General features: G+C 67.5%; 103 protein-coding genes and 2 pseudogenes (1 of these 105 running past the window's edge). 48 read left to right on the top strand and 57 right to left on the bottom strand.

The window, feature by feature from the left end:
* From ACFWYW_RS38470 to ACFWYW_RS38445, 6 genes and pseudogenes are all read left to right on the top strand, one after another.
* Positions 1-1224 carry the 3' portion of a tyrosine-type recombinase/integrase gene (locus tag ACFWYW_RS38470; RefSeq protein WP_379621297.1) on the top strand. 57 nt of this gene lie to the left of the window's left edge, so only the last 1224 of its 1281 coding nucleotides appear in the window; the start codon falls outside the window, past its left edge; it ends in the stop codon at positions 1222-1224.
* Positions 1221-2207 carry a tyrosine-type recombinase/integrase gene (locus ACFWYW_RS38465; RefSeq protein WP_379621299.1) on the top strand — a complete coding sequence of 329 codons (987 nt, stop codon included), beginning with the start codon at positions 1221-1223 and terminating at the stop codon, positions 2205-2207. Before ACFWYW_RS38470 ends, ACFWYW_RS38465 begins: the two co-directional genes overlap by 4 nt.
* Positions 2159-3148 (top strand): tyrosine-type recombinase/integrase, encoded by a 990-nt coding sequence (locus ACFWYW_RS38460; protein WP_379621301.1) that lies wholly within the window; start codon positions 2159-2161, stop codon positions 3146-3148. Before ACFWYW_RS38465 ends, ACFWYW_RS38460 begins: the two co-directional genes overlap by 49 nt.
* 118 nt (positions 3149-3266) lie before the next feature.
* Positions 3267-3878, top strand: coding sequence for a transposase (locus ACFWYW_RS38455; protein WP_379621303.1), 612 nt, complete (start codon positions 3267-3269; stop codon positions 3876-3878).
* Positions 3879-3966: 88 nt separating this feature from the next.
* Positions 3967-4347, top strand: a pseudogene (locus ACFWYW_RS38450) (tyrosine-type recombinase/integrase); the annotation flags it as partial.
* Between the two features lie 129 nt (positions 4348-4476).
* Positions 4477-4916: pseudogene (locus tag ACFWYW_RS38445) on the top strand (transposase); the annotation flags it as partial.
* 221 nt (positions 4917-5137) lie between these two features.
* On the opposite strand, the gene ACFWYW_RS38440 reads toward ACFWYW_RS38445, so the two are convergent.
* Positions 5138-5812: a response regulator gene (locus tag ACFWYW_RS38440; RefSeq protein WP_379621304.1), complete on the bottom strand. Its 675-nt coding sequence runs from the start codon at positions 5810-5812 to the stop codon at positions 5138-5140.
* The gene (locus ACFWYW_RS38435; RefSeq protein ID WP_379621306.1) at positions 5809-7047 is read right to left on the bottom strand and encodes a sensor histidine kinase; all 1239 of its coding nucleotides are present in this window, start codon (positions 7045-7047) and stop codon (positions 5809-5811) included. Before ACFWYW_RS38435 ends, ACFWYW_RS38440 begins: the two co-directional genes overlap by 4 nt.
* Positions 7048-7234: 187 nt before the next feature.
* On the opposite strand from ACFWYW_RS38435, the gene ACFWYW_RS38430 reads away from it, so the two are divergent.
* Both ACFWYW_RS38430 and ACFWYW_RS38425 read left to right on the top strand, forming a co-directional pair.
* Positions 7235-7624, top strand: a complete 390-nt coding sequence (locus tag ACFWYW_RS38430; RefSeq protein WP_379621308.1) for a DUF6223 family protein — start codon at positions 7235-7237, stop codon at positions 7622-7624.
* 332 nt (positions 7625-7956) lie between these two features.
* Positions 7957-8358, top strand: coding sequence for a DUF6223 family protein (locus ACFWYW_RS38425; protein WP_379621310.1), 402 nt, complete (start codon positions 7957-7959; stop codon positions 8356-8358).
* Between the two features lie 22 nt (positions 8359-8380).
* On the opposite strand, the gene ACFWYW_RS38420 is transcribed toward ACFWYW_RS38425, so the two are convergent.
* The gene (locus tag ACFWYW_RS38420; protein ID WP_379641199.1) at positions 8381-9952 is read right to left on the bottom strand and encodes a 3-deoxy-7-phosphoheptulonate synthase; all 1572 of its coding nucleotides are present in this window, start codon (positions 9950-9952) and stop codon (positions 8381-8383) included.
* A gap of 693 nt (positions 9953-10645) precedes the next feature.
* On the opposite strand from ACFWYW_RS38420, the gene ACFWYW_RS38415 reads away from it, so the two are divergent.
* Positions 10646-13258: an AAA family ATPase gene (locus ACFWYW_RS38415; protein ID WP_379621314.1), complete on the top strand. Its 2613-nt coding sequence runs from the start codon at positions 10646-10648 to the stop codon at positions 13256-13258.
* A 4-nt stretch (positions 13259-13262) separates the two neighbouring features.
* Here ACFWYW_RS38415 and ACFWYW_RS38410 read toward each other — a convergent pair whose 3' ends face one another.
* A complete protein-coding gene (locus tag ACFWYW_RS38410) occupies positions 13263-13646 on the bottom strand; it encodes a VOC family protein (protein WP_379621316.1) in 384 nt (127 codons plus the stop codon).
* A 144-nt stretch (positions 13647-13790) separates the two neighbouring features.
* Here ACFWYW_RS38410 and chrA point away from each other — a divergent pair, with 144 nt between their 5' ends.
* The 3 genes from chrA (at position 13791) to ACFWYW_RS38395 (ending at position 16042) form a co-directional block, all read left to right on the top strand.
* Positions 13791-14972, top strand: a complete 1182-nt coding sequence (gene chrA / locus ACFWYW_RS38405; RefSeq protein WP_379621318.1) for a chromate efflux transporter — start codon at positions 13791-13793, stop codon at positions 14970-14972.
* Positions 14969-15424: an HIT family protein gene (locus ACFWYW_RS38400; protein ID WP_379621320.1), complete on the top strand. Its 456-nt coding sequence runs from the start codon at positions 14969-14971 to the stop codon at positions 15422-15424. Before chrA ends, ACFWYW_RS38400 begins: the two co-directional genes overlap by 4 nt.
* Before the next feature lie 225 nt (positions 15425-15649).
* On the top strand, positions 15650-16042 hold the full coding sequence (locus ACFWYW_RS38395; RefSeq protein WP_379621322.1) for a VOC family protein: 393 nt from the start codon (positions 15650-15652) through the stop codon (positions 16040-16042).
* A 23-nt stretch (positions 16043-16065) separates the two neighbouring features.
* On the opposite strand, the gene ACFWYW_RS38390 is transcribed toward ACFWYW_RS38395, so the two are convergent.
* From ACFWYW_RS38390 to ACFWYW_RS38375, 4 genes are read right to left on the bottom strand one after another with little or no spacing between them, the layout of a single operon-like run.
* Entirely contained in the window at positions 16066-17619 is a 1554-nt protein-coding gene (locus ACFWYW_RS38390; RefSeq protein ID WP_379621324.1) for a cation acetate symporter, read from the bottom strand.
* A complete protein-coding gene (locus tag ACFWYW_RS38385) occupies positions 17616-17945 on the bottom strand; it encodes a hypothetical protein (protein WP_379621326.1) in 330 nt (109 codons plus the stop codon). The genes ACFWYW_RS38390 and ACFWYW_RS38385 overlap by 4 nt, the downstream gene beginning before the upstream one ends.
* A 19-nt stretch (positions 17946-17964) precedes the next feature.
* Positions 17965-18588, bottom strand: a complete 624-nt coding sequence (locus ACFWYW_RS38380; RefSeq protein WP_379621328.1) for a phosphatidylserine decarboxylase — start codon at positions 18586-18588, stop codon at positions 17965-17967.
* Positions 18589-18606: 18 nt separating this feature from the next.
* Positions 18607-19884, bottom strand: a complete 1278-nt coding sequence (locus ACFWYW_RS38375) for a metallophosphoesterase (protein ID WP_379621330.1) — start codon at positions 19882-19884, stop codon at positions 18607-18609.
* A gap of 128 nt (positions 19885-20012) precedes the next feature.
* Here ACFWYW_RS38375 and ACFWYW_RS38370 point away from each other — a divergent pair, with 128 nt between their 5' ends.
* A complete protein-coding gene (locus ACFWYW_RS38370; protein WP_379621332.1) occupies positions 20013-20387 on the top strand; it encodes a DoxX family protein in 375 nt (124 codons plus the stop codon).
* 75 nt (positions 20388-20462) lie between these two features.
* Entirely contained in the window at positions 20463-21233 is a 771-nt protein-coding gene (locus ACFWYW_RS38365; RefSeq protein WP_379621334.1) for an ArsR family transcriptional regulator, read from the top strand.
* A gap of 63 nt (positions 21234-21296) precedes the next feature.
* On the opposite strand, the gene ACFWYW_RS38360 is transcribed toward ACFWYW_RS38365, so the two are convergent.
* From ACFWYW_RS38360 to ACFWYW_RS38340, 5 genes are read right to left on the bottom strand one after another with little or no spacing between them, the layout of a single operon-like run.
* Positions 21297-22784 carry a vanadium-dependent haloperoxidase gene (locus ACFWYW_RS38360; protein ID WP_379621336.1) on the bottom strand — a complete coding sequence of 496 codons (1488 nt, stop codon included), beginning with the start codon at positions 22782-22784 and terminating at the stop codon, positions 21297-21299.
* Between the two features lie 22 nt (positions 22785-22806).
* Positions 22807-23874, bottom strand: a complete 1068-nt coding sequence (locus ACFWYW_RS38355) for a methyltransferase (RefSeq protein ID WP_379621338.1) — start codon at positions 23872-23874, stop codon at positions 22807-22809.
* The gene (locus ACFWYW_RS38350) at positions 23871-25499 is read right to left on the bottom strand and encodes an FAD-dependent monooxygenase (RefSeq protein ID WP_379621340.1); all 1629 of its coding nucleotides are present in this window, start codon (positions 25497-25499) and stop codon (positions 23871-23873) included. The genes ACFWYW_RS38355 and ACFWYW_RS38350 overlap by 4 nt, the downstream gene beginning before the upstream one ends.
* A gap of 49 nt (positions 25500-25548) precedes the next feature.
* Entirely contained in the window at positions 25549-27150 is a 1602-nt protein-coding gene (locus ACFWYW_RS38345; protein ID WP_379621343.1) for a cation acetate symporter, read from the bottom strand.
* Positions 27147-27482, bottom strand: coding sequence for a DUF485 domain-containing protein (locus tag ACFWYW_RS38340; RefSeq protein ID WP_379621345.1), 336 nt, complete (start codon positions 27480-27482; stop codon positions 27147-27149). Before ACFWYW_RS38340 ends, ACFWYW_RS38345 begins: the two co-directional genes overlap by 4 nt.
* Positions 27483-27683: 201 nt before the next feature.
* Between ACFWYW_RS38340 and ACFWYW_RS38335 the strand changes: the two genes are divergently transcribed.
* Positions 27684-28436, top strand: coding sequence for a DUF6081 family protein (locus ACFWYW_RS38335; protein ID WP_379621347.1), 753 nt, complete (start codon positions 27684-27686; stop codon positions 28434-28436).
* 5 nt (positions 28437-28441) lie between these two features.
* On the opposite strand, the gene ACFWYW_RS38330 is transcribed toward ACFWYW_RS38335, so the two are convergent.
* Positions 28442-29143, bottom strand: coding sequence for an SDR family NAD(P)-dependent oxidoreductase (locus ACFWYW_RS38330; protein ID WP_379621349.1), 702 nt, complete (start codon positions 29141-29143; stop codon positions 28442-28444).
* 198 nt (positions 29144-29341) lie between these two features.
* Between ACFWYW_RS38330 and ACFWYW_RS38325 the strand changes: the two genes are divergently transcribed.
* Positions 29342-30763, top strand: coding sequence for an MFS transporter (locus tag ACFWYW_RS38325; RefSeq protein ID WP_379621351.1), 1422 nt, complete (start codon positions 29342-29344; stop codon positions 30761-30763).
* Entirely contained in the window at positions 30760-31920 is a 1161-nt protein-coding gene (locus tag ACFWYW_RS38320; RefSeq protein ID WP_379621353.1) for a LuxR C-terminal-related transcriptional regulator, read from the top strand. Before ACFWYW_RS38325 ends, ACFWYW_RS38320 begins: the two co-directional genes overlap by 4 nt.
* Here the strand turns inward: ACFWYW_RS38320 and ACFWYW_RS38315 are convergent.
* Genes ACFWYW_RS38315 through ACFWYW_RS38280 form a run of 8 tightly spaced genes read right to left on the bottom strand, consistent with a single transcriptional unit; the run spans position 31884 to position 39944 of the window.
* Complete coding sequence (locus ACFWYW_RS38315; RefSeq protein WP_379621355.1) at positions 31884-32555, bottom strand: isochorismatase family protein; 672 nt, start codon at positions 32553-32555, stop codon at positions 31884-31886. The genes ACFWYW_RS38320 and ACFWYW_RS38315 overlap by 37 nt on opposite strands.
* A 31-nt stretch (positions 32556-32586) precedes the next feature.
* Positions 32587-33372 (bottom strand): 2,3-dihydro-2,3-dihydroxybenzoate dehydrogenase, encoded by a 786-nt coding sequence (locus ACFWYW_RS38310; RefSeq protein ID WP_379621362.1) that lies wholly within the window; start codon positions 33370-33372, stop codon positions 32587-32589.
* A 20-nt stretch (positions 33373-33392) separates the two neighbouring features.
* Positions 33393-34589, bottom strand: coding sequence for an FAD-dependent monooxygenase (locus ACFWYW_RS38305; RefSeq protein WP_379641198.1), 1197 nt, complete (start codon positions 34587-34589; stop codon positions 33393-33395).
* Positions 34590-34618: 29 nt separating this feature from the next.
* Positions 34619-35935 carry an AMP-binding protein gene (locus ACFWYW_RS38300; RefSeq protein WP_379617139.1) on the bottom strand — a complete coding sequence of 439 codons (1317 nt, stop codon included), beginning with the start codon at positions 35933-35935 and terminating at the stop codon, positions 34619-34621.
* Positions 35932-36693, bottom strand: a complete 762-nt coding sequence (locus ACFWYW_RS38295; RefSeq protein WP_379617137.1) for an amidohydrolase family protein — start codon at positions 36691-36693, stop codon at positions 35932-35934. Before ACFWYW_RS38295 ends, ACFWYW_RS38300 begins: the two co-directional genes overlap by 4 nt.
* Before the next feature lie 3 nt (positions 36694-36696).
* Positions 36697-37800: a 3-dehydroquinate synthase II family protein gene (locus ACFWYW_RS38290; RefSeq protein ID WP_379617135.1), complete on the bottom strand. Its 1104-nt coding sequence runs from the start codon at positions 37798-37800 to the stop codon at positions 36697-36699.
* 21 nt (positions 37801-37821) lie between these two features.
* The gene (locus ACFWYW_RS38285) at positions 37822-38646 is read right to left on the bottom strand and encodes a 2-amino-3,7-dideoxy-D-threo-hept-6-ulosonate synthase (RefSeq protein ID WP_379617133.1); all 825 of its coding nucleotides are present in this window, start codon (positions 38644-38646) and stop codon (positions 37822-37824) included.
* Positions 38647-38660: 14 nt separating this feature from the next.
* Positions 38661-39944 carry an aspartate kinase gene (locus tag ACFWYW_RS38280; RefSeq protein WP_379617131.1) on the bottom strand — a complete coding sequence of 428 codons (1284 nt, stop codon included), beginning with the start codon at positions 39942-39944 and terminating at the stop codon, positions 38661-38663.
* A 551-nt stretch (positions 39945-40495) separates the two neighbouring features.
* Here ACFWYW_RS38280 and ACFWYW_RS38275 point away from each other — a divergent pair.
* On the top strand, positions 40496-42619 hold the full coding sequence (locus tag ACFWYW_RS38275) for an NAD(P)-binding domain-containing protein (protein WP_379617129.1): 2124 nt from the start codon (positions 40496-40498) through the stop codon (positions 42617-42619).
* 38 nt (positions 42620-42657) lie between these two features.
* Here the strand turns inward: ACFWYW_RS38275 and ACFWYW_RS38270 are convergent, their stop codons facing one another.
* Positions 42658-43083: a DoxX family protein gene (locus tag ACFWYW_RS38270; RefSeq protein ID WP_379617127.1), complete on the bottom strand. Its 426-nt coding sequence runs from the start codon at positions 43081-43083 to the stop codon at positions 42658-42660.
* 205 nt (positions 43084-43288) lie between these two features.
* Here ACFWYW_RS38270 and ACFWYW_RS38265 point away from each other — a divergent pair, with 205 nt between their 5' ends.
* Positions 43289-45181 (top strand): anthranilate synthase family protein, encoded by a 1893-nt coding sequence (locus tag ACFWYW_RS38265; RefSeq protein WP_379617125.1) that lies wholly within the window; start codon positions 43289-43291, stop codon positions 45179-45181.
* A 9-nt stretch (positions 45182-45190) separates the two neighbouring features.
* Here ACFWYW_RS38265 and ACFWYW_RS38260 read toward each other — a convergent pair whose 3' ends face one another.
* The 4 genes from ACFWYW_RS38260 to ACFWYW_RS38245 form a co-directional block, all read right to left on the bottom strand.
* Entirely contained in the window at positions 45191-45778 is a 588-nt protein-coding gene (locus ACFWYW_RS38260) for a class I SAM-dependent methyltransferase (protein WP_379617123.1), read from the bottom strand.
* A gap of 86 nt (positions 45779-45864) precedes the next feature.
* Positions 45865-46089 (bottom strand): ferredoxin, encoded by a 225-nt coding sequence (locus ACFWYW_RS38255; RefSeq protein ID WP_379617121.1) that lies wholly within the window; start codon positions 46087-46089, stop codon positions 45865-45867.
* 36 nt (positions 46090-46125) lie between these two features.
* Entirely contained in the window at positions 46126-47553 is a 1428-nt protein-coding gene (locus ACFWYW_RS38250; protein WP_379617119.1) for an MFS transporter, read from the bottom strand.
* A 455-nt stretch (positions 47554-48008) separates the two neighbouring features.
* The gene (locus ACFWYW_RS38245) at positions 48009-49136 is read right to left on the bottom strand and encodes an integrase core domain-containing protein (RefSeq protein ID WP_379617117.1); all 1128 of its coding nucleotides are present in this window, start codon (positions 49134-49136) and stop codon (positions 48009-48011) included.
* A 618-nt stretch (positions 49137-49754) separates the two neighbouring features.
* Here ACFWYW_RS38245 and ACFWYW_RS38240 point away from each other — a divergent pair.
* The 4 genes from ACFWYW_RS38240 to ACFWYW_RS38225 all read left to right on the top strand — a co-directional run bounded on the left by ACFWYW_RS38240 (position 49755) and on the right by ACFWYW_RS38225 (position 59706).
* Positions 49755-55283 (top strand): DNRLRE domain-containing protein, encoded by a 5529-nt coding sequence (locus ACFWYW_RS38240; RefSeq protein ID WP_379641196.1) that lies wholly within the window; start codon positions 49755-49757, stop codon positions 55281-55283.
* 79 nt (positions 55284-55362) lie between these two features.
* Positions 55363-56475, top strand: a complete 1113-nt coding sequence (locus ACFWYW_RS38235; RefSeq protein WP_379617113.1) for a DUF6461 domain-containing protein — start codon at positions 55363-55365, stop codon at positions 56473-56475.
* A 189-nt stretch (positions 56476-56664) separates the two neighbouring features.
* Positions 56665-56856, top strand: coding sequence for a hypothetical protein (locus ACFWYW_RS38230; RefSeq protein ID WP_379617111.1), 192 nt, complete (start codon positions 56665-56667; stop codon positions 56854-56856).
* Positions 56857-58260: 1404 nt separating this feature from the next.
* Complete coding sequence (locus tag ACFWYW_RS38225) at positions 58261-59706, top strand: DHA2 family efflux MFS transporter permease subunit (RefSeq protein WP_379641195.1); 1446 nt, start codon at positions 58261-58263, stop codon at positions 59704-59706.
* Here the strand turns inward: ACFWYW_RS38225 and ACFWYW_RS38220 are convergent.
* Positions 59676-60587, bottom strand: a complete 912-nt coding sequence (locus tag ACFWYW_RS38220) for a LysR family transcriptional regulator (RefSeq protein ID WP_379617107.1) — start codon at positions 60585-60587, stop codon at positions 59676-59678. The two genes, ACFWYW_RS38225 and ACFWYW_RS38220, sit on opposite strands and share 31 nt — an antisense overlap.
* A gap of 279 nt (positions 60588-60866) precedes the next feature.
* On the opposite strand from ACFWYW_RS38220, the gene ACFWYW_RS38215 reads away from it, so the two are divergent.
* The 4 genes from ACFWYW_RS38215 to ACFWYW_RS38200 all read left to right on the top strand — a co-directional run bounded on the left by ACFWYW_RS38215 (position 60867) and on the right by ACFWYW_RS38200 (position 65378).
* Positions 60867-62300, top strand: coding sequence for an MFS transporter (locus ACFWYW_RS38215; protein ID WP_379617105.1), 1434 nt, complete (start codon positions 60867-60869; stop codon positions 62298-62300).
* A gap of 156 nt (positions 62301-62456) precedes the next feature.
* A complete protein-coding gene (locus ACFWYW_RS38210; protein ID WP_379617103.1) occupies positions 62457-63290 on the top strand; it encodes a fumarylacetoacetate hydrolase family protein in 834 nt (277 codons plus the stop codon).
* An 8-nt stretch (positions 63291-63298) separates the two neighbouring features.
* Positions 63299-63793, top strand: coding sequence for a VOC family protein (locus ACFWYW_RS38205; RefSeq protein WP_379617101.1), 495 nt, complete (start codon positions 63299-63301; stop codon positions 63791-63793).
* Between the two features lie 55 nt (positions 63794-63848).
* Entirely contained in the window at positions 63849-65378 is a 1530-nt protein-coding gene (locus tag ACFWYW_RS38200) for a bifunctional 3-(3-hydroxy-phenyl)propionate/3-hydroxycinnamic acid hydroxylase (protein ID WP_379617099.1), read from the top strand.
* Here the strand turns inward: ACFWYW_RS38200 and ACFWYW_RS38195 are convergent.
* The 3 genes from ACFWYW_RS38195 to ACFWYW_RS38185 form a co-directional block, all read right to left on the bottom strand.
* Positions 65327-66109: an IclR family transcriptional regulator gene (locus ACFWYW_RS38195; RefSeq protein WP_379617097.1), complete on the bottom strand. Its 783-nt coding sequence runs from the start codon at positions 66107-66109 to the stop codon at positions 65327-65329. The two genes, ACFWYW_RS38200 and ACFWYW_RS38195, sit on opposite strands and share 52 nt — an antisense overlap.
* 10 nt (positions 66110-66119) lie before the next feature.
* Positions 66120-67055, bottom strand: coding sequence for an amidohydrolase family protein (locus ACFWYW_RS38190; RefSeq protein WP_379617095.1), 936 nt, complete (start codon positions 67053-67055; stop codon positions 66120-66122).
* Positions 67056-67132: 77 nt separating this feature from the next.
* Complete coding sequence (locus ACFWYW_RS38185) at positions 67133-68137, bottom strand: VOC family protein (RefSeq protein ID WP_379617093.1); 1005 nt, start codon at positions 68135-68137, stop codon at positions 67133-67135.
* Positions 68138-68341: 204 nt separating this feature from the next.
* Here ACFWYW_RS38185 and ACFWYW_RS38180 point away from each other — a divergent pair, with 204 nt between their 5' ends.
* Complete coding sequence (locus tag ACFWYW_RS38180; protein ID WP_379617091.1) at positions 68342-69412, top strand: NAD(P)-dependent alcohol dehydrogenase; 1071 nt, start codon at positions 68342-68344, stop codon at positions 69410-69412.
* 10 nt (positions 69413-69422) lie between these two features.
* Positions 69423-70850, top strand: a complete 1428-nt coding sequence (locus ACFWYW_RS38175) for an aldehyde dehydrogenase family protein (RefSeq protein WP_379617089.1) — start codon at positions 69423-69425, stop codon at positions 70848-70850.
* 30 nt (positions 70851-70880) lie between these two features.
* Here ACFWYW_RS38175 and ACFWYW_RS38170 read toward each other — a convergent pair whose 3' ends face one another.
* Genes ACFWYW_RS38170 through ACFWYW_RS38160 form a run of 3 tightly spaced genes read right to left on the bottom strand, consistent with a single transcriptional unit; the run spans position 70881 to position 71918 of the window.
* Entirely contained in the window at positions 70881-71315 is a 435-nt protein-coding gene (locus ACFWYW_RS38170; protein ID WP_379617087.1) for an ATP-binding protein, read from the bottom strand.
* Positions 71299-71715, bottom strand: a complete 417-nt coding sequence (locus ACFWYW_RS38165; protein ID WP_379617085.1) for a histidine kinase dimerization/phospho-acceptor domain-containing protein — start codon at positions 71713-71715, stop codon at positions 71299-71301. The genes ACFWYW_RS38170 and ACFWYW_RS38165 overlap by 17 nt, the downstream gene beginning before the upstream one ends.
* On the bottom strand, positions 71700-71918 hold the full coding sequence (locus ACFWYW_RS38160; protein WP_379617083.1) for a hypothetical protein: 219 nt from the start codon (positions 71916-71918) through the stop codon (positions 71700-71702). Before ACFWYW_RS38160 ends, ACFWYW_RS38165 begins: the two co-directional genes overlap by 16 nt.
* Positions 71919-72071: 153 nt before the next feature.
* On the opposite strand from ACFWYW_RS38160, the gene ACFWYW_RS38155 reads away from it, so the two are divergent.
* The 5 genes from ACFWYW_RS38155 to ACFWYW_RS38135 all read left to right on the top strand — a co-directional run bounded on the left by ACFWYW_RS38155 (position 72072) and on the right by ACFWYW_RS38135 (position 76113).
* Positions 72072-72233 (top strand): nuclear transport factor 2 family protein, encoded by a 162-nt coding sequence (locus ACFWYW_RS38155; RefSeq protein ID WP_379617082.1) that lies wholly within the window; start codon positions 72072-72074, stop codon positions 72231-72233.
* Between the two features lie 69 nt (positions 72234-72302).
* The gene (locus ACFWYW_RS38150; protein ID WP_379617080.1) at positions 72303-72830 is read left to right on the top strand and encodes a flavin reductase family protein; all 528 of its coding nucleotides are present in this window, start codon (positions 72303-72305) and stop codon (positions 72828-72830) included.
* 793 nt (positions 72831-73623) lie between these two features.
* Complete coding sequence (locus ACFWYW_RS38145; RefSeq protein ID WP_379617078.1) at positions 73624-74367, top strand: response regulator; 744 nt, start codon at positions 73624-73626, stop codon at positions 74365-74367.
* Between the two features lie 86 nt (positions 74368-74453).
* Positions 74454-75377 (top strand): hypothetical protein, encoded by a 924-nt coding sequence (locus ACFWYW_RS38140; protein ID WP_379617076.1) that lies wholly within the window; start codon positions 74454-74456, stop codon positions 75375-75377.
* A 31-nt stretch (positions 75378-75408) separates the two neighbouring features.
* Positions 75409-76113 (top strand): hypothetical protein, encoded by a 705-nt coding sequence (locus tag ACFWYW_RS38135; protein WP_379617074.1) that lies wholly within the window; start codon positions 75409-75411, stop codon positions 76111-76113.
* A 615-nt stretch (positions 76114-76728) separates the two neighbouring features.
* Here the strand turns inward: ACFWYW_RS38135 and ACFWYW_RS38130 are convergent.
* The 3 genes from ACFWYW_RS38130 to ACFWYW_RS38120 form a co-directional block, all read right to left on the bottom strand.
* Positions 76729-77229: a helix-turn-helix domain-containing protein gene (locus tag ACFWYW_RS38130; RefSeq protein ID WP_379617072.1), complete on the bottom strand. Its 501-nt coding sequence runs from the start codon at positions 77227-77229 to the stop codon at positions 76729-76731.
* Positions 77230-77317: 88 nt separating this feature from the next.
* On the bottom strand, positions 77318-77689 hold the full coding sequence (locus ACFWYW_RS38125) for a hypothetical protein (RefSeq protein WP_379617070.1): 372 nt from the start codon (positions 77687-77689) through the stop codon (positions 77318-77320).
* A gap of 202 nt (positions 77690-77891) precedes the next feature.
* The gene (locus ACFWYW_RS38120; RefSeq protein ID WP_379617068.1) at positions 77892-78494 is read right to left on the bottom strand and encodes a TetR/AcrR family transcriptional regulator; all 603 of its coding nucleotides are present in this window, start codon (positions 78492-78494) and stop codon (positions 77892-77894) included.
* Positions 78495-78592: 98 nt separating this feature from the next.
* On the opposite strand from ACFWYW_RS38120, the gene ACFWYW_RS38115 reads away from it, so the two are divergent.
* The gene (locus ACFWYW_RS38115; protein WP_379617066.1) at positions 78593-80014 is read left to right on the top strand and encodes an MFS transporter; all 1422 of its coding nucleotides are present in this window, start codon (positions 78593-78595) and stop codon (positions 80012-80014) included.
* Between the two features lie 25 nt (positions 80015-80039).
* Here ACFWYW_RS38115 and ACFWYW_RS38110 read toward each other — a convergent pair whose 3' ends face one another.
* Entirely contained in the window at positions 80040-80564 is a 525-nt protein-coding gene (locus tag ACFWYW_RS38110; RefSeq protein ID WP_379617065.1) for a MerR family transcriptional regulator, read from the bottom strand.
* Positions 80565-80719: 155 nt separating this feature from the next.
* On the opposite strand from ACFWYW_RS38110, the gene ACFWYW_RS38105 reads away from it, so the two are divergent.
* Positions 80720-80992, top strand: coding sequence for a hypothetical protein (locus tag ACFWYW_RS38105; protein WP_379617064.1), 273 nt, complete (start codon positions 80720-80722; stop codon positions 80990-80992).
* A 589-nt stretch (positions 80993-81581) separates the two neighbouring features.
* Positions 81582-82277 carry a PLP-dependent aminotransferase family protein gene (locus tag ACFWYW_RS38100; protein WP_379617062.1) on the top strand — a complete coding sequence of 232 codons (696 nt, stop codon included), beginning with the start codon at positions 81582-81584 and terminating at the stop codon, positions 82275-82277.
* Here the strand turns inward: ACFWYW_RS38100 and ACFWYW_RS38095 are convergent.
* The 3 genes from ACFWYW_RS38095 to lanKC all read right to left on the bottom strand — a co-directional run bounded on the left by ACFWYW_RS38095 (position 82274) and on the right by lanKC (position 85448).
* Entirely contained in the window at positions 82274-82405 is a 132-nt protein-coding gene (locus ACFWYW_RS38095; RefSeq protein WP_379617060.1) for a hypothetical protein, read from the bottom strand. The two genes, ACFWYW_RS38100 and ACFWYW_RS38095, sit on opposite strands and share 4 nt — an antisense overlap.
* Positions 82406-82770: 365 nt before the next feature.
* Positions 82771-82917, bottom strand: coding sequence for a class III lanthipeptide (locus ACFWYW_RS38090; RefSeq protein WP_379617058.1), 147 nt, complete (start codon positions 82915-82917; stop codon positions 82771-82773).
* Complete coding sequence (lanKC, locus tag ACFWYW_RS38085) at positions 82914-85448, bottom strand: class III lanthionine synthetase LanKC (RefSeq protein WP_379617056.1); 2535 nt, start codon at positions 85446-85448, stop codon at positions 82914-82916. The genes ACFWYW_RS38090 and lanKC overlap by 4 nt, the downstream gene beginning before the upstream one ends.
* Before the next feature lie 514 nt (positions 85449-85962).
* Between lanKC and ACFWYW_RS38080 the strand changes: the two genes are divergently transcribed.
* The 5 genes from ACFWYW_RS38080 (at position 85963) to ACFWYW_RS38060 (ending at position 90958) form a co-directional block, all read left to right on the top strand.
* Positions 85963-86328, top strand: coding sequence for a hypothetical protein (locus tag ACFWYW_RS38080; RefSeq protein ID WP_379617267.1), 366 nt, complete (start codon positions 85963-85965; stop codon positions 86326-86328).
* Positions 86325-86936 (top strand): helix-turn-helix domain-containing protein, encoded by a 612-nt coding sequence (locus ACFWYW_RS38075; protein WP_379617054.1) that lies wholly within the window; start codon positions 86325-86327, stop codon positions 86934-86936. The genes ACFWYW_RS38080 and ACFWYW_RS38075 overlap by 4 nt, the downstream gene beginning before the upstream one ends.
* Positions 86937-87306: 370 nt before the next feature.
* Positions 87307-87645, top strand: a complete 339-nt coding sequence (locus tag ACFWYW_RS38070; protein WP_379617052.1) for a hypothetical protein — start codon at positions 87307-87309, stop codon at positions 87643-87645.
* 26 nt (positions 87646-87671) lie between these two features.
* Entirely contained in the window at positions 87672-88454 is a 783-nt protein-coding gene (locus tag ACFWYW_RS38065) for a carbonic anhydrase family protein (protein ID WP_379617050.1), read from the top strand.
* A 539-nt stretch (positions 88455-88993) separates the two neighbouring features.
* On the top strand, positions 88994-90958 hold the full coding sequence (locus ACFWYW_RS38060) for a WD40 repeat domain-containing protein (RefSeq protein ID WP_379617048.1): 1965 nt from the start codon (positions 88994-88996) through the stop codon (positions 90956-90958).
* 171 nt (positions 90959-91129) lie between these two features.
* On the opposite strand, the gene ACFWYW_RS38055 is transcribed toward ACFWYW_RS38060, so the two are convergent.
* Positions 91130-91306 (bottom strand): hypothetical protein, encoded by a 177-nt coding sequence (locus tag ACFWYW_RS38055; RefSeq protein ID WP_379617046.1) that lies wholly within the window; start codon positions 91304-91306, stop codon positions 91130-91132.
* A 467-nt stretch (positions 91307-91773) separates the two neighbouring features.
* Between ACFWYW_RS38055 and ACFWYW_RS38050 the strand changes: the two genes are divergently transcribed.
* A complete protein-coding gene (locus tag ACFWYW_RS38050) occupies positions 91774-93552 on the top strand; it encodes an alpha/beta fold hydrolase (RefSeq protein ID WP_379617044.1) in 1779 nt (592 codons plus the stop codon).
* A gap of 67 nt (positions 93553-93619) precedes the next feature.
* Here ACFWYW_RS38050 and ACFWYW_RS38045 read toward each other — a convergent pair whose 3' ends face one another.
* The 5 genes from ACFWYW_RS38045 to ACFWYW_RS38025 all read right to left on the bottom strand — a co-directional run bounded on the left by ACFWYW_RS38045 (position 93620) and on the right by ACFWYW_RS38025 (position 98316).
* The gene (locus tag ACFWYW_RS38045) at positions 93620-93946 is read right to left on the bottom strand and encodes a helix-turn-helix transcriptional regulator (protein ID WP_379617265.1); all 327 of its coding nucleotides are present in this window, start codon (positions 93944-93946) and stop codon (positions 93620-93622) included.
* Between the two features lie 345 nt (positions 93947-94291).
* Positions 94292-94624, bottom strand: coding sequence for a hypothetical protein (locus ACFWYW_RS38040; protein ID WP_379617042.1), 333 nt, complete (start codon positions 94622-94624; stop codon positions 94292-94294).
* Positions 94625-95223: 599 nt separating this feature from the next.
* Positions 95224-95835, bottom strand: a complete 612-nt coding sequence (locus ACFWYW_RS38035; RefSeq protein WP_379617040.1) for a DNA-binding response regulator — start codon at positions 95833-95835, stop codon at positions 95224-95226.
* Entirely contained in the window at positions 95832-97001 is a 1170-nt protein-coding gene (locus tag ACFWYW_RS38030; RefSeq protein WP_379617038.1) for a sensor histidine kinase, read from the bottom strand. Before ACFWYW_RS38030 ends, ACFWYW_RS38035 begins: the two co-directional genes overlap by 4 nt.
* Before the next feature lie 106 nt (positions 97002-97107).
* Entirely contained in the window at positions 97108-98316 is a 1209-nt protein-coding gene (locus ACFWYW_RS38025) for a serine hydrolase domain-containing protein (RefSeq protein WP_379617036.1), read from the bottom strand.
* Positions 98317-98502: 186 nt separating this feature from the next.
* On the opposite strand from ACFWYW_RS38025, the gene ACFWYW_RS38020 reads away from it, so the two are divergent.
* Entirely contained in the window at positions 98503-99681 is a 1179-nt protein-coding gene (locus ACFWYW_RS38020) for an NAD(P)/FAD-dependent oxidoreductase (protein ID WP_379617034.1), read from the top strand.
* Positions 99678-100562, top strand: a complete 885-nt coding sequence (locus tag ACFWYW_RS38015; RefSeq protein WP_379617032.1) for an RNA polymerase sigma-70 factor — start codon at positions 99678-99680, stop codon at positions 100560-100562. The genes ACFWYW_RS38020 and ACFWYW_RS38015 overlap by 4 nt, the downstream gene beginning before the upstream one ends.
* Before the next feature lie 39 nt (positions 100563-100601).
* On the opposite strand, the gene ACFWYW_RS38010 is transcribed toward ACFWYW_RS38015, so the two are convergent.
* The 5 genes from ACFWYW_RS38010 to ACFWYW_RS37990 all read right to left on the bottom strand — a co-directional run bounded on the left by ACFWYW_RS38010 (position 100602) and on the right by ACFWYW_RS37990 (position 107182).
* Positions 100602-100811, bottom strand: a complete 210-nt coding sequence (locus tag ACFWYW_RS38010; RefSeq protein WP_379617030.1) for a hypothetical protein — start codon at positions 100809-100811, stop codon at positions 100602-100604.
* Between the two features lie 218 nt (positions 100812-101029).
* Positions 101030-101653: a DUF6461 domain-containing protein gene (locus ACFWYW_RS38005; RefSeq protein WP_379617028.1), complete on the bottom strand. Its 624-nt coding sequence runs from the start codon at positions 101651-101653 to the stop codon at positions 101030-101032.
* A 63-nt stretch (positions 101654-101716) separates the two neighbouring features.
* On the bottom strand, positions 101717-103072 hold the full coding sequence (locus ACFWYW_RS38000; protein ID WP_379617026.1) for a hypothetical protein: 1356 nt from the start codon (positions 103070-103072) through the stop codon (positions 101717-101719).
* A 199-nt stretch (positions 103073-103271) separates the two neighbouring features.
* Positions 103272-104069 (bottom strand): Ig-like domain-containing protein, encoded by a 798-nt coding sequence (locus ACFWYW_RS37995; protein WP_379617024.1) that lies wholly within the window; start codon positions 104067-104069, stop codon positions 103272-103274.
* A 647-nt stretch (positions 104070-104716) separates the two neighbouring features.
* Entirely contained in the window at positions 104717-107182 is a 2466-nt protein-coding gene (locus ACFWYW_RS37990; protein WP_379617022.1) for an MMPL family transporter, read from the bottom strand.
* Positions 107183-107297: 115 nt separating this feature from the next.
* Between ACFWYW_RS37990 and ACFWYW_RS37985 the strand changes: the two genes are divergently transcribed.
* A complete protein-coding gene (locus tag ACFWYW_RS37985) occupies positions 107298-107966 on the top strand; it encodes a TetR/AcrR family transcriptional regulator (RefSeq protein WP_379617020.1) in 669 nt (222 codons plus the stop codon).
* A 15-nt stretch (positions 107967-107981) separates the two neighbouring features.
* On the opposite strand, the gene ACFWYW_RS37980 is transcribed toward ACFWYW_RS37985, so the two are convergent.
* The 3 genes from ACFWYW_RS37980 to ACFWYW_RS37970 are packed head-to-tail and all read right to left on the bottom strand — an operon-like array spanning position 107982 to position 110659.
* Complete coding sequence (locus tag ACFWYW_RS37980; protein WP_379617018.1) at positions 107982-108605, bottom strand: TetR/AcrR family transcriptional regulator; 624 nt, start codon at positions 108603-108605, stop codon at positions 107982-107984.
* 9 nt (positions 108606-108614) lie between these two features.
* The gene (locus tag ACFWYW_RS37975) at positions 108615-109814 is read right to left on the bottom strand and encodes an MFS transporter (RefSeq protein WP_379617016.1); all 1200 of its coding nucleotides are present in this window, start codon (positions 109812-109814) and stop codon (positions 108615-108617) included.
* An 11-nt stretch (positions 109815-109825) separates the two neighbouring features.
* Complete coding sequence (locus ACFWYW_RS37970) at positions 109826-110659, bottom strand: SDR family NAD(P)-dependent oxidoreductase (RefSeq protein ID WP_379617014.1); 834 nt, start codon at positions 110657-110659, stop codon at positions 109826-109828.
* Between the two features lie 66 nt (positions 110660-110725).
* Here ACFWYW_RS37970 and ACFWYW_RS37965 point away from each other — a divergent pair, with 66 nt between their 5' ends.
* On the top strand, positions 110726-111604 hold the full coding sequence (locus ACFWYW_RS37965; RefSeq protein WP_379617012.1) for a TIGR03619 family F420-dependent LLM class oxidoreductase: 879 nt from the start codon (positions 110726-110728) through the stop codon (positions 111602-111604).
* Here ACFWYW_RS37965 and ACFWYW_RS37960 read toward each other — a convergent pair.
* Together ACFWYW_RS37960 and ACFWYW_RS37955 are read right to left on the bottom strand one after the other, a co-directional pair.
* Complete coding sequence (locus tag ACFWYW_RS37960) at positions 111594-113357, bottom strand: sulfatase-like hydrolase/transferase (protein WP_379617009.1); 1764 nt, start codon at positions 113355-113357, stop codon at positions 111594-111596. The two genes, ACFWYW_RS37965 and ACFWYW_RS37960, sit on opposite strands and share 11 nt — an antisense overlap.
* 756 nt (positions 113358-114113) lie before the next feature.
* Positions 114114-114545 (bottom strand): GRAM domain-containing protein, encoded by a 432-nt coding sequence (locus ACFWYW_RS37955; protein ID WP_379617007.1) that lies wholly within the window; start codon positions 114543-114545, stop codon positions 114114-114116.
* 249 nt (positions 114546-114794) lie between these two features.
* On the opposite strand from ACFWYW_RS37955, the gene ACFWYW_RS37950 reads away from it, so the two are divergent.
* On the top strand, positions 114795-115343 hold a 549-nt coding region (locus ACFWYW_RS37950), incomplete at its 3' end, for an RNA polymerase sigma factor (RefSeq protein WP_379641193.1).

Here is a 115343-nt window from a genome sequence, read left to right as displayed (position 1 = left end):
ATATTTTCGAGCGGGACACGGTCACGTATCGAGGTGGCCGGGCCGTTGGCGCCGTACGCGAGGGGATTCCGTACGGCGTTGACCGAGCAGGGGTTCACCCGGTGGATCGTGGCACAACACACGCATCTGATGGCGCATGTGAGCCGGTGGCTGGTCGAGCAGCGCTTGACAGCGGATCGGCTGGCGGAGGAGAGGGTGGTCGGCGCGTTTGTGTCCATCCGTCGTGCCGAGGGCCACGACCTGCATGTCTCGCGGCGGGGAATGGCTCCGCTGCTGAAGTACTTGAGGGACGTGGGCGTCGTGCCCGCGGCCGTGATGGCGCCGCCGGCGGGTCTGGTGGAGGAGCTGCTGGTCGACTACCGCACCTACCTGGGGGCGGAGCGGGGCCTGGCCCCGCTGTCGATCGATCGCTACCTGCGCACCGCCCGCCTGTTCACGGCCGGGCTGCCTGTTCCGGTCGACGCCGCCACGCTGGCGGAGCTGTCGGCGGGGCAGGTGACGGACTTTCTAGTCGCCGAGGTCGCCCGGCTCGGAGTCTGGGGTGCCAAGGCCAGAGTGACGGCGCTGCGGGCACTGCTGCGCTACCTGCACGTGGTCGGGCATATCCCGCGTCCGTTGATCGCGGCGGTCCCGTCGGTAGCCGGATGGGGTCTGGGGTCGTTACCCCGCGCCGTCACCGCCGAACACGTCGCTGCCCTACTGGCCAGCTGCGATCGGAGCACGGCCATGGGCCTGCGCGACTACGCGATCGTGCTGATGTTGTGGCGGCTGGGGCTGCGCATTGGCGAGGTCGCCCACCTGCGGTTGGACGACATTGACTGGGAGCGCGGCGAGCTGCTGGTGCGCGGCAAGGGTGGGCGGCAGGAGAAGCTGCCGCTGCCGGTGGACGTTGGTCAGACGCTGGTGGATTACCTGACTCGAGGACGCCCCCGGTGGGGCGCGTGCCGATGCCTGTTCGTCATCCATCGCGCCCCCTACACCGGGTTGTCGCGCAGCAGTGTGGTCAGCGTGGTGTTCGCCGCCTGCCACCGGGCCGGCGTCGACAGGATCAGCCCGCACCGGCTCCGACACACCGCCGCCAGCGATCTTCTGGCTCGCGGTGCGCCTTTGGTGGAGGTGGGTCAGGTGTTGCGGCACCAGGCCCAGAGCACGACGGCGATCTACGCCAAACTCGACTTCCACGCGCTGGGTGAGCTGGTCCGACCCTGGCCAGGTGCCTCATGAGCACACTGCGTCAGCGCGCCCAGGAGTATCTGGCATTGCGGCGAGCACTCGGCTACAAGCTGGCCGACAACGAGCGGCTCCTCGGACAGTTCCTCGACCACCTCGAACATGCCGGGCTGGACATGATCACCACCGAAGCCGCGGTGGCGTGGGCCACCCTGCCCGCCCGGGCCAAGCCACTCTACTGGCGGCGCAGGCTGTCGGTGGTGCGCGGCTTTGCCCGTCACCTGAACGCGCTGGATCCGACCTGCCCGGTGCCACCGCCCGGACTGCTGGCCTGCTTCCCCAACCGGGTTGCGCCGCATCTTTTCTCCGAGCAGGAGATTCTGGCCCTGATGAGCGCCGCCGACCGGGTGTTTCGGCAGCCGCTACGCATCGCCACCTACCGGCTGCTGATCGGGTTGCTCGCGGTGACTGGAATGCGCACCGGCGAGGCGGTGCGCCTTGACCGCGAACACCTCGACCTCGACGCCGGCATCCTGGCGATCGTCGACTCCAAGTACGGCAAATCGCGCCAGGTGCTCCTGCACTCCTCCACCGTCACCGCACTGCGCGACTATGCCCGACTGCGCGACCAGGTGGCCGGCGTGGTCGGCGCGCCGGCGTTCCTCGTCTCCACCAAGGGCCGGCTCCAGGTCAACACCGTCGACTACACCTTCGCCACCCTGATCAAAGCGGCAAACATCGCGACACCACCCGCCGGACGCGCACCACGACCGACCGACCTGCGACACACCTTCGCGGTCACCACCCTGCTGCGCTGGTATCGCGCCGGGCTGGATGTCCAGGCTCGCCTGCCTGCATTGTCGACCTGGCTAGGCCACCTGTCACCGGCTTCCACCTACTGGTATCTGCAGGCCGCACCCGAGCTCCTCGCCCTGGCCGCCGAGCGGCTCGACCATCCCGTCCCATCCACCCCGGCAGGAGCCTTGTCATGGCCGCGCTCGCGCCCATCCTGGAAGCGTTCTTCACCGACCGGCTGATGGCCCAGCGACGGGTCAGCCCGCACACCATCACCGCCTACCGCGACACCTTCCGCTTGCTGCTCACCTTCATCCACAACCGGACCGGCAACAGCCCAGCCAGGCTGGACTTCGCTGACCTGGATACACCCGTGATCATCGCGTTCCTGCAGCATCTGGAGCTCGACCGGGGCAACAGCACCGCCACCAGAAACGCCCGCCTGGCCGCGATCCACTCGCTGTTCGCCTACGCTGCACTGCGCGCCCCCGAGCACGCCGGGCTCATTCAACGGGTGCTGGCCATCCCGCCCAAGCGACACGATCGGACCGAAATCTGCTTCCTGACTGACAAGGAGATCGCCGCCCTGCTGGCCGCACCCGACCGGACCACCTGGACCGGCCGCCGCGACCACGCCCTGCTGCACGTGATGACCCAGACCGGGCTACGCGTCTCCGAACTGACCGCGCTGCGCCGCCAAGACGCCGAACTCAGCGCCGGAGCGCACCTACGCTGCACCGGCAAAGGCCGCAAGAACCGCAGCACACCACTCACCACGGCCACGGTCCGCGTCCTCCGCACCTGGATGGCCGAACGCGCCGGCCACGACACCGACCCGATCTTCTGCACCCGCCGCGGCGCTCGGCTGAGTCCCGACGCCGTCGAGCACCTGGTCGCCAAGCACGCCGCCACCGCCGCCCAGACCTGCCGGACGTTGTCCACCAAGAACGTCACCCCGCACACACTGAGACATTCCGCGGCCATGGCCTTGCTACACGCCGGTGTCGACCTCTCGGTGATCGCGCTCTGGCTCGGCCACGAGTCCACTCAAACCGTCCAGCACTATCTGCACGCCGACATGACCCTCAAAGAACGGGCCCTCGCCCGGACCACACCTCCCGGCGTCCCCGCCGGACGCTACCACCCACCCGACAAGCTGCTCGCCTTCCTCAACAGCCTCTGACCCACCGGCTTATCCCGCCCCGACGCGGCCGTGACCCTCTACGACCAGGCGGTCCACCAGGAACGCGGGATAATCAGGCGTTCGGCATAAGGTACGTCGCTACGCCAAGGCCGCCAGCGTGGAGGACTTGGCACCCGCCCAGGCTGGCCGGCATGGCTCGCATGTCGATCCGTTCCTGCCCTACCTGCATGAGCGGTGGAATCAGGGCTGCACCGACGCCGCGCGACTGTTCGAGGAGATCCGCGAGCGCGGCTATACCGGTAGCGGGCGCACGGTGCGCCGTCACCTGCAGGCCGTACGCGCCAGCGGGAAACCCGCCCCCAAGGTCACCAAGCAACTCAGCGTCCGCCGCGCCACCCAGCTGATCACCAGCCACCCCGACCACCTCGACGAGAACGCCACCCTCCGACTGAAGAGACTGCTCGCCCGCTGCCCCGAACTCGACGCGGTCGCCACCTGCGTGGAATCGTTCGCCGAGATGATGGCAGACCTGGAAGGACGGAGGTTGCCAGCCTGGCTGGAACAGGCCGAAGCCACTGCCTTCCCGCCCTTGAAGAGCCTGGTCAACGGCATCCGCCACGATCTGGCCGCGGTGACGGCCGGCCTGAGCATGGAGTGGAACTCCGGCCGCGTGGAAGGCAACGTGAATCGGATTAAGCGGATCAAGAGGGACGGCTATGGACGCGCGTCCTTCGACCTGCTCCGCCTTCAGATCCTCCATGCAGACTGAGCACCCTTACTACCCGTGATCAGTTCACACGAAGTGGATCAGAACCGAGCTCACAGGCCATTGACAGTGCACCTCGCTCGCCAAACCGACCGCCCGTCTCCTCCACGACTGGATCGCCCACCGGCAGGCCGGACCGGCCGACCCGCTCTTCCCGACCCGCACCGGCGGACGATTGAGCAGGGACTCCGTCGCCGATATCCTCACCCGGCACCTCCCCGCCGCGACCGCAGCCTGCCCGAGCCTCGCCTCCAAGAACGTCACCCCCCACACGCTGCGACACACCGCCGCGATGACCCTGCTACAAGCCGGAATCGACACTGCCACCATCGCGCTCTGGCTCGGCCACGCCAACACCAAATCCACCGACGTCTACCTCCACGCCGACCTCGCCCTCAAAGAGAAAGCCCTCGCCCGCACCGCCCCACAGGCACCCGCATCGGCCGCTACCGCCCCACCGACCGCCTCCTAGCCTTCCTCGAAGGCCTGTGATTATGACGCGGACCGCACCTCCAACAGCACCGCCGACCTGCAGACCTCGCCCTGACCCCGCATAACCGGACGGCCCACATAATTGGCCTTATGACGGGCCCGTCATAACGCCAAGAAGATCGTTGGCAGGAAACGCGGCGTCGCCACCGACGCACTCGGGCTGCTACTGGCCGTGACCGTCTGCGCCGCGTCCGTCTCGGAGAACCAGGCCGGCATCAAGGTGCTCGACCAGGCCAAGACCGACCACCCAAGCATCACGCTGACCTGGGTCGACACCGGCTTCAAGAAGCAGTTCGCCGACCACGCCGCACGCCTGGGCATCCACACCCACGTCGTCCACCGCGACCCCGATGTCCGAGGCTTCAGCGTCGTCCAGCGACGCTGGGTAGTCGAACGGACCCTCGGCTGGCTCATGCTCCACCGACGCCTCGCCCGCGACTACGAGACCTTGCCGACCAGCTCGAAGCCATGATCCACATCGCGATGATCGACAACGTCAGCAAGCGCATAACGGACGAGGCAACACCAACCTGGCGCGGGACGTACTAACCCAAACACGGGCAAACCAAACGCCCTCTTAGAACTGGTTATCGTGTTGCCGGCCAGCCGAGCAGACGACCGTGGACTTCTGAAGATCCGCCGAACCGGCAAGGCCCAGCCCCGCACCAGCGACCAACTGACCGAACTCCGCGACAGCGACACCCTCACCCTCCGTCCAAGACCGCAAGCCCGTGCTCTATCGAGCCGACAGCACAGGGCGGGACTTCGGGTCAGCGGTTGACCAGGCCTGTTTGGTAGGCGATGACGACCAGTTGGGCGCGGTCGCGGGCGCCGAGTTTCGTCATCGCGTGGCTGACGTGGGTGCGTGCGGTGGCCGGGCTGAGAAACAGCTCCTTGCCGATTTCGTCGTTGTTCAGGCCCCGGCCCACCAGGGCCAGCACTTCGCGTTCGCGTTCGGTCAGCACGGCGAGCCGGTCCTCGGCGATCTGGGTGGCCCGGCGCCGCGCGGTGAACTGGCCGATGAGGCGGCGGGTGATCCGTGGCGCGAGCAGCGCCTGTCCGTCGGCGATCACCCGGATGGCGTGCAGGAGTTCGGCCGGTCCGGCGTCTTTGAGCAGGAAGCCGCCGGCCCCGGCCTCCAGGGCGTCGAAGACGTGCTCGTCGGTGTCGTAGGTGGTGAGGATGAGGACCCGTACCTGCTCCAGGCCGCGTGTCTGGGCGATCTGGGCGGTGGCTTGGATGCCGTCCAGTTTCGGCATGCGGATGTCCATCAGGACGATGTCGGGGCGGAGGGCGCGGGCCCGCTCGACGGCTTCGGCGCCGGTGGTGGCCTCGCCCACCACCGTGATGTCGTCTTCAAGGTCGAGCAGCACCTTGAACCCCGATCGCACAAGACCTTCGTCGTCGGCGAGCAGCACTCTGATCGGAGCCTGCGCCGCGCTCATGCGGCCGACCCGTTCGGGACGAGGGGCAGCCGGGCGTTGACCTCGAACCCGCCGCCGGGAAGCGGCCCGGCATCGAGTTCTCCGCCCAGCAACTGGCAGCGCTCGCGCATGCCGATGATGCCCCGTCCGGGCTCGGCCAGGCTGACTGGGTCCCGGGTCGGCGGGTTCGCGCGGTCATTGCCCGGGGGGCTCTCGGGTCCCTCATCGCTCACCCGGACCTCCAAGATCTCGGCCCCGGCCTTCAACGCCACCGTCACCCGGGTCGGGCCGGCGTGACGGATCACGTTGGTGATCGACTCCTGCACGATGCGATAGGCGGCGCCGCTCACCGCGCTCGGCACCGGCGCCGCGGGTGAGATCTCCTCAAGCGTGAGGTCGAGTCCGGCCGCGCGCGCCTTGGCGGTCAGTTCGCCGATCTGTCCCAGTCCGGGGTACGGCATGCGCCCGTCGTGGTCCCCGTCGTCGCCGCGCAGTACCCCGAGAATGGCCCGCATCTCCCCCAGCGCCCGCGAACTGGTCCGCTCGATGACCCGCAGCGCCTCGCGCGCCACCTCCGGCCGCTTGCCGAGCACGTGCGCGCTGACCCCGGACTGCACGTTGATGATCGCTATGGCATGCGCGACCGTGTCGTGCACCTCGCGGGCGATCCGCAGCCGCTCGCCGTCGACGCGCGCCCGCGCTTCCTCCTCACGAGTGCGTTCGGCACGCTCGGCGCGCTGCTGAGCCTCGGCCGCGATGACCCGCCGCGACCGGACAGACTCGCCGAGGGCCGCGCTCATCACCGAGGCGCCGATGCGGAAGAACACCCAGCCGATGGCCGCGCGTGGCTCGATGTCGGCCGCGGCGACCAGCCAGCAGGCGGTGAGCACCGTGATGCCCACTCCGGCGATCACCAGCGACCGTCGTCCGTCACCGTAGGCCGTGAGGGTGTACAGGGCGACGAAGAGCCCGAGCCAGCCGGGCCCGTCGGGGAAGTCCAGGCCGTAGTACACCAGGCTGGCCAGCGCCGTGGTGAGGAAGACCGGCACCGGCCACCGGCGGCGTACCACGAGGACCAGGCCGCTGGCGATCAGCAGGCCGTACCCCAGATGTCCGAGGTCGGTCAGCGGCCGCTGCACCACCTCGCCGGTGTTCCGCACCACCGTGCCCTGAACCTGCATCACGGTGATGAACAGCGCGAGCGACACCTCCTGCGCCCGCGCGGGCAGGCGCAACGGCATGACGCGGTGTTCCATGCCGCGATCCTACGGTCGCCACGCGCGACCGCCCCTCCGCCGCAAAGCGCGACCGCCTACGACGACGAGCGTAGACGGGTTGCCGTCGTCCACGCCGGTCGGCGTAGAGGCTGCCATCCCCTGTCGCACGCGCGGCCGCTTCGACGCGGAGACGATCGACTCGTCTCACGTAGCGAAAGGAGCGATCATGTCCTTGCTCATCGCCCTACCGGCGGCTGTTCCGGCCGATCCGGTGGGCGCGTACGACCTGACCTCCGGCCGTCTCTGGTCGGTGATCGCCGCAGTGATAGGGCTGGCCGGCGTGGTCCTGGGCGGGCTGGCCCTGGCCCGCTCCACCGGCCGGTTCGGTACCGGCCCCTGGAGAAAGGGGGCCATCATGGCGCTGGTGGCGGGGCCGGCCAGTATGGTGATCGGCGCCCTGGTCGTGGCCGCCGCCAAGGGTGGGCCGGGCACCGGCTACGGCATCGTCGGAGGCTTCGTGGCCCTGGCGGTCGGGCTGATCGCCGTGATTCTCGGCGGCCTGGCCGCGGCCCGGACCCGCAACACCACCGCATCACCGCGCCCCCGAAACGGCTGATCACCCCGCAGACGAGCACGCGCAGGTAGCGGAGTTAGTGCTGGTGAGCGGACAGTCGTCGATGCCGAGAACGATCTTCATCGCATCGTCCACTCTCGGCCGTGAAGATACCCACCTAGGCAGGAGTCGTCTACGTGGAACTGCGTGGCCGCTGCCATCCGCTGCCGGAGGCCACAACCACCTCGACGGCGCGATCATCGATTCCATGAAACCTATCCCAGGCGCTCGCGCTCGTAACCGGCACCTCGACCAGCATCACCACGACCGGCATAGGCCGAGTCACCGCGCTGCCCATGCTGCAGACACCCATCATTCGTCCGAAAGGATCCTCCATGTCCATCCTGTTGGTGCTTGCCGCGCAGGCGGCCTCGCCAGTCTGTACAACGCCGGCAGAATGCGCTGGTCAGGGCGTCGATACCTTCCTCGGGACCCCTGAGCGGATCTGGGCCAGCGGGGCCGCACTGGTGGCGCTGGGCGGCCTGGTTATCGGCTGGCTGGCGCTGCGCTCTGTCCGTCGTATCGGCAACAGCGGGAGGAGGGGAGCCATCGTGGCTGTGGTGGTGGCGTTGACCGGCGGGCTAAACGGCGCGGTGAAACTGGCTGTCGCCGACGGCGGTCTCGGCACCGGCAACGGAGTATTCGGGGCGGCCTTGGCCCTAGCGCTCGGGCTGGTCGGCGCGGTCCTCGGCGGACTGACTCTGGCCCGCTCCCGCCGCACCGAGCCGAGCCGCTGACCGCAGTGCGCTCGGTGCCGGGCTACATGCCGCAACCGGCGTGGCTGCCGCCCTTCTCGTGATGGCCGCCGCTGCCGGGCTGGTCGCCAGCGCTGGCGACCACCTCACCCAGGTCGGCCCGACAATCATCAGGGTCTGGGTTGACAGCGCACATCGCGCCCATGGTCATGGAACCCTCGAAGACACCTTCGTTTGAGCTTTTGTCGCCAGGAGATCCATCCAACTGATGCACCGCTGGATCACCGGACGGATCCTCACTCGGCTCTCGGTTCTCCGTCAGCTGATCCGCGAGAACTAGCTTGGGCCCACCCGATCGTCGGCCATGAGCCATCCGCTGCCCCACTGCGTCTCCCTGCGATCGCCTTGCGAGGGTCCGGCATGCCACAGCCCCTCTGGCCCATGCCTCGATGAGCTCCATAGCCTGGTCAGCGTTGAGCCGCGGATCGCACAACGAGGAATAGTTGCGCAGGAGGTCGTCCTCGCCCTCGACGGATCCGCCGATGCACTCCGTCACGTCGCCCGTCGCGACCTCTATATGGAGTCCGGCAGGGTGCTGACGGCTCGCTTCCAGGATGTCGCGGAACCTGAGGGCCTCGGTGACCACGTCGTCGAGATACCGGGTCTTCAAGCCGACCCGACGGGACCTGACGGTGTTGCCGTGCATGGGGTCGCTCAACCAGATGACCGGGTAGCCTCCGTTGGCCACGGCTCGGACGATCGGCGGCAGAACCTCTTGGATGAGATCGCGGCCCATCCGCGGGATTAGCACGAGCCGTCCGGGCTCGCGTCGCGGGTTGAGTGCCTCACACACATTCAAGACCTCACCCGGGGTGGATGCCGGCCCGAGTTTGCACCCGACGGGATTCGCCACCGACGAGAGCAGGGCGATGTGCGCGCCGGCTGAATGGCGCGTCCGTTCCCCAACCCAAGGCAGGTGCGCGGACGTCAGGTAGAGCCGGTTCGAGTCCGGGTCCGGCCGGAGCATGCGGCTTTCATAGTCGATCACCAAGGCCTCGTGGCTGGACCACGGCCCCTCCATCGCAGGAAGCCCCTGCCTCTGGCGGTGTACCCGCATCGCCCGCTGCACTTTGTCGCTGGCCTCGTAAGCCCGCAGCATGCGCTGGGGGTCCGCCGTCCGCGCCGGGAGCGAGGCGATCTCTGAGTTGATCATGTGTCCTCGGAAGGAGGGGATGCTGAGACCTCCGAGGTCCTCCGTCGCCTGTGACCGCGGTTTGGCGAACTGTCCCCCCATACGCCCGACTCGGATGACGTTCTGCCCCGTGAGATCGCTCAGGTGGTCTCCCAGCCTCTCAATCACTCGGATCTTTTCTGTTATGTGCAGGTCAGTGCACTCGTAGAAGCTCTCAGCGCAATCGCCGCTCTGAAGCAGGAAGGCGCCGGTCTTCATCATTTTGATGAGCGATCGCCGCAGATGCTGAATCTCCGCAGCTTTCGCAAGAGGCGGAGTCAAAGCCAGCCTTCTGCAAACGTCCTCAAAGGAGGCATGGTCACGCCACTCGGGCTGTTGCGCCGCAGGCATGCTCTCCCACGGCCGGAGCCAGCCGAGTTCTGCGGTCGAGCGGGGTGGTTGCACGTCGACTCCCTTCAGGAAACCGGCTGGCGTCAGTGGTTGGCGGAGGCACTTTGGACAGCTTGACCTACGCGACGACGTGGAGGCATCACGTCTTCGCGTTGACAGAGATTCACGTGGTCGCACGCTTCCTCCGCCGGGCAGGAAGCTGCACTGCCAATACGAAGAGCGGCGCCTAAATGACGGCATCACTCAGAGGTACTCACATGGCACGCCCAGTCGTCTGGGATTTTCTCGACGCTCCACAGAGCGGACTCGAGTCGAACGAAGGATGTCGCCGCCGCGATGTAACCCACGGCTTACAGAACGATCTCCACCGCACTCAACCACTGATCGGATGGTCGCGAGCGGAGGGCTGGCCAGCGAACGGTCGGTACCGGAAGCCACTCATTCGCCGCGCGACTATTCTTTGCACAGAGTGGAGCATCAACCACAGCGAGCCCCACCAGCACCCAAACCCGCCGAGCTTGCTTCTAACTCTCTGCGCATATCACAGCAACTATGACTCGTCAAGCACAATGCTTTACAACTAATCTCATTATTTACGTCAAAAGGCGGCAATAATGACGATCATCTACATCAATACAGTTTGATTTAACGCGGATGCGCCATATTAAGCATAGTCGTTGACCCCCGTATTGCGGCCATGGTTGTGTCGAACACCGGGGGAATCTTCGTCTCCGCACTGGGGTGATCATGTATCCACTAATCGGGCGTGAACACATACTGTCAGTGCTGGTCGGTCATTTGAATGCCACTCTGCATGGTTCAGGTGGATGCATCATCCTCGAAGGTCCGATCGGTATAGGCAGAACCCGCATCCTGAAGGCAACAGCGTTGGAGGGAGCAGAACGTGGCCTAACCGTGGCCTACATGCGGACGGGCGTAATCGATCAACTGACGCCTGCACGCGAGTTGGTCACTTTCTTGCGGCACATAATGTCCAGCGAGTCGGAATTCGAGGATTTAGTTCGCCCGGAAGTCAATCCTTTCTGGTTGGCGGATCGGCTGCGCGAACTAATCGAGAAAGCAGCACGCCGGCGTCCTCTCCTGATCGTTCTCGATGACGCCCAGCGAGCCGATGAGGCCAGCGCTCTGGCCCTTCAGAGCCTGGTGCAGTCGCTCGCCGCATCGCCGGTGCTGTGGCTGCTCGCACGGCGGCCCGTTCCCGCACAGTCACTGGCTCAGCATGCGATCGGATGGCTGATCGACCGGGCCGCGGTCCGCCTTCACCTTGGACCTTTGGGCGATGAGGCGGTGGCGGCGCTCTGTGCCAGCGCCTTGGGCGCCAAGCCGGACGCTTCGGTGCTGACCTGGGCCGCTCGCTGCGGCGGCAATCCTTGGCTGCTGGAGAATCTACTCTGTGCCCTCATGGAAGCGGGTCAGGTGGTCATCGCTGATGGGACTGCCTCCGTGTTAGCCGACCGCCTGCCCGAACGTGTCCTCGTCGCTGTTGACCACCTGCTGGGCGAGCTGTCGCACCCGGTCCGACGCTTGCTTCGGCATGGCAGGAGGATCGGCCACGCGTTCACCGCCGAGGAGGCGGCGGCTTTGCTCCGCGAGCCCGCGCCGAACCTGTCAGCCAGCGTCGAGGAGGCTATACAGGCGGGCTTCATTCGGAGAACTGGGGAGAAGCTGGCCTTTGTTCACGAGGTGGTTGACGAAGCACTTCAGCAGGGTGCCTTCGATGGCTTGGATTCCGCCGCACCGTCCGCTTTCGATGGCGGCGGGAACAGTGCCACCTATGAGAACCTGCCGCGGACTGACCGGTCGGTCATTCAGGTGCCCCCTCAGCAGCAGACATGCAGTTGTGATGAGATTGTGGCTCTGGTCATCTCCGCCGTTGTCCAGTTCCCCAAGGAGACACGGACACTGGCCCGCGCCGTGGGTCTCCTAGCGGGGGCCGGACGGGGCGCCGAAGCGGGTCGTCTGACGGAAGTCGCCCTACATACTGGGGTCGAGGCCGCTGCCGAAGTGCAGTTGGTCCTCGAACTCGCGCAAGGACTGCAAGGCTCCGGCGACCACGGCGTTCTGACCGAGCAACTTCAGCGGACGTTGACGCGCCAAGATCTTCGGGAATTCGACCGGGTCAAACTGGAACGACTGCTCATGAATACGGCCAAGCACGTGACGAGCGCTTCCAGATCAGAGGGAGCACGTGGCAGCAGACGAGCAGTAGTCAACGGCTCCCGGCTGGGCTCTGACGACAGATGTGAACGACCTCTCTGGACGTGGATGGTACGCGCTCTGATCGCAGCCGATCAGTTCGACGAGGCCGCCGCCGTATGCGCGGCGATCAAGCAGGAGTCGGAAAGGCTCGGCGCGGCCTGGCCGGAGCCGCTGTGGCACAGCCATCACGCCGAGCTCCTGGTGACAGCCGGCCGGCTGGATGAGGCTCGCGTGGCCGCCGAGACCGGTCTGCGTCTCTCGACCCGGTCGAGCCCTGAAGACTCCATCCATCCGCGCGTGGTGCTGGCCCGGATCAGCCTCCATCATGGCGATTCTGCGACCGCCAGCGAGCACCTGCGCATGGCGGAACGGCTGGTGACCGATGACACGATGGCCGACAAGACCGGCCTCGACTGGGCCCTAACGCAGTTTCACGCTGCCTGCGGGCGCCCTAGCATGGCGGTTCAGACGCTGATCAACGTCGAGGAGAGGGTGGCTCCTGAAACGCTGCTCTTCGCGGAAGCCCCAACGGCAGCGGCGACGCTCGTACGGCTGGCCAGGAAAGCAGGGCTCAGCGCGGAAGCCGAGCAGGCGGCCGGGTTCGCCCGCCGTTTGACCGAACGCAACCCGACCATAGCCTCCCTTGCGGGCGGTGCGGAGCATGCCGAAGGGCTCTTGCGCGGCGACTTGTCCGCCTTGCGCCGTGCCGTGGAGCACTATCGGCTCAGCAGACGCCCCTTGGCGACGGGTATCGCCCTCGAGGACACCGCCCAGGAAGCCCAGAACACTCGCGATCAGGACCAAGCGGTCCGATTTCTCGAATCCGCGCTCGATCTCTACCTCAATTGTGGCGCGCGCCATGATGTCACCCGCGTGCAGAGGAAGCTCCGCCGGCTCGGTGTGACTCAGGCCGGCTCACTGGGCGCGGACCGGCCCACTTCTGGCTGGGAAAGTCTCACCAGTGCGGAGCTCCGTGTCGTGCGGGCCATCGTGGACGGCAGGACCAACAAAGAAGCGGCGAGCATCCTGTTCTTGTCACCCCACACCGTCGACAGCCATCTCCGGCGCGTGTTCGCGAAGCTGAACATCAACAGCCGGGTCGAACTCACCAAGCACTTCATCACGCATGAAGCCTCGTGAGGCGTCACCCCCGTCGGGGCTCGAACAGCTCGATGAGATTGCCAGCGGGATCGGTGAGCAGGATCTGGCGCCCACCGGGACCGGCGACGACATCGCTGCGGAAGGACAGTCCGGCGCCGCGTAGCCGTTCGATCTCGGCGTCGAGATCATCGACGATGAGGTGGATGCGGTTGCGTCCGGGAGCGGTGTCGTCCGCGGGGGTGGCTCGGGCGCCGGAGCTGGTCGGGCCGGACAGGAGGAGCCGCAGCGGGCCGCGTACCACGTCGGCGAAGGCGGGCGCGGCATTGGTGTGCACCGTGAAGCCCAGGTGGGCAGTGTAGAAATCGACGGCGGCGGCCACGTCATCAACGAGGTAGCGGACACTGGCGAGCTGCTCGGGTGCGGTCATGATGAGGCCTCCTGTGATGCCGGTAGACGTAGCACGGTTTCCGCCTCGCCCTGAAGTCGAGGCCGCTTGAGGCATGAACGCCACCATGCGATAATATATCAAGCGAGTTTGATGCACTGTCTATCGGCTGAAGGGAAAACGACAGTGACAGACGAGCACCCCGCTGCGGAGACCGGTCATAGCAAGGGGGCGACGTGGCAGGTGGCGCTCATGTTTCTCAAACTGGGCGTCATCGCCTTCGGCGGCCCGGCCGCGCACACCGCGATGATGCGCGACGAACTGGTACGGCGCCGCGGCTGGGTCAGCGATGCGCGATTCGCCGATCTCATGGGCGCGACCAACCTCATTCCCGGCCCCAACTCCACCGAACTGGCCATCCACCTGGGCTACGACCGCGCACGATGGCGCGGTTTGGTCGCGGCCGGGATCTGCTTCATCCTTCCGGCGGCTCTCATGGTCACCGCCCTGGCCTGGGGATATGTCACCTACGGCAGCACGCCCGCAGTCGAGGGCATTTTGTACGGGATCATCCCTGTGGTGATCGCCATCGTCGCGCACGCGCTGTTCGGCCTGATCCGCACCGTCGTCAAGACCATCTGGCTCGGTGCCATGGCGGTCATCGCACTGACCGCCTATCTGCTCGGGGTCAACGAACTCCTGATCCTCACCGGCGCGGCACTGCTGTCTGCCGCCATATACCTTCTGCGCAATCCGCCCGCGAACCACAACCGTATGCACGGGCTACTGACCACGCCATTGCTCACCCTCGGCGGCTCGCCCCTGTTCCCGGACCCGACCGGAGCTCAGCTTGCCCAGTTGTTCCTCACCATGCTGAAGATCGGTTCGGTGCTGTACGGAAGCGGATACGTCCTGCTGGCCTTCCTGCGCGGAGATTTCGTCGAGCGGCTCGGCTGGATCACGAATGAGCAGCTCATCGACGCAGTCTCCATCGGCCAGGTCACTCCGGGGCCGGTCTTCACCACCGCCACCTTCATCGGCTACCTCGTCGCCGGCCCCGCCGGCGCGTTCCTGGCCACCCTCGCCATCTTCCTGCCCTCGTTCGTCTTCGTCGGCCTGCTCACCAGGCTCACCGACAAGCTCCGCTCCAGCGCCTGGACGTCCGCGCTGCTCGACGGAGTGAACGCCGCGGCGCTGGCCCTCATGGCCGGAGTCTCCTATCAGCTCGCCCGAACCGCCGTGGTCGACCCCCTCACCGCGGCCATCACGGTGATCAGCCTGCTCCTGCTCTGGAAGACCAGACTCAACAACGCCTGGCTGATCGCCGGCGGAGCGGCCGTCGGACTGGCCCATACCTTTCTCACGTGACCGAAAGGATCCCCATGAGCGGCACGCACACCTGCCAGTACTGTCGCCTGAACGCCGCGGCCGAGGAGCCTCCCGGCGGCTGGATCCACCGTGACGCGTTGTGGTCGGTCTACCACGGACCCGCCGACGCCTCCATCCCCGGCACCATGAAGATCGTCTCGCGGCGGCACTTCGTCGACTTCGCCGAGATGACCGCCTCGGAAGCGGCGGCCTTCGGCCCGCTGCTCGCCCAGCTCGACACCGCGCTTCGTGCCACGACCGACGCCGAACGTGTACATCTCGTCTCGACCCGCGACCGCGTCCAGCACTTCCACGCCTGGCTCTATCCCCGCCCCGCCTCCCATCCCCTGCGCGGCACCGACTTCCTGGCCGCCCCCCAGCATGGCGATCCCGCCGAGGCCGTGGCCGCGGCCCATGCCGTCCGCCGCCATCTCATCGCGGCCTCTCGCTGAGGTTTTCAGCCGGTACGGCAGGCCGTACCCCTTCAGAGATATAGCAATGTAGATTGATTCATCTATTTGTATTGATTTATAATGATGGTGTGCAAACCAGGAGCCCGTCGGCCGAGTCGCGGCGCTTCGCCCGGCACAACCTCCGCGGACACCTATTCGGTCTTCGTCCGCGCGGCCGACGGACCATGTGAACGCATCCTGTTCCTGCTCGGAAAGGACCTAGCGATGTCCGAAGTCCACGAGAAGCAGGTCGGCGTCCGCTACATATCGGACGACGTCCCCAAAGCCATCGAGTTCTACAGCAAGCACCTCGGTTTCACCGTCGAGATCAGCGCGGTACCCGCGTTCGCCTCGCTGATCAGGGGCAACCTGAGGCTCCTGCTCAGCGGGGCGAAGAGCCCGGCGGCACGGCCGCTGCCCGACGGCAGGACGCCGGCGCCCGGAGGATGGAACAGGATCCATCTCGTCGTGGGCGACATCGCCGCCGAGGTGGAGCGGCTCCGTGCCGAGGGCCTCACCTTCCTCAATGAGATCACCACCGGCCCCGGGGGCAAGCAGATCCTCCTGGAAGATCCGAACGGCAACCTCGTCGAGCTGTTCGAGTACGAAGCCATGTAACCCTCGGCCCCGGGCCGCAGCGGTCAGGACCCGCCGCGGCCTGGAGGCCTCAGGGGGCGGCGTCTGCCCCATGGCAGCTTCCCGGTCCAGGGCACCACGTCGTCCGGGTCCCTGGGGACGGCTTTCGCCGCGCCCGCGCCGGTGAGCGCCCGGACCTCCATCTCGGCGAACCTCACGTCATCACGCTCGCCGCGAGCCTTGGCACCGGCGTACCCCAGGAGGAAGGCCAGCGGGATCGACACCACGCCCACATGCCTCCACGGGAAGAGAGCGAAGTCGGCGCCGGGAAGCAAGGCCAGGGGATCACCCGAGACGGCCGGCGAGAACACCACGAGAACAGTGGTGACCGCGGCGCCGCCGTACATGCTCCACAGTGCCCCCACCGTGTTGAAGCCCCGCCAGAACCACGCGTAGAGCAGGGTCGGCAGAATCGTCGAGGCGGCCAGAGTGATTCCGAGCGACAGCATGAACGTGACGTTCTGCCGCATGAGAAAGATCGCGCCGACCGCGGGAAGCAGGCAGAGCACCACCACGGTACGGCGCGCCACGGCGATTTCCCGCGCTTCGTCGAGCGGACCCCGCCCGATGAGATTCGTGTAGACGTCGCGGGTGAAGCTCGCCCCGGCGCTCAGCGCCAGTCCTGCCGTGAGCCCGATGATCGTCGTGAAGACGACCGAGGCGACGAACACCAGCACCGGCCCCTCGGCGAGCGCGACCACCAGCGGGGACGCCTCCCCAGCTCGCTTTTCCAGTGCGGCGGCGCCGAGGCCGATCAGGACGATGAGCAGGGAGTACGGCGTGGTGAGCCAGATGGCCCAGGACACCGAACGGCGCGCGTGCTTGGCGTCGGGCACCGTGAGGAAGCGGATGAAGAGGTAGGGCAGCACGGCGTGCCCGAGCACCGTGGTGAGCAGTCCGGAGAGAGACTCCAGCAGGTCGGGCGCCGGAAGTCGCGTGGTCGCGTCTCCGAGCAGCGTCGACGCGTCAAGGCGGTGGCTCGACAGCAGGGTGTACGCGAGCAGGGCCACCGCGGTGAACAACAGGAGGGCGTTGATGATCTGGGTCCAGGTGGTTCCCCGCATGCCAGCGTGGTACACGGTCAACAGGGTGACGCCAATGATCGTGGCGATGATCAGAGCCTGGCCGGCGGGTCCGCCGAGCCCGATGAGGAGCGCGAGCAGGCCGCTGGCCGCCACCAGTTGCCCGGTCATGTAGAGGACGAACACCACGAGTGTGACCACCGCGGCGGCCAGACGGACAGGGCGGGCCCTCATCCGCACGCTCAGCGCGTCACCGAGGGTGTATCCGCCGGTGTTGCGCAGTGGTTCGGCCACGAGAAGTAGCGCGGTCAGCCACGACACGGCGAAGCCTGCGACCGGCAGGACTCCGTCGTACCCGGAAGACGCGATCCCGTCGCCCAGGGTGAGGAACGACGTCATCATCATGAACGTGCCGAACAGGGCGAGGCCGTTCTGCGGTGCGGTGAAGGCGCGGTCGCCGGTGTAGAAGTCCGGGCGTGTGTTCCGGGCCCGGCTCAGGCGTGAGATCAGGAACAGGATGACCAGGCTGAAGATCACCGTCGACTGCCTTCGAACTCCGCGCGGATCCTGTCGGCCAGGGGGTCGAGCCGCCGGCGCGCGTATACCAGGTGGACCACGGCGACGAGCACGGGCAGGGCGATCAGCCCGAGCGCGCACATCAGGCGCGGCACTCCGGGCATCCACCGCGAGAGGACCACGGTGACAGTGAACGTCCCGAGGTACAGCGTGGCGCTCCAGGCCAGGTAGCGCCGCGACCGGGACCGCAGACGGGCGAAGGCCGGGGAACGCTGGAGCGCGACGTACCTGTTCGTGTCCTCTGCCCTGGTCAGGGGATACGGTTCAAGGCCCTTGCCCGTGCTCAACGCGCCTCCTCCGGGATCTTCACGCCAGGGGTGTCTGTCCGGCACGGGTGCGCTGCCGGACGCTGACTGCTGGTGTGAGGCCTTCGGGCAGGTACACGTCCACCCTCGATCCGAAGCGGATCAGGCCGATGCGATCGCCTTGCCTGACGACCTCTCCGGCGTTCACGTAGGGAACGACGCGCCGCGCCACGGCACCGGCGATCTGCGCGAACTCCACGTCGCCCAGGTCGGTCCTCAGGTGCCACACGACTCTCTCGTTGCGGTCGCTGTCCTTGTCGAAGGCGGGCAGGTATCCACCCGGGATGTGGGCGAGCGAGGTCACCGTTCCCGTGCAGGGAGCGCGGTTGACGTGGACGTTCAGCGGGTTCATGAAGATGGACACACGGGTCCGGCCGTCCGGCCACGGATGGATGCTCTGGACGACGCCGTCCGCCGGGGAGAGAAGCCGGCCCTGGCCCAGCTTTCGCTCCGGATCGCGGAAGAACCAGAGCATGAGGCCCGCGAGCATGACCAGCGGCGGAGCGGCCACGGCGCAGAGACGTGAGCGCCGGGACCCGGCCGCCGCGGCGGCCGCCAGGGCGAGGACCGGGAGGAGCCAGAGGGTCGTTCCGCGTGCCAGCCTTGGCCGTGGGCGGGTGGACATGTGCTGGTCCCTTCCGGCTCAGGCCTGCGGCTGGAGTTCGATGATCGCGATCTCGGGCGGGACTCCGGCGCGCACGGGCGGGCCGAAGAATCCGGCGCCGCGGGTGACGAAGATGGAGGTGGACTCCTTCCTCGCCAGGCCGGCGAGCACCGGCTGCTGCAGACCGACGAGCCGGTCGAAGGGGACGGTCTGGCCGCCGTGGGTGTGACCTGACAGCTGGAGGTCGACGCCGTGCCTGATGGCCGCATGGACCTGGACGGGCTGGTGCGCCAGGAGGATCACCGGACGCGCCGGGTCCCTTCCGCCGAGTGCGGCGGCGAAGTCCGGCCCCGCGTGGTCGTACATCGGCGCCATGACGTCGGTGACCCCGGCCAGGTCGAAGGCGGCGCCTCCGGAGGCGATCTCCACGCGTTCGTTCAGCAGGGGCCGCATTCCGAGATACCGGACCTGATCGACCCACTCGTCGGCGCCGGAGGAGTAGTCGTGGTTGCCGGTCACGAAGTATGTGCCCTGGCGGGAGGTCAGCGCGCGCAGCGGCTCGGCGGCGCGTCCGATCTCCGCGACCGTGCCGTCCGCCAGGTCTCCCAGTATCGCCACCATGTCGGGCTGCTCGCGATTGACCCGTGCCACGATGCGCTCGGCGAGCTCCCGGTGGAGGAACGGCCCGAAGTGCGTGTCGCTCACCGCGGCGATGCGGAAGCCGGAGAGCCGGGGATCCAGTCCCCTGATGGGTACGGTCACCCGGACGGTCCGCAGATCACCGAACGCGGCGCTCATGCCGTACCCGACGAAACCGGCCGCGGCACCGCAGGCGGCGAGCGCGCAGGCACGAGCGAGGAACAGCCGGCGTCCGGGTTCGTCGAGCTTCAGTGCGTCGAGGCCATCGGGGGTCCGGAGAGGTGTTTCCGCGTGCTCGTCCGGTTCCCTCCGCGGGGTCGCTACGAGGGCCGGCGAGGGCGTCCGCGCCACCTCGGTCTTCGTCGACCGTCGCCACCACATCAGGAGCGCCGCGCGTGGGACCTCCAGCACCAGCAAGCTGAGGAGCAGGTAGAACATCAGGGCGATCCATACGTACCCCGCCCAGGCCAGCCACCAGGCATCTACGCCGACCGTCCGGGTGACCATGAACCCGACCACGCCGACGATGCCGAGCCCGGCGATCGTCATCCCACCGGCCCGGCGCCATCGACCCGGCCGGGTGGTGGAACGGACGAGCCGCGCCCACAGATAGAGGTGAATGGAGACGGCCAGCAGCGTGATGATTCCGAAGAAGATGAGTGGATTATTGGTCAGCATGTCTTCAGAGTCTGGGAGCGCACGCTCTGCCGGTCACCACGTGTCCGCGCGATCTATGCCCGCGATTCAACGGGATATGGCGCGAATACGGGGCCACATTCTCGACAGGGCGGAGAAGAATCATGCAGATGACGAGGCGCGATATCGCCCTTTGGGCGGCTCAGATTCTGCTGGGAGCGTTCATCGTGTTCATGGCCCTGGCGAAGCTGGCCGGAACTCCCTCATCCGTGGAAATGTTCGACCAGATCGGGTGGGGCCATTGGTTCCGTTACGTCACCGGCGCGGTCGAACTCGCCGGCGGAGTGGGCCTGATGATCCCGCGGGTGGCGGGACCGGCCGCGCTCGGCCTGGTGGGCGTCATGATCGGCGCCACCCTCACCAATCTGACGATCGACCGGCCGGTCATGGCGGTGCTGACCGTCCTGCTCTGCGTCGCCTTCGCCGTCATCGCCAAGGTTCGGTGGAGTTCGACCAGGTTCCTGGTCGACCGCATCAGACGCTGAGCCTGGAGCTCCAACGCTCGAAAACGATGCATCGAACCACACTGGTGCATTTCCTGTTGATGTATCGTTGTTTACATGAAGCCTGGCAGAGAACTCGCGCCGCCGCCGTTCGCGCGGATGGCGGCCGATCCCCTGCGCTGGCGGCTGCTGCGAGAGCTGGCGCTGAGCGACCGGCGCGTCCGGGAACTGGTCGCGCTGGTAGGTGAGCCGCAGAACCTGGTTTCCTACCACCTGGGCCGGCTTCGGGCCGGCGGGATGGTCACCGCCCGTCGCAGTAGCTTCGACGGCCGCGACGCCTACTACCGGCTCGACCTGACGCGATGCGGCCAGCTGCTGGCCGAGGCGGGAGCGTCATTGCATCCCGGGCTGGCCTTCGATCCGGCGCCGATCATCGCGCCCAAGGCTCCGGCTCAGAAACCGTGCGCGGTGTTGTTCCTGTGCACCGGAAACAGCGCCCGGTCGCAGGCGGCCGAGGCGCTCAGCAGGGTCCGCTCCGATGGCCAGGTACAGAGCTTCAGCGCGGGCAGCCAGCCCAAGCCGCTGGTACACCCCAGCACGGAGCGGGTCATGGCCGCCCGCGGCATCGACCTCACCGGCCAGCGGCCCAAAAACCTGAGCGAGTTCGCCCGGCGACGTTTCCGTTACGTGATCACCTTGTGCGACCGGGTGCGCGAGGTGGTTCCCGCCTTCCCCGGCGACCCCACGCTCGTTCACTGGAGCATGCCCGACCCGGCCGCGCAGGAGGATGATCCTTCGGCGTTCGAGCTGATGGCAGATGACATCGAGACCCGCATCAGGTTCTGGCTGACGTCGATCGGCGTGCCCGCGAATCCCGTCCGGTCATAGCGGGCAGCCGCCGACGGCGGCACCCGCGAGGGGACACCGCCGACGGCGAGTGGTGCGGGCGGATCAGCCGCCGTTGAGCTTGCGCTGAATGAAGGTGTAGACCGAGTCGCCGACTTTCGGCGCGTACTCGGCCACGTTCTGAGTCGCGGCACGGAAGTGCACGCCGGCCCAGACCCTGCTCATGCGGCAGTCATTGGCCAGGTCGGTCCAGTTGTTCCAGCGCAGGGTGATGTCGGTAGCCGGAGTGACCCCTGGCTCGATCAGAGAGGATCCCTTCGCGCGCGGGACCGTGATGTCGATCTTGTCGGTGCCGAGGAACCGGCGGGCCGCCTGCGTGTAGGCCATGCAGTTCGCGGACGTGCCGGAGGGGTACTCGGAGTGATCGTGCGTGTTCGGGTAGCTGCGCCACTCGTTTCCGGTGATGTCGTTGACCGTGCCCCTGCCGGGGCCGCCCCAGGCCGTCACCTTCTTGTCTCCGTACAGGTAGCGGATCGCGGAGAACGGCCGGACCGCGTCATACCTCCGCTTGAAGTACCAGGTCGCGACGGTGACATCGAAGATGGACAGGTCGACGGTGGTGACGAAGTGCACGGCCTTCTCGATGTCGAAGTTGTGCTGTTTGAAGACCGCGTTGCCGGTGACGAATCCAAGGCTGTAGATCTTGTCGTTGAAGAACTCGGCGACCATCTTCCTGTGGTCGTTCAGGTTCGCCGACGCGGCCAGGATCTCGTCGGCCTGGCGCTTGTAGCCGACGCGATTGCGATGGTTGCTGTCGACCGGGGGTGAGACCGTGAACTGGGACGGGCTGCTGTAGGAGACCGGCTTGACCTGCCCGTAGTAGGGGGTCACATACTGCTGGGCTCTGAACAGGCCGTTCGATGAGATGACGTTCGGCTGCCAGCGGGACGGGTTGCGGAGCTCGTGGGGAGTGTTGACCGGCTTGTACCCGGTGTAGTCGGCGTACGACTGCCGGTTGTACGCGCGGCCTCCTTCGCTTCCGTCCCGGTTCGACCCGTCGTTCTTACGCGCCTCGATGACCTTCTTGGCCGCGAGGTTGCCGATGCCGATGGGAGTGGTGGTGTTCTCCGACCTGTCGTCGGGATCGAGCCCCACCGAGGTCAGCATGGTGCGGAAGTCCGCGGTGAAGTGCGGGAAGACCGCGGTCAGCGAGGTGTAGGCCGAGTAGATGACGGCGGTGTTCCTGTTGCGGGTGGTCGCCTCGCTTCTCGGGCGGCGTCCCAGGTTGGAGTAGATGCCCACCGCCGTCGCATGGTACGGGGCAATGGCGTCGAACCAGGCGAGCTCCACCATCAGGATATGGTCGGCGATCAGCGTGGCGTCGCCGCCGTCCGTGATCGTGCGCACCGCTTTCTGGAATCTGGGGTAGATGACCTCGGTCAGGGAGTTGCCGTTGTCGAAGTCGAAGGCCGCCGCCGTCTTGTGCTGCGAGGCGGCCGCGCCGGGGACCAGGCTCATCGTCAGTAACGCCGCGACGGCGACGGCCATCGCGTACTTCAGCCTCCGGCTCCATGACGGTCTTAGATCTGACACCTGACATTCTCCTTTTCGTTCTTTATGTGTGCGGCTTCATGGCGCAGAGGATGCCGTGGGCGACGAGGGCGTCGGCCGGCATTTCGCCGAGGTTCTCGGTGACTGCCTTCGTGATGGTGAATCCGCATTCCTCGAGCCACGCCTTATAAGTGGAAAGCTTCTGCGGCCCGCCCTGGCCCATGGTGCAGCCGAGGAAATAGGTGGGAAAGAAGTCGACCGCGTACGTGTCCTTGACGTCTTCCGAATACACCGGGCCGAGGATGTGGACCTCCCCGCCCGCTTCGAGCGCCCGGTAGGTATTGCCGAGGATCTTGAGCACTTCTTCCTTGTCGAACATGTCCAGGAAGTGCTTGATCAGCACGACGTCGAATCCTTCCGGCACGCTGCGGAAGACGTCGCCGCCGATGAACGAGCAGTGCTCGTCCACGCCCTGCGCCTTGAAGTTCGCCAGGCACTCGGCTTCCTTCTCGGGAAGGTCGAACGTCGCCACGCGGAGACCGGGCGAGGTGTTCGCCCGGTAGGCCAAGATCGCGCCCAGGCCGGTGTTCCCGGCGAGGTCGAGCACCTTGGAGCCGGGCGGTATGTCGATGTTCCCGAAGAACCAGGGGTCGATGTGGGTGGTGACGGCGTCCATCATCGTGCCCCAGGACTCCCGCAGTTCCTTCAGCTCAGCGAGGGCTTCATAGAGGTTGCCCGTGTGCCCATAGAGCTTTTTGAGCCCGACCGTCGTGCCGGTCCGCACGCTGTCGGAGAGGTAGAAGCTCTGCCGGAGCACCACCATCTTGATCATGTTCATGATGGCGAGCACCCGCTGGAGGTCCTCCTCGGCCACCGCGGCAAGTTCGGCGAGCGCGTACGTCCGCGACTCGTCGTCGTACGCGACGAGATCCTCCTTGACCAGCAGGTGCAGCAACTGCTCGACCGCGTCCGGAGCGGCGCCGACGACGGCGCCCACCTGGGCGGCGGTCATCCCGCTGTTGTGCCTCAGCGCGTCGACGATCCCGAGTTCGAAGGCGCACAGCAGGTTCATGAACCTCGTCGGCCCCAGCATGTATTCGCGAAATCTTCCGAGCACGCGTTCTGCGGTCATTGGGGTGTCCCCTTCCTGGGCGCGGCCGCCGAGGGTGACGCGCCGCGTATCCGCTGCACCACCGCGGTGGGGTTGGACGGACTTCGGTTCCCGCGCCAGGCCACATGGTGGTCGGGCCGGATCAGAACGAGGTCCCGCTCCCAGATCCCCCGGGCCAGGTCGTCTGTCACCACGGCGTGATGCACCGGCAGGCCTTGCTCGGCCGCCGCGGTGAGGAGCCCGTCCGCGCGACCGTCTCCAGCGAAGTCGACGAGGGTGAAGAACGCGCCGAACCGGTCGTAGAGGGGCGTGCCATCACCGAGCAGCACACTGGGCGGGCGGCCTCCGGGCCAGGTCGTCGGCGTGTAGCGTCGCGGGGTCCACTCGGGTTCCGGCGCGTCGTCGTGGCAGACGATGCCGGAGCCGTCGTATCGGTAGCCCAGCTCGACTCCCGTGTACTCGTTCTCGCCCCGCTCCGCCTTGAGGAACGAGGCGATCTTTGGCAGCGGGGTGCCGTTGCGGAGAAGCCCACCGGCTCTGAGGTGCACGCCGAGATGCCGATGGGAGGTGTGCATGTTGCGCAGGCCCACGGGGCGGCGCTCATCCTCGTAGCTGTCGAGAAGGCCGGGACCACCGAAGCCCTTGACCAGGGCGGTGATCTTCCAGGCGGCGTCCATCGCGTCGGCGATGCCGGAGTTCATGCCGTAGCCGCCGGTCGGGAACATCTGATGCGCGGAGTCCCCGGCGATGAGGACCCTGCTGGCGCGGTAGTGGTCGGCGATCACGAAGCTCGGGCGCCAGCGCGAGGTCAGCAGCACCTTGTCGATCTTCAGGTCTGCGTGCATGGTGCCGAGCGCGAACGCCGCCGGATCGGCGGGCGGCGGGTCGAATTCCGTGGGATCCATGCCGTTGACGTGCACGGTCCAGGTGTCGACCTCGTCCTGCGCGATGATCACATATCTGAAGGCGAAGTAGTGCCAGAACCGCCCATGGCGATGCAAGGTGTTCAGGTCACGGCTCTTGAAGTGCACCATCAGCGCGTTGGGCAGCTCGGGCGCGTCGAACCCCTTCAGCCCGATCCCGACGGACTTGCGAACCTGGCTCGACGCGCCGTCGCAGGCGATCACGTAGGGAGAGCGGACGAGGACCTCGCTGTCGTCCATGGTGCTGACCAGGCGGCTGACCACGCCGGTCTCGTCTTGGACGAGGGACTCGAAGCGCCAGCCGCACCGGAGCTCGACCCATGGGTGGCGTCGGCAGTGGGCTCGCAGGACCGGTTCCAGGTCGATCTGCGACAGGCGCTGCCCCGGCTCGACGGGTTGGGTGCCGTCATTGTGCTCCGCGATGTATTGCCGTTCCTCGGAAACCGAGGGAAGCCTCCACACGGTGATCGGCTGACCGGCGAGACCGGTCGACCAGATGACGTCGGCCTGGTGTTCGGGCCGGACGCCGACGGAGCGGACGTCGGCGGTGAGCCCGAGCCGCCGGAGCAACTCCATGCTCCGGGAGCTGATGTAGTCCAGCTTCGGGTGGTTGGTCGTTTCGAAGCTCTCCTCGACGAGGACGCAGGGAACGCCCTGGTCGGCGAGCGTGAGGGCGGCGACCATGCCGACCGGGCCCGCGCCCACGACGAGAACCGGATCCACGATTGCCTCCTGAGGATGTGGGACGGTCCGGCCGCCCCACATCACGTGCTCAGCGTGCTTCGGTGGGTGTGTGGCCGACTTGCGCGGGCGGAGTCGCATGGGCAGCGGACTCGCCGGCGCCGGTGAAGGCGCGGACCTGGAGTTCGGCGAATCCGGCCTCGTTGCGTTCGCGGCTGGTGATGGTGCCCACGTAGCCCAGCAGGAAGGTGATCGGCACCGAGGCCAGCGCGGGATCGAAGGTGATGAAGGCGATGTTGATGCCTTGGAAGATCGCGACCGGGCTCCCGGTCACCAGGCCGGAGAACACGGCCAGGACGCCGGTCACGATGAGCCCGCCGTACACCGACCAGCGCAGTCCCGCGCTGTTGAAGCGCTTCCAGAACAGCGAGTACACGACGGCCGGCAGGACCGACGCGGCGGCGAGACTGATCGTCATCGGCAGCAGGGCGTGGATGCTGGCTTGCAGCAGGACGGTGCCGACGACGACGGTGGCGAGCCCGATGACGACGGTGTTCCGCCGGGCCGCTTTCACCTCGGCGCCGGGGTCCTGCGGTTCCTGACGCATCGCGAACACGTCACGGGTCACCGACGTCACCGCGCTGATCAGCAGCGTGGCGAGCATGCCGACCACGATGATCAGGGCGAGCGCGCCGACCAGGCCCACCAGCCAAGGGCCGCCGACGGCGTTGGCGAGGATCGGCAGCGTGGTGTCGCGCGTAGGCGGCGCCACGCCGATGTTGAGCCCACCGAGCAGCGCCACGGCGCCCAGACCGACGATGGCGACGCACAGGTAGAACCCCGCGATGAGCAGGCCCGCCCAGCCGACGGATCGCCGCGCGTCCCGGCCCGAGGTGACCGCGGCGTTGCGCATGAACATGTACGGCAGAGCCGCATGCCCGACGAACGCGACGAACAACTTCGACAGATGGCCGATGGGTCCGCCGCCTTCGCTGAACTCGCGGCCGGGCCCCAGCAGGTCGAACCCGGCGGGGTGCGGCGCGGCCTTTGCCTGGGCGTCGCCGAGCAGCTGGAACAGGTTGAACCGATACTTCACCAGCACGACGGCGGTCAGCACGGCCAGCACTCCGATGATGAGAGCCGCTTTGACCACCAGCAGCCGGGTGGTTCCCCGCATCCCGCCCACGAGGACGAACACGGTGGCCAGCACGCCCATGCCGGCGACGACGAACGCTCGCCCAGCGCCGGCGTCGAGGCCGAACATGACGCGGGAGACGATCCCGCCGGCTTCCATCATCACGATGGCATAGGTGGTGTAGAGCACCAGAGTCACCACGATCGACGCGGTCCTGGCCGTCCGCTCGCCGACACGCAGCGCGAACAGGTCTCCGAGCGTCTGCCCGCGGATGTTGCGCAGCGGCGAGGCGAAGATCAGCAGCGCGATCAGCCAGGACATCACGAAGGCGGCGGAGAAGAGGAGGGCGTCGAATCCGTTGAGCGCCACGTGCCCGGTCATCGTGAACATGGTCGAGAGCAGGACAAAGCTCGCGAACAATGCGAGCGCGTTCTGCCCCGGGCCGATGCGCCGGCCCGCGACATAAAACTCAGCCGGGCTGGTCTGGCCGCGGCGGGCCGCGACCACGACTCCCGCCACCAGGATGAGCAGGGCGGCGGAGATGAGAGCGGTTGTCATCGGGCACCTCGTTCCAGATCCGCCCTGATCTCCTCGGCGAGGGGGTCCAGCTTGGTCCGGGCGAATCTCAGGTAGGCCAGGATGATCACCACCACCACGGCGAACGACCCCAGCACGAACAGCAGGCCGACGTTCACCGTTCCGATGACCGCCCGCCGGTAGAAACCGGGCGCGAAGGCTCCGAGAAGGCTGGTGAGAAACCACCACCCCGTGAAGGCCACGCTTGCCCAGAGAATGAAGGTCTGCAGGTGGCGACGCAGGTCCTTGAACCGAGCACTGTCATGCACGGCGACAAAGCGGTCGCCGTCCGGCGGCGAGCTCATCGTGCCCATGACACCTCCTCGTCGTGACGTGACGGTCAGAACCGCAGCATCCGTCATCGCCCCGGCACGGGCATGCCCCAAATACGGGATCTCCGGCGTGGTCCCAAAATGGCGCGGCGGTCCCGCCGAACCACGCGAAAGTGCGATGTACGGCGATGACCGCCAAGGCGAATGGTGGTGACGGTTCGAAACCGATCTCGAGGAGCCCGGATGAGCGTGGCACCGGAAATAGACACCTGGACGTACGACGACTTCACCGGCGGCGAACTCGATCCCGCACGATGGAGCATCATGGCCGTGCCAGGACCCGGCGGCGAACGGTACGTCTACCAGGACGAAAACGCACAGGTACAGACCGGCGACGGCCACGTCGAGATCACCGTCAACCCGTTCACCCGGTTCCACGACACGAACCCCGCCCAGAACAACGCCAAGCAGATGTACCGATCCGTCCGGCGCATCCCCGTACCGGCGGGCGGGGCGGTGACGTTCGAGGTCGACATGGCGATACGGACCTTCGGCCAGATTCCCTACAACCTGCTCGACGCCTTCGGCACCATGAACGTCTTCGACATGGAATCCGGCGTCGTGCTCAACCTCGCCGCCACCAATGACACCGTGTACGCGCTGGTGGAACGCCGCGGCATCCCCGGCGGCCCCCTGCCGCACGTGCACTACCACCACCGGGTTGTCCTGGAGACGCCGACGGAACCGGGCACCGAGCACACCTACGCCATCACATACCGGGCCGAGGACTCGGAAGCGATCTGGCACGTCGACGGTCAGGTCGCCTACCAGGCGCGCATTCCCGTGCCCGTCACGGGATTTCACATCGGCATGGCCCTGTTCTCGGCTCGGGACCTCACCCGCTACACCCGCGAGGAGCGTGAACACGGACAGGGCGCGAGCGGCCGGTGGGGGCCGTGGAGGATCACGGCCTCCGGTCGCGAGAGCGGCGGCTGAACAGGTCAGACGAGCAGCTCTCCCCCGTCGATGCTGAGATTCACGCCGTTGATCGAACGATTCTCCAGCAGGAAGGTGATGGCCTCGGTGCAGTCCCGCATCGTCACCAGCCGCCCGGTCGGCGTGCGTGCCTTGACGGCCTCCCAGACGTGGGGTTTGTCGCTCCAGTACGGCGTGTCGGCGACGAGACTCGGATGCAGGGCGTTGAACCGGATCGGCGCGAGCTCGGTCACCAGAGTCCTCACCAGCGCGGCGACGCCGCCGTTGGCGGTCGTCACCGACGTGGAGCCCGGGTAGGGCCGGTGCATGGCCAGGCCGCCGAGCAACACGGCCGAGCTGTCGCCGGACATCCGGGACACCAGGGCATGGACGACGACGGTGTAGCCGACGAGCTTCATCGTCAGCATGCGCGCCGCGTCGGCGGGACGGTACTCACGGACGGTGTTGTGGTCCCGCTCCAGCGCGGCGAGCACCAGTCGATCGACCCTGCGCACGCTGCCCAGCGCGGGCGCGATCTGTTCAGGAACGGTCAGGTCCAGCGCCAGGCCGCGGGCCTGCGAGCCGATCTGGCCGGCGATCTCCTTGGCCCGGTGCTCGGTACGGCCGGTGATGACCACCTCGCACCCCCGGGCGGCGAACGACTCGGCGGCATGCCGTCCGATCCCCGATGTCCCGCCGATGACAACGACATGAATGCGGTCGGACATTGATTTCCTCCTGCCGTCCGATGACCGGCCCGCTGACCGTACCCGCCGCTGTTACGGACGGTCGTCACGTATTCGCGGTATTCCAGGTGGCGCACGGTGCCGTCAATGCGGTTCTCGCGGTGAACCACGTGAATGGGCGATGGCCGCACGCGGCCGGAAACGGTGAGGCTCGACGTGAAATCGGCGAAAAGAGGCGCGATGACACAGGCACGCCAAGGTGAGCTGGGCCGGACCAATCGGTGGTGGGTCGTCGGCGGCATGGGGCTCGCCATCTTCATGGGCTCGCTCGACATGAGCATCGTCGGCGTGTCACTTCCGGCCATCCGGGACTCACTCGGAGCTCCGACAGCGACCGCGCAGTGGGTCGTGCTCGGATACCTGCTCCCATTGGTGGCGCTGGGCCTGCCGACCGGCCGGTGGCTGGACAACATCGACCGCCGGGTAGCGCTGGCCTGCGCCTGCGCGGGCTTCGCTCTCGCCGCCCTCGCGGCAAGCCTCGCGCCGACGATCGGCTGGCTGATCGCGGCCCGCGTGGTCCAGGGCGTGTTCAGTGCCGCGTTGCAGGCACTGATTCCCGTTCTGATCACGACGTCGGTCGAGGCGCGCGTGCGTGGCCGGGCTATGGGGATCGTCGACGCGATCGGGATGCTCGGGTTGATCACCGGGTCGGTCGCCGGGGGCCTGCTCGTGGCGTCGGTGGGGTGGCGGTGGGTCTTCTTCCTGAACGTGCCCGCCTGCCTCGTGCTGATCGCGCTGGCGTTCCTTCAGGTTCCCCGCAGTGGCGGCGTCCGTCCGCCCGCGCGCAGTGCGGCGGTGGAGGCGGTGTTCCTCATCGGCGCGGCGGGCATCGTCATGATCGCGCTGACGCTCGCGACAAGCCAGGGGCCGCAATGGCTGCTGCTGGTGCTCGCGGCGGTACCGCTCATCCTGGCCTGGCGCAGGCTTGCCGTGAGCGTGCCGGTACGAAAGCTGCTGACGCTCCCCGCGATGCGCCGCCCGCTCGGCACGCTCGGCGCGACCTCGATCTCCGTCGGTCTGCTGTTCTACATCGTTCCCTTCTACCTGGTCACCTTCCTGCACACACCCGCCTCTGTCGTGGGTCTCGTGATGCTGGCGCTGCCGCTGGCGGCGGCCGTGTGCGGTCCACTCGCGGGCCTGCTGGCCGATAGATATGGATATCCGCGGATCGAGCTCTTCGGGTTGGTCCTGGTCATCTGCAGCCTGCTGCTACTCCTACCGGCGAGTGAGTCCTGGCAGGCCGTCGATGTGGCCTGGCGGCTTGCGCTCGCCGGCGCCGGTCTGGGGTTGTTCAACGCGCCCAACATGAGCGCGGCGATGTCGGCCGCGCCCGGTGCGCTCCTCGCCACCGTGGGATCGGCCACCAGCGTCACCCGGCAGGGCGGATTCGCGCTGGGCCCGGCGATGGCGACCTTGATCTGGGGACTGTGGAGCTTCGGTGCCGACGGTATCCGCGGCACCTTCACCGCGGCCTCGCTGGTGGTGATCGCCGCCGCCGTCCCGCTCGCCCTTCACATCTGGACGAACCGCTCGCGCGAGCCGGAATCGATGAGGGAAGACGTGACGGCGCCGGATGGCCCATCCCCGTCGGAACGTCCATGACCCGCAAGCTTCGTGGCCGGGAAGCGGAAGAACGGCAGATCGCACTCCTGCTCCGCAGGGTCGCGGCCGGCGCGAGCAGCGCGCTCTACGTCGAAGGCGGTTGGGGCAGCGGTCGCACCCGGCTGCTGCGGGAGGCCGCCAGCCTAGCCGCTCATCAGGGGTTCACCGTCCTGGACGGCAGTTGGCCGTCCGCGACCGACATCAGCGCGCATGCCTCGCACCGGCCGGTCCTCGTGATCCTGGACGACCTGCATCACGCCGACGCGGCACTCATCCGCAGCCTCGACACGGCGTCGTGGCGGCTGCGTGACCGCCCGATCGCCTGGATCTTCAGCCGACGCCGCGGGGCCGGTGATCCGGCGGCCGAGCGGCTCTTCACCCGCGCGCGCGTGGCAGGCTCCCACGTGGACCTGCGCCCTCTTTCCGCCCATGCCATCGGGCAGATCGTGTCCGACCATGCGGGCGCCGCCGCTGCCGGACTCCCACACCTCGCGCGGATGACGGGCGGGAACGCGCTCCTGTCCGTCGAAATGGCCAGGGGCGTAGACAGTGGCAGGCCTGGTGATTTCATCGATGAGCCGCCCGATCGAGCCCGAGCGTGCGTACGAAGCGGCATGGTGGATCTGAGCGAGGTATGCCGCCAGCTCCTCTGCGTCGGTGCGCTACTCGGGCCTCGCTTCACGCTGGGTGACGTGGCGAAGATGCTGCGCCGAACCGTGGCTGAGCTGATCGCGCCGGTCGAGGAGGTTCTTGCCGCGGACATCCTCGCCTGCGAGGGTGAGTGGCTCGTCTTCACCCAGGAAGTCTTCCGGCGCTGCCTCCTGGCGTCGCTCCCGCGCCCTGCACTGACGGCGTTGGAGGCCGAGGCCGGCCGCGCCGGAGTCGAGGAGCGGTTTCACGCCGCGAGACTCCCCGATCCGGTACGGAAGGCGGCCGGATGGGCGGCGCTGAGCGACGCCGAGCGTACGGTCGCCCGACTGGCCGGCCAAGGACTGACGAACCAGCAGATCGCCAGCCGCGTGTCCCGGTCGCCCCACACGGTCAACTACCACCTGCGCCGCATCTTCAGAAAACTGGGCATCCGCTCGCGCATCGAACTGGTCATGCTCGCCCCCGCAGATCATTCGGCAGCGGACGTGATGGACACGGCCGGCTGAACCTCCAGTTCCTTCAGCGCGCGGGCCGTGGACAGAGGGACCGCGCACCGGGCCGCAGCGTACCGGAGCGCCATGGCGTGGTGTTCCAGCGAGAAGTCAGCCATCGCATCGGCCACCAGGAACGGCTGGATGTCCCGGGTGAAGGCGTCGCAGGCGGTCATGAGGCACCCGACGTGGGCGAAGACCCCGCAGACGATGAGCTGGTCGCGCCCCGCGCGCAGAAGCCGCTCCTCCAGATCGCTGCGGTGGAAGGCGCTGTAGCGCCATTTGGTCAGTACCGTCTCGCCAGCCCGGGGTGCGACCTCGTCGGCTATCGCCCGGTCGGACTCCCGCCTGCTCATGCCCGGCCCCCAGAAGTCGTGCAGCAGCCCCCGCTCGTGGCGGGTCATGTCCCCCGGCTGCGCGGTGTACATCACCGGCACGCCGGCCGCGCGGGCGGTGGCGATGAGCTTGGCCGTGTTGGCCAGCAGCTCCGCCAGCGGGGACTCCCCTTCCGGGAAGGGCCGCAGGAAGTACCGCTGCATGTCGTGCACCAGCACGACGGCCCGCTCCGATCGTGGAAGCCAGGGCACCGCCGGGCTCGGCAGATCGGTCTCGCCCGGAATGCGATACGACGCGAATCCATCCATGGCCATTGGCTGCCTCCTCTTGCGTTTCGGGACCTGTTCACACGTGCAGGGCGGCGCCGCCGTCGACGTACAGGTCGTGCATGGTGATGTGGCCCGCTTGATCGGAGACCAGGAACGCGACGGCGTCCGCCACATCGCGGGGCCGGGCCAGCTTTCGCAGGGGAATGCCGACGCGGAAGGCGGTCGGCGATCCCGCTATCGCGAACGCCGGATCGGCGTGGGGACCCAGCATCGAGCGCAGCATGGGGGTGTCCGTCGAACCCGGTGAGACGATGTTGCAGCGGATGCCGTACTCGGCCAGCTCCAGCCCGAGGCATCGGGTGAACTGGGCGGACGCAGCCTTGGACGCGGCGTAGGCGGCCATCTCCACGCGCGGCACTCCGGCCGCGTTCGACGCCACTGTCACGATCGCGCCCTGGCGACGGTGAACCATCCGGCGGGCCACAGACCTGCAGACGTTGAACACTCCGCCCGCGTTCACCGACAGCACGTCGTTCCAGTCCTGGTCGGGCAGCTCGACCACCTTGCCGGTGCGCAGGACGCCGGCCGCGTTGACGAGGATGCCGATGGGGCCCTGCTCGCTCTCGACCTGGCCGATGAGCTCGTCCACCGCCTCGCTGTGCCGTACGTCGACGGTGTAGGCGCGTGCCGAGAGGTTCTCTGCCTCGAGTTTGGCCACGAAGGTGGCCAGCCGCTCCGCATTGCTGTCGACTGCGGCGACGTGTGCGCCGGCACCGGCCAGGGTTCGTGCCACCTCGGCGCCGATCCCCTGCGCCGCGCCGGTGACCAGCGCGATCTTCGCCTCGATCCCGGACAGTTCCATCGCGATCTCCCGCCTGCTGGTCACCCGATGTCCCGGGCGAGCGTGGCTCGGTTCGTGGCGGCTTGGTCGGCGTCGTAGCCGAACAGCCATTGCTGATCGCCCAGACTCGACGACGCTCGAGCGCCGTCGTCGCGCTGCCGCTGCGCGTCTCCGTCGGCCAGGTGGAACGTCCGCACGCTGTCGCGTGATTCACGCTGAATCCGGTTTGTCCGTGGAAAACGTAGGTGTTCGTAGGCCAGTAAGGCCTCGCGCAGGCCGTATCTGCCCGCCTCGGCCAAGAATCGGGCGAGCGTTACGGCGTCCTCGATCGCCTGATTCGCGCCCTGGGCACGGAACGGCAGCATCGGATGCGCGGCATCACCGATGACGGCCACCCTCCCCGACTGGAGCCTGGGCAGGCTCTCTCGGTCGTGCAGCGCCCATCGGCTGACCGCCTCCGCCGCGCCGATCAGCCGGGTGACGTCCTCGTGCCAGCCCATGTAGGAGGACGTGAGCTCGCGTACGCTGCCCTGCGCCGACCAGGACTCCTCCCACCAGTCCGGCTCCGCGACGGTCGCACCGAAGCTCACCAGCCGACCGGCCGACACCGGGTAGCACACGCAGTGCCGACCCGGCCCGAACCACAGTTGTACACGCGGCTCGGTGAGCAGATGGGGCACCCGCTCCACCGGCACCAGCCCCCTGTAGATCGTCTGCCCGGAGTACCGAGGATGGTCGGGCACGAGGTGCTCACGCACCACGGAGTGGATTCCGTCGGCGCCCACCGCCAGGTCCGCGACAACCGTCGCGCCATCGGACAGATCCAGCCGCACGCTGTCGGCCCGCTGCGTCACGGCGACGCAGCGGGCGCCGAGGTGCACGCGCTCCGGCGGAAGAAGCGAGAGCAGGCTGCTGTGCAGGTCGGCCCGGTGCAGGGTGTAGTAGGGTGCCCCGAACCTGGCCAGGCACTCCCCACCCAGCGGAATGCGTTGCAGGGATGTGCCGTCGTCCCAGCGCCGGATCTCGATCGCCTGCGGCGCGACCGCGACGGTGGCCAGCGCGTCCGCCAGACCCAGTCGGTGGAGTTCGCGGGTGGCGTTGGGCGCGAGCTGTACTCCGGCCCCCACCTCGGACAGGCGCGGAGCTTGCTCGTAGACGTGGAAGTCGACGCCGACCCGCCGAAGGGCTGCGGCAAACGCCAGACCGGCGATGCCGGCCCCGACGATGGCCACGCTCATCTGCGACATTTCACTCCCATCGCGGAGGGTCAGTAGTAGAGGAGCGCCTTGTCCCAGTCCTCGTCCGGGCCGAAGAGGCTGCGCGGCTTGACCACGTCGGACATCGAGGTCAGGACCGAGAGCGGCACCAGGCCACCCGGCGAGAGCCCGGCCACCTCGCTGTCGACGCCGAAGGCGGTCCGCACCAGTGCGGCCAGCTCAGCTCGCGCGGCTTCCCGATGCTCGTCCGGTACCTCGATCTCGATCCGAAGCTGCGCCGGTGTCGCCTTCGCCCGCCAGAACAGCACGCCGTACTTGTCCGGGAGGGAGAAGACGAGTTCCTCCAGCCGATGCTGGTTGATCTTCGCGGTACCGACCTGATAGCCGAAGGCCGCGCGGCCGAGCACCTGGATCGTGGGAAGGCCCCATCCACACGGGCAGTCGCGATAGGAGACCGAGACGTTGTCCTCGAGGTTGTAGCGCAGCAGGGGCATCGCCTCCCGGTAGAGCGGCGTGACCACCAGTTGCCCCTCGCCCTCCATGCGTACGGCCCCGGTCTGGGGGTCGTAGACCTCGAACAGGGCGCGGTCGGACCACAGGTGCAGCCGCCCGTGCGGACATTCCCCGGCCAGGCTGCCGGTTTCGGTGGAGCCGTACTCCTCGATGAGCGGCACACCCCAGATCCGCATGATCCGCTTACGGCGCGCTTCGGTGAGCGGCTCCCCTCCGGTGAACAACGCGCGCAGCGCGGGGAAATCGGCGTCGGGCCGATACCCCGCGGCGTCCGCCGCCGCTGCCCACAGCAGGCATTCCGTCGCCACCGACCAGGTCAGCGTCACGCCCAGGTCGTGCAGGACACGGATCACCCGGGCGTACGGCATGGCCAGCGAACGGTTGTCACCGGGCACGATCGTGGCCCCGCGCAACCGCCCGGCGGCGTGGGCGAGGTGACCGGTGAGCATGAGGGCGTAGGGCGTGCGTACCAGGAAGATGTCCTGTTCTGACATGCCGATCCACTTACGGGCGAAGCGTTCGGCCAGGTCGACCCAGTCCTCCTCCGTGTAGAACGACGGCGTGGGCCGGCCGGCGGTGCCGCTGGACTCGTGATAGGTGGCCACCCGCTCCTGGGGCACGCCGAGCATGCCGTACGGATAGTTATCCCGCAGGTCCTGTTTCGTGGTCAGCGGCAGGCCGGCGAGATCGGCGGCGGTGGTGGGCAAGGCTCCCGAGTTCAGCCGCCGGCGGTAGAACGGCGACCGCGCGGCCCAGGCGACGGTCTGGGGAAGCTGCTTCTCCTGAAGCCGCTGCACATCGGCCATGTCGTTCCACTGGCCGAGCTGAGGCAGGCCGGAACTCGTGTCGTTCATGGCTTTTCCTCTCCAAGCAGTCGGTGGGCGTTGTCCCAGGCCACCAGCCGCCACTGGTCGGGCGTCGTCCCTATCGCCTGGAACTTGGCCAGCTCCACGGCGGGATGCTGCAGCGGGTACTCGGAGCCGAACACCACCCGGTCGGCGCCCACCCGGCGCAGTGCCGCCTCGGCCACGCAGGTGTAGCCTCCGGAGGTCTCGAGGAGGATGTTGGGCTCGTCGGCGATCAAGGCGAGCGCGTAGAAATCGATGTTGCCGATGCCGCTGTGGCCGAGCACGAAGTTCACCGCGGGGAACCTGCGGGCCAACGTCACCAGGTCGGCGACGCCGGCACCCCGACGCGCGAGGCAGACCACATAGACGCAGTGGCCGAACGACTCCGCCACCCCGACCAAGGCGGTGACGGACGGGTCGAGAAGGGCGATGCCGTGGACGGCGGGCGAGATCTCCAGGCCGCGGAACCCGGCGGCCCTGCCACGGTAGACGTCGCAGGCCCGGTGAGGGTTGGCGAAGTAGAACGGCACCAGGCGCCCATCGGTACCCTCGCAGGCGGCCAGCACCGCGTCGTTGTCAGGATCGGTCTCCACATGCCCGCCCTCGATGAGCTGGCAGGACAGCCGGTCGAGGTCGATGGTGCCGCCCGCGCACACCACCGCCCGGTCCAGTCCGCATTCGTCCAGCGTCGACAGAAGCCGCGCTCTGGCGCCTTCCCGAGGAGCCAGGCGCATGTGGAAATCCAGGATGGGTCGCGCCGTCACCGCTCACTCCTCGATGCAGAACTCATCGATCGGGTAGCCGACGTGCCGCTGCTCGCGCGGTAGGCAGCCGAGCAGTTTCGTGCCGGCCGTCAGGTCCGTGACGTTGAGCACCGCGCCGCCCGGCCCGAGCACCCGGACGTGCCAGTCGTCCTGGACGATGAGGTTGATGCGCACGCCCGACGCGGAAACCGCGTCAATCGCGAGCATCGGCCGCGTCTCGATCTTGACTCGGCCCACGGTGACGGGCCGCGCCCGCCCCGTGGAGTCCACGGCGAGCACTCTGCGGCCGGCGCCGAGTTCGCTGAGGTAATTGGTACGCCCGCCGTCCGACAACGTGTAGGAGTGCAGCGCGCCGGCGTTGACCCGGAACGGCCGCGTCGGCATGTAAGGCAGTGGGTGCGTCTCACTGCAGCACAAGATCATCCCGTGGGAGTAGGAGCCGACGAGGATCCCCTCGTCGGGGCGGAAGTGCGAGCAGGTGTCCACGCAGACCCGCTCGCCCATGCCGGCCCGGCTGATCGCGGTGACCTGCAGCTCGTCCAGGACCAGTTCCGCCGACCTTCCCGTCGCGGCGGCCTTCAGGCTGGTGGCCTCGCCGATGGCGCGGGGCGCGAGCATCACACCGTCGGAGCCGTGCTCCAGCACGCCGAAGACGATCTGTGCTTCCTCGACGTCGGCCACCTGGGTGATGACCGAGCCGTCGGCTCCGGCGCCGGCCGCCAGCACGATCTCCAGAGGAATCTTGGTGGGGTCACGGAAGGCCAGCACGCTCCACCGCTCGTGGCGCGCGGCCCGGCATGCTTCCTCCAGGCTGGCGGGATCGGTGATCTCCACAAACCTGCCGAACTCCACATCAGGGTGGCGGCCGGCCAGGTCGGCGGGCTCCCCGTGCCGGGCCGGGGTGACGATGACCAGGTCGGCGGGTTCCAGCTTGTCCGGCAGTGCGTCGGTCAGCGGGAACAGGACCTTCTTCACCGTCGGGGGTATCACTTCCAAGTCAGCCGGATCCGCCGCCACGACGGCGTCAATCCGCTGGTGAACAGCCTCCTCGATGATCGCTTCCCTGGCGCCGCCGCCGTTGCGGATGTCCAGCCAGCACAGTTTCACGGATCTTCTCCTCTGCCGAGCTCAAGTGGTGACGGAAAGCTGGTCGTCCAGCGCTTCATGACCCGGGGAGTACGGCGGATCGTGGATCAGGTTCGCGATCGTCGCGGCCATCCGGCCGGGCCGTCCGGCCTGGAAGACGTTGCGGCCGATGGCCACACCCGCCGCCCCGCCGCGCAGCACGTCGGAGACGTGGGCCAAGACCGCGCCGGTGTCCTTCTGCCGGGGGCCGCCGGCGACGATGACCGGGATCGGGCAGGCCCGGACGACCTCGGCCATCAGGTCGGGCGAGCCCGCGTAGTCGGTCTTGACGATGTCCGCGCCGAGATCAGCGGCCAAGGACGCCGCGTGTGCCACCAGCTCGGGCGCCCGCGAGTCGGTGATCTTCGGCCCTCGCGCGTACACCATGGCGAGCAGCGGGACGTTCCAGCGATCACACTCCTCCGACACCGCGGCCAGATCGGTGATCTGGCGGACTTCCTGATCCGAGCCGAGGTTGACGTGCACGCTGACCGCGTCGGCGCCAAGCCGCAGTGCCTCGTCGACGGCGGCGACCAGATACTTCGCGTTCGGATCGGGCGCGTGCCTCGTGCTCGCGCTCAGATGAACGATCAGAGACATCCGGGAGAACCAGCCGGGATCGACGTGACGCAGGCTGCCCTTGTGGAGCACCACGGCGTCGGCTCCGGTGCCGGCCAGCTCGCCCAGCAGGGTGTTCAGATCTCCATGCCCCAAGGGCCCGTCGGTGATGGAGTGATCGAGGGGGACCACGAACAGGCGTCCGTCGTCATGCCGGAACAGACGTCGCACCCGCAGCCGCCGGGCGAACGAGGCGTTGTGTACTGCCATGTGTCTTGCCTCTCTCAGACCGGGGCTTCGCGGTCGCGGGTAGACGGCGTGGGGGCGAGGTCGGGAGCGCGCCATTCGCCTTTGTCCAGGCCGAACTCCCGATGCAGGACGTCGACGGCCTCAGCGGTACGGTCCTGCGGAACGATGACCGACAGCCGCGACTGGGACGTGGAGATCCAGCTCGTCGGGATTTCGGCGGAGGCCAGGGCCGCCATCAGCTTGGCCGTGTACTCGGGGCGGCTCAGCAACCCCATCCCGACCACCGACACCTTGCCGACGCTCTCGTCGAAACGCACACCGCCCCCGAAGCCGACCGCGACCTCGTGCAGCGCAGCCCGCACCCGATCCGCTTGGCTGCGGCGGATCGTGAAACCCATGCGGAACTCGTTCTCGTAGGGGCCGGACCTGGCCACCAGGTCGACGACCGTCCCGTGGGCGGCGAGTGCCTCGAACACCTTGGGCGCCAGATCGTGGTCGCCCGACCGGCAATGCACGAGCACGCGCACGACATCGGTGTCATGGGCCACGGCCACGACAGCCCGCCGAGTCTCCAGTGGCCGGCCGTCCCGACGTTCCGCGATGGTCGTGCCCGGCACCGCGGACAACGCGTTTCTGACGTGCAACTCGACCCCCTCCATAGCTGCCAGCTCGACACAACGGGTATGCAGAATCCGCGCACCCGCGAACGCCATCTCCGCCATGACCGCGGGATGGACCCATGGCAGGCACCGGGCGGCGGGCAGGACGCGGGGGTCGGCGCTGAAGACTCCGTCGACGTCGGTGTAGATCTCGCATGCGGAAGCCCGCAGCCTGGCCGCGAGCGCCACCGCGGTCGTGTCGGAACCTCCGCGTCCCAGGGTGGCGATATCCCCAGCGGGGTTGACTCCTTGGAACCCGGCGACCACGGCGACCTTGCCCTCATCCAGGACGGCGCGCACGGGTCTCGCTCCGATACTGGAGATCAGCGCGTCGCCGTGCCGATCGGTCGTCCGAATCCCCGCCTGGTGACCTGTCAGCGAGACCGCCGGCACGCCGAGGCCGTTCAGCGCCAGCGCCATCAACGCCGCCGACTCGCTTTCACCGACGGCCAGCAGCTGGTCCAGTTCCCTGGACGCGTTCGCCGGACCGACGTCGGCGGCCAATCGCAGCAGCTCGTCGGTTCTGCCGCCACGAGCGGAGACGACCGCGACGGTCGGTCTTCCTCGCCGCCACTCCCCCGCGATACGCAGGGCGGCATGAGAAACACGGTCCAGGGTCTCCAAAGAAGTCCCGCCGTATTTCTGCACAAGAACATCCACTGCCGCATCACCCGCCCGAATTCGTCCTCGGTGAAGCTGACATTAATCGCGGCCCGCCGGACTTCCCACTACTCGCGCGGGTAGTGCGGCCAGGTCCAGGTATTCACGCCATGGCCGCCACCGTGCCATTCTCCATCGATGACCCGATGAGGCGGCACGAGTGGACGGTTCACGCCACGCCTTTTCCGTATGCCTCGGCATGGACATTGCTCACCCAGGTAGTTGCCCGCGCGTTTCGATGGCGCAATGCTCAGAATTGTGGCCGCGACTTATGGCCGCGCCATCCGCTTTGCGCATCACCCGTTCACGGGAACTTGGCGGAAACAGCGCGAACAAGTGAAGCAGCCGACCCCGCTCTATGCGGAGACTACCGAGATGGAAGAGCGCGCCTATATCGATGGGGAGGCTCTCGCGTGTCCGCCAGACTTCTTTCCCTCAAACAACGGTCAAGAACGGCCGTCATTCTCGCGGCGCGGTGCCTGGGCACGCTCCTGCCGGGGGAGGCCACTCCCAGGCGGCTGGCGAAGTTCGCGCTCGTCAGCACCTGCACCGTGCTCGTCCTGCTCCTGGGTGCCAGTGCGATCCTGCTGGCCGCCGGTGGCGAGCTGGGCTGGGCGGGAGTCTGCATCCTCGGCTGTTTCGTCCTGGACGGCATCGACGGCGCGCTCGCGCGGAAGTTCGGGGTGGCCAGTCCCTTCGGCGCGCAGATGGACTCGCTCGCCGACCTGTGCGGCTTCGGCGTCGCGACGCCACTGCTCGCCTGCTACTGGCTCACCGGTGCCGCCCCGCACTACGCGGTCGTCTCGGCGTGCGCCGCCCTGGCCACCTGCGCGATGATCCGGCTCGCCCGCTTCAACGTCCTGCCCAAGGACGGACGGTACTTCGCCGGGTTGCCCGCGGCCATGCCCGCCGTCATCGTCGCCGTCGCCATCCAGCTGGGCGTCGAGCCCTCCGCCGGCCATCTGATGGTGGTCGGCGTCCTGGCCATCCTCATGATCACCATTCTTCCGTACGCGAAGATCGGCAGGATTCTCGCTCTTCCCTGGTGGATCTGGCCTATTGCCGTACTTGTGGTCGTAGCGAGCCCGAAGGCGGCGTTCGGGTTGCTGGTCGCCGCCTACCTGACGTCGGGCCCTGTCCTGTGGGCCCTGAAGCGCGCCTCCCGGCCGCGGACGGTGCCCGTTTCTCGGCAAGCGCCTGCCCTGTCGCCGCATCCGCACGTCCACATTGCGATCATCGGGGCCGGCTTCGCCGGATTGGGCGTGGCCATCCGGCTCAAACAGCTCGGCATCGACGATTTCCTCGTGTTCGAGCGTGCGGACGACCTCGGCGGAACCTGGAGGGACAGCGTCTACCCCGGGGCCGCCTCCGACGTGCCGTCCAATCTCTACTGCTATTCCTTCGTCCCCGAACCGGGATGGACCCGCACGTTCCCCACGCAGCCGGAGATCCAGCGATACCTCCGGCGATGCGCGAACGAGCACCAGCTGGACCGCCATCTCCGGTTCGGCCAGGCGATGCTGTCCTCCGAATGGGATGATGACGCCGCTCACTGGCGCGTCGGTACCTCCAAGGGGCCTCTGACAGCGGATGTCCTGGTGGTGGCGACCGGTCCCCTCAGCGAACCGGCCACGCCCTCCGTTCCCGGGCTGGAGCGGTTCACCGGCACGGTCTTCCACTCCGCGACGTGGGATCCCTCCTACGACATCCGCGGCAAACGCGTCGCGGTGATCGGGACAGGGGCTTCAGCCGTCCAGTTCATCCCGGGGATTCAGCCGCAGGTCGCCGAGCTCTACGTCTTCCAGCGCAACCCTCCGTGGGTGATGCCGCGCTGGGACCGCGACAAGACCGTCCTGGAGAAAGGGCTCTTCCGCAGACTCCCCAGTGTGCAACGACTGGCACGCACCGCCATCTATCTGTGGCGGGAGTCGCTGCTCCTCGGCCTGGCATATGACCAGCGCATGCTCAAGCCGGCGGAGTGGCTGGCACGGCGTCATCTCCGCCGGCAGGTCGACGACCCCGAGCTGCGTGCCGCGCTGACCCCCAACTACAAACTGGGCTGCAAGCGGATCATTCTTTCCAGCAGCTACTTCCCCGCGATCACCCAGCCGAACACCGAGCTGGTGACGAGCGAGATCCGCGAAGTGCGCCAGAACTCGATCATCAGCGCCGACCAGACCGAACGCATCGTCGACACCATCATCTTCGGCACCGGGTTCGAGCGCGCGCACACTCCCGTCGCAGAGCGGATTCGCGGGAGGAACGGCCGGCTGCTCACGGATGCCTGGCGCGAAGGCGCGGAGGCGTATCTCGGCACGGCCATCGCCGGCTATCCGAACCTCTTCATGATGCTGGGGCCGAACACCGTCTCGGGGCAGAACTCGTCCCTGGTGACCATGGAGGCCCAGATCAACTATGCGATCAACGCCGTGCGCTTCATGGCCCAGGCCGACGTGGCGGCTGTCGAGGTGCGGGGGGAGGTCCAGTCGGCGTTCGTCGCAGACGTTCAGCGCAAGATGACCGGCACCGTGTGGGTCTCGGGCTGCAGCAACTGGTACGTCGACGCCCATGGCCGCAACACCACGCTGTGGCCCGGATTCACCCGAACCTTCCGCCGGCGCACGCGCCGCTTCGATCACGAGAACTACCTGGTGCGGAGCCGTTCAGCGCCCTGAGCGCCAGAACCGTCCAGCGGTCAGGGCGGGAACGACCTCTAGGGAAGGCTCACTCGCCTGCCCTTCACGCGGGCGAACAACGCCTTGGTCTGCGGCCAGCGCCGCCACGCGACCACGGTGGCAACGGCCAGCCAGAACAGCGGCACCCAGGGTGGGTCGTCGATGACGACCACGTTGGTGAACGCGGCCGAAACGAGCAGGGCCGTCAACCCGAGTGAGGCGAGACCGGCCAGCGCGGGGATGAGCACGCCGATGCCGCCGGCCAGTTCCAGGAAGCCGACCAGATACCTGAACCACTGGCCGGCGCCGATGCGCTCGAACAGATTCACCATCACGGGCAGGCCGATGAGTTTCGTCACCCCGCCGGCGATGAAGTCGAGGCCCAGCACGATCTGCACTATCCACAGCACCACGTTGGCACGCCGGCTGGGTGCGGTCTTGTTGACGGTTTCGTTGTCGGTCATCGCATCCACCTCTCCCCGCCCGAATTTTCCGAACTCGGCTGAGCCTGACGATAATCGCGCCACTCCCTTCCTCCCACTACTCGTGCGAGTAGTGCCGACTCATGCAGGTATTCACGCCACGGCATCTCCCGATGGCGGCTTCACGCTATTGCTCGTTTACGTACGGCGCTGCAAACTGCTTTTCATGTGAAAAGGGGGGATCGATATGTTCGACCGCGTCGAAGACGGGCGTGCCTTTGCCCTTCTCTATCGGCCGCACGCTGGCCGAGAAGCGCGCATTGAAATTCTCGCCGGTGACGTCTCCCGGGTGAATCGTCTGGCCGATCTGCCGCTGCCGGACGCTCGATCGGGTGAAGCCGGGAACGATCTTCTCGTGGCGGTGCCGTACCGGCAGATCGTCGAGCGCGGCTTCGCCTGCCGTGACGACCATGCCCCGCTGCTCGCCATGCGCGTCGAAGAGCATGCCGAGCTCAGCCGGGAGGAAGCGCTGACGCGCCTGCCCGAGGACGACGTGCGTGTGCTCGACGCCGGATTCGACATCGGCGACCAGAGCTACGCGGAATGCGTGCGGCGTGTTCTGCGCGACGAGATCGGCCAGGGCGCCGGATCCAACTTCGTCATCAGGCGCTCCTTTGTCGCCCATCTGCGGGACTACTCGATCCGCACCGCGCTCAGCGTTTTCCGCCGGCTTCTCACCGGCGAACTCGGAACGTATTGGACATTCCTCTTCCACACGGGTTCCGAGACCTTCGTCGGTGCGTCACCCGAGCGCCATGTCAGCATGACCGACGGCACGGTCATGATGAATCCCATCAGCGGAACCTATCGGCATCCGCCCAGCGGGCCGGACACAGCAGGGCTGCTGGAATTTCTCAACGATCAAAAAGAGTCCAACGAGCTCTACATGGTCGTCGACGAGGAACTGAAGATGATGGCCCGCATGTGTTCCTCCGGCGGCAGGGTTCACGGCCCCTTTCTCAAGGAAATGGCCCGGCTGACGCACACGGAATACCACCTGAGCGGGCACAGCGACCTCGACGTCCGTGACGTGCTGCGGGAGACCCTGCTCGCGCCGACGGTCACGGGCAGCCCGCTGGAGAACGCCTTCAGGGTCATCAGCCGCCACGAGACGACGGGCCGCCGATACTACGGGGGCGTCCTCGCCCTGATCGGCCGCGACTCTCGCGGCTCCCGCACCCTCGACTCCGCCATCCTCATCCGCACCGGGGAAATCAGCCCCCAAGGCCGGATGCACCTGGGTGTCGGCGCCACCCTGGTCCGCGATTCGAACCCTGACTCCGAGGTCGCCGAGACCCACGCCAAGGCCGCCGGAATGCTTCAGGCGCTCGGTCTCGCCGGCGCGAGTGGGCAGCCGTCCGGAACGCGCGCGCGCACGTCGGCGACCGCCGACCCTCACGTGCGCAGGGCCCTGGAAGCCCGCAACGGGACCCTGTCCCGGCTGTGGCTGGAGGGAGCGCACCGAACCGCCCCGGATCCGCGGCTGGTTGGCCGCCGAGTGCTGGTCATCGACGGAGAGGACGCCTTCACCGGGATGCTCGGACATCAGCTTCGCGCGCTCGGGCTGGAGAACGTGATCGCACCCTTCGACGACCATCCTGACCATGAAACGTTCGAGCTCGTCGTGGTCGGGCCCGGGCCGGGCGACCCCCGCGACGCGGCGGACCCGCGCATACGCGCGCTCCGCGGTCTCACCCGCGACCTGATCGCGGGCCCCGTCCCGTTCCTGTCCATCTGCCTCGGCCACCAGGTGCTCGCGGCCGAACTCGGCTTCGACGTCATCCGGCGCCCCGTACCTCATCAGGGCGTTCAGCGTCTGATCGACCTGTTCGGCCGCCCCGAGTACGTGGGCTTCTACAACACTTTCAGCGCTCTTTCCGATCAGGAGGTCGTCTTCTGTGAGGCGCTGCGCGACCACGTCCGGGTCAGCCGTGACAGCCGATCGGGCGAGGTCCACGCCCTGCGAGGTCCAGGCTTCCGATCGGTACAGTTCCATCCCGAATCGGTGCTCACCCAGCACGGACCGGAGATCCTCGGCGAACTGCTCTCGTCGCTGCTCGCGGTGGTCCTCACCACCTGATCAACGACGTCACCGCAGGCGCGTCGCCGTATAGACGAAGGCGGGCGGAAGGTTCGCCCAGACGACGCCGCTGACGGCGACCTCGCCGAACATGGCTTTCAGAACCTGGCCGAAGCGGCGCGCGGGCGGCGCCCAGCAGGCATGGACATAGGCGTAGGCCACGAAGATTCCGTCCGGTGCCAAGCTGTCCCGGACGGCCCCCATCAACCGGTGCTGCAGGTCCTGAGAGAACAGCGCGTAAGGAAGACCGCTGATGACCGCGTCGGCGCACTTCAGTTCGCGCTCATCCAAAAGCCGTCGCACATGTACGGCGTCGCCCACGGTGACATCCACCGCCGGAAAACGCTCGCGAAGCAGTGCGGCGAACCGGTCGTTCAGCTCAACCGCCAGATGGAGACCTCGCCCGGAGAGCCGATTCTGAATCGCTGCGGTGAACGCGCCGGTGCCCGGTCCGAGTTCGACGACCACCGGATCGCCTTCGCCCGGCAGAGGCGCGGCCATTCGCTCGGCGACTTTCGGCGAGCTGGGGATGACCGACGCGGTTCGGAGTGGATTTCTGAGGAACTCACTGATAAAGAGTTTGTGCTCGTCGCGCACAGCACACCGTCCAGTATTCTTCCTGTGATAATTCAGTAGATACTGAGCGGCGCATTTGAGCCACTACTCGAATTGATAAACAGATGCTACTCGAGCAGGCAGTCGGCGACGGGCATTCTCTCGGACAATTCAATAGCCTCGGTGGGACAGCAGTCAGCCGCTTCACGGACGTTCGCGTGAAGGACCTCGGCGGGCGCGGGATCCAGCAGGACGACGATGCGGTCTTCGTCCCGCTGGCCGAACACCTCTGGAGCGGCCAGCACGCACTGGCCGGACCCACAGCACTTCTCTTGATCCACGGTGACGTGCACGCGGACTCCTCTTCGCTGGTCGGAGTGAAGGTGTGGTCACGGATTCGCGCCCTTGACGTCCGCGGCCCGCTCCCCCTGGGCCGCTACCTCCTGCTCGCCGGGTAGGCGGGTACGCAGGAGAGCCAGGACCGACAACCCGCTGAGCACCGTCGCCAGGATCATGGCGCCGCGCATCCCCGCGACCTGATAGGAGGTGGCGGACCACACCAAAGTGGCCAGCGCGGGCCCCATCGCGAATCCCATCGTCCGGGCGAGGCTGGTCGACGACCCGGTGGTCGCCAGGAGCTGGGGCGGCGCGTTGGTCATGGCCATCGCCATGTTGGGGGCGTTGAACAGACCGTTCCCGAAGCCCGCGAGAAGGAGCCGCCACCCCAGATCGCCCAGACTCCAGGAGCTGTCCATCGGAAGCAGCAGGGCAAGCCCGACGGTGAACACGGCCGCCCCCAGGATGGCCGTTCTCCTCCTCCCCCACCAGTCGCCCAGGAAGCCGCCGACCGGCCCCATCGCGGCCATGCCCGCGGGGAAGAGCAGGATGGTGACCCCGGCCGCCGACAGCGACTCGCCGAGTTCACGTTGCATGAAGAACGGGGTGATGAAGAAGACCGTGCCGATGGCCGTCGCCGCCGAGGCCAAGGCGACATGTGGTCCCACCTCCCCCGGCCCGCGGAAGAGCCGGCGAAGGGACTCGCTCGCGGGCATCCGCGCCCAGACGAGCACCAGCAGCACGGCGACCAGCGCGAGCAGCATCCAGGCCGGTCCGCCGCTCGCGGTGAACGACAGGGCGAGCAGGAGGGCGGCGACAGCCGTACTGATCAGGAGCGCCTCCGCGAACCACCGGCGATCAGGCAACCGCAACGGCGCACCGGATGGCAGCGTCAGCAGTCCGACCGCCATCACGAGAACGCTGACCGGAACGTTGACGAAGAAGATCCACGACCAGTCCAGCCTGTCGACGATCAAGCCACCAAGCCCCGGCCCGCTGAGCAGGCCCAACGGACCCAGCGTCGTGATCAGCGCCATCGCGCGGCCGCGCGCCTCCGGCCGGACGGCCGTCGCGGCCAGCGCCGGAACCAGCGAGAAGAGAAGCGCGCCGAACGTTCCCTGGACCAGACGTGCGCCGACCAGCCAGGCCATGTCGGGCGCGAACCCGGCGGCGACGCTCGCCAGAGCGAAGCCGGTCAGTGAGAATCCCAGAGCCGCACGCCTGCCCACACTGTCCAGCCACCTGCCGCTCGGCAGCGCGAGCCCGGCCAGCGGCAGCAGGTAGGCGAGTACGACCCACTCGGTCAGGCTGGTGACGATGCCCAGATCTTGCTCGATCGCCGGCAGCGCGACGTTGACGATGCTCATGTCGATGGACGCCATGAACACGGCCAGGGCTGCGGCGACTGCCAGCGACCACCGATTCCGTTGCGGGCTCGGCTGCGCTCCGGGGCTTTCGCGACCCTCAGTACCCTCGGCCATGGCAAGGTGCTCCCTTGTGTCGATAGGCCTTAGTCCGGCTTCATCCACCCGAGCAACGAATTCGACTCGGATGGCTTCGCGACTGGTTTTCGACGAACACCAAACCCAGACGGGCGGCCTCCGCCTTGCGCTGCTTGCGCTCAGAGCCGCCACTGCCCGCCATCGGACGGGGTACCCCGCCCGGGACTCGATTCCGGCCGTCTCGGCATTGCGCCTAGACAGGCAGTGGAACGCACAAGGCAAGCTTATATCAATCCATATAGATCAATCAAGCTAGTTTGGTTGATTGGGCGCGACATCAGGTTGTCACGAATGCGGCTGACCAACCTGAACCGCAGGCCTGCGCAGACTGGAAGGTCGTCGTCGATCACGGCGCCTGGCTCGGGACCGACGTGGAGATCGTTGAACGCAACCCTGTGCCGCTCGAATATTGGGTTATGTGGTCTGAGCTGCGGCTACGCGGCGTAGTGGTATTCGTTGATCGTGCCTGTGGCGACGCGTTTTCGGCGGATGGATCGCAGGTCGTCGAGGTCGGTCACGCCGAGGATGGGCTGCGTTGCGATGTCCGGGGGACGCTGCTGCCGTGACTGGTGCGGGCGGTGCCCGTTGTAGTGGATCAGATACTCATGCAGCACGCGGGTCGGGTGGCGTTCGTTGAGGATCAGGATCCGGTCCAGAAGTTCGCGGCGCAGGGTGCCGATGACGCGCTCGCAGATGGCGTTCATCCTCGGGGTCCGCGGCAGCGTGGTGATGATCCGCAGTCCTTCAGCTGTGAAGACCGCGTTGAAGGCTGCGGTGAAGAGCGGGTCGCGATCGTGGATCACCAACCGCACCTCAGCGATGCGATTGCCCAGGTCCATCGCCAGGTTGCGGGCTTGCTGCACGGTCCATGCTCCGGTCGAGTGCGCGGTTACTCCGGCCAGGTACAGTCGCCGGGTGCCGTGCTGGATGAAGATCAGCACATACAGCCGTTTGAGCAGCATCGTCTCGACCACGAGGAAGTCACAGGCGATGATCGCGTGGGCTTGGGTGGTGAGGAATTGCCGCCAGGTCGGCCCGGCCCGGCGGGGTGCAGGATCGATGCCGGCGGCATGCAAGATCTCCCACACCGTGGAGGCCGCGATCGAGTAGCCCAGGCGCGCCAGCTCCCCCTGGATTCTCCGGTGTCCCCAGGCCGGGCTCTGCTGCGCCATCCGGACGATCAGCGCCTTGACCGGCTGGCGGGTGCCGGTGCGTCCCGGGCTTCTCCTGTCGGTGAAGGTCCACTTGCGCGCTACCAGGTTGCGGTGCCAACGCAGGATCGTCGCTGGGGTGACCGGGAAGACCTCCGCCCACCGGCCGCGGCGGATCAGCCGGGACAACGCCGTAAGCCAGAGCCGGTCGACGTGATTCCACCGCGGCCGGCCGCCGAGCTGACGGCGGAGCACCTGGTTCTCCTGACGGAGCACCAGCAACTCAACATCCTTGGACAGATCAGCACGGATCAGCACGGTCAGCAGGCCGAATAAGCCCCTCACCAACCGGTAGACAAGCGATAACAACACCTCGAGATGGTCGCAGCCGCCGCCCTGATCACGCAGCAAAACCCCAGCTCACAGCACGAAACCGTATTTCCGAGCGGGACACGATGCTGCAGGTCGGCGAGAGTCTCGGTCCGCTTGCGCGCCTCTTCGACGCCTTCGGCCCGTACTTTGGCCAGGGGCTGCGCGCTGTTCGGCTTCCTGCTGCACCTTCGGGGCTGCCTCCGCCCGATCTATGGCACGCGCGGTGAAACGTCGAACATGCCCACCCCCCGGCATCGGCGTGATGCTTTGAAGCGCCGGCCAGGACTTGAACCTGAACCTTCCCTCCGGAAGAGGTACGTGCGAGCTGACACTTTCGGCGCGCGTGACCGCTGCGCCGCCGATCGGACAGCAGATCGCTGCTGATACCAACCGATCACATACAAGGGGACAGTAAAGATTTGTCTCCCCGTATGCGTGAGCGTTGGGTCTGAGTCATTGCCGATTCTCGGGGTCCGTTCAAGTGTTGCGGAGGATGACGTTCCAGTTACGAGAATGATCTTTACGAAAACCTTCGGACATGCGATACTATACAGGTTTTGTCCGTTTCGGTGAAGGGTTCAAGTGGAGAGACATCGATTCGCCTTCGGTTTATCGTCGCGAGCGCGCCGCCGTGCCTGCTTGCTCGCAGCCTTAATCTTGCCCGTTTCCCTGATGGCGGCACCCGCGATAGCGCAAGAACCCCCACCAGCCCCGGCCAAAGATTCGCAGGCCATCAACCCTGGCGATGAAGCTGATGCCGCACTCGCGCGGGCCAAGACAAGCAACAAGCGCATCGAAATCGAATCGTATAGGTCGGAGACGGCCACATATTACGCCAATCCCGACGGTAAGACTCTGCAGGCCGGGCTCTCCGCAACTCCCGTTCGAGTCAAGAAGGACGGCGAATGGCGGACAGTTGACCCCACGCTGATTGAGGCAACGGGAACTCTCCAGCCGAAAGCTAGCCTGGGCAACCTGCGTTTGTCACTGGGTGGTGACGCCACTGCCATCAGATACACCGATGCCGCAGGCGAAACTGCGATCTCGGCCCCCAGCCCATTGCCCAGACCAGTTATCAAGGACAACACGGCCACCTACCCTTCGGCGTACGGGCCGGGCATCGACATGGTCGTTACGGTCACTCCAGAAGGATTCAGGCAGGATGCTGTGATTAAACAGCGGCCTATCAAGGATCTTCAGCTGCGTCTGCCAATGCAGCTACCTAAGGGACTCGCGCTCGGATATGGGCAAGACAAGTCGCCGGGCATCCTGGATGCGAAGGGCAAGGAGGTCGCAGATAGATCGGGTGCGCCCATGCTGGACTCCGCCGCCTTGGCGGATCCCGACAAGGGCCGCATCGGAAGGGCCAAGGGCGAGGTTGTCGGCGACACCCTAGTGTTTACTGCAGGCTCCGCCTTTCTCAATGACCCTGCCACAGTCTACCCAGTCACGGTTACTACCGCCTTCGACGAATGGGAAGGCACGGGCATCGCGGGCGACACGCACGTCAGCAATGTGCTGCCGAACGGTGCTGAGAACGCCACCTTGCCGTGGCTACTTGCTGGCAAGTCGCATAGCGGCACACGTACCCACCGCACCTACATCATGTTCCATATCTCGGGAACGCCTCTCGAGGGCGGAACGGTCCACAACGCTGATCTTCGTTTGCATAACCAGGACTCCCACACGTGCAGCGATGAAGACAGTCCAGGTATCGTTCTGCAGCGTGTCACTAGCCCGTGGAGTACTAGCACCATCAGCTGGAGCAACCAACCGCCTACTGTTTTCGACGGCCGGGTCGCCAACAAAGGTGCCTACAGCGCCACCCGCTGTCCGGAGGGTGAAGGCGAGCTCTATTACTCCATCGAGCAGATCGTCCAGGCGTGGATGAGCGGCACACCGGATTATGGTGTCCAGCTCAGTTCGGTGATCGAGGCCGATGTTACCCAGAACTGGCGCTATTACCGCTCTCACGAATATGGCGGCTACGACACCTATCCATTTACGCCACGTGGCCCGGTGCTCTTCATCCAGTACACCCCAGTGCCCAAGACCACTAGGGGCATCCTTATGCCCTACCAGGACGCACAGCCGACGCTCGCAGAGATCGACGCTGCCACCTCAAGTGGCACGGCTCCGCAAACGCCTCCAGAGGTGACAGGCGAGCAAGCCACCGCGATGCGAGAGAATTCCGACGGCTACTACATGGAGGACACAAGCTACGGGTTCGGCGTCCCCGAGGAAGTAACCGAGCAAGAGTGGCTTGACGGGATGGACGCCACTTATCTCCCCGGCTCCGACCGGGAACATAACCCCAACCCCGACACCACGCCTCCCGCGGTGACTTCCACGACTCCCGCGAATGCCGCGACCGATGTACTCCCGAATTCAGCGATAACAGCAACTTTCAGTGAACCAGTCAGCAATGTGCAGGCCGCTGTTAAAACGTCTCTAGGAACGAGTATCGCGGGTACACTCGCGATGGATGCGGCCGGAACCACGATGACGTTCACTCCTCAACAGCCGTTGAGTGCTAACACGGCACACACCGTCGAGTTGAGTGGCGCCAGAGATGCCTCGGGTAACACGATGGCCCCCTACTCCTGGGCATTCACGACCGATGCCGCCCCGAAGGGTCATTGGAAGTTCGATGAGGGCTCCGGCCGCACTGCCGCCGATTCTTCCGGCAACGAAAACGACGCCACCCTCGCCGAGTCGACCAAATGGATCGAAGGCAAGCTCGGCACCGCCCTATCGAACGTGACCACCCCTTTCAGCAAGACCCCTACCTCCGTGGTGGACGAGCGGACGACCCGCCGTCGCGCACTCGCATCCCAAGAGGCTGTGCGGCAGGGCAAGCCCGTTGAAGTGGGCGCTGAGACGTCCGAAACCGCGATCACTTACGCATTGCCCGACGGCTCCTATCGGACCGAGATAGCCGCCGGCCCGGTCCGCGTAAGGAAGAACGACGCATGGGTCCCCATTGACACCACCCTCCTTGAAGTGGACGGTGCGCTGAGGCCGAAGGCTCCTGCTGGAGGCGCCGTCGTGGAAATCTCCACCGGCGGAACGACGCCGTATGCCAGAGTGACGCATCGCTCAGGTGAAACCATGGCTTTGTCATGGCCGACTCCGCTGCCCAGGCCCAAGCTAGAAGGCAACAAGGCAGTCTTCGAAAACGCCGCCGGACCTGGCATGGATCTCGTCATCACTGCTCTACCGGCAGGGGTCCGGCAGACCATACGCCTACGCGAGAGGCCCAAGCAGCCCGTCGACCTGCGCTTCGCCTTCGCGGGGACCTCTACTTTGACCGAAGGCAAGGAGGGCCGCCTCACGCTCACCGATGGCCGAAAGAGGTCAGCAACTGCGCCACCGCCGCTCATGTGGGACGCCAGCGCCAAGGGGCTGCTGCCAAACGCCAAGACGGCAAAGGTCCCCGCGAAGGTCGTCACCAAGGGCGGCCGCACCGAACTGGTTCTCAAGCTCGACAATGGCTTCCTCTCTGAGGAAGACACGGTCTACCCGGTCCAGGTCGACTCGACGCTCATACAGCCCATCATCAACGACGTCGGGTTGTGGAGTCTCGACACCGCGGGCCAGCCAGCATATCCCGGCGGCGCAACAATGATGGCCGGCACACAAACCGGCAACGAAAAGCATCGCACCTACCTGCGTTTCGACACCGTCGGCCTTCCCGGCCAGACTGTAACCGATGCCAAGCTCTCACTGCTGAACATCGATTCATCCGCATGCGGGGCTGCTGTGGGAGCCGGGATCCAGGTACAGCGAGTAACCGGCACGTGGGACGCCAACAACCTATACTGGGCCAACAAGCCAACGGCAACCAGAGAAGGCGCCCAGCTCAACACAGCCGGATACAGCACTGGCTGCGCCGACGGCCACAAGCGCCTGGAGTGGAACGTCACCAGCATGGCTCAGGACTGGGCCGCCGGCGCGGCCAATCACGGCCTGGTCCTGCAATCTCCAACCGAGAACAACACAGCGAACTGGCGCGTCCTGACATCGTCCGAGAACACCGACTTCGCCGAACCCACCCCGACGCTGACCATCACCACGAGCGGCCCCAGTTCATCGCCTTCCGTCGCTGGGCCCGTAATCACCCCCGCCCAGCAGGTGAATGGCGTCACCGTGACCAACTCGCTTACGCCGCAATTGGCCGCAACCGTCGCCGACACCATCGGCGGCACTCTGACTGCCGAATTCGAGGTCGAGCACGACCCCGCGGCCAGCCAGGGTACGGGGCAGATCTGGACAGGCTCCTCTGCAGCAGTCGCCTCCGGCAGCCAGGCGGCAGTGAGCATCCCCACAGGAAAATTGAGTGACAACCTGAAGATCCGTTGGCGCGTTCGCGCAGTGAACAGCACCGCCGCAACAACATCACCATGGTCATCGTGGGCGTTAGCTACCGTGGACGTGGCCGACACCACGATCTCGTCCATGGCTCAAACCACGGACCCTGTTCTGCGGACAGACCAAAGCTTCTCCATCGCGGCCTGGCTGCGCTGGAACACCACAGGCTCCGGCTACAGCATTGTGGAACAGAAAGGCTCCAACACCACACCCTTCAAGCTGGGGAGCGATCCACAAAACGGCCTGGTCTTCACCCTGACGCAAGCAGACCAGAGCGGCTCAACTTCCCAAGGGGCGCTCTCAGGCATTCAGCCGCCGGTCAATGAGTGGTTCCATCTCGTTGGCGTCTACGACAGCTCTGCCAACAAGGTGACCCTCTATCTCAACGGTACTGAGATCAAGAATGCGCCCGTCAGCTTCCCAGGCTGGAGCGCGACCGGGCCCATGCACCTCGGCGCCAACATGGGAGGCAACCTCGACGAGGTATCGGCCTACCAGAAGGCCCTTTCGCCGGCCCAGGTCAGCCTTCTTTACGGCTCCGCCAGCGCAACGCCTCCGAGCGCGGCGACGAAGACGACCTCCAAGCGGTCAGACGCAGCAGTTGCCGCAGCGAAGAAGTTCCAATACGCACACATGAGCACTGCCGACTGCAAGCGTATCCGCCCGCCCGCGCGCGGGCCCGCAGTGGCATACACAGGTTCGTTCACCCTCTGCTACTCATTCCTTGTGGGAGAAGTCGACACCACCGGACCACCCATGGCCGAGCGCGAGGAAGGACGATGGACAGCCCAGATGGTGATCGTCGTCCATTCCTATGTCGGTCACATGATCGGTAAAGCCAACGCGCACAGGGCGAGGCCAAGCGATGTGCCCATCGGCCGCTCGCTCAATAGCCGGCAGATCAGGATGCAGGTCCAGATGGGACCGGTAACTGCCACAGGCTCATACCAGGACGACTGGCAGGACAGGTGGATGCGCGTCTTCTCGGGGGCATCAGGCTGTACCGCAGACGCCAACGACGGCGCACATAAGACAGTTGAGGAATGGGCGCAGGGTAATATCCACGAGATCGTTCTAGACCGCACCTCGGACGACAATTCGCCAGATCCGCATAAGGCGAGTTCGTGTTCCCTGTCCCCAAACGTCCGCTACACTACGCATTGGTTCTGGGATAGAAAGGATTTGGCGCGCGCACAGACCTTTAGGTGTGACAGCTCCACGTTGTTCACCTTCTACGCTAGCGGCTGTGTTCTGGCAAGCCTACGCCCGGTCTTGATCTTCGACGAAAACAGTTCAAGCGAAGACATGATCGCTCGCCATGTCTGGACCGCCCTCTACGACTCGGGCCTTACCTGGCCCAAGGTCGGCAGCGGGCCGGCCAAGAAGATACCCGGCGCCTTCATTCCGCACGCCCCCTCCTGTCACGGTCTTTGCCTTAGGCGGAGCACGAGCGAAGGCGTCCATGACGCCAACGCCGGTGTTGCGATCCCTCAATGCAGAAGGATCCGCAACTATGTCAAGCCGGACAGTTGCGATGAATATCCCTTCGCCACAACGCTCCAAGGGGCTGGCCAGACCACTACCGGGTACAACTACTCGGTAGCTATAGTCCATGAAAACCAGAACTGCTCTCAAGGTGGCACTATCAGCCAGTGGTACCAGCGCAATCGGATTCTCGACCTCGACGCATACTGGGTGGATGTCATTCGTCGAGGTGACAACCGACCGTACAGTGGCGCGCCCGGCACCGTTGCTCGCGACCCCGCGTCAACACCCATCAATCTCGCGACCTGCACCTTCGACGGCGTATCCTAGCCGCGAATGAGCTCAGCCCTGGGAGCCGAAAGCGACTCCCGGGGCTGTCCTCGCCTTGACCCCACGAGGAGCATAGGAAATGTCCGTCTTCTTGACATACCGTGAGCTCATCGGGTCGTTATTCGAGGTGCCCGCTTGTCTCACGTGGGTGCGCGGCAACGATGTTGACGGCGTCGTGCGCTCCTTCGGCGGGCGGCCAGATCAGGTCAGCGAGGGCCCCTATGACGAGGTGTACGACTCCTATGAGATGGCGGCGGACGAGGGCGTCGTCCTCATATCACCGGTAGAAGACTGGATCTTGACAGTTGAACTGACGAGATACCGGGGAGCGGGACGGGATACCCTGCGGGGCCTGTCGGCGGGTGGCGAAGCCTTGGCCCTGGCATGGACTGGCGAACTCGACGCGGTGTTCACATATGCCACCAGGGGGCGGTTGGACGCCTCCTTCGATCCGGTTCGTCAAATGACAGATGCGTACGAAGCCGAGTACGTGGAGTGGTCCAGCAGGCATGGCATCACTCGAGCGCATTGGCAGGAGGATTGGCGGGCGGCTGCGTTCACCATCGCGGAGACCATCACGGGCGTCCGCGTGGACCAGGCGTGGAAGGATGGGCCGCACCTCGTCTTGAGGATCGAAGAGGCGGCGGAGGACCCTGACGAAAGGCCTCCATTGACGCTGCGTCCGGCACAGCAAGAACTGCTCGCCCGCCATCCGCTGGTAGCCGCGCTCGCAGCCGCTCTGCCCGTTGAGGAATTTTCCGAGGGGACCGTAATCGTGGCGCAATTGGCGCTTCGGGCGGCAGAGCCGTGGCAGCACCGTGAGCGATTGCTGCTTGACGAAGCGCTAGCGGCCATCGCGGCGGGCCACAGAGGGCCCGCGGTTCATGCGCTTCAGGCGGATTTGAACGTGGTGGCCGACCGATTCGCCGGACAAGCATCCCAGGCTATGCCCGCAGGCGCAGACCATGATCACCCGAACCCTGGTGCAGAGTGGGGGAAGCTGCTCATCAAGCAGAACGCGGTAAAGACGCTGATCAGCGCCTTCACCGAGGATCCGTATGAGGGGGTTACCCTGGCGATCCGGCACGCGAGAGTCGCCACCGCGCCGACACGCAAGCAAAACGACGACTACCGGATGGTAGGGCTCCTGGAGACGCTCGCCTTCTATGTCTTCAAGGGCTATAGCCCGTAGTGCCCGCTGCTCGGCAACCTGTCCGGTGCCAAAAGCTCGCTCATAGCGCTGGCCTGCGGTTCACTAGGTGTCAAGCAGCTCTGCAATACTCGTGGATCAGGCCGCAGACGGCGCTCCGTCGCTCTATCCGAGCCGAGCGGCCTGTGCCAGTTGTAGGGGCGCTCATACTCGGCCAGTACACGGGCGCAGATGCCGCTCACCGTGAACCAGAAGGTGATCGAGGCATTCGCGCCGGAGCATGCCGACGAACCGCTCGGCGAACGCGTTAGCCCGTGGCGAGCGCGGCGGGACCTTCAGGACCCGCACGTCCGCCCCGGCGAGCACATCGTCAAATCCTCCACCGAACTTTGTGGGTTCCGAAAATTCGTCCACCTGACTTGACCTGGAGTTATTCAGGTGTCGATCACTCTCGTCTAAGCGAACGCTCAGCCTGATTTGAGCGGACGCTCGACTCCTAACGACCTCGTGGGCTTGCGTTGTGGGACACAACGATGCGCCAGCGCCAGTCGGACAGGACCGAACGTCAAGGACGCATGATCGCTCGGTGGTTGCTCGCGTGTACGCGGCATAGGCCGGTATGCGGCGGCACGCACCGACATCCCGCTGATGACAATCGCGCAAATGGTGGTACGAATCGCCATCACCCGACACCGGCTGACATCGATCAAGGAAACTCATAATCCGTGGGTCGTGGGTTCAAGTCGCACCCGCCCTACTCTCCCATACCGCGTTTGACGTGGGGTTTCTCGGAGTTCAGCCCTCTGGAACCTCGATGTTGATCATGATTGGTCGCTCGGTGATTGCTCGCGTGTGCGGACCGCGTCACCCGGTAGATCATTTAGGCCGCCAAGGTCATCTCAGACCCCAAAGACGACCACGCGAGGCCCTGCCGGAACGCCCGCCGAAGGTGTGGCGGTCATGATTGATCTGCCGTTTGGTCATGTATCCGCCAAGCCGCTTGTGCCGGGGGCGCGGCACTTCGTGTCCGGCAAGACGTTGGCCTGTAGCTGGAGTACATGCGCCCGCCCGTTCATGGCCGGTGTCTGGTACCAGGCCTGGTAGCAACCTGTGGGGCTCATAAATTGGATGCGGTGTCTCACCTGCGGGTTCTTGATGGCTTCAGCTAGCGGCGATCTTGTGACCGAGGCGGGTCAGTTCGCCGTGGACCCGCCTGTGGCCCCAGCCAGGATTGTCGGCGGCCATGCGCAGCACCAGAGCCTTGACCGACGCCGGCTGTAGTCCCACTTGTTCGCCACGAGCTTGCGGTGCCAGGTCAACAGGGTGGCCGGAGTGACTGAGAAGATCTTCGACCAGCGGCGGCGGGTATCAGGCGCGAGAGCGCCGCTAGCCACGGGCGGTCGGCTGGTTCGTCATGCACCCGTGTGACCTGACGGCGCAAGACCGCGTTCTCGTGCCTGAGCACCTGCAGTTCCGCCTCCTTGGAGACGTCACTGCGCAACAACAGCGCGGGCAGAGACAGCAGACGTCGAGTGACGGCGTACACCGTGGACAAGAGCACGAAAGATGATCCCAGGCAACCCAGAGCAGCCACTCAACGACCCGAGGAGTGCCGATCCCACGAGGCGAAGGACTCCAGCGCCGACGACGATTCGTGTTTTCGAACCCCACAGCACTGGCCGGAGGTTTCCGCTAGGCCTCCGAGCACAACCTATAAATATTTCGTATGAAGTAATATAAAACCGCCGCCTTCCTTATAGCAGCAGCTTCGAACAACATGGGCATGTCCGCCGCCTACCCAGTCATAGCTGCATCCAGGGAGACCGCATGGCCACCGCTGCCCCCGAGAACGAGGACCGGCTCGACGCCGGTGTCCTCAAGGTCGCGGGCGTCGTCGTCCTCGGCTTGATCATGTCGATCCTCGACATCACCGTCGTCAGCGTCGCCCAGCCCACGTTCCAGCAGATCTTCGAGGCGAGCCCCGCCAACGTCGCCTGGTCGATGACCGGGTACACGCTGGCACTGGCGACCATCATCCCGGTCACCGGCTGGGCTGCCGACCGGTTCGGGACGAAGCGGCTCTACCTGCTTGCGCTGTTGCTGTTCGTAGGGGGCTCCTTCCTGTGCGCCATGGCGTGGGATGTCGGTTCGCTGATCGGGTTCCGGGTGGTGCAGGGCCTTGGGGGCGGCATGTTGATGCCGCTCGCCATGACGATCATGGCTCGTGCGGCCGGACCGCACCGCATCGGGCGCGTGATGGCCGTGCTCGGCGTACCGATGCTGCTCGGGCCGATCTGCGGCCCGATTCTCGGCGGCTGGCTGATCGAGAAGGCCAGCTGGCACTGGATCTTCCTGGTCAACGTGCCGATTGGCGTTGCGGCGCTGGTGTACGCGCTCCTCGCGCTGCCCAGGGACAGGCCGAAACCGTCCAGGCCATTCGACTTCGTCGGCATGCTGCTGCTCTCACCGGGTCTGGCGCTGCTGCTGTACGGCGTGTCCGCGATCTCCGAGGAGGCTACGGTGGCCGCGGCCAAGGTTCTGGTGCCGGGAGTGGCCGGGGTGGTGCTGTGCCTGGCGTTCGTCTGGCATGCGTTCCGGCCCGAGCACCCGCTCATCGATCTGCGGCTGTTCAGGAACCGGCAGCTCGCCGTCGCTGCGATCACGACGTTCCTGTTCTCGGTCGCGTTCTTCGGCGCGACGCTGTTCATCCCGTCGTACTTTCTTCAGGTGCGCGGGGAGGGCACGTTGACCGCGGGGTTGCTGGTCGCACCGCAGGGCATCGGCGCGATGATCACGATGCCGCTGGCCGGCCGGGCGGTCGACCGGATCGGTCCGGGGAAGATCGTGGTGGCGGGGCTGATCGCCATCATCATGGGGATGGCGGTGTTCACCCAGGTCGGCGTGGACACACCTTACCCGATGCTGCTCGGCGCGCTGTTCGTGATGGGGCTCGGCATGGGCGCCACGATGATGCCGACGATGACGGCCGCCCTGCAGACGCTGAAGGACCAGGCGATCGCGCAGGGCTCGACGTTGGTGGAGATCATCCAGCAGGTCGCCGCGTCAGCCGGAACAGCCGTGATGTCGGTCGTGCTGACCAGCCAGATCAACAGCACGCCCTCCGCTGATGACACGGCCAGCGCTTTCGGCGCCACGTACGCCGTCGGTATGGCGTTGCTGGTGCTGACGTTGGTGGCAGCGTTCTTTCTGCCACGCCGGAAGCCGGATGAGCCAGGTGTGGTTCACGATTCAGAGTTGAGCGCGACCCGCTGATCGAGCCGCTGCGACGTGTCTCGGATGACATGGCGCAGCCAGACATGCCCCGCGTCATCACCGTGTGCCGGATGCCACCAGAACATCTCGATCAAGGTGCCGAGATCGACCGGGCAGTCCACGATGCGCAGCCGGTCCGGCCGCCCGAGGTGTTCGGCCAGGCGGCGCGGGACCAGTGCCAGGCGCCTGTCCCTGCTCACGAAGTGCGGCAGGGCGTGGAAGCTGTCGACCTGGATGCGGTTCAGGTGAACGCCCGCGTCCGTCAATCGGCGCTGGACCTCGCTGCCGATCCCGGGATCGTGGTGGCAGATCATCCATCTCAGCGCGAGGAGATCCTGAGCAGGCTCGTCCGGGGCGACAACGCAGACCCATTCGTCGCGGAAGAGTTCCTCGTGCGGGATGCTCGGCGGCGCGCCATCATGCGGCAGCACCATCCCGTCCACTGACCGCAAAGCGCTGCCGTTCTCGCCCGCCTCGATCCGCCCGACCGGTACGAACCGGAGCCGCGCCTGCGGTGCCTGCTCCTCCAGAGCGTCCAGAAGTGCCGGGCCGATTACGGCGAGCGCGTAGTCGGAGATCGCGATCACGAACTCCCGCTCGCTGGCGGCGGGATCGAAGCGCGACTTGGTCGCGAACAGTCGATCGCTCAGCTCCACGACGCTGCCCGTCTGCTGTTTGAGCATCGCGCCCAGGGGCGTCAGCTCGTAGGTGTTCCCATCGCGGCTCATGAGCTCGTCACCGAAGTGGCGCCGGAGGCGTGCCAGCATGGCACTCGCCGCGGGCTGGCTGACACCGATGCGTTCCGCGGCGCGCGTCACGCTGCGTTCTTCCAGCAATGCGTGCAGAGCGGCGATGAGATTCATGTCCGGGCGGGCGACCATGAGCCCAAGCTATCAGAATTTAGTATAAGCCTATATGTAACCGTGGCCTTCCTTATATCCGCAGGATTCGCCCATCATGTGCGTGTTACGTCGGAGTTCGCAGAGGTTACATAGTCCGTTCAACCGCTGACGAGCCGGCGGAGAGGACGTGTGCGGCAGCCACCGCGACACGCGGACACCCCCTACCCATACCGATCCTTTCCATAGATTCAGCGGAGGTTGACCGTGGCGACCCTGAGGACCGGATCCGAAACACCCCACCACATGTCGTCGGGGCGCATGACGACGGTGACCGTCGTGGTGCTCTACGCGTGCCTGAGCATCGCGCTGACCAACAACATGCTCATGCCGCTCCTGCCGTCCTTGGAGAAGGCGTACCACATCAGTGCCATCGCGGGTATCTGGATCACGCTCGTGAACCAGCAGGCACAGGCGATTTTCGGGCCATCACTCTGCCGGATCGGCGACAACCTCGACATGCGCAAGCGGATCGCGATCGTCGGGCTGGTCAGCATGGTCATCGGATCGATCATCTGCGCGATCAGTGCCGAGTTCGCGCTCCTGCTGCTCGGCCGGGTGCTGCAGGGCGCTGGTGTGGTGGTGTTCCCGATGCTCACCGGCCTGGTCACCGAGGAGTTCACGGACGGCAGGCGGAAGTTCACGGTCAGCTCGCTGCAGACGGTCTCCTTCGTCGGGGGCGGCGGCGGTAGCGTCGCCGCGGCACTTCTGGCCCAGTCCTACAGCAGCTTCGAGGTGGTCTTCTGGCTCTCGACGGTGCTGGCCGTCGTGGCGCTCGCCCTCGTCATCTTCTGCATCCCGGCCGACCGCCGGGCGCGCACCTCGGAAGTCGGCGGCTGGCGCGGGGCGGACCTCTTTGGCGCGGTCGGACTGGCGGCTCCGGTCATCTGCCTGCAGCTCGGCCTGACCTTCGGCCCCATCAACGGCTGGGCCAACCCCTGGGTGATCGGCGCGCTCATCGCGACGCCAGTCCTCTTCCTCGTCTGGGTACGTCACGAGAAGCGGGCCGCGGCTCCGCTGGTCAGTATGGACGTCTTCTTCTCCCGGCCCGTCCTGATCGCCAACCTGCTCTCGGCGCTGACCGGCTTCTGCGTCTTCGGAATCGTCGTGGCGACCAGCAGTTACGTCCAGATGCCGGTCATGGTCGGCCTGGGAGTCACGGCCGTCGTGGCCTCGCTGGCCGTCTTGCCTGCCGAATCGATGATGGTCGTCTGCGGCCCGGTCTCCGCTCATCTTTCCAGCCGGTACGGCAAGGGCGTCTTCCTGATCGGCGGCTTCGCCGTGATGGCGGCCGGCATGGGATTCCTCTACGCGATGCACGATTCGCTGCCGTCCATCCTGCTGGCCCTGGTGGTGGTGGGCATCGGCCTGGGCATCGTGATCCCGTGCACCGGCCTGATCTACGTCGAGGACATCGCACCGATCCATGTCGGCCGGATGGTCATGCTCAGCCCGATCATGGCGGGTAGCGTCGGCGCCGGCCTCGGGGGCGTCACCTTCGGGGCGTTGATGTCCGGCATGACGATGCCGGGGACTCATGTGCCCTCGGAGTCGGCCTTCACCACGTTCTGGCTGCTCGCCGCCGGCGTGAGCCTGCTGGCCGCGCTCGTCTCCACCGTCTATCGCCTGGGCGAGCGCAGAGGACGCCTGGACGACACCGCCGAGAACGGCGTGCTGACCCCGAGCGCTTCCTGATCCTTCAGTCCGGCTGGGCGGCGGGTCACCATGGGTGGCCCGCCGCCCGGCCGTGTGCTGCGACCAGCCAGGACAGCGAGTCCTGATTAACAGGACTGCTTTCTCTTATTTCAGGAATCATGCTAGCGTGAGGTGAGTTGAAAGCGAGGTGAAGTGATGCGGTTCGTATCGCTTGAGTACGAGGGTGTCCGGCATGCGGCGGTGGTGCGCGACGGCTGGGCCGTACCTCTGGAGGGGGTGAGTGAGCTGGGCAGGCAGACGCCCCTGGAGGTGCTGCGGGCGCCGCGGCTGCGCGAGGACTCACGCCTCCCGCTGGAGCGGGCCCGCCTGCTCCCGGTGGTGCCGGAGCCGCAGAAGATCATCTGCGTCGGCCTGAACTACCTGGCGCACGTCGACGAGACCCGGCGCGAGCTGCCGACCTATCCGGTGCTGTTCACCAAATTCCCATCCAGCCTGATCGCCCACGGGGACGCCATCGTGGCGCCGCCCGAGTCCGCGCAGATCGACTACGAGGCCGAGCTGGCCGTGGTGATCGGGGCGCCCGCCCGCCGTATCGCCAAGGAGCGCGCGGCCGAGGTGATCGCCGGATACGCCGTCGCCAACGACGTGACGATGCGGGACTACCAGTACAAGACGCACCAGTGGCTGCAGGGCAAGACCTGGGAGGCGTCCACGCCGATCGGGCCGGAACTCGTCACCCACGACGAGATCGGTGACCGGGTCGGCTCGCTGGACATCAGCCTCAGCCTGAACGGCGAAGTCCTGCAGTCCGCCAACACCTCCAAGCTCATCTTCGACATCCCGACCCTGGTCGCCGCCGTGTCGGAGTTCACCACGCTGCTGCCCGGCGACGTGATCCTCACGGGCACACCCGGCGGCGTCGGGTACCGCAGGGACCCGCAGGTCTTCCTCAGCCCCGGCGACAAGGTCGTCGTGACGATCGAGGGCGTCGGAACCCTCGAGAACACCGTGACAGCCGAGAGAAAGTGAGTAGTCAGATGGCCATCGTCGAACTCGGACACACCGGCCTGTGGGTGAACGACCTGCAGCTCATGCGTGACTTCTACACCCGGGTCCTCGGGTTGGCAGTCACGGACGAGGACGCGGAGCGCGAGATCGTCTTCTTCAGTTCGCGCCCGGATGAGGAGCATCACGAGTTCGTCATCCAGAAGGGGCGTACGGCAGTGGCGGGCGCCAAACTCACCCACCAGATCTCCTGGCGCATCGATTCCCTGGAGACGCTCATCGAGTTCCATAAGCGGTTCAAGGCCGAGGGCATCCCCGTGCAGCAGGAGGTCACCCACGGCAACGCCTACGGAATCTACTTCTTCGACCCGGAGGGCAACCGCAACGAGGTGTACGTGAAGGTCGACCGCGACGTGCGCCAGCCGTTCCGCAAGAGCCTCAACCTCGACCAGTCGGTGGAGGAGATCGAGGCGGAGGCCGAGCGGCTGCTGACCGACAGCGGCCCGGCCTACCAGCCGGTTCAGTAGCGAGAGCAGGGCGGGTGGGCACCGAGCCCACCCGCCCTTTTTAAGAGGAGGTTCGGTGCACCACAGAGTGCTCGAAACGGATGTGGCGGTGATCGGCGCCGGTCCGGTCGGAATGACGGCTGCCGCACTGCTGGCCGCCTATGGCCTGAACGTCTTGGTGGTGGAGCGCAACCCCGGCACCAGCGACGCCCCCAAAGCGATCAGCATCGACGACGAAGCACTGCGTGTGTACCAGGCGGCGGGGCTGGCCGACCGGGTCATGCGCATCATCGTCCCCGGCACCGGCACCAAGTACTACGGCGCCGACGGCGAGCCGGTTTTCCAGGCACGAGCCGAGATCCCCTACCGATTCGGGTTCCCCTTCAAGAACCCGTTCGCCCAGCCCGACCTCGAACGCGAACTGCTCGCCCACCTGCGGGACGACCCCCGCGTCGAGGTGATGCTGAGCACCGAACTGGTCGGCGTGAGCCAGGACGGCGGCTGTGTCGAACTGGAGTGCCGGGCCCCTGAGGGCCCGCTCACGATCCGGGCCGCCTACGCCCTCGGCTGTGACGGCGGGCGCTCGTGGATGCGGGAGTGCCTGGCCATCGGGATGACCGGGCGCAGCTTCGACGACGTCTGGCTCGTCGCCGACGTCCTCGGCGACTCGCACACTGAGCGGTACGGCATGCATCATGGCGACCCGCGACGCCCCCACGTCATCGTCCCCGGACGGGATGGCCGGTGCCGCTACGAGTTCTACCTGTATCCGGGCGAGTGCGAGGCCGGGCAGGCGCCGCCCTACGAACTGCTCCAGGAGCTTCTCAAACCGTTCAGGCCGCTCGCGCCCGAGCAGGTGCAGCGGGCGGTGACCTACCGGTTCAACGCGGTGGTGGCTGATTCGTGGCGTTCCGGGCGTTGCTTCCTGCTCGGGGATGCTGCCCACATGATGCCGCCCTTCGCGGGCCAAGGCCTGAACTCGGGAATCCGGGATGCCGCCAACCTCTGCTGGAAGATCGCCGACGTGGTGCGCGGACGGCTGCCGGACGAGGTCCTGGACACCTATGAGATCGAGCGCCGCCCGCACGCGGAGGCGACGGTGGCGCTGTCGGCGAGGCTGGGCAGGATCGTGATGACCACCAACCCGCGGCTGGCCCGGCGCCGGGATGCGATCGTCCGGGCGATGATGGAGTCACCGCAGCAGCGCGCCTACCTGGAACACATGCGGTACCGGCCGCCGCAGCGGTATCGATCGGGGCTGGTGGAGCCCGGAGCCGGCGCGATGATCGGCCAGCCTCGGGTGTACGACGTGGAGAACGGGCGGACGCGGCTGCTCGACGAGGTTCTGGGCAACGGCTGGGCCCTGCTCGGAGTGGGGATCACGGAGGCTCTCGGAACCGTGCGGCCGCACGCCCACATCGCGGTGGGCGAAGTCATGCCGGCTATGCCGCGCACTCTGGTGGACGTCGACGGCGGACTGGAAGCGGAGTTCGCGGCCTACCACGGCCGGTACGTACTGCTCCGCCCCGACCGCTTCGTGGCGGCAAGCTGGGCTCAGGATTCGACGATCTGCACCAATCCGCTGATCTCCTGGGCCGCGGTCTGAACGCTCTGGATGATGGCGCGCTCCGCCACCTGCGAGGTGCGGGAACTGACCGCCGCGACGCTCACGGCGGCCACGACCTTGTTCCCCTCGCCGAAGATCGGGGCGCCCACCCCCAGGACGTCGTGGTCCAGCTCGGAGCGTGACACCGAGTATCCGTCGGCGCGGATCTGCTTCAGCCGCGCCATGATCTGGTCGACGTCCGTCAGCGTGGCGGGCGTGAAGGAGTGCAGCGGCGTGGCGCGCAGCAGGGCCTCAGCTTCTGCGGCCGGGCTCCAGGCCAGCAGCACCAGGGCCGAGGCGCCGGCGTTGAGTGGCAACGTCATGCCGCGTTCGTAGGAGATGCGCACCCGGTGCCGCTGGGACTCGGCCCGGTCCAGGCAGACCACCAGGTCACCCACCCGCCGCGTCAGCAGGACGGTTTCGTGCACGCTGTCGGCGAGCTTGGTGAGGGTCGGCACGGCCACCTCGGACAGGCCGTAGCTCTTGCGGGCCACCCGGGCCAGCTCCAGCACGCGCAGCCCGAGGCGGAATCCGCCGCCTGGCGCCTCTTCGAGGAACCGGTTGGCCACTAGGCTCTGCAGGTACCGGTAGACGGTGGACTTGGCCACGCCCAGCGCGCTGGCGACGTCCACTCCGGACAACACTGGCCGCTCGTCCGTGAACATCCCCAGGATGTCGAGGGCACGATCGGCCGTAGTGTTGCGTTCGCGGTAAGAGCCCTGTCCTGACATGCGAGACAGCTTACTGCAGCAGCTCTAGCGCGTTGCAGCGGAACATGTCCGCGCGCGCCTTCGAGCTCAGCAGCGGGGTCTCTGCCAAGGCGTCCGCCAGCCCCAGGGCGGGCTCCAGCGGGGTGAACGGGAAGTCACTGCCGTAGTGCATGCGCCCGGGATCGGCGACCTTCAGCAGGGCGTCGAGCAGTTCGGGCACGGGCGCCCCTGCCAGGTCGAAATGCAATCGCTTGAGGGCTTTGCGGATGCTCGGAATGGTGCGGTTGAGCTGCGCCGTCAAGAGGGGCAGAAGCAACTCGATCCGGCCCGCGAGCACTGGCAGCGCCGCACCCGCATGCGGGACGATCAGGTTCAGCCGTGGGTGACGATCCAGCACCCCGGACAGGATGAGGTCCGTGATCGACCGGGTGGTCTCGAACATGAACTCCAGCATGGGACGCGGATAGCCCAGGCCGAGGTGCTCGCCGTGGAATGCGGTCGTCGGGTGCACGAAGACGACCGAGTCACGGCGTGCCACCTCGGCGTAGAGGGGTTCGAGCCGCTCGTCACCCAGGTACATACCGCCGTGATGGGTCTCCAGGACGATCCCGTCGGCGTCCAGTTCGTCGAAGGCGTAGCGCAGTTCCTCTTCCGCGGCCGGGACGTCGGGCAGGGGCAGGCTGGCGAAGAACCCGAACCTCCCCGGATGCGCGCGGACCAGACGCGCCCCCTCCTCGTTCACCTGCCGCGCCAGTGCCGCCGCATCGCCGAAGTGCACGCCGGGCGAGGAGATGGACAGCAGAGACCTTTCCACTCCGAGCCTGTCCATGGCCTGCAGCGCCAGCTCCTCGCTCCACTCCGGGAGACCCTTGATGCCGTCCGGCTGGGCCTGCCCGGCGGCTTCGAGGGCCTCCCGGTAGAGGTCAGGAATGAAGTGAGCGTGAACGTCGATCTTGATGTTAGGCATCAGCTTCCTCATGAAGTACGAAAACCGGCCGGCCGCACGAGGCGGCCGGCCATGAAGACCGACATCCGAATGTGGGTCTAGCCCTCCGCGCCGGCGTATTGAACCAGCTCGAGCAGCAGGCCGTTCGTGTCCCGTACGAGCGCCATGGTGTCGCCCGCAGGAGTACTCACCCATCCGGCACCGGTGGTGATCACCGAACCGCCCGCCTTCGTGATGGCGGACACCGCGGCAGGGAGATCGAGCACCTCGAGCCCGATCGCATAGCCCCCCACATCGGTCAGGCGCAGCTCGTAGGGCGTCGCGTCCTCCGCCGTGGTCTCGAAGAACGTCCATCCATGCATCGGCGGAGTTCCCGGGACGCGCATCTCGCCGACCCGCGACTCGCCGTCCGTGGTCAGGCCGGACATCCTCATCAGGCTCTCGTCACGTGCCCACGGGGATGCCGCGATCTCCAAGCCGAACTCCTCGCGGTAGAAGGCCACGGTGTCACCGAGGTCCTTGGGCACGCTGCGAAAGCTCGGGAACACGATGTTGACGCCGAGATCCTGGGTGAGCTTGGCCGGGCCCGGGGTCTCGCCGAACTTGTTGGCGACATGCTCGGGATTCACCCTGACGAACTCCACATAATGGCCGTCGAAATCCTCCACCACGATGGCCTCGGTCGGGGCGGGATCGCCGGGGAACCCGATCTGCACGGGCGCGTCACCGACCGTGATGACCTTCACGCCGAACTCTCGCGCGGCCTCCAGGGCGGGGCCGATCTCGCGTAGGTCGAGGATCAGCTGCACAGCACCGGGGTCGTAGAACCGCGGGTAGCTGGAGCCCCGGTCGAGATCGGTGAACTCGGCCAGCCGCATCACGATGTCGGAGCCCGGAATCCTGAGTTTCGCAATGCGAAACTTAGTTCCCGCAGGAATGTCGTACAGCTCCTGGAGCAGGGCGGAGATCGGAGTCGGCTGGACCAGCTCGGTCGTCCGGTCCAGCTCCGCTCCCAGTGCGCAGTAGAAAGCGCAGGCCTTCTCCAGGTCCTGGACCGCCACGATGTAGCTGGCGAACCTGATGGCGTTGGGTGACGTAGACATCTTTCTCCTTGGATCGTAGCGGGCAGCCAATGATGGCTATATCTACAGTTATAAGACAAAGCACAGTTCTATATAGAGTCATATAGAATAGTTATAAGTGCAGTTCAGCGCACCTGCCATCCAACTTCTTTAGGTGGTCTCGCATCACAGGACCTGGTACCTATTTAGCAAGACGCATAGGTGCTCAGGAGATGGAGATCCGTCATGCCGACAGCAGCGGTGGTGTGGGCCCCAGGACAACCCTTCAGCCTGGAGGAGGTCGAACTGGACGACCCGCGCCCGGATGAGGTGCGCGTCCGCATGCTGGCCGTCGGAATGTGCCACACGGACCTCAACGCGGCCAGCGGCGCCCTGCCATATCCCCTGCCGGGTGTCCTCGGACATGAGGGAGTCGGCGTGGTGGAGGCGACCGGCGCCGCGGTGACGCGGACACGGCCGGGCGACCGCGTCGTGTTGACCTTCACCTCCTGCGGCCGCTGCCGCGGCTGTCGCGGCGGCCACCCGGCCCACTGCGACCATCAGATGGAGCTCAACCTCTTCGGCGGCCGCCGAGCGGACGGCAGCGCCACCCTCCGGCACAAGAGGGCCGACCTGAACGGCCACTTCTTCGGCCAGTCGTCCTTCGCCACGCACGCCCTCGTCGACGAACGCGGCATCGTCGTCCTGCCGAGCCATCTGACCGATGCGGAACTACCGATCCTGGCCCCGCTCGGCTGCGGTGCCCAGACCGGTGCCGGGGCCATCCTCAACATCATCCGTCCCCGGCCCGGCGACACGATCGCGATCGCCGGAGTCGGCGCCGTGGGCCTGTCCGCGATCATGGCGACACGCATGACCCCGGCAGGGGCGGTCATCGCCATCGACCGGGTTCAGTCCCGGTTGGACCTGGCGCGTGAACTCGGCGCCACCCACACCTCGCTCGGCGAGTGCCCGCAGAATGTGGACGCGATCATCGACACCACCGGGAACATCGGCCTGCTGGAGATGCTCATCGACAACCTCGGAGTCGCCGGCCAGATCGCGCTGATCGGCGCGCCTACCGCCGGAACCCGCGCCTCCTTCGATGTGAACCGGCTCTTGCTGGGCCGCTCCATCCGAGGCGTGACGCTCGGCGACAGCGAACCGGAGACCTTCATCCCGACGCTGATCGACGCTCACCGGCAGGGGAGCTTCCCCCTGGAGAAGCTGGTGCGGACCTACCCCTTCGAGGACATCAACCGCGCGGCCATCGACGCCTCCGAAGGTGTCGCCGTCAAGCCTGTCCTCGTCTTCTAAGGAGAAACCCTTGCTCGGCCTCCTCATCAACGGCAAGCGTGTCCCCGCGCGGGACGCCCGGACCTTCCCCTGGACCTCGCCCGTCACGAGTGAAGTCCTCGCGGACGTGGCCTGCGCCGGACCTGCCGACGCCGACGACGCCGTCGCCGCCGCGTGGACCGCCTTCCACAGCTGGTCACGTACGTCCCACAGCGAACGCCGCCGCATCCTGCTGCGCGCGGCGGACTTGCTCGAACAGCACGCGCCCGAGCACTACGACGCGTTGACCCTGGAGACAGGCGCGGTCCGGCAGTGGGCCGAGATGAACATCGCAGAGGCCGCCGCGAACCTCCGCGAGGCGGCCTCGCTGACGAGCACGCCGAGCGGGTCTGTCCTGCCCTCTCACAACCCGGCTACCACCAACCTGGACCTGCGTCAGCCCGCCGGGATCGTGCTGGCCATGATCCCGTGGAACGCCCCCGTCGTGCTGTCCACGCGTGCGATCGCCATCGCCCTGGCCGCGGGCAACACCGTCATCCTGCGCCCAAGCGAGGCGGCGCCGTACGCCGCGGGCAACCTGCTCGCCGACACCCTGACCGAGGCGGGGATGCCCGACGGCGTGGTCAACGTGCTCACCTGCGCCCCCGCTGACAGCCCCGCCCTGGTGGCGACCCTGGTCGAGCGGCCCGAGGTGCGCCGGGTGGTCTTCATCGGCTCGACCCCCGTCGGCCGTTCGATCGCGCAGCTCGCGGCCTCGCACCTGAAGCCGGCGGTAATGGAGCTGGGCGGCAAGAACGTCACCGTCGTCCTCGACGGCACCGATCCCGATCGCGCCGCCGACCTCATCACCGTCTCAGCCTTCGCCAACTCCGGCCAGGTCTGCATGAGCACCGACCGGGTCCTCCTCGCCGAATCCCTCCACGACGATGTCGTCGAACGGCTGGCCGCCCGAGCCGAGGCCCTGACGGTGGGCGACCCGCGTTCACCCGCGACCGCAATCGGCCCGCTCATCAGCCGGCGTTCCGCGGACCACTTCCGCGACCTCGTCCTGGACGCACAGGCCCGCGGCGCCCGCGTCCTGGCCGGAGGCGGCGAACCTGACGGCCTCCTGGCCCGGCCGACCGTCCTCAGCGCCGTCGACCCCGCCGCCCGCTTCTCCCGCGAGGAGGCATTCTCCCCGCTGGTGAGCGTGCAGGCGTGCGCGACGGAGCCGGAACTGCTGGAGCGGGCGAACGGCACGCCGTACGGCCTCATCGCCTCGGTCCTGGCCGACGACACCGGCCGTGCGGTTCGGTTTGCCCGCCGGCTGGGCGTCGGCGCCGTTCACATCAATGGCCCCTCCGTGGGGGACGAACCCCATGTGCCGTTCGGCGGAGTCGCGCTTTCCGGATTCGGGCGGCTGGGCGGTACCGAGGCCTGGCACTTCTTCACCGAGCAGAAGACGCTCTACATCCATTGAGGAGATGGGTGGCGAAGAACCGCGTGTCGCTCAGCGACCCGTGACCGGGCGAGCCTCCAGCAGCAGGCGGAACGTGCAACCTCGGCCGGGCGCGGTATCCACCTCGAGTCGGCCGTTGTGGCCACGGGCGATGGCCGCCGCGATAGCCAGGCCGAGGCCGCTTCCGCCGCGGTCGCGTGAGCGCGACGGGTCCACTCGGAAGAACCGCTCGAAGATCCGCTGGGCCTGATGGGCGGCCAGGCCGGGCCCCTCATCGGCCACCTCCAGGTCCGACAGTGGCGTGCCCTCGGGAAAGGCGGGTGCCGCCCCGACCCTGCCGGAACGGTCGACGCCACCGGCCTCCCCCGCCGGGGCGATGCCGACGCGGACGTGGACGGGCGTGCCGGGCGGAGTGTGGGTCACCGCGTTCGACACCAAGTTACCGACGATCTGCCGCAGCCGGTCCGGGTCACCGACCGTCTCCACAAGCTCCAGCCCCGGCACCGAGCGGGCCCAGGTCGATCGGGTGGGGCAGGCGTTGCAGCGCGGTGGCACTGACCGCGTCGGCCGCGATGGCCAGCAGATCCACCGGTACCGTGCGGTAGTCGGGCTCCTCATCCAGCTTGGCCAGGGCCAGCAGGTCGTCGACGAGCAGGCCCATCCTCGCGGCGTTCTGCTGGATCTGCCGGGTGGCCTCCCGCACCTCTGCCGCGGGCAGTTTCTCGTGGCGCAGCGTCATCTCCGCGAAACCGCGGATCGACGTCAGCGGGGTGCGCAGCTCGTGCCCGGCGTCGGAGACGAAGCGCCGCAACCGCGCCTCCGACGCCTCGCTCTCGCGCAACGCCCCTTGCAGCCGCTCCAGCATCGTGTTCAGTACGGCGCCCACCCGGCCGATCTCCGTACGCGGTCTGTGTAGGTCAGCCGCAGATCCAGGTCACCGTCGGTGATGCCCTGCGCGGTACGTTCCATCCTGCTCAGTGGCCGCAGGCTGAGCCGTACCACCCAGCGACCGGTCACGATCACGGCGGCCAGCGCAGCCACCAGCAGCACCGCGTCGAGCAGCAGCATTGTGGGTGCCGAAGAATCCATCCAGCTGTGTTGAGCTGTAGTTTCTCTGGTGTTGATCACTCTTGTCTGAGCGAACGCTCAAGTGGGATTGAGCGGATGCTCAACAGCCGACTCAAACTGCAACGTCGTTGCAGGTCACGCACTGTGTGCGAGATTTGAAGCGTTACAGCCATCATGACGCCTGATGACAACGTCGAGATTCAGCAGCTATTGGCCCGCTACGGCCATGCGGCCGACTCGGCCCCCTATGAGCTGAGGGACGTGTTCACAGCCGATGTCGTCCACGACACGAGGCAGGCGGGCGGCCCGCACCACGGGGATAGACGCCCAGTATGAGTCGTTCACGCGGGGCTCGCTCACCACCGTTCCCGCGTGCGAGGATGCCGCGCCGTACCATCGTCCCCCATGGCTGAACTCGACAGCGCGACGAGGTCGATGCAGACGCGTGCACCAATCACCGCGCACCGCTTCCGTGACGTGCTCAGCCATTACGGCTCAGGCGTCACCGTCGTGACCTCGCTCACCGACGACGGCCAGCCTGTGGGAATGACCTGCCAGGCCTTCAGCAACGTTTCGCTCAATCCCCCACTGGTCATGTTCGTCGCCGCCGAGACCTCGCACACCCTCCAGCAGATCCGCCACTCCGGGCACTTCGCCGTCAACTTCCTGGCCGCCGACCAAGCAGACCTGGCCGCCAGGATGGCCATGAACGACCGCGACAAGTTCGCCAATCTCACATGGACCCCAACGGCCACCGGAGCCCCGCACATCGACGCAGTGGTTGGCTACGTCGATTGCACCGTCCACGACATCCACGACGCAGGCGATCACCAGATCGTCGTCGGACATGTCCGTGAGACGGACGCCGTCGCCGGCACCTCCGCGCCGCCTTTGCTGTATCAGCAGGGACGCTACGGAACGTTCACCTTCTGAGGGCCCCTATGGCAACCCCGCTGCGAGGACGCCAGTCAGCTGAGACAGTGCGCGCAGCCCGGTGCCGAGGGGCAGTCGGCAGAGGATCGGTGCGGCTGCCTGAATGCGCCACCAGTGTGGATGCAGAGAATCCGTCCGCATAATCTGACCTGGAGCTACTCAAGTGTCGAGCTGATTCTCCAGCCCGCGTTCGTAGCGGTGGTAGAGCTCGCCGCTGCTGCAGCTCCCGGCGCGTCATCTTCACCAGCCGCCCCATCGCCGACCGCCTTCGCCAACACCTGCGCCCGCTGGTCAGCGTCCACGGTCTCTGTCCTCCATCTCGATCGTGATCGGCTCGCCCCGGCGCCGGGGCGGGGAGGGGACCCGGCGCGCCTGCTGCCACAACCGCTCGGCCTGCGCTGCCCTCGACGGCCGGCGGCGGGCTCGTCCACCACGTCGACTCCTCGCCCGGCCGGGTCCGCACCTGCGGCGCCAGCGGCGGTATACGCACTGATGCCGGCCAGTTGCCGCTATCGATCCGGCGGGGCATCCCTGCCGACCGCTCGTCCGGCAATGACGTTTCGGACACGCCGAGAGACTATATATAAAAAATGTAGATCCATCGATAACATCTCTATAACGGGCATACTGCCCAGGCTTGACCGCGATGACGAGTTCGTCATGTACTCGAATCCGGCTGCAAGAGTTTGCCGCGATGTGAGCAAAAGAGATATCGAGTCCGGCTCACGTCAATTGGCGGACGACTATTCACCCTATGCACCCTGCTCGGCTCGGCCGCAGGTGAGCAACAAGAATGCGGCTAGGCGAATCCCGGAAGGCCGGAATGACACCTGCGCAGTCAGCGAGATTCGGCGCGGACAGGCATAGCGTACTCGTCGCAGATGATGAGGTGCTCACGCGCACCGGATTGGTGACTCTATTGGCGGATGACGGGAGCCTGCAGGTGGTGGCCGAGGCCGCCTGCGGAGAAGAGGCGGTGTGGCTGGCTGGCGAACTGCACCCCGACGTGGTTCTCATGGATATGCAGATGCCGGGGATAGGCGGGATCGAGGCCACCCGGCGGATCGTGGCGGCGGCCGCGCATGACTGGTCGCCTGCGGTGTTGATGCTGACGGCGCGCGACGCTGCCGACCATGTCTGTGCCGCGCTGAGCGCGGGAGCCGCCGGGTTCCTGTTCAAGGACACTCCACCGGAGCGGTTGTTGGACGGGGTGCGAGTGGTCGCGGCGGGTGAAACCTTGGTGTCGCGACCCGTGGTGCGGTACCTGGTGGAGGACGTTCCACAGCAACTGCCGGAAGGGCTGACGCCCCGGGAACAGCAGGTGCTGGCGCTGGTGGGGCGCGCCATTTCCAATCGAGAAATCGCCGAAATCCTCCACTTGAGCGAGGGAACGGTGAAGACACACTTGAATCGTCTGATGGCCAAGCTGGGCTTGTCGAACAGGGCCCAAGTCGTGGCATTGGCCTACGACTGCGGTTTGGTGACGGCCTGCCGCCGACGCTTCCAGGGAGAGCTGATTATGTACTGCGAAAGTTGACCCCAGCGGGTGGACGTCATGCGCAATACACACGCCTAGCGTGTTCTGTGTCACCGACTCAGGTCAGCCTCGCAGAAGGATTCTCAATGCGCAGACACATCCTGCTCTATGAAGGCAAGTGCGGTCGATGCAGCAAACTCGCGACCGAGGTCGTTGCGGTTTCCGAGCAGCGCCTGGATGCCGTGCGACTGGATGACCCACTGGCCGCGCAATGGGCGGAGGAGGCAGGGAAGCCTCTTCCCCTGCGGCCCGCGCTCGTGGTGCTCTCCTCGCAGAAGACCCGGTTGCTCACCGGGGTGTCAATGATCGCCACGCTCGTCCGTCATCTGGGCGCACGGCAGTCCGCGACGGTGCTGAGGGCCATCGGCGATGACCGTGGCAACGTCTCGGAGAAGCGGCGTGCCTTTCTCCGAACCGGAGTGGCCGGTTTGGCAGTGGTCACCGGATCGATACTGCTTCCCGGTACGGCACTGGCGGGAACAACGCCGGAACTCACCGCGGAGGAGAAGAGGGACCTCCTCGCCCAGGCCGCCGGATACGACCGCATGGACGTTGTGCGGCAGAGGCTTCTGCGCGCCGGCTTCGAACTGATGCCGCAGGAGGAGATCGTGGTGGGCACCGTCGCGGACGCGGCCGTCCTGTCGTTCTACGCCCGCAAGGACGGAGATCCCACCCGAGCCGCCGTGCTGGTGAGACGTGTCGCCCGGGGCCGGGTCGACGCCTCGCTCGAGTACGTGTCCGGCGATCCGAAAGCATTGGCATCCGGCGGCAGGATCAATACGGCCGCGCTGCAGGTCTCGCCCCTGTCGCTGGCTCGGCCGGGTGAGGCTGAACCGCTCAGCCCCAATGACTACTTCAGGTGCATGTTCGCGTGCATAGGCGCCAACTGCTCCGACCGCGCGCAGAATTGCATACGTCTGCCTACACTGGCACTGGCGCTCGCCTGCCTTCTCGTGGTGTGCGGGAGTGAGACGCGGCCGTGCCACGGAGTCTGCAAATCGGAGTGGTAGGGGGAGCGGTTCATTGACGAACCATGACCCGGTGAATGATGCGGCGACCGCACAGGCCGCCGCATCGCTGGTTCAGCGGTTGCTGCTCACGGGACGGTCACGGGCGCACACGTCCATCCACGTGGTGGAGCCGGGGGTGACCTCGGCCACGGACATGCTGGTGGACTTTCCCGCCCGTCGAGTACTCGGCAAAGTCACGACATCGATGGACGGAAAGGCCGTAGGGCCGGCCCTGCCCCAGTACTTCGCCGAAGGCGCCCTGCGCATGCCGGTGGAGACGACGACGGGCACGCACTGGGCCGAGGTGGAAGGCCCGACCTTCTGGGACTGGGAACTGGGCCTGCTGCTCGCCATTGGAGGTGTCCGGCCGGGACCCGCCGCGGGAACGGTGATGAATCCCTGGCTGGCCCGCGAGAACCTGACCGAGCCATCCCTCCGGACAGGGCTCGACACGACGCTGGCGACGCTGGGATGGCGAAACCCGCACTATCAGGCACCGACTCGGGCGATGGTGCACAGCGACGGGCTGGGCGTGCAGATGGAGGCGGAACTGGGTGACGAGCGCGGCCTGGCCGTCGAGGAACTGCGATACACCGGGTGGATCCGATCCGCCCCGGAGGCGGAGTTTCCGCCGTGGCCCGAGGCCAGTGCGCGCTACGACGCCGATTCCTTCGTGCGTGCGTTGATACCGGACTGGCCCGAAGAACTGCCTACGACGCCCTGGCAAGGGCTCTGACCGGTTCAGAGCTCCCCTCCACCAGTGGGCGGCGACGTCAGCGACGTTTGTCGTCGGTACATTGTGGGTGCCGAAAATTCGTCCACCTAATCTGACCTGGAGTCAGTCAAGTGTCGATCACTCTCGTCTGAGCGAACGCTCAGCCCGATTTGAGCAATTGCTCAGCTTCTACTTGGACGTCATGTCGTGCAGCTCAAGCGTTATGAGCGCAGGTTGCGCCGCAAAGGATCATTATTCTGACCAAGCCGTCAAAGTGACCTCGCGGTTGGATCGAGGAGGGCGCAAGATGCGCTGGCGTCGGCCGGACAGGACCGATCGCCACCGCCCCGACACCGGCGGACATCGATCAAGGAAACTCCTAATCAGCGGGTCCTGTGGGGCTCAATAATAGGATTCTGCGTCTGGCCTGCGGTTCTTATGGTGTCAGCTGGCGATCCGGCCACACCGCACTCGGAGGCCATCCACCGGCCAGCCGTGTCCCCAACCTCTCGGGGCAATACACCTAAACGACAGAAACCGTGGAGAGCCCCGTTGCGGAGAGATCCGCACGGCGGGTTCGGCGAGCGGCCTGGGGAAACGGAGCGGGAGCAACCCGCCACCGCACCCCAGGCCGACTCAACAGTCACAGGCCAACAGTCCTTTCGCCTGCAGGCGCAGGAACGTCCGCCACGAGGTGTCGACGCTTCGTGGCGCCAGCGGTTGTCGGCGTGAACGCAGAATCCGCCGCACCGTCGCCGCGCTGACTCGCACACCGAGCCGCACCAGTTCGCCGTGGACCCGCCGGTACCCCCACCTCGGATTCTCCTGGGCCAGACGAAGGACCAGGTCTCGGACCTCTTTGCTTGTTCCGGGGCGGCCGGCACGGTGGGGGTAGGTCCATGCGCGTCTGATCAAACGACGATGCCACGCCAACAACGTGTCCGGGGTGACCAGCCGATGAGCCCGCAGCATCGACGGCAAGAAGCGGGCCAAGGCCGCCAAGAGCGCCCTATCGGCCCAGTCCGGCTTCGGCCGGACGACCTGACGCTTCAACACAGCAACTTCGTGGCGGAGGACCATGATCTCGACGTCCTCGGACGCCTGGCTGCGCCCCAGCAACACCAGCCAGCCAAACACCCGGTCAAGGTCAGATACAGCAGACGAACCGACACAGACCGCGATCCTGCCTGCGCGGCGCCTGGAGGTCAAAGCCGCAGATCAAGCACTACGCGATGAGTTTTGAAGCAGTACAGGCGGTGAGTCGGTGCGGTGCCGGTCCTGCGCTCAGCAGGTCGCTCAGGACGTGCGCGGTTGCCAGCAGGCCGAGTGCGCCGGCTACTCCCGATCCGGCGTAGACCGCCAGGGCCGCCAGCGTCAGGCGCGGGGAGTTGCGCCAGGCCCAGCCTGCTATCAGGGTCACGGTGCGGATCAGGCCGCCGACCAGTTGACGCGTCCCGGCTTGGCCGGCCTGCGTGCGGGCGTCGGCCCGCGAGGGTGGATTGAGGTCTTCGACGCCGACCAGCGCTGGCCCCTGCTGAGCGGAGTCGGGGCGCTGGTGGGAAGGATGGAGGCGGTGGATGGAGCCGGAAGAAGACATGAGGAATCCTCATGCCGCCCTTTGGATCCCTTGGCCGCAGCATGTGCGGCGTTCGCTTCCGACCTTGCAGCGTAACTGCAACGAAAGCGGACAGGTGCGAGCGTAACGCTTCGGGGCGCATGGCCCCATGCCGTCGGCACGCCAGGACGCTTTCGGGCCGCTGCCGATGCGGGTGGCCGGCGCCCTGGGCGGGTCGGGACGCTTAGCGGTAAAGGTCGTCGATCGCCGCCTGCAGGCGGTGCTGGGCGGCCTGGCTGGTAGTGACGCCGATGAGCACGTAGGTGGCCAGGCCTTCGGCGAGCGCCACCAGGCTGAGCGCGTGCCGGTGCGGGTCTGCGCCGGGCATCAGGCGGCCGGCGCTCTGGTCGATGTGCAGCAGGTCGGTCATGTCCCGGTGGAAGGCGTCATACAGCTGACGCAGCCGGGCGGCGATCTGCTCGTCGGCCAGCGCCAGGGCGTGAAAGGACTGCCGTACACGTATGTGCGCCTGGCTGGCGGCGTCGTAGGGGATGAGCTCGTTCAGCACCGTGGTGAGCACCAGGCGGGGCTCGGCGGCCTGCAGGTCGGCGCCGGCCTTGGCCCGGATGCGGGCGCTGGACAACTCGTTGCCGCGCTCGAAGGCGGCTTCCAGGAGTTGCTGCTTGGCGGGGAAGTAGTGCTGCACCCGGCCGGGTGAGACGCCCGCCCGGGCGGCCGCCTCGGTCAGCGAGACCGCGGCCAGGCCGCGATCGGCGACGATGGCGAGCACCGCGTCGGCGATCTCATTGCGCCGCTGCGCGTGCTGCGCACCCGGCCCTCTGCCCATGGACCCTCCCAGCTTCTCAATGTGTACACATCGGATTATATGCTGGAGCCAGCGTAAACCAATGTGATCACATCGTAATGTGTTGGGAGGCGGATCGGGTGCCGGTCGTGTTGGCGCTGCTGTGCGCCGCGCAGTTCATGGTGGTACTGGATGTGTCGGTGGTGAACGTCGCGCTGCCGTCCATCCAGCACACGCTCGGCTTCGACGCGGCGCATCTGGCGTGGGTCGGCAACGCCTACGCGCTGAGTTTCGGCGCCCTGTTGCTGCTCGGCGGCCTACTGGCCGACGTGTACGGGCACCGGCGTGTCTTTGCCGCGGGCCTGGCGGTGTTCACCGTCGCGAGCCTGGCCGGCGGGCTGGCCGATGTGCCCGGCGCGCTGATCGCCGCCCGCGCCGGTCAGGGGGTGGGGGCGGCGATCCTGGCTCCGGCCACACTCACGATCTTGATGTCGTCCTTTGCCGAGGGGCCGCGGCGTACCCGGGCGATCGCCGTCTGGACGGCGGTGAGCTTGGCCGGCGGGACAGCGGGCAACCTGATCGGCGGCGCGCTGACGCAGTACCTGTCCTGGCGCTGGATTTTGCTGATCAACGTGCCGATCGGGCTGGTCTGCCTGGCCGCGGCCCGCCTGCTGCCCTCCGGCCGGGCGCGCGATGGCCGGCGGCGGCTGGACGTGCTCGGCGCCGTGCTGGCCAGTGCCGGGCTGGGCGCGCTGGCCTATGGCCTGTCCGGCGCGCCCGCCTTCGCGCTCGCCGGGGCCGTTGTGCTGGCCCTGTTCGTACTGGTCGAGGTGCGCGTGGCGCGGGCGCCGCTGATTCCGCCGTCGCTGCTGCGGCCGCGGCCGATCTGGCTGGGCAACACCGTGATGCTGCTGGCCGGGGCGTGCCTGAACCCGATGTGGTACTTCCTGACCTTGTCGCTACAGAACGTCCTGGGCTACGGGCCGTTGCAGACCGGGCTGGCCTTCCTGCCGCACACCCTGCTGACCATGCTGGTCGGCCTGCGGGTGGCGCCGTGGCTGATGCGCCGCGCCGACGATCGCGTGCTCATCGCCGCCGGGGCGCTGATCGGCGCGGCCGGCTTTTGGTGGCAGAGCCGCATCGCCCCGGGGCAGGACTACCTGACGGCCATCGGCGGCCCGGCCGTGCTGATCTCGCTCGGCGCGGGCCTGCTGAACACGCCGCTCACCGTCACGATCACCTCAGGCGTCGCCCCGGGCGATGCGGGGGCGGCCTCCGGACTGATGAACACCGCCAAGCAGATCGGCGGCGCGCTCGGCCTGGCCGCTCTGGTCACGCTGACGACGGGACCGGACGGCGTAGGCGGCGGTCCGGCACCGGCACACCTTGTAGGCGGCGGTCCGGCACCGGCACACGTTCTGGCGGCCGGGTACGGGCAGGCGTTCGCCGTTCTCGCCGTGGTGCTGGTCGCCGTCGCCCTCCTGGCGGCCGCGCTGCCGCGACGGCGTGACGGCACACCCGACGCCCCTGGCGAGCCGGCCGATCAGCAACCCGCCCGCTGATCGGGCGTTCCTGCGCGTCGGTGGGTCAGGCAGGAGGTGGCTGCAGCCTGTCTCGCGCCCGCCAGCAGGAGTGGATGGCCTCAGACCGCGGGTAGACAGCGCCGCTGGCCAGCTGGCCGGCGTGCCGCTGCAGGTCGGCGGCGAACTCCTCGGCCCGGCTTAGTTGCGTGTGCAGTACCTGGCAGCGGTCACGAGTGGCCTGTTGGAAGCGGCCCAGCCGCGCCAGCAGTTGCTCGCGCTCGGCCGCCTCCAGTGCCGCCGCTTCGCCGCCGTCGAGCCGGTCGGTGATGGCCAGCAGTTCGCCCATTTCCTCCAGCGTGAATCCGAGCGGCTTCATCCGGCGGATCACCATCAGCCGGGCCACGTCCGCCTCGGTGTACAGGCGGAAACCGCCCTGGCTGCGGGCCGAGGCCCGGACCAGGCCGACCTCCTCGTAGTGCCGGATGGTGCGCAGCGACAGCTCGGTCAGCGCCGCCTGTCCGGTGCCACAACTTGCTCGTGGTGCCGGCCTGCGGTTTCGTACGTCGTCAAGCAGCTCTGCGGTACTCATTGATAAGGCCGCAGACGGCGCTTCGTCTCTCTATTCGGGGGTGAGATCGACCACCTCGGCCGGATCGTGAACCGGAACGTGAAGGGGCTGACGTAGTGACAGCGCCTGATGGCGAACGCGTTCGCCCGTGGCGAGCGTGGCGGAATCTTGACGATGTGCGCGTCCGCGCCGGCGAGCACATCGTCGAAATCTCTGCCGAATCTGCCGTCCCTGTCCCGGATCAGGAACCGGAACCTGTCGGCTCGTTCGCCGAGTTCCATCAGCAGGTTGCGCGCTTGCTGCGCCGTCCAGGCACCGGTCGGGTGAGCCGTGACACCGAGAATGTGCAGGCGCCGCGTTTCGATCCCATCACGAACTACACGTACAGGCGCTTGAGGAACACCGTATCGACGTGGAGAAAGTCGCACGCCAGGATGCCGCAGGCCTGAGCAGTCAGGAACTGGCGCCAGGTCGGTGAAGCCCGGCGCGGCGCGGGCCCGAACCCCGCCGCCGCCAGGACCCGGCGGACCGTCCCCTCCCCTACCCGGCATCCAAGACCAAGGAGCTCGCCCCGGATGCGCCGATGCCCCCACCCCGAGTTCTCCCGCGCCAACCGGACGATCAGAGCACGGAGCTTCTCAGAAATGGGTGGCCGACCGTGATTGCCGGGAAAGGTCCACTTCTTCTTGACCAGCCTGCGGTGCCAGGCCAGCAGCGTGCCGGGTGTCACGATGCGATGCAGCCGAAGGCGAGCGGGTAACGTCCTCGCCAGCGCGGCCAGCAACGCCCGATCGGCCAATCCGGCCTGCGCCGGACGACCTGACGACACAGCACCGCGACCTCATGCCGCAACACCAAGATCTCCACCTCTTCGAAGCACTCCCCCGTGTGAGCAACACCAGCCAGCCGAACACCCTGACCACCAGCAGATACAGAAGCCGAAACAACACAAGAGACGAGCCTAGAAGACCAGGTCAGACCCCCTGCATCAGTTCTGGCACCGGACAGGTCCCGGTGCCGGTGGATGGTGCGGGAGTCGTGGTCGAGGCGTTGACCGCGAGTGGCGCGCAGGCCGTCGTGCTCACCCCTGCCCACCAGTGGCCGACCGGTGTCGTGCTGGCTCCCGAGCGGCGTCATCAGCTGCTGGCCTGGGGAGGACTGATCATCGAGGATGACTACGATGCGGAGTTCCGCTACGACCGCCAGCCTGTCGGCGCCCTGCAGGGTCTGGCCGCCGATCGCGTGTTTCTGCTCGGGACGGTGAGCAAGACGCTCGCCCCGGTGCTGCGCCTGGGCTGGGTGATATGCCCGCCCGGCTGGGCCGGGCGAGTGGCGGGGCAGAAGGCGCTACTGGATCGGGGATCACCGGCGCTCGACCAGGTCGCGCTGGCGATCCTGATCGAATTGGGGCGGTTTGACCGGCATCTTCGGCAGATGCGCGGGATCTACGCCCATCGCCCCGCCGCCCTGGTAGCCGCCGTCGGCCGACACGCACCGCAGATTCGACTGACCGGCCTGGACGCGGGCTTCCACGCGATCGCGCACCTGCCCGCCGGTGCCAAGGAAGAGAGCCTCGTGGCCGCTGCGCGTGAGCGTGGGGTGGGCTTGTACGGCATGTCGGGCAACGTACTAGGCGCGGCAACCAGCGGTCCGTGTCTGGTAATGGGCTTCGGCAACGTCCGCGAGCAGGCCATCGACCAGGGCGTCGCGGCCCTGGCCGACCTGCTGCGTTAAGCCGTAGCCCTGTAGGACGGGACGACGACGCCCGCGACCAGGGTGCCGAGCAGCCGCAGCTTGCCCGTCAGTCCATCGGTGAACAGCGGCTCGGGCGGTTCGTCCTTGCCGACCAGGATCGGGGGCACCGACAGGTGGATCTCGTCGAGCAGCCCGTGGCGTCCGGGCCCAGGCCGTAGGTGACGATGACGCCGCCGGGCTGGGCCTTGAGCGTGGCCACCTGCTCAGCCGTTGATGTCCTGTGCGCCGCCTACCACAGCACCTCATCGGGGGGTGCTGCCACAGAGGACATCCTCCCTGATGATCAAGGGTGACCTCAGGTCAAGGTGTCCGCAGAGCTGGGGGAAGCTCAGCCCTCTCAGAGCGGCCCCGCCACCCGGCTTTGGGCCGGCCGCAAACCCTGCCGGCCTCGCTATCGGATCGGCCAAAGCCGTGCGCGCCGATCCGGCCGGATGAGGGCCGGCCGGGTCGGCGCTGATCGAAGAAGGGCCGGTCAGCAGTGGCAGCCGTGGCACAACATGATGCTGAGCGTGCTGCTGTCACCGCACATCAGGAGGCTGACGCTGCTGTTGCCGGCGACCGCGCGCTCGAGGTCGGCGTCGGGGTTCTTGAGCCTCTGCAGGTCCAGTACGTGCGTCATGCCGATCGTGTCCTTTCTGAGGGAGTGAGGAAGGGCAGAACGGGCGTGCCGTCGAACACGGCGCACAGCGCCGTCAGGACACCGGCGGAACCGGTGGCCAGATCCATGGACAGCCGCATCAGCTGTTCACCGGGGAACGCGGCGTGGCCGCGGTAGGGCAGGAGGTGCCAGGACAGCCTGCGCAGGTGCCGGTCGAGAAGCTCCGGCTCACGCGGCCCGGCGAGGAAGGCGATGAAGCCCGCCCTGCCGTTCATGAGACCGGAGCCGATGACGAACTCGCAGCGGGCCGCCCGGCCGATCCCGGCCAGCGCGGTCGTGAACGCCTCGTCCTCGCGGTGACGCAGGTACTCCCGCAGGACCAGGCCGATGCCGACGCTGCCCGTGGCGATGTAGGGCATCATCCGCCAGCCCTCATCCACTTGCACACTGCCGTCGGCCAGCGTCGCGCAGACCGCGAGGTCGGCGCGCAGCGCGGTCGCGGCGTGGTCGAGGAACGACTGGTCGCCGGTGGCCTCGAACAGGCGGATGTGCAGCAGCGCCTGGCCGGATGGGCCGTGTAGCAGGCCGGGCCGGTAGCGGGTCGTCTCCCACCGGGCGAGCAGTTCCCTGCCGGCGGCCACGGCCCGCTCGCGCAGGGAGTCCTCGCCGGTGAGCTCGGCGAAGCGCAGCAGATTGAGCCCCGCTCCGGCCAGCCCGTCGTACAGGCCGGCCGACAGCCGCTCCGGCCGCGTGTCCACGACCCTCTCCAGTACGGCCAGCGCGTCCTGCCGCCGGCCCAGCTCTTCCAGGGTGTAGGCGATGCCGTGCAGGCCGTCGTAGAAGCCGAGGCGGCTGTTGTGGCGGCGGTGCCGTACCCCGTCGAGCAGCCATTCCTCGTGAGCGGGGGAACGCTCGCGGCCGCCCAGCGACAGGGCGTGGAGCACGCCCGCTGCGCCGTTGGCCATGCCGAGGCCGTTGGCGGAGAATTGTTCGATGTCGCCGGGGAAGAGCCGGTCGGTGCGCTCGGGCGTGGCGGCGGCGGCGATCCCCTCGCACAGGGACGCGCGCAGGCCCGGCCAATCGAGCCTGCCGGCGTCCATCTCCCCGGCCAGCCGGGCAACGTTGTGGCCGGGGTCGTGGGTGTGCGCGGGACGGCGGTCGCGCAACTCCCGGACCGGCTGGTCGAACAGGGCGCGGTCGACGCCGAACCGGTCTGCGGCGGCGTCGGCCAGCACGGTGGCCTTGCCCGGGTCGAGCGGCAGCAGCGCCGTCAGCGGCAGGAACATGCTGAGGTACAGGCAGGCCATGGCGTAGCGGTCGGCCTCGGCGCCGGTCCGGCCGTCCGGCGCCGCGTAGCCGGGGGCGCCCAGCATCGCCGTAGTCTCGTCCAGGGTGAAGGAGGCGACCTCCAGATCGACGAACCTGATCTGGCCGTCGGGGCGCACCATGACGTTGCGCGGGTGGAAGTCCCCGATGGCCACGCCGTGCCCGTGCAGCGTGCGGATGGCCGCCGCGATCCGCTCCAGCACGTCCAGCGCCCAGCGGGTGTAGGCGGCCACCTCGTCCTCGGTCGGGTCGGCGTGGATCAGGGGATAGCGGCCGGTCATCAGGCTGAGCAGGGAATCGCCCTCGATGTACTCCTCGACCAGGAACTCGTGCTCCCAGCAGGTGAGGTAGTCGTACGGCTCCGGCACCGTGCCGCTGCCCTTGAGCTCGGTCAGGAAGTCCCGTTCATGCCGCAGCCGTCGTGCGGCGTCGCGCCCGCCGACGTCCAGCCCGGCGAACGGTCGCGCCTCCTTCAGCACCACGCGGCGCCCGGTGCGCGGATCGTCGGCCAGGTAGACGCCGCCGCCGTTGGAGAAGTGCAGCGGCCGCTCGATCAGGAACGGGAACTCATGGGGAGTATCCGGGTTTGTTCGCGCCCGCACGCTGGCTTCCAAGAAGGCCGGAACCTCCACCCACTCGGGCACGACGAACTCCGGCTCCCGCCGGTCGGGCACCAGACGTCCGTCCGGCGTGGAGATCGCCGCCACCTGCTCGCCGCGCGCGTCGAGGCAGTGCCGCTCGACGAAGGCGCCGTAGCGCACGTACAGCGGCCCGTCCCGCCACCGGACGTCGCTGAGGATGTACGGCCCCCGCGTCCCGGCCAGTTCGTCGCCCAGTTCGGTGAGCACCTGTTCCAGTTCGGTGGCGTCCGGGTAGAGCGTGAGGAGTTTGCCGCTGCCGCCGCGGTCGGCGTACTTTCCGTTGCGCACATGGAAGCCGGAGTGGTCGGTCAGGTACTTGAACGAGATCGTGCGCGGGACGCAGTAGTCCCAGACCTGGCAGACGACCTTGTCGGCGGACTCCGCAGCCGCCGACACGTGGATCTTCCAGCCCTGCATGGGCAGCCGTGTGCCCGGAGGGATCAGGCCGGTCCAGACGTCGCGCTCCTCACGTTGCCATCCGGCGGGGACGGGGCGGCCGGCGGCGAACCGCCTGTTCGCCAGCGGGGAACGTGAGGGCAGGTCATAGAAGAGCGGGTCGGTGAAGGAGAACTGTTCGTAGCGCACGATCGCCTCCCAAGAAGCCCGGCCTCCATCAGACTCTGGCCGCGATCTCTTGTAAACCCGGCAATTCACCGACTTTGGCGCGGGGTCGCAATGAGCGCGCCGCCAAGCCGATTACGGCCCCCTTTCACGACATTTCTGGACACCGGGTGAATCGTGTCCGGCACAGACGACGACATCCCTGTCAGTGGTCTTCGTCAGTGCTTTGTCATTTCCGGACCGCAGGCAAGGGGAGTACATCCCCTGAAACCCTCCACTCGGGCGGTGTCACCCGCAAAGTGGCTGCTGCCCTGGGAAGGCGCCCCGGCCTGCGCCAGACAGCGGACCGTGCTCATCGCGCCGCCCCCGCCGAACCGGTGCACAGCGCCGTCATCATCCTCGACCCCGGCCCGCGCACCTCGCCTCCGGCGTCTTCCCCGAGACCGCCACGCTGGCACCATACTGGGTCGTCGACGCCCAGACCAGCATGCTCACCCAGTACAGCGCTTTATGAGAGGAGACCGTCGTGTGGGTGCGGATGTCCACGGACGAGGTCGTGCCCAAGGACAGGGCCGACTGGTACCAGGATGTGGTGTCCAGGACCGTGGCTCCCCATATCCTGGCCATTGATGACCCCGCCGGGTTCCGAGCGCGAACCTGTGTCCTGAGCCTGGGGCAGGTCGAGGTCTCGCGGCACAGCCATGCCGCCCACCGGGCATGGCGTACGCCCGCGCTGATCCGCCGCAGCGATCCGGAGCACTATCTACTTGGGATGATCGTGCACGGTCGCAGGGGATCTCCCAGCGGCGCACCGGGAGCGACCTGGCGGCCGGGGACGCGGTCTTATTCGACACCTCCCACACCTACGCCGCCGGAACCCCTGACAAGAAAGGGACCGGGGTGATCATCGTGCACATCCCCCGCACGATGATCAGTCTTCCGGCTGACCGGCTCGACGCTGCGCTGGGCTGCCGGCTCATCCTGCGCCACGGCATCGGTCCCATCCTCCGCCAGTTCCTCACCTCCCTCGACACCCACGCCGCGCACTGCGCGACACCACAACTGCGTGCATTGGAGCGGTCGATACTCGAACTCGTCTCCGGACTGCTGGCCCAGCAGATCGACGCCTGGGATCGTCTCCCGATCGAAACCCGGAAACAGGTGCTGCTGCGGCGTATCGACGCCTTCATCGACCACAACCTCGCCGACCTCCATCTGACACCACAAACCATCGCGGCCTCCCACAACGTCTCTCTCCGCACCCTGTACTCCCTATTCGAAAGCCGTGGGGAGAGCGTGGCCGCGCACATACGGCGACGCCACCTGGAACAGTGCCGGACCGATCTGGCCGACCCCGCCTGGCTCCGGCAGCCCGTTCAGGTGATCGGCGCCCGCTGGGGATTCACCAGTCCATCGTCCTTCTCCCGGGCCTTCCGCCAAACCTTCGGCACCAGCCCCAGCACCTACCGCCGCTCCCTGCGGACGCCATCCGGCCCGTCACCATCTCCTTGACGCGGCGTGCCGGGGATTCCACGCAGTCCTCGCACGAAGCCTCGCATCCGGCATGCACCCCGATGTTCACCACGCCGGACCGGTCTCCGGGATGTCACGGCGATCCTGGCACTCCTGACCACGGTAGACAGCCACCTCCGGGTCAGCGCGTGACGGCCACAGTCCCGAGCGTGCTGACCATGTTCACGCGGATGATCCCTGCTGTTCGGCGCCGGAGCCTCGGCACCACCGCCCTCACGGCACCAGAACGCTGTCGTTGCCATGATTTGTCACAGCGTGCGGAAATCCTGCGCCATTCGTGCAGAAAGCTGCCGTACGGGCGGCTGGCCCGATATCACGAACAGGCATCCTGCAGACCACGGAGAACAGAATGACAGATGACAGCGCACGTCATCCGCAGACAGTGCGTGGGAACTCCAGCGTTCGCGCCTTCCCGCGCGACCGGATCCAGCAGAGACCGGACGTCGAAATCTTCGGCGAGCTCCTCCAGGTCATCGTGATCGACAGCGGCCTGCTCACGACCGACGAGACGGTGAAGAAGCTCGCCACGCTGACCGCCGACTTCACCGTGGAGACCGGCGCGCTGACGACCTGCCTGGAGGTCAGACGCAGGGTGTTCGAGGAACCGGAAATCGCAGTAGGAGACATCTCCCCAATGCCCCTCTTATTTGATGATGAGGCTCACCATTTGAGCCCTTGTCGCATATAAGAGGGCCGTTCACGGAAGGTTTGCGCATGCCGGTACGTATCTATCGATTAGCCGTCGCCTTCTTCACCCTCATCGCCCTGGTCGGCGTCCCGGGGACAGCATCCGCGCAGGGCGTCGCAGTATGTTCACCCGGAACCGACTCCGCCGTCGCCAGCCCCGTGGAGATCGATCGGGCCTGTGCGATATCGGGTACCGCCAACCAGCTCATCATTCCCGCCACCTACAGCACACTGCTGAGCGGAGTTTTCGAATTCCACGACGCCGCACCCCAAGGGCAGACGTCATCCAACGATGAGATGAAATTCAAGGTCAACAACGCCGACCTCTATGTCACCTATGCTGGTGTGCATTACAAGCTCCTCAACGTGCACTTCCACGGATTGTCCGAGCATCGGTTCGCCGGCGACGCCGTGTCCCCCATCGAGGCGCATCTCCAGCACGAGTCGGTCGGCGGGCAGACCTTAGTTCTCGCAGTGCAGTCGAAGACCGACCCGAACATCTTCACTTCGACCACCTTCGACGCGTTCCTGACCGACCCACCGAGGGTGACCGACCAGCTGAAATCGCACAGCGACATCAACCTCGCCAATCTGCTGCCGGTCGACCGCACCCACTACCGGTACACCGGATCTCTGACGACACCTCCATACACCCCCGGAGTGACGTGGATCGTCTTCAACGCGCGCGTCAACATTCAAAACGGAAACGTCACCTCCTTCAATAACGCATGGACGCAGGGCGGTACACGGGTGTTCAACCACAGAACCGTCCAGACGAACTCCCCTCCTCCCAACGTCTACGAACACTGACACCTCACACCTGCCCCACCCTTCCAGCAGGAAGGGTGGGGCCGAATTCTCCTGCTCTCAGGCTGCGGGACCGTCGTCGGCGTTTCTCATGGATGGGGCCAGCTTGGGCTGGGGTACGACACTGCGTGGACTAAGGTGACGGGATAGGCTATATTCGCCCTCGCCATGCCACCGGACCTCAGACGATTCCAGAGAGTGCAACACCTGATGAGTGAACAAGAATTAGTCGAGGTATTCCAGGGAACGGATGTCGCCGCCACGCCCGGCGAAGCGATACTCCGCAAAAGTCGCGCCAATCTGTGGCGCGGCGCGGAGGCCGTGGGTGGCAACCTCTGGCTGACCAGGAAATGGCCGGTGTTCCGCTCGCACCTCCTGAACAACCGGTCAATACCTTCGGCATCGTGCCCATCGGCATGGAATTGGTGCTACGGAGCGCTTCGTCGTGACCACGTGTCGTAACTGGACGAGCGCGATCGCAGAAGCGCAAGGCTGAACCCTTGCCTGACGTGACAGCGAGGGGCCGGTGGGGAGCCCTCCTCATGACGGCTGTTCTGCTGACCGGCGGTGCCGTTCACGCGTCAGCGGGCGAGCCGATCAAGGTGTCGGCCCGGCAGGTGCTGACGACCGGCGGGCATGGTGATCTCACCTCGGTGGTGTTCGGCAGGCTGAGGGGCGAGCCGATCGCCATCAGCGCGGGCCGTGAGGGGAGCGTGCGGTTCTGGCGGCTTCCCTCGTTCCGGCCCGCCGGCGAGCCGATGGACGGCACGCGGGCCGGATATCTGGAGGTCGGCGGGCGCCCGGCGGTCTTCACCGTCGGCGCTTACGGCGGCCGCCTGTGGGATCTGGAGTCCCGTGAGCGCTTACTGAGCGTGCCGGGTCGGGTGGCCGCGTTCGCCTTCGGCCGCGGCACCCTGTTCACCGGCACGGGCGAGGGCCGGGTCAGCGTGTGGAGCCTGCGTACCCGATCGCTGGTCAGGAGTTTCAGCGTCGCGGACGGAAGCGAGGGCGACCTCCCGCCGGTGGCGCTGGCCGCGGCCGGATCCAGGTTGATCGCCCAGCACGGTTCGCTGAGTGTGTGGGATCCCGGCACCGGCCGCCGGGCCGGCCGTCCGATCGCCCCCTGGGTGGAGCCGCGGGAGAGCGACGACGTGGGGCCGTACGCGAGCAAGGTCGGCACGATCGAGGTCGTGGCCACGACCGTGTACGGCGTCACCGAGGGCGAGCTGCGCTCCTGGGATCTGCGCGAGCGGAGTTTTCTGCGCAACTATCTCGCCGGACGTCAGGGGGAGGCGACCTACATCGCTTTCGCCGCCGGGGCGGGATTCGTCGCCGCAGCGGAGGAAACCGACTCGGGCCGCCGGGTGGTGATCTGGGACGCGGCCTCCCAGCGGCGCGCGCGGACGCTCACCGGCCACGTGCTGAGCGTCACCACGCTGGCCGCGGGCACGCTGAACGGGGCACCGGCCCTGCTGAGCGGGAGCGCGGACAACACGATCAGGCTGTGGGACCCGGGCACGGGGCGGGAGCTGGGCCGGACGGAGTCGGCCGGTCCCGTCCGCCCGGTGCACCGCATCGTGCCCGCCACCGTCGGCGGCAGGCCGCTCGCGCTGACCGCGGACGGGGACGGTCTTCTGCGGTTGTGGGACCTGCGCGGCCGTACCCTTGTGCGCAGGTCCTTCAGGTTCGCGCCCGCCGGCGAGGACGGGGTGGACGTCCGCGGCCTGGCCGTGACCGAATTGGGCGGCGGGCCGGTCGCCGTCGTCGCGCACCGCGACCTCATGATCGTGGACCTGTCGACGTTGACCGCGGTCCGCACCTTGCCCGGCCTGGGGGAATTCCAGCTCCTGCGGCGCGACGGCCGGCCCGCCGTCGTGGCCAGGGAGGCGCGCGAGGACCGGGCGAGGTTGTCGACCTGGGATCTGGCCACCGGGCAGCGGCTCGACCATTTCGACCTCGACCTGGACACCACGGGCGACGGCGTACGGCTGGACCGGCTGGACGGCCGTCCGGTGGCCCTGTATCGGGCGGGCGCCCGGGGCAGGAAGGACGGCCGCACGCTGCGCGTCTGGGACGTGGCGGAAAAGCGGGAGCTCCCGGCCGTCGACCTCGATCCGCGGGGACTGCGCGGCCCGGACATGGAGCTGTACCGGGGCGTGGTGAGCGGCCGGCACGTCCTTCTCAGCCACCATGAGGACGGGAGCTGGGCGCACCTGCACGACACGCGCACCGGCCTCGCCATCGGCCGCGCCCTGCATCTGCGCGGCACGCCGGTCCTCATCGGCGAGGCCGGGGGCCGCTCGATCGCCGTCGTTCGCACCGAGCCGGAGTACTTCGGGGACCGGTCTTTCGTGCGGCTGTGGGACCTGGCCACGCGCAGGCCGGTGACGGCCGAGCTGCACCCACCGATGCCGCGGGCGGTCGCCCTGGGTGATCTTGACGGTGGCCGGGTGCTCCTGGTGGCGGACGTCGACGGAGGGGTCTGGTTCTGGCGGCTGACGCGGTGACCCGGGCCCTGCGGGTGTTCGCCGCGCTCGTCCTGCTCGTAGTGGTGGTGCCCGCCACCGGCCCCGCGCATCGGCCCTGTACGCGGACGCCGCCGCCGGTGACGGCGCTGACCGGGCACCTGGACATCACCCAGGTGCTCATCGGCTCCCTGAACGGCAGGAAGATCGTGATCAGCGCGGGCCGACCGGCTTGCCCGCCTCGATGGAGCCGGTCAGCCGCTCCTGGCGCAGCGCGTACGCGACGTCGAAGGTGTAGACGCGGATCGCTCGTGCGAGGCTCCGCGCCGCGTGCGGGCCGATGCGCAGCGAGATGGCGACGGTGAAGGGAGGTGCGCGCCTGGTCGGCACGCTCGAGTATGTCTTGGCGGGCTTCGTGGCCGAGCGATCCCGAAGATTTCGGCCCCAGAGAGGCCGCAGCCCACTCGGCGATCAGCTGTGCCAGGGCGACGGCCGGCGGCGTGATCACGGATGTGAAGATCGTGTACCCGGGGCGCGGGCCCGTCTCCAGCACGGCGGTGTCGGGGGAGGGTCGGCGGGCTCTCCGGGTTCCAGGCGGACGGTCTCCGTGACGCCGTACAGCCGGGCGGCCTCGAACAGGGTGGTGAGGACGTAGCCGACGTACTCGGCGGCGGCGAACTCGCCCCGTGTGTCCGGCCACCAGGCGCCACCCGTCCGCGAAGGCCTGTGGGGACCTTCGCCTGGAGTGTTGGGGCAGAGATCAGCCCACAGTCGCGAACGGCTAGGAGCAGGCTCCCACAGCCCAACCCTTCTTAGTGCTGAGGAAACTCGGAGGAAGGGCAGGGAGGCTGGAGAGCATGATCGCCAAGACACTGGGGCTCGTCCTCGCGACGGCCTTCTTGCCCGCTACCCCGCCCCCTCCGACCGACCTGCACGAGTGCGCGACCGCGACCACACACTGCGACGGCACCATCGAGGTCCCCCTCGATTGGGAGAACCCCTCCTCCGAACGCATCTCCGTAGCCTTCACCTTCCTCCCGGCCAAGGACGCCGACGGCACGGTGGCGGCCAACCGCGGCGGGCCCCAACCGGCGCTGCCGGAGGTGCCCACGATCCAACAAGTCCTCGGGCCCGTCCTTGACCGGAAGAACCTCCTGGTCATGGATCCACGCGGGATAGGAAAGTCCTCGCCGCTGCTGTGCCCGGGCGCCGACCCCTTCAAGCCCGCGACCGTCGCTGCCTGCGCCAGGAGCGTGGGTCCGCGGGGCGCGTACTTCACCGCAGACCAGGCCTCGCACGACCTCGACGCGGTACGGCGAGCGCTCGGCCTGGGCAAGATGAGCTACTTCGGCAACTCCTACGGCACCCTGTACGCCCAGGCGTACGCGGCCCGCTACCCGGACAGCCTGGACGCCATCTTCCTGGACAGTTCCATGGTCATCGGCCGCGACGGGTACGCGGAGCAGAGTTTCGACGCCCGGCTCGACTACCTCGATCTCGTCTGCGAGCGCTCGAAGGCATGCGACGCGCTGCCGGGCAAAGCCTCCGGCATCTGGACGCGGCTGGTGGACCGGCTGCGAAAGCAGCCCGACCCGCAGGTGACGATGGTCCAAGCGCTCACGCTACGCGAGCCGGCCGAAGCGGTGCTCGGCCGGGAGAACGTCGCGGCCGCACACGCCTACCTCAACGGCGACCCGATTCCACTACGCCGTCTGGCCCGGCTGACCCCCAAAACCAACCCGCCGTTCAACCCTTCGTGGCTTGCCGGGCATGTGGCCTTCCGCTGTGGTGACGGTTCCTTCCCCTTCGACCGGCTGGCCTCGGCGGCCGAGCGTCAAACGCAGGCCGAGCGCTACTACGAGCGGGAACGTCCACTGGCGCCCTACCAGCCCACCGACTTCTTCCCCACCGAGGCGATCGCCAGCCAGGAGTGGTGCATCAACTGGCCGACCCCGCGCCACAGCCCACCGCGTCCGCCCGGACAGGCGCTGCCCAACGTGCCCATCCTGGTTGTGGCAGGAGACTTCGACGTCAACCGTCCCGCCGAGGTGGCACGGTCGCTTCAGGTCTTCCCGAACGCGACCATCATCCGGATCCCGTTCGGGATCCACGCGCAGTCCTTCTTCCCCTCGCCGATGGGTGAGTGTGTACGCGGCATGCTGCGTACCTTCCTGACCACCAAGCGGGTGGCCGACCAGAAATGCACCGGCGAGAACTACCGCGCCGTCGGCGCCTTCCCGCAAAAGCTCAGGGACGTGGCACCGCACCCGGCCCGCGAGCTCAGCCCGAGCCAGCGGCGGATCCTCGCGGCCACCTTCGCCACCGCCGCCGACGCCACCGCCCGCCGCAATCCGCACGCCTTCTACTACTTCGGTCGGCCGAACGAGCCTGGGCTGCGCGGCGGCCAGGTCACGTTCGGGCAGGACATCACCCTCGACGGGGTGCGGTTCGTGCGCGACCTGAAAGTCAGTGGCCAGATCACCCTTACCCCGGGCGGCCACGCGACCACCACCCTCACGGCCCAGACCGGCGGACGCACCCACGAGGTGACGCTGTCCTGGACGGCGTTCTCCACACAGCAATCTGTATCCGGCACCTTCGACGGCATCCCCTTCGAGCAGGCCACACACCAGTAGTGGGTGAGCGCTACCGCGGTCCGGCCAACACCTGCCCCGTGCACGAGCCGCCGTGGGCGGCATGGCGTTATGGCCGGCGGGGCGGCGAATCTGGGGGCAGGTCGCGGTCGGCGAACCTGACGAGCAGGCGGTGGACCGGCAGGCCGGCTCCGGTGGGGTAGCGGAAGTGCTGGTCGGTGTTGAGGGTGTAGAGGTTGCGCCGGCCGATGCGTTCGCGGGTGAGGTAGCCGGCGTCGTGCAGGTCGTTGACCACGTGCTGCACGGTGCGCTCGGTGACGCCGATCCAGGCGGCGATCTCGCGGAGCCGTACGTCGGGGTTGCGGGCGATCTCCAGCAGCACGCGGGCGTGGTGGGTCAGGAAGGTCCAGGCCGGGGGCTGGAGGCGGGGCTGCATGGCGCTCACGCCTTCGGTCCGTAGGATGAAAGGGCTTTCAGGTAACGGCGTTCAGGAGTCACCCTCGAGGATGGCCAGGAAATCGCCGTTAGGTCCGGGGAGGCGGATACGCGATGTCTGAGCAAACCGCCGGCCGAAACGCCTGTCCTCGCTCGTGGTGCTGGCCTGCGGTTTCGTACGTCGTCAAGCAGCTCTGCGGTACTCATTGATAAGGCCGCAGACGGCGCTTCGTCTCTCTATTCGGGCCGTGAGATCGACCACCTCGACCGGATCGTGAACCGGAACATGAAAGGGCTGACGTAGTGACAGCGCCTGATGCGGACGGTGCTCGTTGTAGTGGCGCCCCTACTTGGCCAGGATCTGTCGCAGGTGCCGCCCACCATACACAAGAAGGTGATCAAGGCATTCGCGCCAGAGTGCGCCAACGAACCGCTCGGCGAACGCGTTCGCCCGTGGCGAGCGCGGCGGAATCTTGACCATGTGCACGTCCGCGCCCGCGAGCACATCGTCGAAATCTCTGCCGAATCTGCCGCCCCTGTCCCGGATCAGGAACCTGTACCTGTCGGCTCGTTCGCCGAGTTCCATCAGCAGGTTGCGCGCCTGCTGCGCCGTCCAGGCACCGAGAATGTGCACGCGCCGCGCTTCGATCCCCATGACGAACAACACGTACAGGCGCATGAGGAACACCGTATCGACGTGGAGAAAGTCGCACGCCAGGACGCCGCAGGCCTGAGAGATGAGGAACTGGCGCCAGGCCGGTGAAACCCGGCGCGGCGCGGACCCGAACCCCCGCCGCCGCCAGGACCCGGCGGACCGTCCCTCCCCTACCCGGCATCCAAGACCAAGGAGTTCGCCCCGGATGCGCCGATGCCCCCACCCGAGTTCTCCCGCGCCAACCGGAAGGTTGGCAGCGCAAGCTACTGGGACAGGTCGCCTTGACTCGCACCGCCGCCAGGCCGCAGGTGCGGGCGACATCTACCTGCGCGCCGCCCCCTGCTCGACGCGGTACGCAGCGCCGCACCCACCGACCCCGACCTGAACGAACTCAGCGCCGGACGGTGCAACAGACCTTCGCCCGCGCCCTGGCGAGCAAACACCACTACGCGACCACATGCCCCCCGAAACCGCCGCCGACATCGCACTGACGATCCTGTCCCCCGAGACCTACACACTGCTCGTCACAGAGCGCCAGAGGAGCCATCCCGCCTGGCAGACATGGGCAGAAATCGCCCTCATCAGGATGCTGACGCTTTTGTGACCCGCAAGAACGCCATCGGCTAGATCCATCCCTGTTCCCATGCCACCCGGGCCGCTGTGTGCCGGGAGGACACGCCGATCTTGCCCATGGCCGAGGACAGGTAGTTCCGTACCGTTCCCGGCGCCAGGTGCACCTGTCCCGCGATCCAGTCGATCGACTGGCCTGAGCGAGCCGCCCGCAGGACCTCCAGTTCCCGGGAGGTCAGCGGGCAGTCGTCCTCGGACAGGGCGGAGGCGGCGATCTCCGGATCCACGTAGCGCCGGCCTTGGTGAACCTCGCGGATGATCTCCGCCAGGCGTTCGGCGGGCGTGGTCTTGGGGACGAACGCGCGTACCCCGGCGGCCAGGGCGCGTCGCAGCACTCCGGGACGGGCATGACGGGTGACGAGGACGATCCGGGTCGCCGCGGTCGCCGGTGCGCGCAGGATGGCCTGGGCGGCGGCCAGGCCGTCGGCGGAAGGCATCTCCAGGTCCAGTACCGCGATGTCGGGCATGCTCGCCGCGGCGGCCGCCACCGCGCCGGCGCTGGTGTCCGCCTCGGCGACCACGGTCAGGTCGGGTTCGAGACCCAGCAGCGCCACCAGCGCGCCCCGGATGAGCGCCTCGTCGTCGGCGACAAGCACCCGGATCATGGGTTCTCCAGCGTCGCGGTCACGGTGAAGCGACCTTCCCCGCCGCTCCAGCTCAGGCTGCCTCCGGCCCGTTCCAGCCGCTCGGCCAGTGCCCGCAACCCGCTTCCCGCCACCGCCGCGCCGCGCATCCGGGCCGGGCTTGCGGGCTCCGCCGTACGGGCGGCGCCGTCGTTGGTGATGATCAGGCGGGCCGTTCCGTCTGAGGCGGTCAGGGACAGGCGTACCGCCGAGGCTTCTGAATGCCGCAGGATGTTGGTCGTGGCCTCGCGGACCACCAGGCCGAGGAGTTGCTCCGCCGTACCCGCGACCGCCGCGCTCACGCGCGTCTCGGCGAGGATGCCGGCGGCGGCGAGCACCTTGACGGCGTTGGCGAGTTCGGTGCGCAGCGACACCTGCCGATAGCCGCCCACCACGGCCTTGGTGTCGGTGAGCGCGTCGTGCGCGAGCTGCCGGACCTCACGCATCAGCGCGACCGCCTCGTCGGTACGGCCGGCCCCCAGCCGGGCCGCCAGCTCGCTCTTGAGCGCGATGACCTGCAGATGATGGCCCTGGATGTCGTGGAGCTCGGCGGCGAAGCGGGCACGTTCCTCGGCCACGGCCAGCTCACCTGCGACCAGCCTGGCCGATTCCAGGCGCTTGGCCACCTCGTACGTCCACCACTGCGCCACCACCACGAGACAGATCACCGGCGGCACGACCAGGACCGATACCACCGAGGGGACGAGCGCGCCGAGCAGCGTGGCGGACCCGAAGGCCACCGCACCGACCGCCACCAGCGCCAGCATGGTGGAAGGCAGCCGCCGCGTGGGCTCGGCCCGCAGCCCGAGAGCGGCGCACAGCAGCCCGGCTAGCTCGCCGGCGGCCAGCACGTCCGCCGGGGTCCCGATCCCGGACGCGGCCGCCACGCCCGCCAGCGCAGCGAGACCGGCGGCCCCGAGCGCGACGCGCTCCCAGGCGGCGACGACGGCGCCGCGGATCGCCCGCAGATACAGCACCGCCGCCAGCCACGTCACCGCCCCGGCCACGACGGCCAGGGCGAACACGAGCGCTCCCCACCCATGCGACCAGCTCAGCGCCGCCACCGCGAACACCCAGCAGAGCGGCGCCCCGCTGACCATCGTGATCTGCGTGAACCACCGCAGAGCGGTCAACGAAGGGGCACTCATGTCTCGTATTGTGCCTGCTGGACGGCATGACATGTGTCACGAAAAATCGTGATCACGTGGGGCGTACCGGCCTGTTCATTCCTACCTTCAGGACGGGCGGCGCGGTTCAGCGCTTGGCGGGCAGGGGCAGGCCGTGGGACGGCGGCCGCACGGTGCCCGGCTTGGCAGCCACGGTCCCGCAGAGTGCCAGGGCGATGTGGCGCGCGACGGCGCTGGTCTCGGCCGCGCCGCCCGCCGGGTGGCTCTTGTTGACGCCGAGCGTGACCTGCCGGCTGCCGTCCTCCGTGGTGACGGCCCAGGTGGTCGCGCCCCACAACATACCGACATGTCCCCAGGTGGGGCCGCAGCCGTAGTCGAGGAGAGGAGCGATGCCGAACCCATAGGGGTCGCCCGCCAGGCCGGGCGCGGCCGCGACGGGGACGGTCTTCTTCATCTCCGCCAGGGAGGCGGGGCTGACCAGGCGGCCGGACAGCAACGCGGCGAGGAACCGGTTGACGTCGGGCATGGTGGCGACGAGGTCACCGGCCATGCTCAGCGCGGAGACGTCGTAGGTGCTGAAGTCCCCCGGGGTCTTGAGCAGGCCGCCGAGGTCCGAATAGGCCCTGGCGTGCGGCCGCGGCAACTCGGCGCCGCGCGGATAGAAGGTCTGGCCCAGCCCGGCCCGGCGAATCACCTCACGGGTGATGAACCGCTCCGCCGGCTCGCCGGTGACCTTCTCCAGCAGCAGGCCGAGCACGACGTAGCCGGTGTTGGAGTACACGCCGGGCAACTGACCGGGTACGCCGGTGCGCTCCGCCAGCAGAGCTCCCTTGACCAGTTGCGTCTTGGGCAGGGCGGACAGCCGCAGCAGTTCGACCGAGACATGGGCACCCGCGTAGAGCCAGTTCAGATGATCGGGCAGGTGGCTCGTGTGGTTGAGCAGCATGCGCACGGTGATCCGCCGGTCACCGCCCAGCAGCCCGGGCGCGTACTCCTCGACCGGCCTGTCCAGGCCGATTCTGCCCCGGTCGACCAGGCGCAGGATCGCGGTGGCGACGAACATCTTGGAGACGCTGCCGATCCGGTGATACATCCCCGCGCGCATGGGCGCGCCGGTGGCCGTGTCGGCCTTGCCCGCCGCACCCGCCCATAGTTCGTCCCCGGCGCGCACGGCCGAGTACACGCCCGGTACCGGTCCCCGCACGATGGAGGTGAGGCTGTCTCGCAGCGCCGCCTCGTCCAGGGGTGCGCCGGATCCCGCGGTCGCGGGCGTGGCGCCTGCCAGGACGACCAGGACGGATGCGGCAGCCGCAAGGGCCTTCTTGAGATGCTTCATGATCGACAGTCTGCGCGGCCGGATCGCCCGCGGGGCCGTCGCGGACCTTGTTCGTGACAGCCGTCACCGAGGTTGATGACATGCGTCATTCCCGCTTCGCCGGCCGAAACCGCCGGCGCTCGAGGTGTCACAGCGATCGGCCGGGCGGTGTCTTGAGGTCAAGACCCTGAAACCGGAGGAGGCACCATGACCCGGAACACCGAGGTGGTCGTGATCGGCGGCGGGTACGCCGGCGTCCTGGCGGCCAACCGCCTGACGCAGCGCGACGACGTGACCGTGACACTGATCAACCCGCGCCCGGACTTCGTCGAAAGGATCCGCCTGCACCAGCTCGTGGCGGGTACCCACGTCGCGGTCGCCGGCTACCGGGACGTACTGGCCGAGAGCATCGTGCTGACGGTCGACACCGTGACCCGGATCGAGGCGGCCGAGCGCCGTGTGGCGTTGGCGTCGGGCGGCACGGTCGGCTACGACTACCTGATCTACGCGGTGGGCAGTGGCAGCGCCGGCCCGAATGTGCCCGGTGCGGCCCAGTTCGCCTACCCGTTGGCCGGTCTCGAGGAGGCGCGGCGGCTACAGGCGGTGCTCGACGCCGCTCCCGCCTCGGCGCCCGTGACGGTGGTCGGCGCCGGTCCGACCGGCATGGAGACCGCCACCGAGCTGGCCGAGGCCGGCCGCGCCGTGACCCTGGTCTGCGGCGGGGTGCTCGGCCCGTACCTGCACCCGCGGGCTCGGCGCTCGGTCGCCAAGCGACTGGCCAGGCTCGGGGTGACCGTGCTCGACGCCCCGACGGTGACGGCCGTGACCCGCGAAGCCGTGTGGCTCAGCGACGGCCGCGAGCTGCCGAGCGCGGTGACCGTCTGGACCGCCGGGTTCAGCGTGCCGGACCTGGCCGCGCGCAGCGGACTCCGCACCGACGCCGTCGGCCGTCTGCTCACGGAGGAGACGTTGACCAGCCTGGACGACGATCGCATCGTCGCGGCTGGGGACTCGGCGGCGCCGTCGGGCCTGCCGTTCCGGATGAGCTGCCAGGCCGCGGTCCAGCTGGGCCCGCAGGCCGCGGACACGGTGCTCAGCCGGATCGCGGGCGAGGCCCCCGCACCGCTCGCCATGGCGATGGCCGCTCTGTGCCTCAGCCTGGGGCGCAGGGCCGGCCTCTACCAGTTCGCCCGCCGTGACGACGTCGCGGTGCGGTACTTTGTCGGCGGCCATCCCGGCGCGAAGATCAAGGAGTTCATCTGCAGGGGTATCCTCGGGCAGTTGGCGAAGGAGGCGCGCAAGCCCGGTTCGTACGGCTACCCGGCGTGGCTCATGGACGGCAGGCGCCGACAGTTGCTGCGGTCCCCTGAGAGGGTCGAGAGTTGAGCGACCACGCCACCGACATCTTCGTCGCCCACCGCAACCTGCTCTTCACCGTCGCCTACGAACTGCTCGGCTCGGCGGCCGACGCGGAGGACGTGCTCCAGGAGACCTGGCTGAGGTGGGTGAAGGTCGACCTGGCGCGGGTGCGTGACCAACGCGCGTACCTGGTGCGGATCACGACCAGGCAGGCGCTCAACAGACTGCGCACCATGGACCGCCGCAAGGAGGCGTACGTCGGTCCGTGGCTGCCCGAGCCGCTGCTCACCACGCCGGACGTGGCCGAGAACGTGGAACTGGCCGAGAGCGTGTCGATGGCGATGATGCTGGTTCTCGAAACGTTGTCGCCGACCGAGCGCGCGGTCTTCGTGCTGCGTGAGGTCTTCGACTTCAGCTACGACGAGATCGCGGCGGCCGTGTCCAAGAGTGGGCCGGCCGTGCGCCAGATCGCGCATCGCGCCCGCCGGCACGTAGAGTCTCGCCGCCCGAGAGCGGTGGTCTCCCCGAACGAGACCAGGGCGGCGCTGGCGTCGTTCCAGCGCGCGGTCGAGACCAGGGACCTGCAGGGCCTGCTGGATGTCCTCGCCCCGGACGTCGTCCTGGTGAGCGACGGCGGCGGCCTGGCACAGGCCGCACTGCGCCCGATCGTCGGCGCCGAGAAGCTGGTCCGCTACCTCGCCGGCAGCATGGGCAAGGTCGAAGGCGCACTCACGGTCGGCCCCACCCTGGTCAACGGCAGCCCGGCCCTGGTCCTACGCCTGGACGGCGACCTAGCCGGCGTACTGGCGATCCGCGTCGAGAACGCCTGCGTCACCGGCGTCTACTTCATCAGCAACCCGGAGAAGCTGACCCACGTGGAGTCCGAAATCCCGCTGACCCTCCGGTGATCAACTCCACGGGCGCTTCTCGGCCGCGGTGACCGTGGTTCACGTGCTGAGGGCGGCTTCCGGATGACATCCGGGTCCCCGGACAGCCGCGCCTTCACCTGGCGGGCTCCAGGCGCCGGCGAGCGCCTCGGGCCGGTGCGCTTCGATGCCGTCGAGGGCTGCCGCGACGATCGCCTCGGGGGCGGACTTGTCGCCGTCGTACCGGGCCATCATGTCGGTGTCCCCGGCGCCCAGGTGCAGGCCCGTCACCAGGGTGCGCTGTTGGTGAGCGCCCACTCTGCGGCCTTGGCCGCGTGGTAGGCGCCCGCGCCGTCGACGGCGAGCCAGGAGATCGCGGACAGCACGTTGAGGATCGCACCGTCGGCCAGCTGGGGCGCGCGCGGCGGCCGCGGCGGCGAGCGTCAGAGCGGCTTGGACTTTCAGAGAGGAGGGCTGCTGATGCACCCCGGGATTGGTGCCGAGCCCGGTCAGTTCGATGGCAGGACGAACAACCTGTGGGTGTTCCTGAGCCAGGTCGCGTCGAGTTCGGTGCCGGTGACGCGCCCGGCCAGAACGAGCGCCGAACTGACCGACTCTTCGAAAGTGACCGGATTGACGATGGCACGGTCACTCGGATCGTCCATCTGAAACCTGAGACCCGCCATGAAGGGGTCGAGCACGCGAACGTTCTCCCCGATCCTGGAGTCCGGCCACGACGGAGCGAATCTCGTGAGCAGTACGCCGTCCGCCGCGTAGGCGAGTTTGTCGTTCCCGCCAAGATCCCAGTGAATACCGATGGCACGTCTGCCACGGGAAACCCGCAGGAGGTTCGCGGTGGCGCCGAGGGAGCAACCGTCGGCGACCTGGATGGCGAGTGCCCAGTCGCCGTGCGGGCCGATCCACGCCGCGCCGTCATCGTCTCCAAGGTGGGCAAGATGCGCGTCGATATCGTCAAGGCCGCATTCGACCCCGGTCAGGTCGGCGGAGCCGAGTGCGCGCGCGAGTTCTCCGGGCGAGATGTTCTCGGCCCACAGCGCGGAGAAGCCCGGCAACTCCTCGTCGTCGAGCCCAAACTCGGAAAGCAGCTCGTATAACCTTTTATCGGCTCGCATGGCGCGCCTTTCTTGTCATTCGATACCGATTTCTATCGCGCCGAGACTACCAGGCAGTCATTCCTAGGGCCAGGAGCAGTCACTTTGCGTGCCGGCCCGATTGGGACTCTGCGCCAGCGTGGTGGGCATTCGGTCCTGGATACTCACCCAGAACTTCTGGTTCGACGATACTCGGTAGCGCGCGTAGAAGACGCCCAAGTCGCCACCGGCACTGCAGTTGTGCGATTCGCTCACCCGCTGAATGGAGAAGTTGAAATACGGGATCCACTTTCCGTTCTGAAGATATCCATAGCCTGCTCCCTGCTTCGTTGAGGCGAAGGGGAATTCGTCGCAGTCGCCCGTTCCAGAGAGGGTCGCGCAGACTTTGTTCTTCCGATAGATGTTCTTCTGGTACCACGAGGCCTTGTCGGGAGCCTTCGTGGTTTTACTGATCTTGATGAGCGCCGCGTCCGCGTTGCCGGGAATTATCTTGTTCAGACGTTTGCCGGCGTCGTCGTACTTGGGCTCCGTGTCGTCCGGTTGGGTGAAGGCCTTGCGGATGTGCGCCGCGACCTCGCCGCGTCTGGGGTCGTCGAGATACATGGTGTAGACCCGGTTGGCCGCGACGAAGACGCACGCGTTGGTGTACTTGGCGTTCCGCTTGCCCATGGTGTATTTGTCGCACCGCGCGCTGGGCGGGATGTCCTTCTTGCCGCCCAGTGGCGGAATCTCCAGGAGACTCCAGAGCGGCATGTCGGCGTCCCAGCCGAACGTCGCGTTCTCCAGATAGAGGCTCGGCCGGATCGTGCAGGAGCCGACCAGGCCGGACATGCTGGTCTGGAAGAGGAAGGCGTTGTATCCCTGGGCCCGCCAGTCTCTGAGGGAGTCGCGGCGGATGACGTCGTCGTCCCCGACGGGCGCGCAGTCCGTCCGGCGACCGGCCTTGATGTCGGGCTCCAGCCGGAGGACCTCGTCGTCCTTGTACGTGACCAGGCGGCCGTCGTCGTAGACCCTGATGTCGTTGAGCTTGGTGTACATCGCGATCTGGTGCGGCCGGTGCGGGCCGTCGGGAGTGTCGTTGACGACGCTGTTGCCGTCCGCCGACCCGAGGAAGGTGTTCATCACCATGGTTGAGTGGACGAGGATCGCATCGTCGGGATCGGGCTTGATGGGCAGGCCTGATCTCAGGTCGATGTCCCATTCGCCCCAGCCGACGTACTTGCCGAAGCAGGCGCTGTACGGCCGGTACTTGAAGTAACCGAAGGGATGATATTGGTAGCCGCTGTCCTTGCCCTCGTTGAAGCAGGTCTCCAGGGTGTAGTGATCACCGGTGAAGGCGGCGGCAGCCGCGGCGGGCCTGCTCGGTGTGACGTCGACGGTGATGTCTTCCAGGTGGTCCAGGCGCCGTTCACACCGGCGGCCGTGGCGCGGGCGCGCCACCGGACCTTCCACCCATCGGTGAGCTTGCCACCAGGGATAGTGAGCGCGGCCCAACTACCGCTCGCGGTCGCAGACGTGGTCGCACCCGACCAGATCAGACCCGTGCCCTGACCAGCCGCGGTGGGATCATGCTCAACCTGAACCGACATCGTCGAAGAACGACCATCCGGATCCCGCACCTGACCCTCAAACGTCGGCGTCAACGACGACAACGCACCAACACCATTGGTGGGACTGACATACGTCGCCTCGACCTTCGGCGCGTTGGGCGGTGGCGCGACCACGCCCGTGGTGAACGGCCAGGAGTAGCCGCCATGGTGTTGCCTGCCGCATCCCTGGCCCCGGTCACCTCGACCGTGTGGATCGTCTCCTCACCCAGCGCCGCCGTAGGCAGGAAGGACACGCTTCGCGGGGAGTCCACGTTGAGGACACCCGCGACGACGGCGCCGTCCGGCCGCTTCACGACCACCTGCGCACCCGTCACCGGCTCGGTGAACGTCACCCGGATCGGCGTGGACGGGGCGACCTCCGTCGCATCCCTGACGGGGACGGTCTCGCTCACCGTAGGCGTCGCCTCGTCCGGCGGGACGGTGGTGAAGGACCAGCCGTAGCTCGCCATGACATTGCCGGCGCCGTCGGCATCGACCGCGCCGGTGATCTCCTGACCGGCGGGGTCCTTGACGGAGAACCGCGCGTCGGAGACCGGCTCGTCGAACACCACCTTGATGGGCGCGACCACGTCGACGTCCGTCGCGTCCCGTGCCGGAGTGGTGCCGGTGACGACCGGCGCCGCGTGATCCGTGACGGTGGCGAAGGACCACGAGTACGGTCCCATCGCGTTCCCCGACCCGTCCTTGGCTCCGGTGATCTCCACCAGATAGGTCAAGTTCCATGCGAGGGGTACGGCCGGCGTGAACGTCCACACGCTCCGTGCCGCGTCCAGCGTCACGTGTCCGGCGACCGGGTCCCCCGATCCGTCCTTGACCGTGATCCACACGTCGGAGAGCCCACGTGATGGACGCCCGCTCGGGCGCCGGATCAAGACCTTCCTGCTTGAGGATCTCCCAGACCGTGGGCGCGGCGACCTTGAGGCCGAGCGTGGTCGGCTCGCCGTGTACCCGCCGATAGCCCCACGACGGGTTCTCCTGACCAGGCGCAGGATGAGGGCGCGGAGGGAGCGGATGGTGGGTGGGCGACCGGGCCGTTTCGGCCGACAGGTACGGGCGTGCCGCTGCCTCACCAGATCGCGGCGCCAGCGCAAGACGGTATCGGGGCGGACGAGAAGCCGCAGTCGGCCAAGGACTTCGCGAGGCAGCGAGGTCCGGAGGGCGGCCAGGAAGACACGGTCTTCGGGGGGATCTCACCCTGGCGTCGGCGCCCAGTTGCCGTTCCAGGACCATGATCTGGTGGCGCGAGCGAGAATCACCCATCGACAGCAACCGCAGCGCGGCGAAAGCATTCGTGACAGTCAGACAGGCCAGGCGAAGGAGCACGGCCGGTCATCCTGCCGTACGCGTTCCGTCTCCTGGGTGGCCGGCACTCGCGCCGCCAAGCGAAGTTCTCACATGGTCATGACCTGGGCGGATGTAATTTTCGGCAGGCGCAGTGTTCGCAGGGCTCTGGCGCCGCCGCTGATCACCCGTGTCAGCGCACTGCGTCCTCGGGGATCCTGCCTGGGGTGGCCCGGTGGTGGCGTTCGAGGTTGGCGCCCTCGACGTCCACATCGGGCAGGAGCCGGTCCAGCCAGCGCGGCAGCCACCACGCCCTGTCGCCCGCCAGGTGCATGACCGCGGGAATGATCAGCATCCGGACGACGAAGGCGTCGACGAGCACGCCGAAGGCCAGCGCGAACCCGACGGGCCTGATCATCGTCAGGTGGGAGAACATGAACCCGCCGAACACCGCGATCATGATGACTGCGGCGGCGGTGACGACGGCCCTGCCCGCCCGGACCCCCTCGGTGACCGCGTGCCGGGCCGAGGCGCCGTGCGCGTAGGCCTCGCGCATGCCGGAGGTGAGGAAGAGCTGGTAGTCCATGGCCAGCCCGAACAGGATGCCCACCAGCAGCGTCGGCAGGAAGTTGAGGATCGGCGCGGGGTCGCTGACGCCGAAGACGGCGCCGAGCCAGCCCCACTGGTAGACGGCCGTGACGCCGCCCAGCGCCGCGAACAGCGACAGCACGAACCCGCCGGTGGCGATGAGCGGCACCAGAACCGAGCGGAACACGACGATCAGGATCAGCAGCGACAGCCCGACGACGAGCGCCAGGTAGGTCGGCAGCGCGTCGGCGAGTTTGCCGGAGATGTCGATGTTGGCGCTGGCGCTGCCCGCGACCGACAGCGTGACCGAGTCGGACCCCAATGCGAGGGTACGGCCGCGCAGGTCACGGACGAGCGCCTCGGTGGACTCCGAGGTCGGCCCGCCGGTCGGGACGACCTGGAAGACCAGGACACTACCGCGCTCGTTGGCGCCGATCGGCGCGGCTGCGGCCACCCCGCCGACCTTCATGAGCTGCTTGCCGAGGTCGGCCTGCGCGGGCGCGAGCCCGTCCCCGGTCCTGCCGTGGGGCAGGTCGGCGACGACGATCAGTGGCCCGTTGGCGCCCGCGCCGAACTTCTCGGTGATGGCGGTGTAGGCGCGGTGCTGGGTGGAGTCTGCCGCCTCCGAGGCGCCAGTGGGCAGGCCGAGCCGCATCGAGGCGGCCGGGACGGCGATGAGCGCCAGCGCGCCGACGCCGACCACGATCCGCAGTACGGCCCGGCCCGCGCTCATCGGCTGCGGGGCCCTCGGCGCGGCGGCGGGTAGGGTTGCGGCCGTCCTCCGGTCGCGTCGCGGCAGCAGCCGGTGCCCGAGCAGGCTGAGTACGGCCGGCGTCATGGTCACGGTGAGGAGCACTGCGACGGCGATGGCGACGGCTCCCACGTTCCCCATCAGTGCCAGGAACGGGATCCCGGTGATGTTGAGCGCGAGCAGCGCGATGAGTACCGTGCTGCCCGCGAAGACCACGGCGTTGCCGCTGGTGCCGTTCGCCAGTCCGATGGACTCCGCTACGGACATGCCTGCCTTCAATTGGCGGCGGTGCCGGTGCAGAATGAACAGCGAGTAGTCGATGCCGACGGCCAGGCCGAGCATCGCGCCCAGGATGGGCGTCACCGACGTCATCTCGATGGTTCCGGACAGCGCCATCGCGCCCGCGACCGCCACCCCCACCCCGAACAGCGCGTTGAGGATCGGCAGTCCGGCCGCCACCAGGGAGCCGGTCATGACGATCAGCACGATCGCCGCCACAACCAGGCCGACCGCCTCGCCGACGCCACCCAGCTGGATCTCGCCCTGCGTGATCTCGGCGGAGTAGTCGGCGGTGACGCCGTTCGGGAGCGCCGCGTCGATCGTCCGGGTGACGGCCTGCTTGGTGTCCGGCGTGATCTCCTGCTGCGGCAGATCGAACACCACGGTCGCCGTGGCCGTCGACCCGTCGGCCGAGATCGTGCGGACGCCCTCTGCCATGGTGAGCAGGTCTCGCCCTACGCGCAGTTGCTGCTCGGACTTCTCCAGTACGGCTCGCTGCCTGTCGAGCTCGGCCTGCTGCTTGTCGAGCTGGGTGAGGGTCGCCTTCAGCCGGGGGTTGGGTCCGGTCTGCTCGATGGCCGCCTCGGTCTGTTTGCGAGCGTTGTCGAGCTGCTTTTGGCCCTTGGCCTGCCGGACTCGACCGCCCTCGACCTGGGCCAGGCCGTCGGTGGCCTTCGCGGCCTGGACGGCGCGCGCCTCATCGGCGGTGAACGGGTCGGCGACCTGGTCGACCCCGTCGAGGTCGGCGACCTTCCGCAGCGCGGCGCTCACGCCCGCGCGCTGCCCGTCGGTGAGCCGGGCGCCGTTCGCGGCCCGGATGACGACTTGCCCCGTGCCACCGCTGGCCACCGGCAGCTCGGTCTTCAGCCGGTCGGTCACCTGCTCCGTGGGTGTCCCGGGGATGGTCATCGTCGAGCTCATGGTCCCGCCGAACGCCACGAAGGCCCCGACGGCCAGGCCGAGCACGACGACCCAGGCGGTGATCACCCACCAAGCCCGGCGCGCGGTGAACCGGCCCAGCCGGTAGAGCAGTTCGGCCATCGTGCACTCGCCTCCCGAAGCGGATACGACAAATCCGATTTCGGAGTCTAGCGAGAAGCGGATACTACCTATCCACTTCAGTGTGTGATGTTCCTCCCACGGGTACGCTGGCGCCGTGACACCCGCTTCCACCGACGAGCCGGCCCGGTCCGGCGCACTGCGCAGGGACGCGGAGCGCAACCGGGACCGCATCGTGCAGGCCGCCCAGGAGCTGTTCGCCGAGCGCGGCCTCGCCGTCGGCCTCAACGAGGTCGCCCACCATGCGGGCGTCGGGGTCGGCACCGTCTACCGCCGCTTCGCCGACAAGGATGAACTCATCCACGCCGCGTTGGAGGAGCCGCTGGCGAAGCTGTCGCAGGTCGCACAGCACGCCGGCGAGGCCGAACGGGCCTGGGACGGGCTGGGTCTCCTCCTGGGAAGGATCACCGAACTCCTGGTGGACAACCTCGGCCTGCGGGACGTCGCGCTGAGTGGTGGCGCCTGGCAGTTCGGCAGCACCAACATCGAGCGTGTCGCGCAGACGATGAAGGACTTGCTCGACCGGGCAGCAGCCGAGGACGACCTGCGTGACGGCGTTGTCGGCGACGACGTGGTGATGATCCTCTGGCTGGTGACGGACCTGGCCCAGCACTCCGTCCAGGTCCACCCAGGGCTGTATCGCCGCTACCTGGAGATCATGCTCGACGGGCTGCGCGCTTCACCTGGCAGAACTCCGCTGGTGGAGCACCTCACCGAGCAGCAGACGCAGGCGATCTGCAGGCGCTGGGCCGACGCGCCCGGCTGAATCACCTGAGCCCGGTCAATCGCGTGGTGTCGGGATGAGGAGGTCACGGGTCATGGTGTCGATGAATGCGCGCATCGCCACCAGCATGTCGAAGGACTCATCGAGCAGCCACTGCTGCTCCAGCCCGGTGATCATGCCGATGATGAGTGACGCCGTCGCCTCGGGACGAGCGTCTGGACGTATGTGTCCTGCCTCGATGTCCTTGCTGACCACACCTGCCAAGTTGGTCAGGAACGTGCGCACGCGTGTTCGCGACCACTCCAGCGCCGACTCGGGGATGTCGTTGGAGCCGGCGGTGCCCAGGTGCGTCAGGCGGGTGAGTTCCCTGTTCTCGCGGGAGTGCGCGACCATGTCGTACACGATCTCGAGTGCCCGCACGATGGCCGGGCCCGCGTACGCACGGTCGATCCCGACCGCGGTGAACGCCTGCCGGTCGCGTTCGGCGAGGACCTCGGTGAGCAGGGCTTCCTTGGTGCGAAAGTGGTGCAGCACCCCGGGCTGGGTGATCCCGGCCGCCTGAGCGATGGCCGCGATCGAGGTGCCCTTGTATCCGCGCTGGGCGAACAGCACGAGGGCGGAGTCCACGATCGTGGCCCGGCGGGCCGCGCCTGATCGTTCGGCGTCCCGGGTCCTGGCCATGCGGGGATCCTAGCGAACCGACCTGATTGGAAGTACGGCCAGCGCGCCGGCGGCGGCAATGACGGCCACCGCGGCATAGAGCGGGCCGTACCCGCCGAAGAGGGTGACGATGCCGGAGGCGGCGACCGGGGCGATGGCATGCGGCAGGGTGGCGGCGATGTTGATCACGCCAAGGTCCTTCGCGAAGCCGTCCTCGGAGGGCAGGACCTCCGAGACGAGCGCCTGGTCGACGGAGATGAAGATGCCGAAGCCGATGGTCAGGACGATCGCCGAGACGATCAGGCCCGCCACGGTCGGCCAGATCAGCGGAAACAGCGCCGATGCGGCGATGACGAGCCCGCCGACCAGAACGAGTGGCTTGCGTCTGCCCAGGCGATCGGAGACCGGGCCGGAGACCAGGACGGCAACCAGAAACCCGGGCAGGCCGATGGCTCCGAGCTGCGGGACAAGCGTCGCCGCCGCGGTCACGCTGAGGCCGACGTAGTCCTGGGCGATGTAGATGGTGAACGTGAGCACCATGTAGTGGCCGCCGAAGATGAGGATGCGGCCGAGGAACGCCCACCAGAAGTCGGGATGGCGGACAGGGCTGATCCAGAACACCGCGGCAGAGAAGGCGGGTCGCGGCATGCCACGGTTGTCGTCATCCGGGTTGAGCACGATGAACGCCACGATGGTCAGCAGAATGACCACTGTGAAGGTGAAGTAGCCGACCGGGATCCGGTCGACGAACCGGGAGGCGGCGATCGGCCCGGCGATGGCACCGATGATCATGCCCAGGCCGGTGAGCGTGGAGTAGCGTCCGCGCATCGCGGACGGGACCCGATCGGGCAGGATGGCGGCCAGCGGTCCTTGGAACACGTTGAAGCCGAACTGCACCGCTACCACGGTGAGGACCAGGAGGAAGACCGAGGTCGCCCATCCCGTCGCGGCCAGCGCGGTGGAGCCGAGCAGCGCTCCGGCCAGCATCCACGGCGTGCGTGCGCCGAAGCGAGTCCGCGTGCGGTCGGACAGCACTCCGGCCAGAGGCTGGGCGAGCATGGCGGCGAACGCGCCCGCGGTGTGCACGATGCCCAGGTTCACCACCTTGGCCGCGTCGTCGATGGCCTGGACCTGAAGTGCGACGAAGTAGCCCGCGACAGCGTACGCCAGGGGCGCGGCAGCGCTGACGAACGGAACGGTGACGAACAGGCGGCGCGAGCGAGAGTCCATCGCGGCGTCCCTCAGCCACCGATGTGGTCTCTGAGCGCATCGCCCGTCAGCTGCCACATGCTTTCGACCTGGGACCGGAACTCCGCGTGCCCGTGCTCGGGCAGGGAGAAGACGACAGGCGCATCGCGCAGGACACCCTCGACCGCGTCGCGCGCGACCCGGCTGGGCGCGATCGCCATCGGGATCGCGCCGGTGCCGAACGGCTCGCCCGCCCGTTCGCCGTAGGCCGTGGGACGGTTGCGCTGGGAGTCGAGAATGCGGGTTCCGACCTGGCCGGGGCACAGGACAGTGACACCGATCCCCTCCCCGCCGAGCTCGCCCCGCAGCCCGAGCGACAGCGCGACGATGGCGTGCTTGGTGGCGCTGTACAGCGCGGTGCCTCGCGGGTCTGGCAGGAAGGCGTGGGTGGAGGCGGTGTTCAGCACGTGGCGCCAGCCCTGCCGCGCGCGCATCCCCGGCAGGAATGCGTGCAGGCAGTTGAGCAGGCCCTCGACGTTGACCGACGCGAGCCAGCGCCAGTCGCCGAGCGAGGACTCGGCGACGTCACCGAAGAGCAGGACCCCGGCGTTGTTGCAGAGCAGTTCGACCGACCCGAACTCCGCATGGGTCCTGCGCGCGAGGGTGCGTACGGATTCGGAATCGGAGACGTCGACGTGGACGCCGATGGCCGACCTGCCGGCGGCTTGAAGGTCGTCGGCGACCTGCCGGGCGCCGTCGGCGTCGATGTCGGCGGCCACGACTGACATGCCGCGGGACGCCAACTCGATCGCTAACGCGGCACCGATGCCGCCGGCCGCGCCGGTGACGACCGCGGTGGTGCCGCTGAGGTGATCGGGAAGAACCATGAGCGGGAGCTTACTTACCGAGCACTCAGTTGGCTAGTTCGATCGGGCTCCCCTACGCTCCCGTCCATGCGCTTCACCTATACCGAGACCATGACCGACCCGGCGCACTTTCTTCCTCTGGCCCGCGCAGCGGAGGCGGCCGGCTACTCCAGCTTCGGCGTCCCCGACTCGCTCATCTACCCCCAGGAGTCGGACACGAGATACCCCTACACCCCACAGGGAGACAGGGCGTTCTTAGCGGACAAGAGCTTCATCGAGACGTTCATCCTGATCGCGGCCATGGGTGCAGTGACATCGACGATCCGGTTCACCCCGTTCGTCCTCAAGCTGCCGATCCGCCCACCGGTACTGGTCGCGAAACAGGCAAGCTCGATCGCCTGCCTGACCGGCAACCGCCTGGCCCTCGGCGTCGGTCTCAGCCCGTGGCCCGAGGATTTCGCGGCGATGGGCGTGCCCTGGTCGCGGCGCGGCGAGCGAATGGACGAGGCGATCGCGGTACTGCGCGGCCTGACCGGCGGCGGCTACTTCGAGTACCACGGCGACTACTACGACTTGCCGCCGGTGAAGATGGAGCCCACCCCTGCCGAGCCGATCCCGATCCTGGTCGGCGGGCACAGCGACGCCGCGCTCCGCCGTGCCGCCCGGCTCGGGGACGGCTGGATGCACGGCGGCGGCAACCCGGAGGAACTGGACGTGCTGCTCGACCGGCTGGCCACCGCACGCCGCGACGAGGGTACGGCCGGCCGGCCGTTCGAGATCCACGCGATATCCCTGGACGCCTACACGGTGGACGGAGTCAAGCGGCTGGCCGACAAGGGGATCACCGATCTGATCGTCGGCTTCAGATGGCCCTACGTGAAGGGGCCCGACACCGAACCACTCGCCACCAAGATCGAGCACCTCGAACGCTTCGCCGAGTCCGTGATCGCCCGGGTCACTTCGTAGTTCCGGGCTCCCGCCCCTTGGGACTGCGCAGCCGTTCCCACTGGAAGACCCGCGACGCCGGGGTGTAGCTCCCGTCCAGCTGGAACAAAAGGTAGCGGCCCGCACCCCGGATGTACTCGTCGTCGTCGGCAGCCGCCGCGGCCACGACCTCGCGGGTCGACTCATCGGCCAGGGCCGTCAGCGCGTTCAATGCCTCCAGCCGGACAGCGCGCGGATGGTCAGGGCCCGCCAAGCTGATCAGGGGCCCGACGTCGCCGAGTGTCTCCGCACAGGGGATCACCACGAAGGGGTCGGACTCCGATTCGAGAACCCGACGCAGGCGTGCCTCGACGCCGAGCGGCTTCAGTACGAGGATGCCGAGCGCCCCCCACCTGCGAACCGTGCCGTCGGGGTCGTCGAGAGCCAGGAGGAAGCGCGGGAGCTCGGCGGGATCCCGGCGAGGCACCGCGTCGGCGACCTCCAGGATCCTGGCCAGCGGGTAAGCGCCCGGCCGCCTGCTGGGGTCGTAGCCCTCCGCGGGCGAACCCTCGGGCAGGAAGCCGTTGTCGTGCACCTCGATCAGGTGGTCGCGCAGGGCGCGCGACAGGCGCTCCTCGACGTCGGCGTAGGCCGCCTCGCCCGCCAGGTTGCGCACCTCGTCGGGGTCGGAGGCCGTGTCGTAGAGCTCTACCCCGGGCTTGGGACGCCAGAACGCGTCGTCGGACAGGCGACCGGCCAGGTGCTCCGCCTCCCAGGACCGGTAGCCCGCGGCGAGCCAGGCGAAGCCCTGGTGCTGGCCGTACGGCCGGTGCGGGTGGTAGTTGCGGATGTAGCGGTAGCGAGAGTCCCGGACAGTTCTGATCATGTCGTAGCGCTCGTCCATCCGGTTGCGCATGCCAAAGGCGAGCTCACCGGGGTCGAAGGCGCAGCGCGCCAGGCTCCGGCCCTGCATGTACGGCGAGACCTCACCTCCAGCCAGGTCAACCAGGGTGGGCGGGATCCGGATCGTGCTCACCGCCGCGCCAACCCGGGTGCCCGAATCGGGGAACAGCCTGCCGTACCTGCCGGGGGCGGAGATGATCAGCGGGACGTGCAATCCCTCGTCGTAGCAGAAGCGTTTGGAGCGAGGGTTGACGCCGCCGTGGTCGGAGGTGTGGATGACGATCGTGCTGTCACGCAGGCCGTCCTCCTCCAGTTGCCCCAGCAGGCGGCCGACGAAGGCATCCATGTCGGCGATGTTCCTGTAGTACTGGGCGAAGTCCTCCCGGAGGTCACGGGTGTCGGGCAGGTACGCGGGCAACCGGATCTCGGCGGGATCGACGAGGAAGGGATCCCTGGCGAACACGGCGCTCTCGTGCGTGCCGTCGTAGTTGAAGACCGCAAGGAACGGGCTCACGTCCGGACGGCCGCGCCAGTGCGCCTGCCGGGAGGACTCGTCCCAGATGCCGTCGATATCGGCGTTGTAGTCGGTCTTGGCGTTGTTGGTGCAGTAGTAGCCGAGGTCGCGGAGGATCTCCGGGTAGGTCCGCAGCCACGGCGGCCTGGCGGCCAGCGCGCGCATGTGGTTGGCGGGCGCATGGCTCTCCGGCGCGATGCCGGTGATCATCGCGAAACGGGACGGCGCGCACACGGGCGCGGTGCTGTAGGCGTGCTCGAAGAGCACCCCGCCGGCCGCGAGCGCGTCGAGGTGCGGGGTCGCCGCGTGCGGATCCCCGTAGCAGCCGAAGCGCGGCGGGCAGTCCTCACTCACGATCCACAGGATGTTGGGACGCATGGCACTCCTCACCGTACCGAGCGGACGCGCTGGTTGCACAGCGCTCCGATGCTTCCGACGACCACTTGATCGTTTTACGGGCATTCGGTTGGATCGCGCTGCTCGCCCAATCGCAGGCGTCCAAGGATGCAGAGATTCTGGCACTGCGGCAACAGCCGGCTGTGCTCGGCCGTCGTGGGCAGATCGGGCGATCCTCTCCGCGCTCGCGCGGGTGTTGTGGGTGCCGAAATTTCGTCCAGCTACCTGACCTGGGAACGCTAAAGTGATGATCATTCTCGCCTGACGGTCGTGGCCACGACCTCGATCGTGCCGACCTTGCTCGCGTACGACCCAAGTCGTCGCTCTCCCGCGGCTCCGACCAGCGGGCGATGGGACGGCCCACCCGGCGGCCGGTGCCGGGATCCCACACGCTCAGCGAACCGTGCTGGGCGATCAGCCGCGACCCGGCCGAGGCCAGACCCACCGGCGGGAAACGCCCCGCCCCTTCTGCCCGCCGGCGACGCTGAAACTCCTGACCAGCGATCGGGTACACACGCTGACGCGGCCTCGCCCGTGCCGGCGAACAGGGCGCTGCGGCCGAAGGCGAACGCGGCCACCTGGCCCGGCACGCACAGTAAACGCTCGCGGGTCTCCAGGTCCCACAGGCGGCCCGCCGGACGTCCGCCGAGGTGAGGTCACCGTGCCCCCCGGTAGTCAGCACCTGCCGGGCCGACACCTTGGTCGGCTCACCTGCTGACGCGTGAACGGTGCCGCCGGTCAGGAGAACGGCCGCCGGATCAGGGCACCGTACGTCAGCCTGCGGACTCGCCACCGCCTCTCGCTGTCACGTCGGTCAAGGGTTCTGCCTTGCGCTTCTGCGATCGCGCTCATCCTGTTACGACGCTTGGTCACGACGAAGCGCATTCGTTCGTCGCTCCGTAGCACCAATTCCATGCCGTTGGGCACGATCCCGAAAGTATTGACCGGTCTCGTCGAGACTATCTCGTCGCGTGGCCATGCCCAGACGCCGGCTTGGATGTTCAGGAAGCGTGAGCGGAACACCAGCCATTTCCTGGTCAGCCAGAGGTGGCCACCCACGGCCTCCGCGTCGCGCCACAGATTGGCGCGACCTTTGCGGAATATCCCTTCGCCGGGCGTGGCGGCGATATCCGTTGCCTGGAGTGCCTCGACTAATTCTTGTTCACTCATCAAGTGTTGCACTCTCTGGAATCGTCCGCCGAGTGTTTCCTCCCTGGGCCGCCGAACTGCTTGACCCGCAGACGTACGGCGCGAGGCCACGGACTTTCTGCCCGTCGATCGAGCCGGGAACGAGCTGGTTACGCTGGGCGTCAAGGTCTGCGACGTGCTCTCGGGTCAGGTCTGAACCTGATGGCGGGAACCGGTCGGCTGCGGGCGGGCAAGTAGGGGTGTTCCATCCGTGAGCCGAGAGGCCAGAGCATGTCAGAAACGAGCCCCGCCGATTCCGCCGTCATCGCGCGGTCCCGGCAGGAGCCCGAGGTGTTCGGGGAGATCTTCCGCAGGCACGCGGCTGAGATCAAGAGATTCGTCATCCGCCGTCTCGGACTCGACGTCGCCGAGGACGTGGTGGCGGAGACCTTTCTCGCCGCCTTCCACCAGCGCGGTCGCTACGACCTGGCCAGGCACAACGCCCTGCCCTGGTTGTACGGCATCGCCACCAACCGTATCGGCCGCCACAAGCGCACCGAGGCCAGACAGCTGAACCTGCTGGCCCGCACGGGTGTGGACCCGGTCACCGAACCCTTCACCCCGCGCAGCGACGAGCGGCTGAGTGCCCAGGCCGTACAGCAGCGCCTGGCCGTCGCGCTCGTCACGCTGCCCGCCGGGCACCGCGACGTGCTGCTCCTGGTGACCTGGGGCGGCCTCAGCTACGCCGAAGCCGCCGAGGCGCTCGGCATCCGCGTCGGAACGGTCCGCTCACGCGTCAACCGCGCCCGCGCCAAGATCCGGAAGGAACTGGGCGGGACC

Source organism: Nonomuraea sp. NPDC059023 (assembly GCF_042740095.1).
Taxonomy (GTDB): Bacteria; Actinomycetota; Actinomycetes; order Streptosporangiales; family Streptosporangiaceae; genus Nonomuraea.
This window is presented reverse-complemented; position numbering and strand designations above follow the sequence as displayed.

Excerpts from the sequence above, each read along its gene's own strand:
- ACFWYW_RS37970 (WP_379617014.1), bottom strand. The coding sequence starts at position 110,659 with ATGGTTCTTCCCGATCACCTCAGCGGCACCACCGCGGTCGTCACCGGC.
- ACFWYW_RS38205 (WP_379617101.1), top strand. The coding sequence starts at position 63,299 with ATGGCCATCGTCGAACTCGGACACACCGGCCTGTGGGTGAACGACCTG.
- ACFWYW_RS38365 (WP_379621334.1), top strand. The coding sequence starts at position 20,463 with ATGAAGCCTGGCAGAGAACTCGCGCCGCCGCCGTTCGCGCGGATGGCG.
- ACFWYW_RS38345 (WP_379621343.1), bottom strand. The coding sequence starts at position 27,150 with ATGACAACCGCTCTCATCTCCGCCGCCCTGCTCATCCTGGTGGCGGGA.
- ACFWYW_RS37965 (WP_379617012.1), top strand. The coding sequence starts at position 110,726 with ATGCGCTTCACCTATACCGAGACCATGACCGACCCGGCGCACTTTCTT.
- ACFWYW_RS38375 (WP_379621330.1), bottom strand. The coding sequence starts at position 19,884 with ATGCTGACCAATAATCCACTCATCTTCTTCGGAATCATCACGCTGCTG.
- ACFWYW_RS38195 (WP_379617097.1), bottom strand. The coding sequence starts at position 66,109 with ATGTCAGGACAGGGCTCTTACCGCGAACGCAACACTACGGCCGATCGT.
- ACFWYW_RS38340 (WP_379621345.1), bottom strand. The coding sequence starts at position 27,482 with ATGGGCACGATGAGCTCGCCGCCGGACGGCGACCGCTTTGTCGCCGTG.
- ACFWYW_RS38220 (WP_379617107.1), bottom strand. The coding sequence starts at position 60,587 with ATGGTCGCCCGCCCGGACATGAATCTCATCGCCGCTCTGCACGCATTG.
- ACFWYW_RS38145 (WP_379617078.1), top strand. The coding sequence starts at position 73,624 with ATGCGGCTAGGCGAATCCCGGAAGGCCGGAATGACACCTGCGCAGTCA.
- ACFWYW_RS38060 (WP_379617048.1), top strand. The coding sequence starts at position 88,994 with ATGACGGCTGTTCTGCTGACCGGCGGTGCCGTTCACGCGTCAGCGGGC.
- ACFWYW_RS38460 (WP_379621301.1), top strand. The coding sequence starts at position 2,159 with ATGGCCGCGCTCGCGCCCATCCTGGAAGCGTTCTTCACCGACCGGCTG.
- ACFWYW_RS38005 (WP_379617028.1), bottom strand. The coding sequence starts at position 101,653 with ATGCGAGCCGATAAAAGGTTATACGAGCTGCTTTCCGAGTTTGGGCTC.
- ACFWYW_RS38150 (WP_379617080.1), top strand. The coding sequence starts at position 72,303 with ATGGCTGAACTCGACAGCGCGACGAGGTCGATGCAGACGCGTGCACCA.
- ACFWYW_RS38045 (WP_379617265.1), bottom strand. The coding sequence starts at position 93,946 with ATGCAGCCCCGCCTCCAGCCCCCGGCCTGGACCTTCCTGACCCACCAC.
- ACFWYW_RS38140 (WP_379617076.1), top strand. The coding sequence starts at position 74,454 with ATGCGCAGACACATCCTGCTCTATGAAGGCAAGTGCGGTCGATGCAGC.
- ACFWYW_RS38305 (WP_379641198.1), bottom strand. The coding sequence starts at position 34,589 with ATGAGCGTGGCCATCGTCGGGGCCGGCATCGCCGGTCTGGCGTTTGCC.
- ACFWYW_RS38440 (WP_379621304.1), bottom strand. The coding sequence starts at position 5,812 with ATGAGCGCGGCGCAGGCTCCGATCAGAGTGCTGCTCGCCGACGACGAA.
- ACFWYW_RS38425 (WP_379621310.1), top strand. The coding sequence starts at position 7,957 with ATGTCCATCCTGTTGGTGCTTGCCGCGCAGGCGGCCTCGCCAGTCTGT.
- ACFWYW_RS38035 (WP_379617040.1), bottom strand. The coding sequence starts at position 95,835 with ATGATCCGGGTGCTTGTCGCCGACGACGAGGCGCTCATCCGGGGCGCG.
- ACFWYW_RS38270 (WP_379617127.1), bottom strand. The coding sequence starts at position 43,083 with ATGACCGACAACGAAACCGTCAACAAGACCGCACCCAGCCGGCGTGCC.
- ACFWYW_RS38080 (WP_379617267.1), top strand. The coding sequence starts at position 85,963 with ATGTCCACGGACGAGGTCGTGCCCAAGGACAGGGCCGACTGGTACCAG.
- ACFWYW_RS38040 (WP_379617042.1), bottom strand. The coding sequence starts at position 94,624 with ATGCGCCTGTACGTGTTGTTCGTCATGGGGATCGAAGCGCGGCGCGTG.
- ACFWYW_RS38430 (WP_379621308.1), top strand. The coding sequence starts at position 7,235 with ATGTCCTTGCTCATCGCCCTACCGGCGGCTGTTCCGGCCGATCCGGTG.
- ACFWYW_RS38330 (WP_379621349.1), bottom strand. The coding sequence starts at position 29,143 with ATGTCCGACCGCATTCATGTCGTTGTCATCGGCGGGACATCGGGGATC.
- ACFWYW_RS37955 (WP_379617007.1), bottom strand. The coding sequence starts at position 114,545 with ATGAGTGAACAAGAATTAGTCGAGGCACTCCAGGCAACGGATATCGCC.
- ACFWYW_RS38335 (WP_379621347.1), top strand. The coding sequence starts at position 27,684 with ATGAGCGTGGCACCGGAAATAGACACCTGGACGTACGACGACTTCACC.
- ACFWYW_RS38050 (WP_379617044.1), top strand. The coding sequence starts at position 91,774 with ATGATCGCCAAGACACTGGGGCTCGTCCTCGCGACGGCCTTCTTGCCC.
- ACFWYW_RS38370 (WP_379621332.1), top strand. The coding sequence starts at position 20,013 with ATGACGAGGCGCGATATCGCCCTTTGGGCGGCTCAGATTCTGCTGGGA.
- ACFWYW_RS38215 (WP_379617105.1), top strand. The coding sequence starts at position 60,867 with ATGACGACGGTGACCGTCGTGGTGCTCTACGCGTGCCTGAGCATCGCG.
- ACFWYW_RS38025 (WP_379617036.1), bottom strand. The coding sequence starts at position 98,316 with ATGAAGCATCTCAAGAAGGCCCTTGCGGCTGCCGCATCCGTCCTGGTC.
- ACFWYW_RS38355 (WP_379621338.1), bottom strand. The coding sequence starts at position 23,874 with ATGACCGCAGAACGCGTGCTCGGAAGATTTCGCGAATACATGCTGGGG.
- ACFWYW_RS38325 (WP_379621351.1), top strand. The coding sequence starts at position 29,342 with ATGACACAGGCACGCCAAGGTGAGCTGGGCCGGACCAATCGGTGGTGG.
- ACFWYW_RS38180 (WP_379617091.1), top strand. The coding sequence starts at position 68,342 with ATGCCGACAGCAGCGGTGGTGTGGGCCCCAGGACAACCCTTCAGCCTG.
- ACFWYW_RS37960 (WP_379617009.1), bottom strand. The coding sequence starts at position 113,357 with ATGCGTCCCAACATCCTGTGGATCGTGAGTGAGGACTGCCCGCCGCGC.
- ACFWYW_RS38410 (WP_379621316.1), bottom strand. The coding sequence starts at position 13,646 with ATGACCGCACCCGAGCAGCTCGCCAGTGTCCGCTACCTCGTTGATGAC.
- ACFWYW_RS38090 (WP_379617058.1), bottom strand. The coding sequence starts at position 82,917 with ATGACGCACGTACTGGACCTGCAGAGGCTCAAGAACCCCGACGCCGAC.
- ACFWYW_RS37990 (WP_379617022.1), bottom strand. The coding sequence starts at position 107,182 with ATGGCCGAACTGCTCTACCGGCTGGGCCGGTTCACCGCGCGCCGGGCT.
- ACFWYW_RS38395 (WP_379621322.1), top strand. The coding sequence starts at position 15,650 with ATGTCCGAAGTCCACGAGAAGCAGGTCGGCGTCCGCTACATATCGGAC.
- ACFWYW_RS38160 (WP_379617083.1), bottom strand. The coding sequence starts at position 71,918 with ATGGATTCTTCGGCACCCACAATGCTGCTGCTCGACGCGGTGCTGCTG.
- ACFWYW_RS38265 (WP_379617125.1), top strand. The coding sequence starts at position 43,289 with ATGTTCGACCGCGTCGAAGACGGGCGTGCCTTTGCCCTTCTCTATCGG.
- ACFWYW_RS38070 (WP_379617052.1), top strand. The coding sequence starts at position 87,307 with ATGACAGATGACAGCGCACGTCATCCGCAGACAGTGCGTGGGAACTCC.
- ACFWYW_RS38110 (WP_379617065.1), bottom strand. The coding sequence starts at position 80,564 with ATGAGTACCGCAGAGCTGCTTGACGACGTACGAAACCGCAGGCCGGCA.
- ACFWYW_RS38310 (WP_379621362.1), bottom strand. The coding sequence starts at position 33,372 with ATGGAACTGTCCGGGATCGAGGCGAAGATCGCGCTGGTCACCGGCGCG.
- ACFWYW_RS38120 (WP_379617068.1), bottom strand. The coding sequence starts at position 78,494 with ATGGGCAGAGGGCCGGGTGCGCAGCACGCGCAGCGGCGCAATGAGATC.
- ACFWYW_RS37975 (WP_379617016.1), bottom strand. The coding sequence starts at position 109,814 with ATGGACTCTCGCTCGCGCCGCCTGTTCGTCACCGTTCCGTTCGTCAGC.
- ACFWYW_RS38435 (WP_379621306.1), bottom strand. The coding sequence starts at position 7,047 with ATGGAACACCGCGTCATGCCGTTGCGCCTGCCCGCGCGGGCGCAGGAG.
- ACFWYW_RS38185 (WP_379617093.1), bottom strand. The coding sequence starts at position 68,137 with ATGTCTACGTCACCCAACGCCATCAGGTTCGCCAGCTACATCGTGGCG.
- ACFWYW_RS38235 (WP_379617113.1), top strand. The coding sequence starts at position 55,363 with ATGTCCGTCTTCTTGACATACCGTGAGCTCATCGGGTCGTTATTCGAG.
- ACFWYW_RS38230 (WP_379617111.1), top strand. The coding sequence starts at position 56,665 with ATGCCGCTCACCGTGAACCAGAAGGTGATCGAGGCATTCGCGCCGGAG.
- ACFWYW_RS38065 (WP_379617050.1), top strand. The coding sequence starts at position 87,672 with ATGCCGGTACGTATCTATCGATTAGCCGTCGCCTTCTTCACCCTCATC.
- ACFWYW_RS38380 (WP_379621328.1), bottom strand. The coding sequence starts at position 18,588 with ATGTCCACCCGCCCACGGCCAAGGCTGGCACGCGGAACGACCCTCTGG.
- ACFWYW_RS38320 (WP_379621353.1), top strand. The coding sequence starts at position 30,760 with ATGACCCGCAAGCTTCGTGGCCGGGAAGCGGAAGAACGGCAGATCGCA.
- ACFWYW_RS38155 (WP_379617082.1), top strand. The coding sequence starts at position 72,072 with ATGACGCCTGATGACAACGTCGAGATTCAGCAGCTATTGGCCCGCTAC.
- ACFWYW_RS38285 (WP_379617133.1), bottom strand. The coding sequence starts at position 38,646 with ATGGCAGTACACAACGCCTCGTTCGCCCGGCGGCTGCGGGTGCGACGT.
- ACFWYW_RS38415 (WP_379621314.1), top strand. The coding sequence starts at position 10,646 with ATGTATCCACTAATCGGGCGTGAACACATACTGTCAGTGCTGGTCGGT.
- ACFWYW_RS38190 (WP_379617095.1), bottom strand. The coding sequence starts at position 67,055 with ATGCCTAACATCAAGATCGACGTTCACGCTCACTTCATTCCTGACCTC.
- ACFWYW_RS37980 (WP_379617018.1), bottom strand. The coding sequence starts at position 108,605 with ATGGCCAGGACCCGGGACGCCGAACGATCAGGCGCGGCCCGCCGGGCC.
- ACFWYW_RS38030 (WP_379617038.1), bottom strand. The coding sequence starts at position 97,001 with ATGAGTGCCCCTTCGTTGACCGCTCTGCGGTGGTTCACGCAGATCACG.
- ACFWYW_RS38315 (WP_379621355.1), bottom strand. The coding sequence starts at position 32,555 with ATGGCCATGGATGGATTCGCGTCGTATCGCATTCCGGGCGAGACCGAT.
- ACFWYW_RS38125 (WP_379617070.1), bottom strand. The coding sequence starts at position 77,689 with ATGTCTTCTTCCGGCTCCATCCACCGCCTCCATCCTTCCCACCAGCGC.
- ACFWYW_RS38020 (WP_379617034.1), top strand. The coding sequence starts at position 98,503 with ATGACCCGGAACACCGAGGTGGTCGTGATCGGCGGCGGGTACGCCGGC.
- ACFWYW_RS38300 (WP_379617139.1), bottom strand. The coding sequence starts at position 35,935 with ATGAACGACACGAGTTCCGGCCTGCCTCAGCTCGGCCAGTGGAACGAC.
- ACFWYW_RS38250 (WP_379617119.1), bottom strand. The coding sequence starts at position 47,553 with ATGGCCGAGGGTACTGAGGGTCGCGAAAGCCCCGGAGCGCAGCCGAGC.
- ACFWYW_RS38225 (WP_379641195.1), top strand. The coding sequence starts at position 58,261 with ATGGCCACCGCTGCCCCCGAGAACGAGGACCGGCTCGACGCCGGTGTC.
- ACFWYW_RS38465 (WP_379621299.1), top strand. The coding sequence starts at position 1,221 with ATGAGCACACTGCGTCAGCGCGCCCAGGAGTATCTGGCATTGCGGCGA.
- ACFWYW_RS38210 (WP_379617103.1), top strand. The coding sequence starts at position 62,457 with ATGCGGTTCGTATCGCTTGAGTACGAGGGTGTCCGGCATGCGGCGGTG.